The organism is Lactobacillus sp. PSON (genome assembly GCF_052615405.1).
Map to the genome: position 1 here is coordinate 173,014 of NZ_JBQXFW010000006.1, position 101,197 is coordinate 274,210.

94 protein-coding genes and 1 pseudogene (1 of these 95 cut by a window edge) are annotated in these 101,197 nt (G+C 32.6%); 78 read left to right on the forward strand and 17 right to left on the reverse strand.

The window, feature by feature from the left end:
* The 11 genes from ACTHPI_RS06545 to ACTHPI_RS06595 all read left to right on the forward strand — a co-directional run.
* Positions 1-1,943 carry the 3' end of a Rib/alpha-like domain-containing protein gene (locus ACTHPI_RS06545; RefSeq protein ID WP_445353365.1) on the forward strand. 14,104 nt of this gene lie to the left of the window's left edge, so the window shows 1,943 of its 16,047 coding nt (coding positions 14,105-16,047); its start codon lies beyond the left edge, outside the window; its stop codon occupies positions 1,941-1,943.
* A gap of 228 nt (positions 1,944-2,171) precedes the next feature.
* Positions 2,172-3,101, forward strand: a complete 930-nt coding sequence (locus ACTHPI_RS06550; RefSeq protein WP_445353458.1) for an L-lactate dehydrogenase — start codon at positions 2,172-2,174, stop codon at positions 3,099-3,101.
* 12 nt (positions 3,102-3,113) lie between these two features.
* On the forward strand, positions 3,114-3,812 hold the full coding sequence (locus ACTHPI_RS06555) for an RraA family protein (protein WP_445353366.1): 699 nt from the start codon (positions 3,114-3,116) through the stop codon (positions 3,810-3,812).
* A 19-nt stretch (positions 3,813-3,831) separates the two neighbouring features.
* The gene (locus ACTHPI_RS06560) at positions 3,832-5,301 is read left to right on the forward strand and encodes a DASS family sodium-coupled anion symporter (protein ID WP_445353367.1); all 1,470 of its coding nucleotides are present in this window, start codon (positions 3,832-3,834) and stop codon (positions 5,299-5,301) included.
* Between the two features lie 115 nt (positions 5,302-5,416).
* Positions 5,417-6,208, forward strand: coding sequence for an alpha/beta fold hydrolase (locus tag ACTHPI_RS06565; RefSeq protein ID WP_445353368.1), 792 nt, complete (start codon positions 5,417-5,419; stop codon positions 6,206-6,208).
* A 192-nt stretch (positions 6,209-6,400) separates the two neighbouring features.
* Positions 6,401-7,456: a [citrate (pro-3S)-lyase] ligase gene (gene citC / locus ACTHPI_RS06570; RefSeq protein ID WP_445353369.1), complete on the forward strand. Its 1,056-nt coding sequence runs from the start codon at positions 6,401-6,403 to the stop codon at positions 7,454-7,456.
* A complete protein-coding gene (citD, locus tag ACTHPI_RS06575; protein WP_445353370.1) occupies positions 7,446-7,739 on the forward strand; it encodes a citrate lyase acyl carrier protein in 294 nt (97 codons plus the stop codon). The genes citC and citD overlap by 11 nt, the downstream gene beginning before the upstream one ends.
* A complete protein-coding gene (locus ACTHPI_RS06580) occupies positions 7,739-8,653 on the forward strand; it encodes an aldolase/citrate lyase family protein (protein WP_445353371.1) in 915 nt (304 codons plus the stop codon). Before citD ends, ACTHPI_RS06580 begins: the two co-directional genes overlap by 1 nt.
* A complete protein-coding gene (gene citF, locus ACTHPI_RS06585) occupies positions 8,643-10,184 on the forward strand; it encodes a citrate lyase subunit alpha (RefSeq protein WP_445353372.1) in 1,542 nt (513 codons plus the stop codon). The genes ACTHPI_RS06580 and citF overlap by 11 nt, the downstream gene beginning before the upstream one ends.
* Before the next feature lie 70 nt (positions 10,185-10,254).
* Positions 10,255-10,809 (forward strand): citrate lyase holo-[acyl-carrier protein] synthase, encoded by a 555-nt coding sequence (gene citX, locus ACTHPI_RS06590; RefSeq protein ID WP_445353373.1) that lies wholly within the window; start codon positions 10,255-10,257, stop codon positions 10,807-10,809.
* A 346-nt stretch (positions 10,810-11,155) separates the two neighbouring features.
* The gene (locus tag ACTHPI_RS06595; RefSeq protein WP_445353374.1) at positions 11,156-15,742 is read left to right on the forward strand and encodes a Rib/alpha-like domain-containing protein; all 4,587 of its coding nucleotides are present in this window, start codon (positions 11,156-11,158) and stop codon (positions 15,740-15,742) included.
* Positions 15,743-15,864: 122 nt separating this feature from the next.
* Here ACTHPI_RS06595 and ACTHPI_RS06600 read toward each other — a convergent pair whose 3' ends face one another.
* The gene (locus ACTHPI_RS06600; protein ID WP_445353375.1) at positions 15,865-16,809 is read right to left on the reverse strand and encodes a sugar-binding transcriptional regulator; all 945 of its coding nucleotides are present in this window, start codon (positions 16,807-16,809) and stop codon (positions 15,865-15,867) included.
* Positions 16,810-16,976: 167 nt separating this feature from the next.
* Between ACTHPI_RS06600 and ACTHPI_RS06605 the strand changes: the two genes are divergently transcribed.
* Positions 16,977-18,332: a threonine/serine ThrE exporter family protein gene (locus ACTHPI_RS06605; protein ID WP_445353376.1), complete on the forward strand. Its 1,356-nt coding sequence runs from the start codon at positions 16,977-16,979 to the stop codon at positions 18,330-18,332.
* A gap of 211 nt (positions 18,333-18,543) precedes the next feature.
* On the opposite strand, the gene ybaK is transcribed toward ACTHPI_RS06605, so the two are convergent.
* Positions 18,544-19,050 carry a Cys-tRNA(Pro) deacylase gene (gene ybaK, locus ACTHPI_RS06610; protein WP_445353377.1) on the reverse strand — a complete coding sequence of 169 codons (507 nt, stop codon included), beginning with the start codon at positions 19,048-19,050 and terminating at the stop codon, positions 18,544-18,546.
* Between the two features lie 56 nt (positions 19,051-19,106).
* Here ybaK and prmA point away from each other — a divergent pair, with 56 nt between their 5' ends.
* From prmA to ACTHPI_RS06645, 7 genes are all read left to right on the forward strand, one after another.
* The gene (prmA, locus tag ACTHPI_RS06615) at positions 19,107-20,057 is read left to right on the forward strand and encodes a 50S ribosomal protein L11 methyltransferase (protein WP_445353378.1); all 951 of its coding nucleotides are present in this window, start codon (positions 19,107-19,109) and stop codon (positions 20,055-20,057) included.
* Between the two features lie 69 nt (positions 20,058-20,126).
* Positions 20,127-20,453 (forward strand): hypothetical protein, encoded by a 327-nt coding sequence (locus tag ACTHPI_RS06620; RefSeq protein ID WP_445353379.1) that lies wholly within the window; start codon positions 20,127-20,129, stop codon positions 20,451-20,453.
* A gap of 14 nt (positions 20,454-20,467) precedes the next feature.
* Positions 20,468-22,705, forward strand: a complete 2,238-nt coding sequence (locus ACTHPI_RS06625; RefSeq protein WP_445353380.1) for a RelA/SpoT family protein — start codon at positions 20,468-20,470, stop codon at positions 22,703-22,705.
* Positions 22,705-23,142, forward strand: a complete 438-nt coding sequence (gene dtd, locus ACTHPI_RS06630; protein WP_445353381.1) for a D-aminoacyl-tRNA deacylase — start codon at positions 22,705-22,707, stop codon at positions 23,140-23,142. The genes ACTHPI_RS06625 and dtd overlap by 1 nt, the downstream gene beginning before the upstream one ends.
* Positions 23,143-23,425: 283 nt before the next feature.
* Complete coding sequence (hisS, locus tag ACTHPI_RS06635; protein WP_445353382.1) at positions 23,426-24,712, forward strand: histidine--tRNA ligase; 1,287 nt, start codon at positions 23,426-23,428, stop codon at positions 24,710-24,712.
* Between the two features lie 2 nt (positions 24,713-24,714).
* Positions 24,715-26,568: an aspartate--tRNA ligase gene (gene aspS / locus ACTHPI_RS06640; RefSeq protein ID WP_445353383.1), complete on the forward strand. Its 1,854-nt coding sequence runs from the start codon at positions 24,715-24,717 to the stop codon at positions 26,566-26,568.
* A gap of 215 nt (positions 26,569-26,783) precedes the next feature.
* On the forward strand, positions 26,784-27,917 hold the full coding sequence (locus tag ACTHPI_RS06645) for an SLAP domain-containing protein (protein WP_445353384.1): 1,134 nt from the start codon (positions 26,784-26,786) through the stop codon (positions 27,915-27,917).
* A gap of 40 nt (positions 27,918-27,957) precedes the next feature.
* Here the strand turns inward: ACTHPI_RS06645 and ACTHPI_RS06650 are convergent, their stop codons facing one another.
* Complete coding sequence (locus tag ACTHPI_RS06650; RefSeq protein WP_445353385.1) at positions 27,958-29,142, reverse strand: aminotransferase class I/II-fold pyridoxal phosphate-dependent enzyme; 1,185 nt, start codon at positions 29,140-29,142, stop codon at positions 27,958-27,960.
* Positions 29,143-29,262: 120 nt separating this feature from the next.
* On the opposite strand from ACTHPI_RS06650, the gene msrB reads away from it, so the two are divergent.
* The 6 genes from msrB (at position 29,263) to ACTHPI_RS06680 (ending at position 33,656) form a co-directional block, all read left to right on the forward strand.
* Complete coding sequence (gene msrB / locus ACTHPI_RS06655) at positions 29,263-29,688, forward strand: peptide-methionine (R)-S-oxide reductase MsrB (protein WP_445353386.1); 426 nt, start codon at positions 29,263-29,265, stop codon at positions 29,686-29,688.
* Between the two features lie 98 nt (positions 29,689-29,786).
* Complete coding sequence (locus ACTHPI_RS06660; RefSeq protein WP_445353387.1) at positions 29,787-30,416, forward strand: phosphatase PAP2 family protein; 630 nt, start codon at positions 29,787-29,789, stop codon at positions 30,414-30,416.
* An 87-nt stretch (positions 30,417-30,503) separates the two neighbouring features.
* Positions 30,504-31,394, forward strand: coding sequence for a LysR family transcriptional regulator (locus tag ACTHPI_RS06665; protein ID WP_445353388.1), 891 nt, complete (start codon positions 30,504-30,506; stop codon positions 31,392-31,394).
* A gap of 94 nt (positions 31,395-31,488) precedes the next feature.
* Positions 31,489-32,115: an NAD(P)H-binding protein gene (locus tag ACTHPI_RS06670; protein ID WP_445353459.1), complete on the forward strand. Its 627-nt coding sequence runs from the start codon at positions 31,489-31,491 to the stop codon at positions 32,113-32,115.
* 23 nt (positions 32,116-32,138) lie between these two features.
* On the forward strand, positions 32,139-32,990 hold the full coding sequence (locus ACTHPI_RS06675) for an SDR family oxidoreductase (protein WP_445353389.1): 852 nt from the start codon (positions 32,139-32,141) through the stop codon (positions 32,988-32,990).
* Between the two features lie 18 nt (positions 32,991-33,008).
* Complete coding sequence (locus ACTHPI_RS06680) at positions 33,009-33,656, forward strand: NAD(P)H-binding protein (protein WP_445353390.1); 648 nt, start codon at positions 33,009-33,011, stop codon at positions 33,654-33,656.
* Positions 33,657-33,704: 48 nt separating this feature from the next.
* On the opposite strand, the gene ACTHPI_RS06685 is transcribed toward ACTHPI_RS06680, so the two are convergent.
* Complete coding sequence (locus ACTHPI_RS06685) at positions 33,705-34,298, reverse strand: TMEM175 family protein (RefSeq protein ID WP_445353391.1); 594 nt, start codon at positions 34,296-34,298, stop codon at positions 33,705-33,707.
* A gap of 145 nt (positions 34,299-34,443) precedes the next feature.
* Here ACTHPI_RS06685 and ACTHPI_RS06690 point away from each other — a divergent pair, with 145 nt between their 5' ends.
* The 9 genes and pseudogenes from ACTHPI_RS06690 (at position 34,444) to ACTHPI_RS06730 (ending at position 43,396) form a co-directional block, all read left to right on the forward strand.
* Positions 34,444-34,815 (forward strand): nuclear transport factor 2 family protein, encoded by a 372-nt coding sequence (locus ACTHPI_RS06690; protein WP_445353392.1) that lies wholly within the window; start codon positions 34,444-34,446, stop codon positions 34,813-34,815.
* Positions 34,816-35,037: 222 nt separating this feature from the next.
* Positions 35,038-36,078 carry a zinc-dependent alcohol dehydrogenase family protein gene (locus ACTHPI_RS06695; protein ID WP_445353393.1) on the forward strand — a complete coding sequence of 347 codons (1,041 nt, stop codon included), beginning with the start codon at positions 35,038-35,040 and terminating at the stop codon, positions 36,076-36,078.
* A gap of 8 nt (positions 36,079-36,086) precedes the next feature.
* Positions 36,087-36,497, forward strand: a complete 411-nt coding sequence (locus ACTHPI_RS06700) for a flavodoxin (protein WP_445353394.1) — start codon at positions 36,087-36,089, stop codon at positions 36,495-36,497.
* Positions 36,498-36,575: 78 nt separating this feature from the next.
* The gene (locus ACTHPI_RS06705) at positions 36,576-37,433 is read left to right on the forward strand and encodes an aldo/keto reductase (protein WP_445353395.1); all 858 of its coding nucleotides are present in this window, start codon (positions 36,576-36,578) and stop codon (positions 37,431-37,433) included.
* A gap of 110 nt (positions 37,434-37,543) precedes the next feature.
* Positions 37,544-38,092: a metal-dependent hydrolase gene (locus ACTHPI_RS06710; protein ID WP_445353396.1), complete on the forward strand. Its 549-nt coding sequence runs from the start codon at positions 37,544-37,546 to the stop codon at positions 38,090-38,092.
* A gap of 107 nt (positions 38,093-38,199) precedes the next feature.
* Positions 38,200-38,814, forward strand: a complete 615-nt coding sequence (locus tag ACTHPI_RS06715; protein ID WP_445353397.1) for a flavodoxin — start codon at positions 38,200-38,202, stop codon at positions 38,812-38,814.
* Between the two features lie 111 nt (positions 38,815-38,925).
* Positions 38,926-40,170 (forward strand): restriction endonuclease, encoded by a 1,245-nt coding sequence (locus tag ACTHPI_RS06720; RefSeq protein WP_445353398.1) that lies wholly within the window; start codon positions 38,926-38,928, stop codon positions 40,168-40,170.
* Positions 40,171-40,697: 527 nt separating this feature from the next.
* A pseudogene (locus ACTHPI_RS06725) lies at positions 40,698-41,852 on the forward strand (RNA-guided endonuclease TnpB family protein).
* 260 nt (positions 41,853-42,112) lie between these two features.
* A complete protein-coding gene (locus tag ACTHPI_RS06730) occupies positions 42,113-43,396 on the forward strand; it encodes an SLAP domain-containing protein (protein WP_445353399.1) in 1,284 nt (427 codons plus the stop codon).
* A 50-nt stretch (positions 43,397-43,446) separates the two neighbouring features.
* Here ACTHPI_RS06730 and ACTHPI_RS06735 read toward each other — a convergent pair whose 3' ends face one another.
* Positions 43,447-43,701: a type II toxin-antitoxin system HicB family antitoxin gene (locus tag ACTHPI_RS06735; protein ID WP_445353400.1), complete on the reverse strand. Its 255-nt coding sequence runs from the start codon at positions 43,699-43,701 to the stop codon at positions 43,447-43,449.
* A gap of 360 nt (positions 43,702-44,061) precedes the next feature.
* Here ACTHPI_RS06735 and msrA point away from each other — a divergent pair, with 360 nt between their 5' ends.
* Both msrA and ACTHPI_RS06745 read left to right on the forward strand, forming a co-directional pair.
* A complete protein-coding gene (msrA, locus tag ACTHPI_RS06740; protein ID WP_445353401.1) occupies positions 44,062-44,631 on the forward strand; it encodes a peptide-methionine (S)-S-oxide reductase MsrA in 570 nt (189 codons plus the stop codon).
* Between the two features lie 80 nt (positions 44,632-44,711).
* Positions 44,712-45,590, forward strand: coding sequence for a YitT family protein (locus ACTHPI_RS06745; protein WP_445353402.1), 879 nt, complete (start codon positions 44,712-44,714; stop codon positions 45,588-45,590).
* Positions 45,591-45,641: 51 nt separating this feature from the next.
* Here ACTHPI_RS06745 and ACTHPI_RS06750 read toward each other — a convergent pair whose 3' ends face one another.
* Positions 45,642-46,298, reverse strand: a complete 657-nt coding sequence (locus tag ACTHPI_RS06750) for a M23 family metallopeptidase (protein ID WP_445353403.1) — start codon at positions 46,296-46,298, stop codon at positions 45,642-45,644.
* A gap of 144 nt (positions 46,299-46,442) precedes the next feature.
* Positions 46,443-47,282, reverse strand: coding sequence for a pyruvate, water dikinase regulatory protein (locus ACTHPI_RS06755; RefSeq protein ID WP_445353404.1), 840 nt, complete (start codon positions 47,280-47,282; stop codon positions 46,443-46,445).
* 197 nt (positions 47,283-47,479) lie between these two features.
* On the opposite strand from ACTHPI_RS06755, the gene rpsU reads away from it, so the two are divergent.
* The 10 genes from rpsU to rpoD all read left to right on the forward strand — a co-directional run bounded on the left by rpsU (position 47,480) and on the right by rpoD (position 57,601).
* Positions 47,480-47,656, forward strand: coding sequence for a 30S ribosomal protein S21 (rpsU, locus tag ACTHPI_RS06760; protein ID WP_002880182.1), 177 nt, complete (start codon positions 47,480-47,482; stop codon positions 47,654-47,656).
* 149 nt (positions 47,657-47,805) lie between these two features.
* Entirely contained in the window at positions 47,806-48,249 is a 444-nt protein-coding gene (locus ACTHPI_RS06765) for a GatB/YqeY domain-containing protein (protein WP_445353405.1), read from the forward strand.
* A gap of 24 nt (positions 48,250-48,273) precedes the next feature.
* Positions 48,274-49,230, forward strand: a complete 957-nt coding sequence (locus ACTHPI_RS06770; RefSeq protein ID WP_445353406.1) for a PhoH family protein — start codon at positions 48,274-48,276, stop codon at positions 49,228-49,230.
* A gap of 1 nt (position 49,231) precedes the next feature.
* The gene (gene ybeY / locus ACTHPI_RS06775) at positions 49,232-49,756 is read left to right on the forward strand and encodes an rRNA maturation RNase YbeY (RefSeq protein ID WP_445353407.1); all 525 of its coding nucleotides are present in this window, start codon (positions 49,232-49,234) and stop codon (positions 49,754-49,756) included.
* Positions 49,756-50,664, forward strand: coding sequence for a GTPase Era (era, locus tag ACTHPI_RS06780; RefSeq protein ID WP_445353408.1), 909 nt, complete (start codon positions 49,756-49,758; stop codon positions 50,662-50,664). The genes ybeY and era overlap by 1 nt, the downstream gene beginning before the upstream one ends.
* Positions 50,664-51,416 (forward strand): DNA repair protein RecO, encoded by a 753-nt coding sequence (recO, locus tag ACTHPI_RS06785; RefSeq protein WP_445353409.1) that lies wholly within the window; start codon positions 50,664-50,666, stop codon positions 51,414-51,416. Before era ends, recO begins: the two co-directional genes overlap by 1 nt.
* A gap of 253 nt (positions 51,417-51,669) precedes the next feature.
* The gene (gene glyQ / locus ACTHPI_RS06790; protein WP_445353410.1) at positions 51,670-52,584 is read left to right on the forward strand and encodes a glycine--tRNA ligase subunit alpha; all 915 of its coding nucleotides are present in this window, start codon (positions 51,670-51,672) and stop codon (positions 52,582-52,584) included.
* Positions 52,577-54,643, forward strand: coding sequence for a glycine--tRNA ligase subunit beta (gene glyS, locus ACTHPI_RS06795; protein WP_445353411.1), 2,067 nt, complete (start codon positions 52,577-52,579; stop codon positions 54,641-54,643). The genes glyQ and glyS overlap by 8 nt, the downstream gene beginning before the upstream one ends.
* An 18-nt stretch (positions 54,644-54,661) precedes the next feature.
* Positions 54,662-56,470 carry a DNA primase gene (dnaG, locus tag ACTHPI_RS06800; protein ID WP_445353412.1) on the forward strand — a complete coding sequence of 603 codons (1,809 nt, stop codon included), beginning with the start codon at positions 54,662-54,664 and terminating at the stop codon, positions 56,468-56,470.
* A 15-nt stretch (positions 56,471-56,485) separates the two neighbouring features.
* Positions 56,486-57,601 (forward strand): RNA polymerase sigma factor RpoD, encoded by a 1,116-nt coding sequence (gene rpoD / locus ACTHPI_RS06805; protein ID WP_445353413.1) that lies wholly within the window; start codon positions 56,486-56,488, stop codon positions 57,599-57,601.
* Positions 57,602-57,649: 48 nt separating this feature from the next.
* Here rpoD and ACTHPI_RS06810 read toward each other — a convergent pair whose 3' ends face one another.
* Both ACTHPI_RS06810 and ACTHPI_RS06815 read right to left on the reverse strand, forming a co-directional pair.
* The gene (locus ACTHPI_RS06810) at positions 57,650-58,294 is read right to left on the reverse strand and encodes a M23 family metallopeptidase (protein WP_445353414.1); all 645 of its coding nucleotides are present in this window, start codon (positions 58,292-58,294) and stop codon (positions 57,650-57,652) included.
* A complete protein-coding gene (locus ACTHPI_RS06815; RefSeq protein WP_445353415.1) occupies positions 58,294-58,734 on the reverse strand; it encodes an 8-oxo-dGTP diphosphatase in 441 nt (146 codons plus the stop codon). The genes ACTHPI_RS06810 and ACTHPI_RS06815 overlap by 1 nt, the downstream gene beginning before the upstream one ends.
* A gap of 142 nt (positions 58,735-58,876) precedes the next feature.
* On the opposite strand from ACTHPI_RS06815, the gene ACTHPI_RS06820 reads away from it, so the two are divergent.
* From ACTHPI_RS06820 to ACTHPI_RS06855, 8 genes are all read left to right on the forward strand, one after another.
* The gene (locus ACTHPI_RS06820) at positions 58,877-59,560 is read left to right on the forward strand and encodes a tRNA (adenine(22)-N(1))-methyltransferase (RefSeq protein WP_445353416.1); all 684 of its coding nucleotides are present in this window, start codon (positions 58,877-58,879) and stop codon (positions 59,558-59,560) included.
* Complete coding sequence (locus ACTHPI_RS06825; RefSeq protein WP_445353417.1) at positions 59,553-60,350, forward strand: Nif3-like dinuclear metal center hexameric protein; 798 nt, start codon at positions 59,553-59,555, stop codon at positions 60,348-60,350. Before ACTHPI_RS06820 ends, ACTHPI_RS06825 begins: the two co-directional genes overlap by 8 nt.
* A 15-nt stretch (positions 60,351-60,365) precedes the next feature.
* Positions 60,366-61,607, forward strand: coding sequence for a peptidase T (pepT, locus tag ACTHPI_RS06830; protein WP_445353418.1), 1,242 nt, complete (start codon positions 60,366-60,368; stop codon positions 61,605-61,607).
* Positions 61,608-61,912: 305 nt separating this feature from the next.
* Positions 61,913-62,281 (forward strand): GntR family transcriptional regulator, encoded by a 369-nt coding sequence (locus tag ACTHPI_RS06835; protein WP_445353419.1) that lies wholly within the window; start codon positions 61,913-61,915, stop codon positions 62,279-62,281.
* Positions 62,274-62,978 carry an ABC transporter ATP-binding protein gene (locus ACTHPI_RS06840; protein ID WP_445353420.1) on the forward strand — a complete coding sequence of 235 codons (705 nt, stop codon included), beginning with the start codon at positions 62,274-62,276 and terminating at the stop codon, positions 62,976-62,978. Before ACTHPI_RS06835 ends, ACTHPI_RS06840 begins: the two co-directional genes overlap by 8 nt.
* Before the next feature lie 2 nt (positions 62,979-62,980).
* Positions 62,981-63,826 carry a hypothetical protein gene (locus tag ACTHPI_RS06845; RefSeq protein WP_445353421.1) on the forward strand — a complete coding sequence of 282 codons (846 nt, stop codon included), beginning with the start codon at positions 62,981-62,983 and terminating at the stop codon, positions 63,824-63,826.
* A 10-nt stretch (positions 63,827-63,836) separates the two neighbouring features.
* Entirely contained in the window at positions 63,837-64,670 is an 834-nt protein-coding gene (locus tag ACTHPI_RS06850; protein WP_445353422.1) for a hypothetical protein, read from the forward strand.
* A 10-nt stretch (positions 64,671-64,680) separates the two neighbouring features.
* Positions 64,681-65,472 carry a hypothetical protein gene (locus ACTHPI_RS06855; RefSeq protein ID WP_445353423.1) on the forward strand — a complete coding sequence of 264 codons (792 nt, stop codon included), beginning with the start codon at positions 64,681-64,683 and terminating at the stop codon, positions 65,470-65,472.
* 123 nt (positions 65,473-65,595) lie between these two features.
* Here ACTHPI_RS06855 and ACTHPI_RS06860 read toward each other — a convergent pair whose 3' ends face one another.
* Both ACTHPI_RS06860 and lepB read right to left on the reverse strand, forming a co-directional pair.
* The gene (locus ACTHPI_RS06860) at positions 65,596-65,781 is read right to left on the reverse strand and encodes an LBP_cg2779 family protein (RefSeq protein ID WP_445353424.1); all 186 of its coding nucleotides are present in this window, start codon (positions 65,779-65,781) and stop codon (positions 65,596-65,598) included.
* Positions 65,782-65,847: 66 nt separating this feature from the next.
* Entirely contained in the window at positions 65,848-66,417 is a 570-nt protein-coding gene (lepB, locus tag ACTHPI_RS06865; protein WP_445353425.1) for a signal peptidase I, read from the reverse strand.
* Positions 66,418-66,502: 85 nt separating this feature from the next.
* On the opposite strand from lepB, the gene ACTHPI_RS06870 reads away from it, so the two are divergent.
* Genes ACTHPI_RS06870 through ACTHPI_RS06880 form a run of 3 tightly spaced genes read left to right on the forward strand, consistent with a single transcriptional unit; the run spans position 66,503 to position 69,576 of the window.
* The gene (locus ACTHPI_RS06870; RefSeq protein WP_445353426.1) at positions 66,503-67,243 is read left to right on the forward strand and encodes an SAM-dependent methyltransferase; all 741 of its coding nucleotides are present in this window, start codon (positions 66,503-66,505) and stop codon (positions 67,241-67,243) included.
* Positions 67,233-68,198 (forward strand): hypothetical protein, encoded by a 966-nt coding sequence (locus ACTHPI_RS06875; RefSeq protein ID WP_445353427.1) that lies wholly within the window; start codon positions 67,233-67,235, stop codon positions 68,196-68,198. The genes ACTHPI_RS06870 and ACTHPI_RS06875 overlap by 11 nt, the downstream gene beginning before the upstream one ends.
* Entirely contained in the window at positions 68,191-69,576 is a 1,386-nt protein-coding gene (locus ACTHPI_RS06880) for an RsmB/NOP family class I SAM-dependent RNA methyltransferase (RefSeq protein ID WP_445353428.1), read from the forward strand. The genes ACTHPI_RS06875 and ACTHPI_RS06880 overlap by 8 nt, the downstream gene beginning before the upstream one ends.
* A 30-nt stretch (positions 69,577-69,606) precedes the next feature.
* Here the strand turns inward: ACTHPI_RS06880 and fni are convergent, their stop codons facing one another.
* From fni to mvk, 4 genes are read right to left on the reverse strand one after another with little or no spacing between them, the layout of a single operon-like run.
* Positions 69,607-70,623, reverse strand: coding sequence for a type 2 isopentenyl-diphosphate Delta-isomerase (fni, locus tag ACTHPI_RS06885; RefSeq protein WP_445353429.1), 1,017 nt, complete (start codon positions 70,621-70,623; stop codon positions 69,607-69,609).
* A gap of 17 nt (positions 70,624-70,640) precedes the next feature.
* Positions 70,641-71,720, reverse strand: coding sequence for a phosphomevalonate kinase (locus ACTHPI_RS06890; protein ID WP_445353430.1), 1,080 nt, complete (start codon positions 71,718-71,720; stop codon positions 70,641-70,643).
* Between the two features lie 42 nt (positions 71,721-71,762).
* Positions 71,763-72,719 carry a diphosphomevalonate decarboxylase gene (gene mvaD, locus ACTHPI_RS06895; protein ID WP_445353431.1) on the reverse strand — a complete coding sequence of 319 codons (957 nt, stop codon included), beginning with the start codon at positions 72,717-72,719 and terminating at the stop codon, positions 71,763-71,765.
* Positions 72,719-73,627 carry a mevalonate kinase gene (gene mvk / locus ACTHPI_RS06900; RefSeq protein ID WP_445353432.1) on the reverse strand — a complete coding sequence of 303 codons (909 nt, stop codon included), beginning with the start codon at positions 73,625-73,627 and terminating at the stop codon, positions 72,719-72,721. Before mvk ends, mvaD begins: the two co-directional genes overlap by 1 nt.
* Positions 73,628-73,710: 83 nt before the next feature.
* Between mvk and ACTHPI_RS06905 the strand changes: the two genes are divergently transcribed.
* From ACTHPI_RS06905 to ACTHPI_RS06970, 14 genes are all read left to right on the forward strand, one after another.
* Positions 73,711-77,184, forward strand: coding sequence for a PD-(D/E)XK nuclease family protein (locus ACTHPI_RS06905; protein ID WP_445353433.1), 3,474 nt, complete (start codon positions 73,711-73,713; stop codon positions 77,182-77,184).
* Positions 77,184-80,759, forward strand: a complete 3,576-nt coding sequence (gene addA, locus ACTHPI_RS06910) for a helicase-exonuclease AddAB subunit AddA (RefSeq protein ID WP_445353434.1) — start codon at positions 77,184-77,186, stop codon at positions 80,757-80,759. Before ACTHPI_RS06905 ends, addA begins: the two co-directional genes overlap by 1 nt.
* Positions 80,760-80,786: 27 nt before the next feature.
* The gene (locus ACTHPI_RS06915) at positions 80,787-83,594 is read left to right on the forward strand and encodes a helicase C-terminal domain-containing protein (protein ID WP_445353435.1); all 2,808 of its coding nucleotides are present in this window, start codon (positions 80,787-80,789) and stop codon (positions 83,592-83,594) included.
* Positions 83,563-84,060: a hypothetical protein gene (locus ACTHPI_RS06920; RefSeq protein WP_445353436.1), complete on the forward strand. Its 498-nt coding sequence runs from the start codon at positions 83,563-83,565 to the stop codon at positions 84,058-84,060. The genes ACTHPI_RS06915 and ACTHPI_RS06920 overlap by 32 nt, the downstream gene beginning before the upstream one ends.
* 51 nt (positions 84,061-84,111) lie before the next feature.
* A complete protein-coding gene (asnS, locus tag ACTHPI_RS06925) occupies positions 84,112-85,410 on the forward strand; it encodes an asparagine--tRNA ligase (protein WP_445353437.1) in 1,299 nt (432 codons plus the stop codon).
* A 71-nt stretch (positions 85,411-85,481) separates the two neighbouring features.
* Positions 85,482-86,126, forward strand: a complete 645-nt coding sequence (locus tag ACTHPI_RS06930; protein ID WP_445353438.1) for a DnaD domain protein — start codon at positions 85,482-85,484, stop codon at positions 86,124-86,126.
* Positions 86,126-86,752, forward strand: a complete 627-nt coding sequence (nth, locus tag ACTHPI_RS06935) for an endonuclease III (RefSeq protein WP_445353439.1) — start codon at positions 86,126-86,128, stop codon at positions 86,750-86,752. The genes ACTHPI_RS06930 and nth overlap by 1 nt, the downstream gene beginning before the upstream one ends.
* Positions 86,753-86,902: 150 nt before the next feature.
* Positions 86,903-88,057 (forward strand): SLAP domain-containing protein, encoded by a 1,155-nt coding sequence (locus tag ACTHPI_RS06940; RefSeq protein WP_445353440.1) that lies wholly within the window; start codon positions 86,903-86,905, stop codon positions 88,055-88,057.
* A gap of 167 nt (positions 88,058-88,224) precedes the next feature.
* A complete protein-coding gene (locus ACTHPI_RS06945; protein ID WP_445353441.1) occupies positions 88,225-89,379 on the forward strand; it encodes an SLAP domain-containing protein in 1,155 nt (384 codons plus the stop codon).
* A 300-nt stretch (positions 89,380-89,679) separates the two neighbouring features.
* Positions 89,680-89,862, forward strand: coding sequence for a hypothetical protein (locus ACTHPI_RS06950; protein ID WP_445353442.1), 183 nt, complete (start codon positions 89,680-89,682; stop codon positions 89,860-89,862).
* A gap of 6 nt (positions 89,863-89,868) precedes the next feature.
* Positions 89,869-90,228, forward strand: coding sequence for a hypothetical protein (locus tag ACTHPI_RS06955; RefSeq protein ID WP_445353443.1), 360 nt, complete (start codon positions 89,869-89,871; stop codon positions 90,226-90,228).
* 65 nt (positions 90,229-90,293) lie between these two features.
* On the forward strand, positions 90,294-91,211 hold the full coding sequence (locus ACTHPI_RS06960; protein WP_445353444.1) for an alpha/beta hydrolase: 918 nt from the start codon (positions 90,294-90,296) through the stop codon (positions 91,209-91,211).
* Positions 91,212-91,216: 5 nt separating this feature from the next.
* Complete coding sequence (locus ACTHPI_RS06965) at positions 91,217-91,576, forward strand: hypothetical protein (protein ID WP_445353445.1); 360 nt, start codon at positions 91,217-91,219, stop codon at positions 91,574-91,576.
* A 107-nt stretch (positions 91,577-91,683) separates the two neighbouring features.
* Entirely contained in the window at positions 91,684-92,442 is a 759-nt protein-coding gene (locus ACTHPI_RS06970) for a nucleoside phosphorylase (RefSeq protein ID WP_445353446.1), read from the forward strand.
* Positions 92,443-92,487: 45 nt separating this feature from the next.
* Here the strand turns inward: ACTHPI_RS06970 and ACTHPI_RS06975 are convergent, their stop codons facing one another.
* Both ACTHPI_RS06975 and ACTHPI_RS06980 read right to left on the reverse strand, forming a co-directional pair.
* Positions 92,488-92,682, reverse strand: coding sequence for a helix-turn-helix transcriptional regulator (locus ACTHPI_RS06975; protein ID WP_445353447.1), 195 nt, complete (start codon positions 92,680-92,682; stop codon positions 92,488-92,490).
* The gene (locus tag ACTHPI_RS06980) at positions 92,682-93,155 is read right to left on the reverse strand and encodes a DUF6442 family protein (protein WP_445353448.1); all 474 of its coding nucleotides are present in this window, start codon (positions 93,153-93,155) and stop codon (positions 92,682-92,684) included. Before ACTHPI_RS06980 ends, ACTHPI_RS06975 begins: the two co-directional genes overlap by 1 nt.
* A gap of 841 nt (positions 93,156-93,996) precedes the next feature.
* On the opposite strand from ACTHPI_RS06980, the gene ACTHPI_RS06985 reads away from it, so the two are divergent.
* From ACTHPI_RS06985 to ACTHPI_RS07015, 7 genes are all read left to right on the forward strand, one after another.
* Positions 93,997-94,830 (forward strand): replication initiator protein A, encoded by an 834-nt coding sequence (locus ACTHPI_RS06985; RefSeq protein WP_445353449.1) that lies wholly within the window; start codon positions 93,997-93,999, stop codon positions 94,828-94,830.
* A 462-nt stretch (positions 94,831-95,292) separates the two neighbouring features.
* The gene (locus ACTHPI_RS06990) at positions 95,293-95,919 is read left to right on the forward strand and encodes a GntR family transcriptional regulator (protein WP_445353450.1); all 627 of its coding nucleotides are present in this window, start codon (positions 95,293-95,295) and stop codon (positions 95,917-95,919) included.
* A 2-nt stretch (positions 95,920-95,921) separates the two neighbouring features.
* A complete protein-coding gene (locus ACTHPI_RS06995; RefSeq protein ID WP_445353451.1) occupies positions 95,922-96,563 on the forward strand; it encodes an NAD(P)H-binding protein in 642 nt (213 codons plus the stop codon).
* Between the two features lie 51 nt (positions 96,564-96,614).
* On the forward strand, positions 96,615-98,549 hold the full coding sequence (locus ACTHPI_RS07000) for an FAD-dependent oxidoreductase (protein WP_445353452.1): 1,935 nt from the start codon (positions 96,615-96,617) through the stop codon (positions 98,547-98,549).
* Between the two features lie 294 nt (positions 98,550-98,843).
* A complete protein-coding gene (locus ACTHPI_RS07005) occupies positions 98,844-99,170 on the forward strand; it encodes a helveticin (protein ID WP_445353453.1) in 327 nt (108 codons plus the stop codon).
* Between the two features lie 14 nt (positions 99,171-99,184).
* Entirely contained in the window at positions 99,185-100,204 is a 1,020-nt protein-coding gene (locus ACTHPI_RS07010) for a helveticin J family class III bacteriocin (protein ID WP_445353454.1), read from the forward strand.
* A gap of 103 nt (positions 100,205-100,307) precedes the next feature.
* The coding region (locus ACTHPI_RS07015; protein WP_445353455.1) for an SLAP domain-containing protein at positions 100,308-101,197 on the forward strand (890 nt) is incomplete at its 3' end.

The following is a 101,197-nucleotide window of genomic DNA, read 5'->3' on the forward strand; positions in this document are numbered from 1 at the left end:
CTGATAACTTTAACTCATCTAACTTTAAACCTATTACGGTAAGTGAGGGAGATAAGCTTCCATCTGATCCAATGGCTCAAGTGATTGATCCTAATGGTAAGAATGTTGTTCAAGTAACTTATAACGAGAATAATGATTCGGATATAACTAAGACACCTGGTAAAAAGCAAATTAAGGTAGATGTTACTTTTAAGGATGGCTCAGCTAAAACTGTTTCAATTCCAGTCATAGTTAGTGATAAAGGAACGCCAACTAAGTATGAATCTGGCAAAGATATGGTTAATGACGAGTTTAATAAATATGTAACTCGTACAATTGAAATGATCAGTCCAGTTTCTAATAAAGTTGACTATATTATTCAAACTATTCACTTTGCTCGTGAAGATAAGGATGGTAATGCTGCATATACTGATCCTGTTTCTGGTAAAAAGACCTATGTTCCATGGGTAGTTATGGATAAAGATGGTAAGCTCACTAATAAGACTAATGGTGTGTGGAAAGAAATTACTGAAGATCAATTTGATAAGTTTGATGGTTATAAACCTTCTGTAAGTGATTTTGCAGAGGTTGCAGTTACTCCAGATGCTGAATCTAAAGAAGATATAGTAACTTATGCAATTGACTTTAATGCTGTTTCATTATTATTTGCAAATCAAAAAGTAGATGAAAATCAATCTGCAACGTTTACACCAGTTTTAATTAATAAAAAGACTGGTAAACGTCTTAATGTTCCAGCAGGTCAACTACTTTATAGTTTTGATCCTAAGAATATGCAGAATTTACCAAATGATGCAAAAGTTGATGAAAAGACTGGTCAAATTACTGTTCCAGCAGGTCAACTTGCTAAGCTTTACAATATGAGCTTAATTGCTAAGAATACTTTAGGTGAAAGCAAGCCTCTTGTTGCTACATTAGATGTAACTAAACCAAATAATACTGATAATACTTCAGGTGCTTCAACGGATAATACTGGTTCAAATAATCAAAGTAACTCTGGCGCAAATACTCCGGAAATTCCAAATGTTCCAGATACTACTCCTACTACTCCAGTTCAGCCAGCAACTCCAACGCAAAGCGATAGTGATAAGTATGCTCCAATTGGTCAGGATATTTCTACTAAACCAGGTAGTTTACCAGATGCTACAGATGGAATTAAGAATAAAGATCAAATGCCAGCAGGTACAACTTATACTTGGAAGACTGATCCAAATGTAGATAATACAGGAAGTGCTAATGGTACAATTGTAGTTAAATTTAATGATGGTTCTACAAAAGATGTTAATGTAAAAATTAATGTTAAGAATGCTGAAAGTGATAATTCTGCTGTAAGTAATAAAGATTCAAAGCAAAATGAAACTATAAAGCATACTGATCCAGTTATTATTCACCTTACTATTAAGAAAGGTGGTAAGTTACCAGATCCAGAAGATTTAGTTAAGAATATGGATAACTTACCAGAAGGTACTGAAGTTTACTGGATTAAAAAGCCAAATGTTAATAAAGCTGGTAGACAAGAAGGTATTATTGGGATTAAATATCCAGATGGTAAAACAACGAAGAAGCACTTCTATTTAACTGTAAAACCAGGTAACGCCCTAGGTAGTGAAGAAAGAGATTCTTCATCTGCCAAACCATCTCATAATGGACAAACTGACTATAATAATTCATCTCGATTAGGTAATAATAGTGGCTATAGTACAAATAAGTACAACTCTACGATTGCTACAAAAGGTGAGTTTGCAGATTTAGGTTCACTTGGTAGAACAAGTTCAGCTACTTCAATAAATTCTGGTGTAAAATCTGAAAAGGCTATGTCTTCTCACGCTACTTTGCCTAAGACTGGCTCTGATGAAAACGAAGCTGCGCAAGCAGCAGGTTTATTAGCGCTTGGTTTGGGCATGATAGGTCTTGCCGGTGTTAAGAAACATAAAAAACGTGATTAATTTATTAAAATCATATTTTGTTATTGATTTTATTAATTGAAAAAGTTATGCTCAGTGCATAGCTTTTTCTTTTTGCTAAAAATTCACAAATTAAGAAATATTATTATTGGTTTAAATTGTTTTAATTTTACAAAAAAACAAAATATTTTTTAAATATTGAAAAAGTGAAAGCGCTTAGTGTATAATAACTTGTGTAAAGTAGAACAAGTTATTTTTGAAAGGACAAATATTATGAGTAAAGTATTACTTGTTGGTGATGGTGCAGTTGGTTCAACTTTTGCAAATGATTTATTGCAACATGTTGACCTTGATGAATTAGTAATCTGTGATGTTGCAAAGCAACGCCCAGTAGGTGATTCAATGGATTTGGAAGATATTACTCCATTTATGGGTGAAACTAATATCCATCCAGGTGAATATTCAGATGCTAAAGATGCTGATATTGTTGTAATTACTGCTGGTGTTCCTCGCAAGCCCGGTGAAACTCGTCTTGACCTTGTAAATAAAAATGTAAATATTTTGAAGAGTATTGTAAAGCCAGTTGTAGATTCAGGATTTAGTGGAATTTTTGTAGTAAGTGCAAACCCCGTTGATATTTTGACTACTTTAACTCAAAAATTATCTGGTTTTCCTAAGAATCGTGTAATTGGTACAGGTACTTCTCTTGACTCAGCTCGTCTTCGTGTTGAACTTGCTAAGCGTCTTAATGTTCCAGTTGCCAAAGTAAATTCAATGGTTCTTGGTGAACATGGTGACACTAGTTTTGAAAACTTTGATGAATCAATTGTTAATGGTAAGATGCTTCGCGATTATCCAGAAATGACTGATAAAGTTTTGAGTGAAATTGAAGCTGATGTTCGTAAAAAGGGTGGCAAGATTATTGCTAATAAAGGTGCAACTTTCTACGGTGTTGCAATGATGCTTACTCAAATCGTTAGTGCAATATTGGAAAATCGTTCCATTTGTTTGCCATTATCAGCTCCAATTAATGGCGAATATGGTATTAAACATGACCTTTACTTAGGAACTCCTACAGTTATCGATGGTAATGGAATTAGTGACGTTATTGAAACTAAGTTATCAGATAGTGAAAAGAGTAAGATGCTCAATTCAGCAGATAAAATGCAAGAAGTTCTAGATGGTGTAAGTTTAGATTAATGGAGAAGTCGAATGCCAATAGGTAAGAGAATATATTTACAAAGAGAATTACCTGATCCTGCACTTGTGGCAGAATTTAAAAAATTGCCTGCCTCCAATGTTGCAGATTGTATGGAGCGCAATAGTGCTATGCATCCGCGCATTAAATTGATGTCTAAGCCTACTGCAGAAATGGCTGGAGCTGCATTTACTGTTCATAATCGAGCAGGAGATAATTTAGCTATTTATGCTGCTCTCAGGTTTTGCCATGAAGGTGATGTGCTTGTTATTAGCAATGAAGGAGATAATACGAGATCACTAATTGGAGAAGTAATGATGTCTTATTTACGCGATCAAAAAAAGATTGCCGGAATAGTAATTGATGGTCCGATTCGCGATATTGATAATCTTCATAATTGGGATTTGCCAATTTATGCTCGTGACACCACTCCAGGAGGTCCCTATAAAGAAGGCCCCGGTGAAATCAACACACCGATTTCATGTGGCAATGTAAGTGTTAATCCAGGAGACATTATTTTAGGAGATAGCGATGGCGTTATTTGCATTCCACGACGTGATGCTTCTGATCTTTTACCTAAAGCACAAGCTTTCCATAAAAAAGACGATGAAAAATTAGTCGCTTTTTCTCAGGGAGCTGTTGATCTTTCATGGGTTGATAAGTCTTTGAAAGATAAGGGATTCGACATTATTGACGATATTTATCGCCCGTAAATTAGAGTGGGAGAAAAATATGAAAACTCTTGAGAAGGTAAACTATAAAGGTTTCATTTGGCCTTTAATTGTGGGAATTATTCTTTGGCTAATAACTCCTTGGCGACCAAGTGGCCTAACTCCACAAGCTTGGGAAATGTTTGCAATATTTGTTGCAACTATTGTTGGTTGTATTACTAAGCCACTTCCAATTGGAGGTACAACTTTAACAGGATTAGTTGTGACTGTTTTAGTTGGTCTTGCACCAATGAAAGATATTGTTAATAATAAAGGCGTAGTTGTAAATCAGGGGGTTCTTAGTTCATTTGGTAATTCAGCAGCTTGGTTGATTGCTATGGCCTTTATAATGGCTCATGGGATTAGTAAGACAGGTCTTGGAAATCGAATTGCTTATCTTATGATTGAAAAATTTGGTAAGAAATCACTCGGTATTGGGTATGCAATTACTGGATTGGAACTTATTTTAGGGGCTCTTATTCCATCTAATTCTGCTCGTACTGGAGGAGTTGTGTGGCCAGTGGTTCAATCAATTTCCGAAGATGGATATCATTCAGAACCTAATAGTCCCTCTCGTAAAAAAATAGGTGCATATATTGACTTTATGGCCTTTCATGCCAATATCTTATCAACTGCATTATTTATTACCGGTGCAGCGCCTAACATGGTTGCACAGCAATTAGCAGCTCAAAAAGGTTATCAAATGACATGGGCTGGATGGTTCTTTACAGCTGTAGTTCCAGTAGCTGTTTTAACTTTAATTATTCCATTGGTTATTTATAAAATTTATCCACCTGAAATTAAAGAAACACCAGATGCTAAAAAGTGGGCTGAAAGTAAACTTGAAAAAATGGGACCAATGTCAAAACCTGAAAAAATCATGTCAGCAGTTTTTTGCTTGTCAATTGTACTTTGGGTTTTGTCGGGATTCTTCAAGCTTGAACAATTAAACGCTACTTTTGTTGCATTCTTAGCCGTTGTACTTCTTTTAATTACTGGAGTACTTACTATGCAAGATGCTTTGAAAGAGACAGGCGCTTGGAATATTTTGATTTGGCTTTCAATTTTGATGTTTATGGCCGGAAAACTTATTTCATATGGTTTTATTTCATGGTTTTCAAATTTAGTTCAAAATGGTCTCCATGGTATTAGTTGGGGAATTGTTTTGGCAGTGCTTGTGCTCCTCATGTTCTACACACACTACTTCTTTGCAAGTGGTACTGCTCATATGACTGCACTTTATTTACCATTCCTATCAGTTGCTGTAGCAACTGGGGCTCCTCTGGGCCTTAGCGCAATGCTTTTAGCTTTTACAGGAGCAATTAATGCTTCAACTACTCACTATGCTAACGGTCCTGCTTCGATTCTTGCTACGACAGGTTATGTTAAGCAAAGTGAATGGTGGAAGATGAACTTTATTTTAGGACTTATCTACTTAGCCGTTTTTGGTACAGTAGGTACTCTTTGGATGAAAGTTATTGGTGTTTGGTAAATAATTAAACACTTAGTTATAACTAATATAAAAAAGAACTTGAGTTTTTAGTGGCTCAAGTTCTTTTTCTAGTACTGAAGACTAGTATAATTAAAAGAAAAAGCGAGGTTTTGATATGTTTTTTAAAACAAATGATAGTGTAAAAATTAGTTACACAGATACTGGTGAAGAAGATAAAGAAGCGGTTATCTGTATTCCGGGAATTGGTGCTTCTCATGAATTATGGAATGAAGCTGTGAAGTTGCTTAATAATCAATATCGAGTAATTGTAATGGATCCTCGTAACCAAGGTTTATCAGAGCGAACTTATAAAGGGCAGCGAATTTCACGTTTAGGAATGGACTTAGAAGAATTGCTAGATCATTTAAAATTAGATAAGGTAATTCTTATTGGAAATTCTATGGGAGCAGCGGTTATTTGGGCCAATATTTCCTTATTTACTTCACGTAGAGTTAATGCAATTATTGATTTAGATCAATCTCCAAAAATGGTAAAAGATGAAACTTGGCGTTATGGATTTAAAGATTTAGATTGGACTAACTTTCCAGATTATCTCAAGCTTGATATGGGACGAGCTACTTATAAACGTATTGATAATGAAATGCGGACTAAAGCAAAAGCAGAGTACGCTAGTCATCCTTATAATTCAGAAGATGATTTTGATTTGCTTTGTGATCATGCTAGTCAAGATTGGCGAAGTTTATTAATTGATTTAAAGGTGCCGATGTTGATTTTAGCTGGAGAAAATTCACCATATTTTAACAGTGACTTTGCTAGAGTGGTAGCAGGAATGAATGATAAATTTTCTTATAAAATCATCAAAGATTGTGGTCATGTGATTCAAGCTGAACAACCAGAAAAGATGTATGATGCAATTATTGAGTTTTTAAAAAATAATAATCGTTAAAAATTGTAGAAGATGTGAAAAATAACACAAACATCTTCTTTTTTTCTTAAATTAAGTAATTTTGTAATCATTTTCATTTTTTAAATATTTAAAAATTCTAGTTATAAATTGAAAAATATTAAAAATAAGAGTAGACTATAAATGTCGAATAATTATTTTAACTGCACAAACTTTAGTTAAGAGGTGCACAATATGGATAAAGTTGTAGATCTGTACTTAAATGTACCTGCTACACGCAAGAAGTGGGAAGCATTTTTAGAAAAGCTTGATTTACATAACTTCAGTCCTCGAGAAGTAGATGCGATTGATCATACTATTGGTTTAGTAGATGAAGAGGGACAGCTTGTTGGAACTGGTAGTGTAAGCGGTAATATATTGAAGTATGTTGCTGTTTGTAATCAAGATTCACAGCCTGGAGCAAGATTTAATAAGATTGTGACGGCTTTACAGCAATATTTATTTAATGAAAAAGTTTTTCACTTTTTTGTTTTTACAAAGGCAAAATACTCTGATAGTTTCCAGCACTTAGGTTTTACAGAATTAGCTAAAACTAAGCAAGCAGCCTTTCTTGAAAGCGGAACACCAGATGTTAAAGATTATGTTGAAGGTATTCCAAAAATTGAAAATCAAGAAAATAAAAAAATCGGTGCTATTGTAATGAATGCTAATCCTTTTACTAAAGGGCATCGTCACTTAGTGGAACTTGCAAGTCAAGACAATGATTTAGTATACGTATTTGTAGTAGCTACTGATGCGTCACTTTTTACTGCAGATGAAAGAATGAAGCTTGTAAAAGATGGAGTAAAGGACCTTAATAACGTTAAAGTTGTTAGTGGAGACGATTATATGGTGTCCAAGGCTACTTTTCCAGCTTACTTTTTAAAGAGCCCAGAAGACCTTATAGAGGTTCAGACAGCAATTGATGCTAAAGTTTTTAAAAATGTAATTGCACCACCACTTAATATTTCGCGTCGCTATTTAGGTAAAGAACCATTATCCTTAACTACTCATTATTATAATGTTTCTTTAGCTCATGAATTAGCTCCTGATATTGAAGTAATAACGATTCCTCGTTTAGAAGTAAATGGACATGTGATTACTGCAACTGAAGTACGACAACTTATAAAGACAGGGGACCTTGCTGGTATAGAAAAACTTGTACCAGCAACTACACTTGAATTTATTAAAGAAAATCTTGAAAAATTACAGGACAGAATTAAGAAAGGAATAAATATCGATGGAAATTAAGACTACTGGTGTTGCTGGTACTCTTGAAAGTTCAGATATTCAAATTATGATCTCCAAGGGTAATAACGGCATTGAAATTGACCTAGAATCAGAAGTAAAAAAGGCATATGGCGATGAAATTGAAAGAGTCATTACTGAAACTTTACAAAAGTATGGTTTAGATAATGTGAAAGTTAAAGCTACTGATAAAGGTGCGCTTGATTGTGTAATTAAGGCTCGTACATTAGCTGCTGCTCAAAGAGCAACTGAGACTTCAGATAAGCCAGATTTGGAGGTATTGTAATGACATATGTAAAAAATCGCTTACGTCGTACAATGATGTTTGTACCAGGTAATAATCCAGCTATGATTAAAGATGCTGGTATTTACGGTGCTGATTCTATTATGCTGGATTTAGAAGATTCAGTTTCTTTAACTGAAAAAGACGCTGCTAGAATGCTTGTTTATGAAGCAATAAAAACAGTTGATTTTGGAAATAGTGAAATTGTTGTTAGAATCAATGGTCAAGATACTCCATTTTATGATGAAGATGTTAAGGCGATGGTTAAGGCCGGCGTTGATGTTATTCGTTTACCTAAAACTGAATCTGCAGCAATGATTCATAAATTAATTAAAGATATGGAAAAAGCTGAAGAAGAATATGGAATTGAAAAGGATTCGATTGGTGTAATGGCTGCTATAGAAAGTGCCAAAGGTGTACTTAATTCACCAGAAATTGCTACTTCAACTCCGCTTATGATGGGGCTAGCAGTCAGTGGAGAAGACTATACTGCTGACATGCATACTCACCGTTATCCAGATGGACGTGAACTTGAATTTGCTCGTAATATGGTTCTGCAAGCTGCTCGTGCTGCAGATGTTTATGCTTTTGATACAGTATTTAGTAATATGAAAGATACTGAAGGCTTTTATCGTGAAACTAATTATATTCATGAATTAGGATATGATGGTAAGAGTTTAGTTAATCCACGTCAAATTCCGATGGTTAATAAGGTCTTTAATCCAACTAAAGAAGAAATTGAAGAAGCTAAGAATGTTGAAAATGCCATTAAAGAAGCAAAGGCAAAAGGTAGTGGTGTGATTTCAATGAATGGCAAGATGATTGATAAGCCAGTTGTAGAAAAAGCTACCCGTGTTCTTGAAACTGCAAAAGCTTCAAATTTGATTGATGAAGAAGGTAACTACATTGGAGAATAAAGTAAATCGCAACTTACCAGATGAAATTATGTCAGAAATGAATTTAAAGCCTTTTGAAACTACCGAAATTGGACATCCAGAAATTCAAAGAGTAGCTCCTAAAGTTCGAGTTACTAGCGGACAAGACAAGATCGTTGATTCGCTTGAAGAAGTAATTAAAAATAATTTAAAAGATGGGATGACTATTTCTTTTCACCATCATTTTAGAAATGGTGATTTTGCTTTTAACAAGGTAATGGATTTAATCATTAAGATGGGATATAAGGATTTAACTCTTGCTCCATCTTCTCTTACTGGAGTAATGAATGATAAAATCATCGAAGCAATTAAAAAGGGTGTAATTACTAATATCACCTCTTCAGGAATGCGTGGTAGTTTAGGTGACTTTGTATCACATGGTGGTCTTAAAAATCCAGTAATTTTCCGTTCTCATGGTAATCGTGCTCGTTCGATTGAAGAAGGCGAAATCAAGATTGATATTGCTTTTTTAGGTGTGCCTAATGCAGATCGAACAGGTAATGCAAATGGTCAAGAAGGGGATGCTGTATTTGGCTCACTTGGCTATGCTTTGATGGATGCAGCTTATGCAAATAAGGTTGTTTTGTTAACTGATAATATTGTTGATTATCCAAATACTCCTGCTTCTATCAAACAAGATCAAGTTGATTATGTTGTTAAAGTCGATAAAATTGGTGATCCTGATAAAATCGGCTCAGGTGCTACTCGTTTTACTAAAGATCCTAAGGAATTAATGATTGCTCAAATGGTTAACAAAGTAATTGTTAATTCACCATATTACAAAGAAGGGTTTAGCTTCCAAACAGGCTCTGGTGGTGCTGCTTTAGCAGTTACGCGTTATTTGCGTCAATCTATGATTGATGATGGAATTACAGCTTCATTTGCTTTAGGTGGAATTACTAAGCCAACTACTGATTTGCTTGAAGAAGGATTAGTAAATAAGGTAATGGACGTGCAGGACTTTGATAAGGGTGCTGCAGAATCTATGGCTAAAAATAAGAATCAACAAGAAATTGATGCTTCTTGGTATGCTGATCCACATAATAAAGGTGCAGTTGTTAATAATCTTGATGTGGCAATCTTATCTGCCCTTCAAATTGATACTGACTTCAATGTTAACGTTATGACGGGGTCTGATGGTGTTATTCGTGGAGCAATTGGTGGTCACCAAGATGCTGCAGCAGGCGCTAAAATGACAATTATTACAGCACCACTAGTTCGCGGACGAAATGCAACTGTTGTTCCAAGTGTTGAAACAGTGGTCACTCCAGGTTCATCAATTGATGTTTTAGTTACAGAACGTGGAATTGCGATTAATCCTGCTAGAAAAGACTTAAAAGAAGCTTTAAGTAAAGTTCCAGGTCTTAAGATTCTTGATATTAATGAATTACAGCAAATGGCAGAAAAGCAAGTAGGTGTTCCTAAACCGCTTGAATATACTGATAGAACAGTTGCTTTGATTGAGTATCGTGATGGTACAATCATTGATACGGTTAAGCAAGTTAAAGATTAATAAATTTTGATAAATAAAAATGTGTTCTGCTTTTTTAGAAGCAGGACACATTTTTTGTAAGGGATAAACAATGAAGACAATATTTGACGAAGGAAAATATCAGGGAATAGCAGAAGTCCTTGGTGAAAAAGATAGAAGAGTAAAAATGCAGGAGACTATTTTTAAGAAGTATCCAGATAGGGTTTTAGTTGATGTAAAGATGAACATACCAGGACCTATTAAAAATAATCAATATCTAGAAATGATGTTTAAAAAAGGCATTGATGAATTAGAAGGTATATTTTTAAAAAATAATTTGAGTTACAAGTTAGTTGTAAGTTGGAATTACGATACTGGATGTGAAAATTTTTATATAGTAGATAATAAAATAAATTATGTAAAAAAGTATTCCGTAAAATTTGAAGATAAGTCAGAATTAGGACGATTATTCGATGCAGATGTTTTAATAAAAAGTAAAAAACAGGCAATTTCAAGAAAAGATCTTGGATTACCTGCTAGAAAATGTTTTATTTGTTCACATCCGGCTAAAGAATGTGCTCGTTCACGAAGACATTCCATTGAAGAACTACAAAATTATATATTTCAAATTTATAGAAAAAATTTTAAAAATCAAACAAAAAAGTAAACAAATTTTATTTTGAAAAATTTGTTTTTTGATAAATTCTCTAATCTCGGAAGTGAAATTCCGAGATTTTTTTACGAATTAGTATCGTCTTAAAAACTATGATAATATATTTTTATTTGTTGTGAATGTTGCACAGTTAGAGGAGCTTAATATTATTATAATATAGTTTTATATTATTTATATTTACAAATAATCTTGAAATAAATTGGAATTAATGAGTTGTTTTATTTTAAATCGCTTCCAAATCGTGTTACTGTATAAGTGTTCGATGAGAGAACACCAGATATATCAAGGCTTCCAAACAAGCATTCTATATATGGCTTTATTAATTAGGAGGTATGTTTATATGTTTTCGAAGAAAAACGCTATGAAACAAAAGATTGAAAAAATGGAGCCTCAAAAGCAACGCTTCTCAATCCGTAAGTTTACTATCGGAGCTGCATCTGTATTAATTGGATTAACTTTCTTTGGGATGGAAGGACAATCAGTTCATGCTGATACTTTAAGTAAATCCCAAGTAGCACAAACCGAAAATAATACAGCTAAGACTGATTCTAAAGCTGACGTTAAAGTAGATGGCAACAAAGTTGTCGTTACAGGTCAACCAACACAAAAGGCTGCAAATACTAACCAAGCTGCTAAACAACCAACACAAAAAGCAGCAACCGCTACACAACAAGCTGCAAAGCAACCTGCACAACAAGCTGTAAGTACTAACCAAGCTGCTAAACAACCAACACAAAAAGCAGCAACTACTACACAACAAGCTGCAAAGCAACCTGCACAACAAGCCGTAAATGCTAACCAACAAGCTACTCAACAACCAACGCAAAAAGCAACTTCACAATCTGAGAAAGCAGTTACTCAACAACCAACACAAAAAGCTGCTGCTTTAACTCAAAAAGATAAAGTTGCTCAACAATCACAATCATTAGCACAAAAACCTGCTACTCAAACTGCTGCTCAATCATCTTCAGAAGTTCAAGCTACTCACGTTAAGACTGAAAATGATTTACAAGCTGCTTTGAATAACACTCAAGTTACTAATATTGTTCTTGATAATGATATTATAAGTAATAACAGCAATTATTTCAACTTAAATAATGGAACCGCTCGTCAAGTTACTATTTCAGGTGACAACGGTAGTGGTAAGAATGCAAGTTGGGATGCTGGTAGTAACTATATTTGGTTAGGTCAAGGTACTGAAAACAACAACCAACAATGGGACATTACTTATAAAGATATTAACATTGCTTCAAGTAATCAACAAGGTTACAGCCCAATTAGCTTTGGCGATAATGTTACTGGTACAGTAAACTTTGAAAATGTAACTAATGGTGGTAACGGTGTATTACTTTACGCACCTAAAGCTAATGTAAATATTAGTAATACTACTTCATCACCTGTAGGTAATTCAACTGACCCTAACATTACTGCTAATAACGTAAATGTTGGTGATAATGTTACTTTGAATACTACTTCAACTCCTTACCAACAAGGTGACATTTATGCAAGTGGTGATGTCATTGTTAGTGGTAAGAATGTTAAGTTAACTGCTAAGGGTACTGATGGTAGCCTTACAAACCCAGTTACTAACATTAGAGCTGGTCGTAATGTAGTATTTAAGACTGGAGCAGATGTTGAATTATCTGGTTCAAATGCTAAAAACGAATATATTACTAACTTGTTCACAAGAGGTACACTTGATATTCAAGAAGGTGCTAAGGTTGTCATTAACACTGATGTTCAAGCAATGAACCTTCCAACTCCAACTGATCAAGGTGGCTTTAACAGTTACGACTTCCCACATGGCAGAGCATCAATTAACCTTTACAACTATGGTGCAAATATTGATGGTGATTTAACTATTAATGAATCTGCTCCTGCAGGTTCAAGTGGTGTAATTGCAGGTATTGCTGTTCAAGGTAATCCTAACAATATGGCTGATGTAATTATTGGTTCAAAGGGTAGTTACACTATTAACTCAACTGGTTCACGTGATACCCGTGGTATCTTCTTTAGTGCTGATAACCATACTTTAGGTTTAAAGGAAGGTGCTAAAGCTACATTTAACATGGGTCACGGTGTTTCAAACGCTGTATTCAGAGCTGATAACATTATTTTGAAGCCAAAGGCAAGCATTAACATCACTACTTACCAAGATAACAATGGTAATGCAAATAATGGTATTCAAGCCGATGGTGCTGGTGACCACTCAGGTCCTATCGTTGTAGGTTGGAATCCACAAACAGGTACCCCAGACAAGTCAGACTTTGTAACTAACAATACTCACGCTACTATTGATATTGAAGGTGGATCTAACTTAACTATTATCCGTAAAGTTGATGGTACTTCTAAGCAAGCTAACAGTCCATTAATTGTTTATGGTTCTAACGGTGGTAACCCATTCAACATGTACTTGACAATGAACAATGGTACATTAGACCTTGAAGATGCTTTGCAAATGGATAGTAATACTGGTACACCGCATGATACTGTTAAATATTCTCAATATCTAGGTAGTAGACAAAATGTCTTTCCAATTGGTATGATTGCAATGTATGCCCTTGCTTCAAACAACTATGTACAAATTACTAACCCACAATTATTCAAGATGGAAAGAACTGGCTATCAAAAGGGTATGTTCTTCCGTCTCGAAGGTGGTAAGAATGAAATTTCTATTACTTCAAATAATGGTACTCCAATTCCACTTGATTATGATTCAATAGCAGGCGTTAAGTATACTAATGGTAATGTATCTACTGCTAACCATTATCACTGGGATGTTACAAGTATTAACACTGTAAACAAGTGGGGGAACTGGTCTTGCAACTTTAACAATAAGAATGCTCTAACTTCAGTAGCTCCATCTTCATCTTCAAAAGGTATTTCATTTGGCGAAGCTGATGCTAGTGTAAGCTTTGCACCTCAAGTTGCATCAGTTGATGGCAATTCTGGCATGTCAACACCTTATGACTTTAACAACTACTTCAACTGGTGGGGTGGTTCTAAGATCGCCTTGGGTAGTAAGTTGATTAAAGATGCTGATAAGTATAACCCAAAGGGTGGTACTATCACTGTTAATGAAAATGCTACTTTGACACCAGAAGATGCTGCTAATGCTATTACAAATAAGTCAGAATTAGGCGGCAACCCAACTTATTCTTGGGATAAAGATGCTACTCCAAGTACTGCTAAGCCAGGTACCTTTGATGGTAAGGTTGTTGTAACTTATGATGATAAGTCAAGCAGTGTAGTTGCAGTTAAAGTTATCGTAAGAAGCTTAGCTGAAGAATATACTCCAGTTGGTCAAGATATCCATGTAAAGCAATATCAACCTGCAAAGGCAATTGACGGTATCAAGAACACTGCAGATATGCCAAAGGGTACTGAATATACTTGGAAAGAAGCTCCAGATACTTCAATTGTAGGTTCTCAAATTGCTACAATTGTTGTAACCTTCCCAGACAAGTCAACTAAGGATGTTCCAGTTAACGTATTTGTAACTGGTACTACTGATAAGAAGTCAGATGCTGAACAATATGTTCCAGTTGGTCAAGACATTCATGTAAAGAAGGGTGAACCTGTAAAGGCAATTGACGGTATCAAGAACACTGCAGATATGCCAAAGGGTACTCAATACACTTGGAAGACAACTCCAGATACTTCAAAGGTTGGTACTCAACCAGCAATCGTTATTGTAACTTACCCAGATAAGTCAAGAAATGACGTTTCAATTAAGGTTATTGTAACTGATTCTACTAAGCCAGCTGAAAAGACTGATGCTGAAAAGTATGAACCAGTTGCTCAACCAGTAACTGTTGATAAGGGCGCTGTTGCCAAGGCAATTGATGGTATCAAGAATACCTCAGATATGCCAAAGGGTACTGATTACACTTGGAAGACAACTCCAGATACTTCAAAGGTTGGTACTCAACCAGCAACTGTTATTGTAACTTACCCAGATGGTTCAAAGGATGAAGTTCCAACTACTGTTATTGTTAAGGATGAAAACAAGCCAGTAAATCCTGATCAACCAGTAAACCCAGAACCAGAGACTCCAACTACCCCAACAGATACTAATAATACTACTCCTCAAACTAAGGTAATTGAACCTACTGATATTAATGACCCAGCTCAAAAAGACTTGTTTAAGACTGTAACTAGAGTTATTACTATTAAGAAGCCTGGTGAAAAGACTCAAACAATTACTCAAACTGCAAACTTTACTAGAAACAAGACTATTAATGTTGCTACTGGTGAAGTAGTTTCATACGGTAACTGGACTCCAGCTGAAAAGACATTTGATAGTGTTGATGTTCCAGAAATTGATGGTTACACTGCAAACGTTGACGGAAATGTTGATGAAGTAGAAGTAACTGCTGATTCAGATGACATGACTGCTACAGTAACTTACACTCGTGATGAAAAGAAGCACGAAAGTGAAAAGTCTGAAAAGACTGAAAAGCACGAAGAACCATCTGCAGAAAAGAAGTCATCTGCTACAATGTCAGGCAAGACTCATGCTAAAGTTAGTGAAGTTGGCTACAACTACAACAACTCTCCAAGAGCAGAAGCTGGTTATAACTATAATAATACTCCAAAGTCAACTGTACTTCCTGGTTGGCTTAAGGGTAACACTCCACAAACTATTGCATGGCTTAGAAGTCATGGCTATCAAGTAACAGTTGGTCCTAACGGTGAAATCGTTAAGATTACTAAGACTATGGGTGGCAAGACTTACACTTATGAAATTGGTAAGAATGGTCAATTAGTTGCAACTGCTGTTTCAGGCAATAAGACTAGTGCTAAGACTTTACCACAAACAGGTTCTAAAGATGCAAGTGTTGCTGCTTCAGTTGGCTTAGCTGTAGCTGCTGCTGGTACTATGTTAGGTCTTGCTGCAGATCGCAAGCGTAAAGAAGACAAGTAATTGTTGAATAACATCTTTCTTGAACAATAAAAGAAAATTAATTCAATAACTTTCTAGTCAATAAACCTAAAAAAGTCAGTTCGATATGAACTGGCTTTTTTGTGTCCAAAAAAATAATTAAGTTAATTTTCGTTGGCTTTTTGCCAAACTCGTTCCGCAATTCCTTCGCTTGTAACTAAGTGAGTAAAAATCCCGCTTCTAAGAGCTCCTAATAAAGCGTTTGTTTTAAAACGGTTCTTCACAATTACAAAGCGATTAGGAGTATTTTGTAAATCTTTTATTGAAATTGAACAAATATTATTGTCAAGTTGAGTAAAAAAGTTACCTTCTATGTCATAAGCATGACCAAAAACTAATCCAGCTATTTTATTCACATCAATATCCTTAAATAAAATAGGAGCATAATTTTTCATAAAAAATTGATTTACTTGAATTGATTGAAATGTTCCTAGTCCAGCAAAAGTTAAGTCAAGATTTTGATAGTAATTAATCAAATTTTGATAAAAAGGCTCTTGTTGAATATCTTTAATTAATTGTGGATTTTTTACATATAAAGGAGCAGGTAAAGTATAAGCTTTTGCATTAAATTTTGTAGCAGCTTCTTGAGTTAGTTGCTTTTTTCGAGGACTAGAATTGAATGTTTGTCCAGAAAGTTGAATAAAATTTAAATCTTTTCGCTCCTCTTCTTTAAAAAATCGAATAATATCCATCATTAAAGTTCCCCAGCTCATTCCAATATTGTGAGCACTTTTAGCGTAATTTTGAATTTGTTGTGCAGCGAATTTTACGATAGCTTCATTATCTTGATTAGTAGTATCTTGATCTTTTAAAATAAATACTTCTTTAAGGTGAAATTTGTTTTGAAATTTACGTTCAAGTTCTGAATCTCGTTTTGTTTGTTGTTGAATACTGATTTGTACAATGCCGTGTTTTTGTGCATCATCTAGAGCTTTGGATACTAAATAGCGTGAAAGATTGTATTTTTGTGAAATATCAGCAATATTTAATTTACTTAAATAATAATCATGGGCAATCCCTGCTAGAATGTCATCTGTAAGTTGTGTCATTGTATACCTTACCTTCCTTAATTAATAGAATTCACTTCACCTATTATTATATACTTAATTATTTGAATTATTTTAATAAATAGACTTATTTTTGAAAAATGCAAAAATTGAATTTGTGGTAGAATATTAAAGTTGGTGAAAATTTATGTTAGAAGAGGAAATATAAAATGACTGAAGATGAACATGGATATACACATCATTTGTCACATCATCACCATATGAAAATTCAGTGGGATGATTTTTTTAAAAGTGATGATAATACACTTGCTCGTAATGCAACCATTGTTGAAAAAGGATCCTTAGTTGGTAGAATTGGAATCATGCTTTTAAGTTGTGGTACGGGAGCATGGAGAGTTCGAGATTCGATGGATACAATTGCTAGAACACTTGGTATTACTTGTTCTGCTGATATTGGCTTAGTCTCAATTGAATATACTTGTTTTGGACTAAATAATGAATCATATTCTCAAACTTTATCCATTCCATCAACTGGTGTTAATATGACTAAGTTAAATGCAATGGAGAAGTTTGTACGGCAATTTGAAAAAGGACATGGTCATTGGACTTTAGGGCAAATTAAAACCCGACTAAATGAAATTGAAGGTTTTACTGCATCATATCCAACTTGGATTACTGGACTTGCTTCCGGGCTTGCGTGTGCTGGGTTTATTTTTTTATTAGGCGGAAGTCTTCCTGAAGTCATTTGTGCTTTCTTTGGAGCCGGAGTGGGTAATTATGTTCGAGGAGAAATGGGAAAACATAAAATCACTTTGGTTGCAAAGATTGCAGCAGGTGTAGCAGTTGCTTGTGCAGTATATTTTGCCATATTTATGCTTTTGCAAAAGTTAACAAATATAGATTATCACCATATCTATGGTTATATTGGAGCAATGTTATTCGTAATTCCTGGTTTTCCTTTCATTACCTCAGGATTGGACATGTCAAAACTAGATATGAGGTCAGGACTAGAGAGAATGACTTATGCTGCTTTAATTATTTTAATTGCTACTATGACTGGATGGGCAGTAGCGATGATTTTACAGATTCATCCAGGTACAATGCCCAAACTACAACTTAATCCAATTGTTTTAACGGTGTTACGGTTTATTGCAAGTTTTTGTGGTGTTTTTGGCTTTTCAATTATGTTCAATTCTCGCCCTGAAATGGCAGCAACAGCAGCTGTAAGCGGAGCAATTGCTAATACTTTGAGACTTAGTTTGGTAGATTTTGATCATATTCCAGCAGCTTTAGCTGCCTTTATTGGTGCGACACTTGCTGGTCTTTTGGCAAGTATTGTAAGAAACAAGGTTGGTTTTCCTAGAATTGCCTTAACAGTTCCATCTATTGTAATTATGGTGCCGGGACTATATATGTATAAAGCAATGTTTAACTTTGGAATGACAAATATTAATATTGGAGCGTATTGGATTGTAGAAGCGTTGATGATTGTGGCAGCATTGCCTTTAGGACTTTTAACAGCAAGAATTATTACTGATAAAAAATGGCGCCATGTTGATTGGTAATAAAAAAGAGAGCAACTTAATTGCTCTCTTTTTTATTTAAAAATATGCTATTTAATAAAATGCTGTACTCATGATGAGTAAAACAGCAGCAATTGCGACCCCAAAGCCAACAATGCCTAACATAATATTCATCTATATCATCTTCTTCTATAAGTCTATATGTGGCACAAAAATAGTATAACACAAAATGAGATGATATGAAAGCGATTACCTATTCTAAAAGATCTCCAAAAGTTGCCTCTGTAACTTTTTGTAAATCCATTGGATTAAGAAATACACTGCGTCCGACTTTACCACTTGAAACTCCAACTTCTTCTTGGTCTTTCATACTGTTATCAAGGTAAATAGAGTAATGATGAGTAAAATGAATTCCAATTGGTGTGTTAGCTCCATGAACATAACCAGTTGTTTTTTCTAATTTTTTTAGTGGAATCATTTCGCACTTTTTATTACCAGAAATTTTAGCTAATTTTTTCATGCTTAAGTGTTCTGTTACTGGAACTACACCGACTAAAGGACCGGTTTTATTTCCTTCAACGGCTAAGGTTTTGTAGACCAAATGCTCATTTTCATTTAAAATGGAAGTGTCCATTTGCGCTACACCGCCTTTATCTTCGCGAGTTGCAAATGATGCTTGACGGTATTTGATCTTATGTTGATCAAGAATTTTTTCAACTAACGTTTTTTCGAGTTTGTTTTTCTTTTTCTTCTTTGACATATTAATCACCGTTTACATGATAACATTGAAATTGATTTTTAAAAAGGAAGTAAAAAATGAAGTTATTAGTTATAAAAATAGAAACCAGTCATGAAGTAGAAGATGCTTTGAGTATTTTTAGTCAAGATAATTTAAATTCACTTGGAACAGAAACTAGAAAAAGAAGTGACTTTGAAAAAGTAGGTCAACTTCATGATTCTACTGTTGTTGAAATGAATGATATTGAAGATTTGCCAAAAGATACACAATTTATGGCATATTTTGATGAAGAAGCTGATAAGGATAATTTAATTAAAAAATTCAATGAAAAATTGCAAGAATTAAAAGGTTATGGCTTGAATATTGGAGAAGGTAAAATCACTACTTCTTATGTGGCAGATCAAGATTGGAATACAGCTTGGCAAAAATATTATCATGTAATTGATTTTTCACGTCATTTAGCAATTGTTCCAGAATGGGAAGATTATCAACCTAAGTTTGAAGATCAAAAACTTATTAGACTTGATCCAGGTTTGGCTTTTGGTACAGGAAATCATAAAACCACTCAACTTGCAATGATGGGGCTTGAAAGAGCAATGCTTAAGCCAGTGGATGTTGTGGATGTTGGAACTGGTAGTGGAATTTTAGCAATTGCAGCTGCAGAATTAGGTGCAAAGCATGTTTTAGCAACTGATATTTCTGATGAATCAATGAGTGCAGCTAAAGAAAACGCAGCTCTTAATAATCTAACTAATATTGAGCTTCAAAAAACAAGTCTTTTAAAAGATGTAAAGGGTAAATTTGATATCATTGTCGCTAATATTTTGGCAGAAATTTTATTAGATTTAATTCCACAAATGAACGAACATTTGAATGAAAATGGTCAAGTTATTTTTTCTGGAATTGATTATTTACAATTACCTAAGATAGAAAAAGCATTAGATGAAAATGGTTTTAAGATTGATTTAAGTATGCGACAAGGTCGTTGGGTAGGACTTGCAATTACTAGAAAAGACTTAGATAACTAGATAAATTAGCAAATAGTGGTACAATAGTAACAAATTAAATTAAACTTAGATTAGGAGTCGAAAGTTTTAATGAAAAAATTAAGTACAAAATACGAAACAGTGCCAGTAGTTATGTGGAGTTTAATAATTGCTGCGTTGCCGTATTTATTTAGCTTAGTTGAAATTCCTGTTGTTTGGCGCGTGGGATTATTATTTATGATTATTAATGTAATAATCAGTTATCATGTAGGAAAAGTTATTAAGAAAAATCGACTTAGCCGATTATGGTTGCTTATTTTACCGTTGATTTTTTGTGTAGCTGTTTTATTTAAGTTTGCTGAATATAATCTCCTATTTGGGCTTGTGTACTTAATTTTTGAAATGTTTGGCTATATGAGTAAGCAAATGTACCGTTAGGAAGGGATGGTTTTATGTCAAAGTATATTGAAATGACACATGATCAGGTGATTGATACTTGCAAAAAGTATATGGATAAATCACAATTAGCTTTTGTAGAAAAAGCATATGAGTATGCAAATAATGCTCATAGCGGACAAACTCGTGCATCTGGTCAACCATATATTATTCACCCAACACAAGTTGCAGGTACACTTGCTAATTTAGGACTTGATCCTGATACAATTGCGGCAGGATTTTTACATGACACAGTAGAAGATACACCAGTTACAAATGATGATATTAAAAATGAATTTGGTGAAGATGTGGCTTTTATTGTTGATGGGGTAACTAAGCTCAATAAGTATCAATATAAGTCTCATCAAGAGTTTTTAGCAGAAAATCATAGAAAAATGCTAATTGCAATGGCTAAAGACTTACGAGTAATTATGGTCAAATTAGCAGACCGTTTGCATAATATGCATACTTTACAGCATCTGCGTCCTGATAAGCAGCGTCGTATTTCTTCTGAAACAATGGATATTTATGCACCGCTTGCAGATAGATTGGGTATTGGAACTATCAAGTGGGAACTTGAAGATATGAGTTTTCATTATCTTAACCCAGAAGCTTATTACAGAATTGTCAACTTGATGGATGTTAAACGTAGTCAGCGAGAAAGTTATATTTCTGATGCAATTTCTGTAATGAAGAAGACTTTAGACAGTTTAGGAATTGAATATGAAATCTATGGTCGCCCTAAGCACATTTATTCAATTTATAAAAAAATGGTCAATAAGCATAAGGACTTTGATGAAATATATGATTTATTGGCTGTTAGAGTAATCGTCAAAACGGTAAGAGATTGTTATGCAGTACTTGGTGCAGTTCATACTGAATGGAAGCCTATGACAGGTCGATTTAAAGACTATATTGCAGTTCCTAAAGTTAACGGCTATCAATCTCTCCATACGACAATTATTGGTCCAGGCGGCAAGCCTCTTGAAATCCAAATCAGAACTGAACAAATGCATGAAGTTGCTGAATATGGTGTGGCTGCTCACTGGGCATATAAACGTGGAAACTTTGAAGGAGTGAAAGAATCCACTTCTGGCGAAAAACTGGACATGGTTCGCGAAATTTTAGAGCTTAAAGATGAAACTAAAGATGCTGGCGAATTTATGAAAAGTGTCAAAAGTGATATTTTTTCAGATAGAGTTTATGTGTTTACTCCACGTGGAGAAGTTTATGAACTACCAAAAGGATCAGTAACTTTAGATTTTGCTTATGCAATTCATACTCAAGTCGGTAATCATGCAGTTGGAGCTAAAGTTAATAATAAATTAGTTCCACTTGATTATAAGCTTAAAAACGGTGATGTCATTGAAATCATGACACAGACTAATGCTGCTCCAAGCCGTGATTGGGTAGATATTGTAAAAACAAGCCGAGCACGTAATAAAGTTAAGCGCTACTTTAAAGAACAAGATCGTGAAGAAAGTATTCACCGTGGTCAACAAGAATTAGCAGAAATGCTTAAAAATCATGATTTGTCTACAAAAGAATATATGGATAAAGACCATATTGAAAAGTTAGTAGAACACTTTAATTATCATAATGCTGATGAATTATTTGCTACAATTGGCTTTGGTGATCAATCAGTTATCAGTGTGTTTAATCAATTAACGATTGATTTGCGCAGAAAAGATGAAAAAGAAAAGCAAAAGAAACTTGAGGAAAAAATTCTAAACTCTGGTCAAAAAGCTGCCAATGATGATAAGAAGCAATCTAAGAGTTCTTCTGCAATGAAAGTCAAACATCGTGATGGTGTAATGATTCAAGGTGTTAGCGACTTAATGTTGCACTTAGCCAAATGCTGCAATCCAGTGCCGGGAGACAAGATAATTGGTTATGTAACTAAAGGTCGCGGGGTAACGATTCACAGACAAGATTGTCGAAATATTACTAAAGAAGCTGAAGAACAAGGACGCTTAATTGATGTTGAATGGGAAAATGTTGGAGAAAATAATCAATCATTTAATGCAAACTTAGAAATTTTTGGTTATAATCGTTCTAATTTATTAAGCGAAGTGATTAATAAGCTTAATTCATTAACTAGTAACATTAATAATATTTCAGGTAAAGTCAATGAAGAGAACATTGCCCACATGTATGTAACTGTTGCGGTAAAGAATTCAGGACAATTGGATGATATTTTAAGTAAATTACGTGATATTCCTGATGTTTATGAAACAAAGAGGTCAGATAATTAATGCGAGTTATAATTCAAAGAGTAAATAAAGCGCAAGTTGATATTGATAATGAAACTGTCGGAAAAATAAAGCGTGGATTTTTGTTATTAGTTGGAATTGCAGAAGGTGATGAGCTTCCAGTAATTAAAAAAGCTGCTGACAAAATTGCTAAGATGCGAATTTTTGAAGATGAGGATGGTAAAACTAATTTATCTTTAAAAGATGTTAATGGTGAAATTCTTAGTGTAAGTCAGTTTACGCTTTTAGCTGATACTAAAAAGGGCAATCGCCCAAGCTTTGTTCATGCAATGCGTCCGCCAAAATCAAAAGAATTATGGAAAGACTTTAACCAAGAGTTAATAGATAAAGGTTTTCATGTAGAAACAGGTCATTTTGGAGCTGATATGCAAGTTAGCCTTGAAAATGATGGTCCATTTACAATTGTTTTAGATTTATAAAATAATGCGCTTTCATAGGTTGACTTTATTCTATTAAAAATATAAGCTAGAAAAAGAATTATCGATGACAAAGATTGAAGATTAGCAATTATTCATTTTCAGAGACTGCTTATTTTGGTGAAAGAGCAGATGAATAGCTAACTGTGACCCCTTTAACAGATAATAGTTCGTGTCGCGAGCGTTAATCGTAGCAAGCAAAAGGTGGTACCGTGCTAATCTTAAGCGCCCTTGATTTAATTCAAGGACGCTTTTTATTTTGTTAATTAAAAAAAGGATTGATTAAATGAGAGTTCAAAAACCTAAAGGAACCGTTGATATTTTACCGGGTGATTCAGGCTCATGGGAAAAAGTAGAACAAATTGCTAGAGACTTTTTCAAACGTGCAAATTATCGCGAAATCCGTACACCAAGTTTTGAAAATTATGAAGTATTTTCTCGTTCTAGTGGTGAAACTTCTGATGTTGTTGAAAAAGAAATGTATGATTTCAATGACAAAGGTGGTCGTCACATTGCTCTTCGTCCTGAAGGTACAGCTGGTGTCGTTCGTGCATATGTTGAAAATAAGCTTTATGGTCCCGATGTAGTTAAACCATTCAATGTTTACTATATTGATAATACTTTTAGATATGAGCGTCCACAAGCTGGTCGTCAACGTGAATTTCACCAAATTGGGGTTGAAAGTTTTGGCTCAAATAGTGCATTTGCAGATGTTGAAACTATCATGATGGGACATGATTTGCTTGCTGAACTTGGAGTTAAAAATTATGAATTGCATATTAACTCATTAGGAAATGCTCAAGTTCGTCAAGATTATCATGATGCATTAGTAAATTACTTTACTCCAATTAAAGATGAATTATCTGAAGATTCTCAACGTCGTCTTGAAAAGAATCCACTTCGTATTTTGGATTCAAAGGCCGATGAAGATAAGAAATTTTTGCCAGATGCACCAAAAATTGTTGATTATCTTGATGAAGAATCAAGAAATAATTTTAATACAATTACTGAAATGCTTGATCAACTTGGCATTAATTATGTATTAGATGATGATTTAGTTCGTGGACTTGATTACTATACTGGAATTATCTTTGAATTCATGGTAGAAGATAAGAACTTATGGGAATCTGCAACCACTATTCTTGGTGGTGGTCGCTATAATCACTTAGTAGAAGAGTTTGATGGACCTCAAACACCAGCTGTTGGTTTTGGTATTGGTGAAGAACGTTTGATGCTTGTTTTGAAGCAGCAAAATCCAAGCCTTTTCCAAGATAGCGGTATTGATTTCTTTATTACCAACATTGGTGAAGGAACTGGTATGAAGGCAGTTGAGATTGCTAGAAGTTTGCGTAAGCAAGGATTTAAAGCTCAATATGATGTTGACCAAAAGAAGTTAAAGGCTCAATTTAGAAAAGCTGATCGAGTTCATGCTAAGTATGTAATTACTTTGGGAGCTAAAGAACTTGAGGATGGCGTTTTAAATATTAAACGTTTAGAAGATGGTAAGACAATTGATTTGAGTTTAGATGACTTGAATGATATGCAAACTATTATGAAGAAATTAGAGGATTAATTATGATGGAAATGGATAAAAGAACTGATTACAGCGGTAACATTACTGCAAAATATCTTGACCAAGAAGTAACTTTATATGGTTGGGTACAACGTGTACGTAATTTAGGAAACTTAGTGTTTATTGACTTACGCGATCGTGAAGGTATCGTTCAAGTTGTGGTTAATAAAGATTCTGGTAAGGAATTAATGGAAATTGCTGATTCACTTGGTAGTGAAGATGTAATTGAGGTTAAGGGTAAGGTTGTTAAGCGTTCAAGCGTTAACCCTGACATGAAGACTGGGGAAGTTGAAGTTGATGCAAGTTCAATTGAAGTTTTGAATAAGTCACAAGTTCCTCCATTTGAAATTAAAGATGATGTTGAAATTGGTGAACAAACTCGTTTGAAGTATCGCTATCTTGATCTTCGTCGTCCAACTTTACAAAATGCGATTATCTTACGTTCAAAGATTTTACGTGCAATTCATGAATACTTTGATGAAAATGGCTTTATTAATATTGAAACTCCAATTTTAGGTAAGTCTAGTCCAGAAGGAGCACGTGATTACTTAGTTCCTTCAAGAATTTATCCAGGAAGCTTCTATGCTCTTCCACAATCTCCTCAATTGTTCAAGCAACTTTTGATGGCTGCTGGATTTGATAAATATTACCAAATTGCACGCTGCTTCCGTGATGAAGACCTTAGAGGTGACCGTCAACCTGAATTTACTCAAATTGATATGGAAGCTTCTTTTGTTGATGAAAAGGGTATCCAAGATTACACTGAAGGTCTTCTTAAAAAAGTTATGAAAGATGTTATGGGTATTGAACTTAAGACCCCAATTCGCCGTATTACTTGGGATGAAGCAATGAACAAGTACGGTAGTGATAAGCCAGATACTCGTTACGAAATGTTTTTGCATGATTTAAGCCCAATCTTTAAAGATAGTGACTTTAAGGTATTTTCAGGTGCAATTGCTGATGGTGGTTTTGTTAAAGGAATTGCTGTTAAAGGTGGTGCTGAAAAGTACTCAAGAAAGCATATTGAACAAAAGCAAGACTACATTAAACGTTATCACGCTAAAGGATTAGCATGGGTTAAATTTGAAAATGGAGAATTTTCAGGTCCTGTAGCTAAGTTCTTAACTGATGAAAACAAACAAGCTTTAATTAAAGAATTTGGTCTTGAAGGTGGAGAACTTGTAGTAATGGTTGCTGACAAGTGGAAAGTAGTTACTGATTCACTTGATCACCTTCGTCGTGAATTCGCTAAGGAAACAGGTATTATTCCTAAGGATGTTTATGACTTTGTCTGGGTTGTTGACTGGCCATTATTTGAATATGATGAAGGTTGGGGTCGCTGGATTGCTGCTCACCACCCATTTACAATGCCAGATGACAAGGGTATTGAATTACTTGACACTGATCCACATAAAGCTCATGCACGTAGTTACGATATTGTTATGAATGGGGATGAACTTGGTGGTGGTTCAATCCGTATTCATAAGCGTTCAATTCAAGAAAAGATGTTTAAGGCTCTTGGTTTCACTAAGAAACGTGCTTATGAACAATTTGGTTACTTGATGGATGCTTTAGATATGGGATTCCCACCAGAAGCAGGTCTTGCAATTGGTCTTGATCGTTTTGCTATGATGCTTGCTCAAAAAGACAATATCCGTGATGTTTTAGCATTTCCTAAGAATGCTTCTGCTTCAGAACCAATGATGCATGCTCCAGCTCCAGTTGCTGATCAACAATTGGCTGATCTTGGAATTGAAGTTGAAGAACAATATGAAGATAGTGTTAAGGAAACTGAAGCTCGTCTTGAAAAAGAAGCAAAAGAAGATGCTGATAAAAATTCAACTTGGGATGAATAAATAGTTTGAATAAAAAGGCAAAGTTTAGCCAATATCATTTCTTAATTTGATGACATTGGTTTAGGCTTTGTCTTTTTTGTAGTTTTAAACTTTATTAATAAATATGTTAACGTTTTGTAATCTTATTAGCCTAAAAATCTGCTATAGTTATTCCTTGGATATATTAGATAAGAAAAAATTAAGTAAAGATACAAATTTTTATAAGAGGGATTTAATTGTTAAAAAAGAGAAAGATATTAGGTGTTTTGGCATGTGTTAGTGTTCTTTCAACTACAGGAATTACTATCACAGATAATATTCAAATAGTTCAAGCTGCAAAGAAATCAGTTAAATCACGCTCATATGGAGTGGATGTTTCTGTATATCAATCAGGTAGTTTAAATGCTCATGCAAATGCTGGTTCACAATTTGCAATTGTAAAAGTAAGTGAAGGTACTAGTTACCGTAATCCTAAAGCTAGAGCACAAATTGCTAGTGCAAAAGCAAATAATATGTTACCAATGGCATACCACTTTGCCTTATTTGGTGCTAACTCTGGAGCTGCTGTTGCGGAAGCAAACTATGCAATTTCAAGTGCAAGAGCTATGGGACTTCCAAAAGGCTCTTACATTGCTTGTGATTGGGAAACTGGCGATGGTAATAATGTAAATGGTGGTCGTGAAGCTAGTGCCAACGCTATTATTGCTTTTATGAATCGCGTAAAGGCAAGTGGTTATAAGCCACTTCTATATTCAGGTGCTTCACTTCTTAATAACAATATCAATACTAATAAGGTGACTTCTAGATACCCTAATTCTTTATGGGTAGCTAGTTATGCAACTATGGGAAGAATTGATAAGCCTAACTTTTCTTACTTCCCATCAATGAGCGGAGTTGCTATCTGGCAATTTACTGATAATTGGCGTGGATTGAGTGTTGATGGTAATATCAGTCTTTTACCTTTATCTTATGGAAATGGCTCATCCAGCCAAGCTCCAAAGGCAAAGTCAATTAAAAATAAAAAGACTGTAATGCATACAGCCCACGTTTATAATAAAGCAGGTAAGAGAACTGGTAAGACAGTCAAAGCTTATAAGAGAGTGACTGTTCTTGGCGGTGTAGTTACTATCAATAATAAAAAGTTTTATCGAATTGGAAATGATAAATATATCAAACTTGCTAATGTTGACGGTACCCCACGCACATTAAAGCACACTTCATATGTTTACAAGAGTAATGGTAAAAAGGTTAAGCGTATGAAGCTTAAGAAGGGTGCTAAGATAGCAACTTATGGTAGTAAAAAAATCAAAAATAAAAAGTTCTACAAAATTAACAAAAATCGTTATGTAAAGGTTAAGAACTTTAAATAGAAAAAAGCTGAACTTCTTAGTTCAGCTTTTTTATTTTGATTTAAATGTTTTTGACATATTTTTCAATACGCTTCAAGGCTTCTTTAAGTTGTTCAGTTGAAGAAGCATAGGATAAACGAATATATCCTTCGCCACCTTTGCCAAAGTAACGACCAGGTGTAACACCAACTTTAGCTTTTGTAGCAAGTTCATTGGCAAAAGCTTCGTCATCTTGACCGAACTCATCTGGAATTTTAGCAAAAATATAAAATGCACCTTGTGGAGTAGACATTTCAAAACCTAATTTTTCAAGACCAGACTTCATAAATTTAAGTCGGTTTTCATAGATTTCACGTGACTCAAGTGGATCATTCTGACCATTATTAAGTGCCTCGATTGCAGCAGCTTGAACATTGTCAGTAACTGAAGTTACTAAGAATGCATTTACTTTGCGAATGCTTTTCATGATTTGGCTTGGTGCAGCAATATAGCCTAATCTCCAACCAGTCATTGCATAAGCTTTTGATAAACCAGAAATCAAAATATTTCTTTCTGGAATATATTCTGAAAGAGAATGGTGAACATTACCATCATAAACTAATTCACCATAGATTTCATCAGTAATAGAAAATAATTGATATTTAGCAATAATCTTTGCTAATTTTTTAAGAGTATCTGCTGGATAAACGCGTCCAGTAGGATTAGATGGATCAGTTAAAATAATTGCTTTGGCACCTTTGCCTTCACCATTTAAAACTTCTTCAAGATGTTCAGGAGTTAGAACAAAACCATCTTTTGAAGTGTCAATTTGAACAGGAGTTGCACCAGTCAATTTAATAAGTTGGAAATATAAAGCCCATACTGGAGTAGGGACTAAAATTTTATCTCCAGGATTTAAAATTGACATGAATACATCATTTAGAGCGCCAGTTGCCCCAACTGTTACACAAATTTCAGTTTGTGGATCGTAATCTAAATTAAGACTGCGCTTAAGGTAGGCGCTGATTGCATCCAAAAGTTCAGGTTTTCCTGCTTGAGGAGCATAGTGAGAGTCATTGGCATTAATGTCATCAATCGCGGCTTGCTTTACGTGTTCCGGAGTATCTAAATCAGGTTCACCGATAGTTAACTTGATAATACCTGGAATCTTTGAAGCTTTTTCGTCAAAAGCACGAATTCTAGACGGGGTTAATGAATTTAACCGAGTATTTAATGTCATTGATAAATCATCAGCTAATTTTGGCATACTAAATTTTCCTTTCTACTTGTAAATCTATTTTAAATTATTAAGAAGCTTGAAACAATAATTTTTTAGATAAATTTGCTATATTATAGTTGAGCTAATAAGCAGAAAGGAAGTTTAAATATGTTTGATAAAGAAAAACGTTTGAAAGAACTTACTAAACAGCAATATGATGTTACCCAAAAAGCTGAAACAGAATACCCATTTACTGGCAAGTATGATGATTTTTATGATAAAGGAATTTATGTAGATATTGTTTCAGGTGAGCCGCTTTTTTCTAGTGAGGATAAATATGATGCTGGATGTGGATGGCCGAGTTTTACTAAACCTATCAAAAAATTGGCTTACAAGCGTGATCAATCTTATGGCATGGAGAGAACTGAAGTTAAAAGTCCAATTGCCGATTCACACTTAGGTCATGTCTTTACTGATGGGCCACTTGATAGCGGTGGTCTTAGATACTGCATTAATTCAGCTGCACTTAAGTTTATTCCTTATGAAAAATTAGACGAAGAAGGATATAGTGAATATAAAAAATTATTTGAATAATTTAGCATTTTTTTAAAATAATTGCTTCTTAATCTTTTCAGAGCCTTTTGTTGATGATAGAATAAAAAACGTTAATTAAATAGAAAACGAGAAGGTAAATGAAAAGATTTAAGAATAGCATTTATGTAGGTTTACCAATTTTTTTGATTTTTGCTGTTTCAATTGTTCTTCATGCTTCATGGATAGAACAATTTGACAGTTTCTTTCAAGGATTGGTAAGAAGTGTTTCTGGTCTTCAAAGCTTAATGTTAAAAATTACTATGTTAGCAGCTCCGAAGTTAGATTTGGTTTGGATGCTTTTGATAGTGGTGATTTTATGGCTAAAGAAAAGACGTCCGCTGGCGATTAGTTTGGCAGTTACTTTAGTGAGTGCAGATGCAGTAGGCTTTATTGTAAAGCACTTAGTTCAAAGAGCACGTCCTGTACAACATTTAGCAATTGATGATGGATTTAGCTTTCCAAGTGGACATACTTTAGGTATGGGAATTATTGTTATTTGGATGATAATGGTAATGCTTCCTAAAGTTATGAAGAATAGAACTCATCGTATTTGGATTGATGTTTTATTAGTGATATGGCTAGTAATTGTAATGTGCTCACGTGTGTATGTATTTGCACACTATCCATCAGATGTTTGTGCGTCAATTGCACTTGCCTTAACTTGGGTTGGTGTAATTGAACTTATTCTTTATCCAGTTCTTAATAGATATTGGAGATTAGATTATTAAATAAATTAAAAAGGACAGTTATTGAAAAATAGCTGTCTTTTTTGTATCTTTAAAATAGTTAATGAAACTATTTAGCTAGGAGAAAATATGTTCAATCAAATTAAATATTTTATTTCAGTAGTTAAAAACAAAAATTTTACTAAAGCAGCTGAAGAATGTAATATTTCTCAACCTGCTATTTCTCAACAAATCAAGGAACTAGAAGCAGAACTTGGAACGCAACTTTTAGAAAGAAGTGGTCGAAGTTTTACTTTAACTAGAGCAGGTAAATACTTTTACAAGTATAGTCAAGATATTCTAGATAATGTTGAAATCTTGATTAAAGAAACACAGAAAATTGGTAATCAAAAAATGGCACCATATGTCTTACATGCGGGTTATTTGCGTAATTTTGGGACTAAGGAATTTTTTGCAGCGGTTAAACAATTTTCTAATGAATACCCTGATGCTAAATTAAATATTACAAGCGGTAGTCATGAAAAGTTATATCATTTATTAGAGGATAATAAATTAGATATTGCATTGAATGATTTACGTCGTGCGCCATCAGAAAAATATATAAATAAATTTTTAGCTTCAAGTAGCTTTGAAGTTGTAATTAATAAAAAATATATTGATTCTAATCGAACAAGAGTGCAGATGAAAGATTTAGCAGATTTATCTTGTATATTGGTAGTAAATTCTAGTGAGCAAGATGATGAAGAACATTATTATCGGGATATTTTAGGAGTTGAAGGAGATTTTTTAATTACTGATACTTATGACCAAGCAATTTTGATGGCAACTTTAGGCCAAGGATATTTGGTTGTTAATGATCGAACTAAGAAACAGATTAGTAATAATCCAGATTTAGTAACTTTACCACTTTATAATGGTGGCGAAAAAATGGAGCAGAAATATTATGCTTTTTGGAAAGCTGATAATTCTGGTTATTATATTGAAAGCTTTTTTGATATTTTGAAAAAGCAATTTGAATAATTTATTAATAAGTTTTACTTATGAAAAAGTCTAAGTTCTTAAAATTGTTCTTAGGCTTTTTTTGATTAGAATAATAAGTGAATTAAGAAATAAGATATTTTATGAGGTGAAAAATATGAAGAACGTTTTAATTATTGGAGCAACTGGTACTTTGGGTCAAGCTGCTACACAAGCAATTTTAGAAAATACAAATGATTACTTAACTTTATTCTCTCGTTCGGCTGATCGAATTAATATTGCTGATTCAAGTAGAGAAAAAGCAATTGCTGGGGATGTTACAAGTCAAGCAGACCTTGATAAAGCATTAGAGAATCAAGATGTAGTATTTGTAGCATTAAGTGGTAATTTAGGACGCTTTGCTAAGTCAATTGTAGAAGCAATGGATCGTAACAAAGTAAAACGATTAGTATTCATTACTTCAATGGGAATTTATAATGAAATTCCAGCTAGTGTTGGAGCTAGTGGTAATTTGAAAAATAATCCAGTTCTGCAAACTTATCGTGATGCAGCTGATGTAATTGAAAATTCAGATCTTGATTATACTATCGTTCGTCCTGGATGGTTCACTTCAGGACCTGTTGATTATGAAGTTACGAGAAAAGGTGAACCTTTTGGCGGACATGACGTTTCAGTTGCTTCAATTGCTGATTTAGTTCAAAAATTAGTAGATGATAATAATCTATATGCACGTGATAGTATTGGAATTAATACTCCAGAATAAAGATTCTAAGGAAGTTTAAATAAATGAAAAAAGAAGTTGTAGTTTTATTTGGTAGTGGTTCAATTGGTGAGGCAATTGTTAGAAGAGTAGCTAATGGTAAAAAATTATTACTTGCAGATTATAATGAAGATAATTTAAACACCGTTCAAAAAAGATTGCGAGAAGCTGGTTTTGATGTAGAAGTAATTAAGGCAGACCTATCTTCTCGTAAGTCAATTAGAGCAGTTGTTAAAAGAGCTCAAGAATTAGGTCAAATTAAGCACTTAGTTAATGCTGCAGGAGTATCTCCATCTCAAGCAACACCAGAGCAAGTATTAAAAGTTGATTTATATGGAACCTCTGTATTGCTTGAAGAATTTGGAAAAGTAATGGCTGAAGGAGGCAGTGGAATTATTATTTCTTCACAGTCAGGTCATCGTTTGCCAGAACTTGGTGAAGAAAAGAATAAAAAGCTCGCAATGACTCCAACTGAAGAATTGCTTAATTTAGATATTTTGCAAGCTGATATAATTACTGATTCTCTCTATGCTTATCAATATGCTAAACGTGAAAATGTATTACGCGTTGCAAGTGAATCAGTTAATTGGCAAAAGCGAGGCGCAAGAATCAATGCGATTTCTCCGGGGATTGTCATGACGCCATTAGCACTTGATGAATTAAATGGGCCAAGAGGAGCAGGTTATAAAAAGATGTTTGAATCAATGGTTACAAAACGTCCTGCTACTCCTGATGAAATTGCCGGTTTAGCAGAATATTTAATGAGTGAACAAGCTTCGTTTATTACTGGTGCTGATTTCTTAATTGATGGTGGTGTTACTGCGCAATATTGGTATGGAGATGTTGATGAAGTTAGAAGAACTAGCCAAGTTAAATAAAATATAAGAGGTAAAGTTATGACTAAAGTATTAATTTTAGGTGCAAATGGACAAATTGCACGTTTAGTAGAAGAACGTTTATTACAAGAAAATTCAAATATTAAATTGACTTTATTTTTGCGTAATGCGTCAAGGCTTAACAAATTAAAGGATAATCCTCGTGTAACAATTATTGATGGGGATGTTGAAGATACGGATGCAGTTGTTAAGGCTGCTAAAGGTCAAGATATCATCTATGTAGCGATGGTTGATCATGATAGTAATAATAAAATTACTAAAAATGTAATTAAGGCTGCAAAAGAAAATGGAATCAAGCGTATTATTTCGTCAAATATTTTAGGTATTTATGATGAAGTTCCTGGTGAATTTGGTGATTGGAATAGACAGCAAGTAAGTTGGGGATTGAGAGCTGCAATTAATGCAGATAGTCTTTTAGAAAACTCAGGGTTAGATTACACAACAATTAGAATTCCATGGCTTAATGATCATGATGAAGTTAAATATACTGTAACTCATAAAAATGAAGAATATATTGGAGTTTCTGGATCACGTAAAAGTGTTGCTGATGTAATTGTTAAAATGATTGAAGATCCAACGCTTTATGTAAATGACAGTATTGGATTAGCTGATGCTGATACTCAAGGTTTAAATAGACCTGTATATTAACTAATAGCAATAAAAATAAAGCTTAGATTTTTATTCTAAGCTTTATTTTTATTTATTTAATTTATGTTTAAGACCGATAGCTTCAAAAACATGAGCAGGCACAGCTATTACTAAGGCAGCTACAAATACAGAAATCATTCCAGCTGGTGGATAAATTGTAGCAGCTAGTATAATACCGATGATTTTGATACCAACATCAATTGTTAACCAGCGTTGTCGAAAAATAGATTTTAATTTTAATTTTTCATTAGTTTCTATTTTGGTTAGAGTATGGCTCATCCAAATATTAGAAATAGTGGTTAATGTTGCAATAACACCATACATTACTTGAGCAGTTTTATTATCAAAATTTGCACTAACTATTTTAGTAGTATATGGGAAAAGTGATGCCCAAAAGAGCATTACAAGATTTGCCCATAAAGTTACACCAGATATTTTCTCTATATGTTGCCACTCATTATGAATGCCAATCCACATAGTTCCCAACCAGAAAAATGAAATCGCATAAGAAAAGTAGCTTTCTCTTAAAGCCCAAATTCCTGTCCAGTTTAAAGTTTTAGGTTCTTGTAATTCCAATACTAAAATAGTCATAATAATAGCTAAAATTGCATCTGTAAACGCAGTTGTTCTTTCCTTATTCATTAACGTATCCTTCCATAGTTTTAATTTTTCATATTCATAATAACAGAAACTTCCATAAGTACAACTTATAATTAATCTTATAAATTTACGATTGGTTATCTAAAATAGTAATTCTATAATTAATAAAAAATAGAGAGGTAGAAAAATGACTGACGAACAAAAAATTATTGAATTATATCGTAAAGAAAATGAAGCAATGGTAAATAAAGATATTACTACTTTGAATGAAATTCTTACTCCAACTATGGAGTTAACACATATGACTGGATATGTTCAATCAAAAATGGAATGGATTGATCAGATTCAAAATGAACAAATGAAATACTATTCTTCTAAAGAAGATGAAATAGAAGGTATTGAAATTAATGGCAACAAAGCATCTTTAATTGGTAAGAATCAGGTAAAAGCAAGTATATGGGGTAGCAGTGTTTCTACTTGGAAATTGCAAATGAAGATGTATTTTGCAAAAGAAAATGGTAAATGGCTTATTACTAAGCAAGTGGCAAGTACTTATTAATAGTATGCTTTGAATGCATACTAGCATACTGAGTTAATATTTTTAAATTGATACGTGCTACTATACTATAAATATAAGTTGATTACAGGAGAAAAAATGACTGCACAAATTATTGGAATTGCAGTTTTGATAATTAGTTTAGTTGCTATGACCTATCAACCTGCAAGACAAACCGAAAGAATTAGTCATAGACGTTAAAAATAAATGGAAGGAAGCAAAGGAATGAAAGCAGCAATTTTTGTGGAACCAGGTAAAATGGATGTTAAAGAAATGCCAAAGCCTAAGATTGAAAAGCCAGGTCAAGCCGTAATTAGAATTTTAAGAGCTTGTGTTTGTGGAAGTGATCTTTGGTGGTATCGTGGAATTAGTAAGCGCGAAAGTGGCTCTTTAGTAGGTCATGAAGCAATTGGTATTGTTGAAGAAGTTGGTAGTGATGTAACAACCGTTCATCCAGGCGACTTTGTAATTGCGCCATTTACTCATGGTTGTGGTTATTGTGCTGCATGTCGGGCCGGTTTTGATGGAAGTTGTCTTAATAAACCAGCTGGTAGAAATGGAGGCTATCAAGGTGAATACTTGTTATTTGAACAAGCTAACTGGGCTCTTATTAAAATTCCAGGTAAGCCAGAAAATTATTCTGATGAGCAATTGAACAACTTCTTAACTTTAGCAGATGTTATGGCTACGGGTTATCATGCAGCAACTAGCGCTGAGGTAAAACCTGGTGATACTACTGTAGTTATTGGCGATGGTGCAGTTGGTCTTTGCGGGGTAATCGGAGCACGTCTGCGCGGGGCTTCAAGAATTATTTTAATGAGTCACCATGAAGATCGCGCAAAGCTGGGTCGTGAATTTGGAGCTACTGATATTATCAGCAAACGAGGAAAAGAAGCTGTAGCCAAGGTTATGGAATTAACTAATGGTGCAGGTGCTGATAGCGTGCTTGAATGTGTCGGTGCAACAAGTAGTATTGAAGAAGCAGGTAAAGTAGCTCGTCCAGGAGCTGTCATAGGTAGAGTTGGAGTCCCACAAACGGAACCATCATCAAATACACTATTTTGGAAAAATATTGGTCTTCGTGGAGGTATTGCCAGCGTAACTACTTATGATAAGAATTTGCTTTTAGACGAAGTATTAAAAGGTAATATTAATCCGGGTAAGGTATTTACTAAACGTTTTGACTTAGATCATATTCAAGATGCTTATGAAGCAATGAGCAATCGTGAAGCTATCAAATCATTGATTATTGTAGCAGACAAATAGAGGGAAAAATGGCTAAAAAAATTTTAGTAGCTTATTATTCTTGGTCCGGCAGAACTAAGGAAAAAGCTCAAAAATTAGCAAGAGAAAATTCTGGAGATTTACTTGAAATAAATGTACTAAAGAATACATTTTCAGACGATATGTATGAAACATTTGATATTTCTAAAAAGCAAGTTGCAGATGATGACTATCCAGAAATAGATGTAGGAAATATTGATTTTAATAAATACGATGAAATCATGGTTGGTAGCCCGGTATGGGGTGGGATGCCAGCTACGCCGATTCATACATTTTTACAGCTTTTAAAATCAAACAATTATCCTGGATTAGTATCTTACTTTTATACAGATGCAGGCAGTGTGGGCGATTTTGCTGGAGTGTTTAAAGATTGGTCACAAGATTTAGAGATAGAAAATTAGGTATAGTAATCTATGATTTTAAAATAATATAAAATATGGTAGAAATTGCAAAAATTAATAAGAGTGGAAGGAAAATTAATGGATTACATTAAATTAAATGATGGAAATCAAATGCCAATGTTAGGCTTTGGTGTATTCCAAGTGCCAGATTTAAAACAAGCTGAACAAGCAGTTACTGATGCAATTGATGTAGGTTATCGTCTGTTTGATACTGCAGCGGCTTATGCAAACGAAAAAGCAGTCGGTAAAGCTATCAATAAAAGTGGAATTGATCGTGATGAATTCTTTGTAACTTCTAAGCTTTGGGTAAGTGATTTTACCTATGAAAAAGCAAAAAAGGGAATTGATAATTCACTTCAAAAATTAAATATGGACTATATGGATTTATATTTGCTTCACCAACCTTATGGAGATATTGCTGGAGCTTGGAGAGCTTTAGAAGAAGCACAACAAGCAGGTAAAATTAAGTCAATTGGTGTTTCAAACTTTTATCCAGATCAATTAAAAAACTTGGAATTAATGTCAGATGTAAAACCAGCTGTTAACCAAATTGAAGTTTCTCCATGGTATCAACAAACTAACGATGTAAAATTTAATCAAAGCGAAGATATTGCAGTAGAAGCATGGGCACCATTTGCGGAAGGTAAGCATAATATCTTCACTAATGAAACAATTGCAGAAATTGGTAAAAAATACAGTAAGAGTAATGGACAAGTTATTTTGCGTTGGTTATTGCAACGAGGAATTGTGGTAATTCCTAAGTCAGTTCATAAAACTCGAATGGCTGAAAATTTTGATGTTTTTGATTTTGAACTAAGCAATGAAGATATGAAGAAAATAGCCAGTCTTGATATGAATGAAAGTCAATTCTTTGATCATCGTGATCCAAGTGCAATTGAAAGTATCTTTGGTTCAAGTTTAAGAAGTTTACGCTAAGCTATTTTAATTAATATAACAAAACACTTAAAACTACACTCTAAAGAATTACTTTAGAGCGTGTTTTTGTATGGTACACTTAAGTAAATATATTTTTGGAGTTGAAAATTGTGCTGATAAAATCACACCGCTTGTGCAGTATTGCGATTGTAGAAGCTGGATTAATTGTAAGTAATACCTATTTAAAAAGTCCAACTTCTGATATTCTTCTTTTGCTTGCAACAAGTGTAGGAGCCGGGTTGCCTGATATTGACCATCCAAATAGTACAGCGAGTAAAAAGTCACCGATACATTTTAGCCTTTTTTTGCATCATAGAGGAATTACGCATACTCTTTTAGGTTGGTTGATTTTTACTGGAGTTTTGTACTTCTTAATGAATTTAGTAATTCCAATTCAATTAAGACCATTTGAATTTAATTGGTGGACTAGTATATGGCTGGGATTGATAATAGGATATTTTTTACATTTGTTAGAAGATAGTTTCAGCACGCAAGGTGTTAATTGGTTGATGCCGTTTCATAAGGTGAATACAAGAGGACGTTTTTTAAGGTATAAAGTTGGAGGCAGTTTTGAAAAAATGATTGCCTTTTTAGCGTTTATTGCAATTTTAATGATGACGGCTTACGCATTAGGGAAGATGATGACAGTTAGTGTATAAAGATAGCTATATTTATAGCCTTTTTTTATTATTAAGATATAATTTATGTTTTCGCTTTCAAAACGGAGTATACTAAAAGTATCTAAATGATAGTTTGGAGGCTTGTTATGAAAATTTTAAAAAAAGTTATATTGCTTATGAGCCTGCTGTTAGTGGTGGGAGTTTTTGCAGGGTGTTCTAATAATAAGAAAAGCAGTTCAACTTCAACTAGCTCTTCTAGTAAAACAGTAAAAAATAAAACTTTGATTGTTTACTTTTCATTAAGTGGCAAAACCAAAAAGGCGGCTCAATATATTCAAAAGCAAACTGGTGCTGATATTGTAGAAATTAGGGCAACTAAGCCTTATGGTGATTATGCTAGTAGCGTAAAGCGTGCAAAATATGAACAAAAGAATAATATTAAGCCTAAGATTGCTAACAAAATTCAAGGATTTAATGAATATGGAACAGTTTTAATTGGTTATCCAACTTGGAATAAACGTCCGCCAATGATTATTTATAGTTTATTTAATGATTATAATTTTAAAGGTAAGAATGTCATTCCATTTACAACGAGTGGAGGAGATACGATTGAAACATCTGAACAATATATTCGTCGTCTAGCCGAAGATGGACATGCAGATTTTAGCAATGGAATTCGTTATACAGGTGATAATAACAAGCAAGTTATTAATTGGCTTAAGAAGTTGGGATTGTATTGTGATAAATGTAGTAAAAAGTAATAAATAAAATTATGTAAAATAAAAGCAGCATCTTGTATGATGTTGCTTTTTGATTTGATCTGGAAAAGAGTTTTGGCTAATATTAATAGAAAGGACTTATTGAGGAAAATTATGTTATATATTGGTCAAACTTATAAAACTACAAAGTTAGCAAAAAAAGAAGCTATAGAAAATGAAGTTGCTGATTCAGGGAAATTGAATTATTTTATTCAAACTCATTTAGTTTCTGCTTCTAAGGATTATAATAATCAACGTGGAATCATGCAGTTTAAAGATAAAGAATGCATTATTGTTTCCAGTAATACTCGCTCTCGTGATATAAAATATAATCCTTGGGAAGATGAATTTAATGAAGATATTGGCTATATTCATTATTATGGTGATAATAAAAGTGCGGATATTAACCCTGCTACAATGCCTGGAAATAAAGTACTCCTTGAACAATTTAAAATTAGTCAAAGCAGTGATCCAGAGATTAGAGAGCAAGCAATTCCGATTCTGTTTTTTGAGAGTAAAAAGCAAGGTGAGCGAACTTTTCATGGATACGGAACTGTTGAATCTGTAAAATTGGTTACTCAATATACAGGGATGCAAGATAATAAGGAATACTTCTCAAATTACTTGTTTACTTTTTGTGTTTTTTCATTAAAAAAAGAGCAGGAAGCATTTAATTGGAGTTGGATTGATGCAAGACGTGAACATGATAAATATGCTTCAGAACTTGCGCCAAAAGAATGGCGAGAATGGATTAAAGAGGGGGAATTTAACAAAGTACGTAGGCGTGTTTATGGGAGAAACACGATAAAGAAAAGTGAACAGATACCAGTTACGAAAAAGGAAATAGAAGTTTGGAATAAAATTTATAATTATTATAAAAAGGATCCATATGGTTTTGAATTTTTAGCTAAAGATGTAACTCGGCTATTAATAGAAAAATCTGGTACAAATTGTCATGATGGTTGGGTAACAAAAGCATCTGGAGATGGTGGAATTGACTATGTTTTGAGAATTGATGTTGGTGCTAAAGGAATCAGTCAAGTTCGTCAAGTGGTTTTAGGACAAGCTAAATGCTATGAACAAGGTCATGGTATTGGTGGTAAGGATATAGATAGAATAATTGCAAGATTGAAAAGAGGCTGGATTGCAAGTTTCGTGACGATGTCTTATTATACTGATCAAGCTCAGAAAGAAATTTTAGAAGATAATTATCCAATTATGCTCATTAATGGTAAACAAGTTGCTGAAATCGTCAGTGAACATATTTATAAAGAAAATATTAGTTTAGAAAGTTATCTTGAAGGAATAGATAAAGAACAAGCTTATAAAGTCCCAGAAGATATTTTGAAAGAAGAATAATTGCTGCAGAGTTGTAATAATTTTGCAGCTTTTATTTTTTGTAATTAGAGTAAATTTTTAGCTATGGAGTTAAAAATGAAAGAAAAATATAAAAAATTTATTAAAAATTAATTCAAACGACAATTGAAAAACCTAGGTCAATTCTTGTGAAAATTAAAAAATACTTTATTTATATAGCTGATAATTTTAAAAAGGCGAATAATCAAATTGAAGCAATTATCAAATCAAAGTCGCAATAAAATTAATCTTGACTTAATATGATGTGGATTTGAACTGACAGGCTTTAATACAAACATAAGTTTCCACCTTCTTATTAATTAAAATAGACAGTATTTTGTGAAATAGTGCCTTTCTTTTTACTGAAAATATACTGGAGAAAGCTTGGGATTTCAATCCCGAGATGAATCCAGCAATCTAAGTGACAAGTTTTGTTTTAAAAAATCTATAATTTTAAGATTTCGTTCGCTTTTTTCTCTTATTTTGTTTTGATATAATTTAAAAATAAAATCAAGAAAGGAGGCACAAAAATGCTTGCTGGAATCAAATTAAGACTCTATCCTAATCAAAAGCAACAAGGGCAATTGCTTCAAATGTTTGGTAATGACCGTTTTGTTTGGAATCAGATGCTTGCGATGATGAATGAGAGATATAAAAATAATCATCATTTGCCGTTTTTAGGCAAATATAAGCTAGATATTTTGTTAAAACCTTTAAAATATCAATATAGCTTTCTAAAAAACAGTGATTCTTCTAATCTTCAAATAGTTAATGCTAATTTAAATCAAGCTTAGAAGAACTTCTTTGATAAGTCAATCCGTGCAGGAAAGCCAAGATTTCATTCAAGAAAGTCAACTAAAAATTCTTATACTGGCAAGTCAACTGTTCGTGTTATTGGCAGGCGATATTTGAAATTGCCAAAGCTTGGCTATATTAAGACCAGCAAAACTGGACTTTTGAAAGATGCCAAGATCAAACGTTATACAGTAAGCTTAGAACCAACTGGAAAATACTACATTTCTTTTCAAGTTGAAGTTGAGAAGAAAGAATTTCCTAAAACTAACAAAGAAGTCGGAATTGATGTCGGGATAGCTGATTTGGCTATTCTTTCAAATGGTATCAAGTATGATACTTTTGATGGCTCGTATTTTGATAAAAAAGCTACTGAATGGCAAAAGAAGTTCTCAAGAAGACGCCATTTAGCTCAAAGACTAGTCTTGCAAGACAAGAACAAAAAAATACCCAATCCAAGAAGCTTAGAAAGCTTCAAGAATTGGGAAAAAGCACGGGTCTTAAAGGCAAAATACCAAGATAAAGTCAAAAATCAGCGCAAGGATTATCTCCATAAAGTTACAACTGAATTAGTCAAAAACTATGATGTGATTGCAATTGAAGATTTGAAAGCCAAAAATCTTCAAAAAAATCATCATTTGGCTAAATCAATAAGTAACGCAAGCTGGAGAATGTTTCGAATGATGCTTGAATATAAGTGTGAATGGTACGGCAAAAAGTTAATCATTGTCAATCCCAAGAACACTTCAAGGATCTGTTCAAATTGCGGATTCAATAGCGGTGAGAAGCCACTAGATATACGTGAGTGGAGTTGCCAAAAATGTAAGACACATCACGATAGAGATATTAATGCGGCAGTTAATATCCTAAATAAAGCAAAGCTAACTGGTTAGGGACTAGCCAAGGTAAATAGGCAGGCTTGAGTGAGTTAGGTGTGAGACCTCTTGGACATCAAGAGCATATCTCTGTAAGAACCTAAACACTACCTGCTGTTCCCAGAAACTCGGGAATTTATTCCCGATGTAGTTCATATAAAAGTCTACATATACTACAATCATATAAGTTATTCTGAAACATAATTTTAAAATTTGTAATATTCAAAACGTGGTATAGTAGATTGTGTAATAAGAAGATAACAATGCGGAGGAATTACATGCAAAATAGAAATAAGAAGTTAATCGGTGCACTGGCCTGTGCGAGTGCGTTGGCAACAGCTACTGTTTTTACAGTTAAGCCTAATGCACCACAATCTGTGTCAGTTAAGGCAGCGCGTACTTCTGTTGCAGCCCGTTCATATGGTGTAGATGTAGCCAGTTATCAAAGTACAAACTTATCAAGTGTAGCCCAAGCTGGTTCACAGTTCGCTATTGTAAAGGTGAGTGAAGGTACAGGCTACCGCAATCCTAAAGCAAGTCAACAAATTTCAAGTGCAATTGCAACTAATATGATGCCAATGGCATATCACTTTGCTACTTTTGGTGCTAATAGTGCTGCAGCTGCTGCAGAAGGTAATTATGCTGTAGCTAGTGCAAAAGCACTAGGACTTCCAAGTGGTTCATATATTGCTTGTGACTGGGAAACTGGTCAAGGAAACAATGTTAACGGTGGAAAAAATGCAAGTGCTACTGCAATCTTAGCATTTATGGATAAAGTTAAAGCAGCTGGTTACCAGCCACTTCTTTATTCTGGCGCATATTTAATGAATAATAACATCAATGCAAGTATGGTAACTGCAAAATATCCAAATTCTCTTTGGGTTGCAAGTTATGCATCTGCTGGTCGAATTGATACTGCTAACTTTAACTATTTCCCATCAATGGATGGTGTAGCTATTTGGCAATTTACTGATAATTGGCGTGGATTGAGTGTAGATGGTAATATTAGTTTGCTTCCATTATCATATGCAAGCGCAAATGCCACAACTGATACTACTCCTGCAAATGATTCAAACAATAATAATTCAAATTCATCTGATAATGATCAAAAACCATCTAGTCAAGCACCAACTCCTAACGAAGCTATTGTTGAACAAGCCAAAGAAGATGCCAATAAGACAACTTCATCAAGTTCAGAAGTTAAGACTACTAAGACTGTAATGCATAAAGCTTATGTTTACGATAAGAATGGTAATCATGGTAGTGAAGCAATTGGTGCTTACAACCAAATTACAGTTTTAGGCGGTGTAGTTGTAATTAATGGTCGTGAATACTACAAGATAGGTGAAAATCGTTATGTTGTATTAAACAATATTGACGGTAAAAAACGTGTCTTGAAGCATAATGCATATGTTTACAATAATAAGGGACGTCGAGTTTATGTAGGAACTCTTCGACGTGGAGCTACACTTTCAACTTATGGTGGTTCAATGAGAATCAACGGTAAGAAGTATTACAGAATCAATAAAAATCGTTACGTTAAGGTAGCTAACTTTAACTAAAATTATAAAAGCACTTTTCTCAAAAGGAAGAGTGCTTTTTTTGGTGTAAATTATAATTCGACTTGAATAGAAACTAAAAAATCAGAAGATGGAATATTAATTTTTTCAATATTATGAGTTGGAGAAGGAACTTTTTCGTGAAAATCCTTTTGTGTTAACAAATAACCAGTTAGTGAATCATGTGCACTTTGTAATGCTTCTTCAAAAGTGTTGCCATATGTAGCTGCATAAGGTTCTAAATCTGGGAAATAAACTTCGTATTGATTATTACTATTTTTATGAAATTGAGCTAGATATTTTACCATGTAATACCTCCAGTTGAATAAAAATTGTAAGATTTATAATATACTATTATAACTATAGTATAAATGAAAGGAGCTAAAACTTTAGTATTATGTTGAATAAATCATTAAATATAATAATTATAATTGTAGCTATTGTATTTCTTATTGCTTTAATTAGACTCATTTTTTTAAAGTTGAAATTAAAGCAACTAAAAATGAATTAGTATTGAAAGCAGTTGATAGCCTTTTTCATTGTAAAATCAAATTTTTTTGATTTTTAAAATTGTAGTGTTAAGATTTGGTTTAAGTAAAAATACATCTAAAACAAAAATGGATGGAAAATGGATGGAAACTTCATAGAACAAAGGAGATTATCAGAGAATGACAGAGAATAATGCAACTAACGTAAACCTTGATGCAGAGCAAAAATCTAAATATGACACGGCTATTTTTGCTGGGGGATGCTTTTGGTGTATGGTTGAACCTTTTGATAGTTTGCCAGGAATTAAGAAAGTGATTTCTGGCTACACTGGTGGTCATGTTTCTAATCCTACATATCAAGAAGTGTGTACAGGAACCACAGGTCACACTGAAGCTGTAAAAATTATATACGATCCAAGTATAATGCCATATAAAAAATTATTAGATTATTATTGGCAAGTAACTGATCCTACAGATGCAATGGGTCAATTCCAAGATCGTGGTGATCAATATCGCCCAGTTATTTATTATAATTCTGAAAAACAAAAAGAAGCTGCCGAAGAATCAAAGAAGGCATTACAAAATAGTGGTAAGTTTGATAAACCAATTGTTACTAAAATAGAACCGGCTGAACCTTTTTATCCTGCCGAAGAATATCATCAAGACTTTTATAAAAAAGATCCATTAAGATATGCCATTGAGGAGGCTGGAGGTCGGTCAGCTTTTATTAAAAAACATTGGCAAAAGTAATTAATTTATATTGGTTCACTCTTCAAGTTTTGTTAAACTGAGTATGTAAGAATAGTTTTGGAGAAGGACTAAAAATAAACATGGATAATATAGATAAGTTCAACAGAAGGTATAATTTCCTTTCGAAATTATCAGCAGCGTTCTTTTATTCAGTGGCTGTAGCAGTTGCCTTGAATTTCTTCTGGACGCCAGGTCATATGTATTCATCTGGAATTACAGGTTTTGCTCAGTTGATAAATTCAATGAGTGAACGTTTTATGCCATTTACTTTATCAACATCTTTAATGTATTTTGCGCTGAATGTTCCGCTATTTATTTTGGGCTGGTTTAAAATCGGTCGAAAATTCACATTTTTTACAATTGTGGCGGTTGTTTTAGGGTCAGTAATGATGAAAGTCATTACCCCTTTAACCGTTAATTGGGATCCGCTTCTTTGTGCAATTTTCGGGGGAACTATCAATGGAATTGGTACAGGATTCGCCCTAAAAAATGGTATTTCTACAGGTGGATTGGATATTATTGGTATCGTAATTAGACAAAAAACTGGCATGAATTATGGTAAGTTTAATATTATTGTTAACTTAGTTATTATTGCTGCAGCAGGTTTTGTTTTTGGTTGGACAAGAGCTTTATACTCTGCGCTTACTATTTTTATAAATGGTCGCGTTATTGATGCGGTGTATACCCAGCATAAAAAGATGCAAGTCATGATTATTACAGAGCATCCTCATAATATTATTAAAGGTATTCAAGAAAAAATGCATCGTGGAATTACAATTCTTCATGATGCAGAAGGAGCTTATGGTCATACTGAAAAAACTGTATTGATTACAATTATTGATAGATATGATATGTATGATATTCGCCAAATTGTTACTAAGGCTGACCCATATGCATTCATGAGTGTATGTGAAGTTGAAAAGGTTTATGGTAGGTTCAAAGAGCAAGAAATTGTTTGAGTTGTATAGAAAAAAGAGCTATTATAAATAGCTCTTTTTTAATATATAAAATTATTTTTTAACATGTTTTTCAATCATACTTACTGGATTTAACCAAGTACCAACATTTCGATACCAGTTGTTGCATGGAAATCCTTGAGCATTGATGTATTTCTTAGTGGTCTTAGTTAAACCTAGATGAAGGTGAGTACCAGTCAATTTACCAATTTTTTGACCAGTTTTAACTTTTTGGCCAGATTTAACCTTAATGTCTTTTCTAGAATTAAATCCTTCTTGATAAATTTCTACATATCCATCATCGCTGATAACCCATACATACCAGCCAAGACCTGCACCATAGCGAACTTCTTTAACTGTACCTGGGTGAATAGCCTTAACTGAAGCTTTTTTACCAACTTCAGAAACACCAAAATCCCAGCCATCATGAAAATAACTTAATGGATTGAGTGAGCGAGCATAATCTGTCATACCAAAAGTTTGTGAGTTGTACATAGGACGAATACCCTTTTTCTTTTGAATTGCAAATGGATAACCCCATGTATTTTTGACTTTTTTAGATTCTGTTGTATTATCTTTTTCATTATTGGTACTGCTGATAACATCTTGAGTAGTAATATTATCTGCAGCGTGAACTGTTTTAGTAAAACCAATAAAATTTCCAGCTAAAATTGCAATAGCACTAATTGTAATTAATTTATGTTTCTTCATTTAATTATTTTACCAACACGGTAAAAATCTTCACTCCTTTTTATCAACGTGAACATTATAGCGCGTCAGTATTACATAGCCATTACAATTATGTTAACTAAGACATTAATAATATTAAAAAAACAAGGCATCTGCCTTGTTTTTTTAGTCTTCAATACCTAAATGAGCCATAATGAGAGCAGCAGTTTCTTCAATTGAGCGATGCGCTACATTTATAACATAGCAGCCTAGTTTATCATATAGCTTCTTAGCTGATGCAAGCTCCTCATTAATAGAATCCATATTAGAATAAGTGGTGTCTGGATTTAATCCGTAAGCAATCATTCTTTGACGTCTAATTTCATTAAGAACAGATGGATCATTAGTTAAACCGATAATTTTTTTAGGGTCAATTTCATAAATTTCTTTTGGAATATGAGTTTGTGGAACTAACGGCAAGTTAGCAACTTTTAAGTTTTTATTTGCAAGAAATAGAGAAAGTGGAGTCTTAGAAGTTCTAGAAACTCCGAGAAGTACAACATCAGCTTCCAAAAATCCTTTAGGATCTTTACCATCGTCGTACATCACTGCAAATTCCATCGCAGAAATACGGTCAAAGTATTTTTGATTCATTTTATGTTGAGCACCGATTTTTTCAACAGGCTTCATGTGAGTAGTCAATTGAAGAGCTTCAACTGCAGGTGAAAGAATATCAACACTTTGAACATTGTGTTCACGTGAGAACTTGAGAACCGGCATTTGCAAGTCATCACTTACTAAACTATAAATAATAACTAAATTAGGATATTTTTCAATTTCTTCAAAAACACCTTCTAGTTTTTCTTTATTGATAATAAATGGGTAGCGACGGTAGTTGATTTGTGCTTCTGGGAATTGTGCTGCAGCCGCAGTAGCACAATTAAAAGCAGTATCTCCAGCCGAATCTGAAATAATAATAATATTTACTTCCATTTTTTCTTTATCATTTGTTACGTTTTCTGGCATAATTGCACCTCTTTCTAAGTAAAATTATACCTAAAATAGTTGATTTTTGAAATCGCTTTATTTATTTTTTGCAACTTATTTAATATTTACAAAAAAATCTAAAAAAGTTGCAAGTTTCTATTGACCAGAAAAGATGGTTTGCTATAATTTAATTATACATATGGCGTAACGCCAAGAAATGGAAGGAGGGATCACACATGGCTAAGACAATCGTTCACGAAAACGAGTCTATTGATGATGCTCTTCGTCGTTTCAAGCGTTCCGTTTCTAGAAGTGGTACCTTACAAGAATACCGCAAACGTGAATTCTACGAAAAGCCAAGCGTTCGTAGAAAGCTTAAATCAGAAGCTGCGCGCAAACGTAGACATTATTAATTCTGAGAAGAAGACCTTACCTTTTAGGTATGGGTCTTCTTTTTGGTTTATAATAAAATATTTTCATTAAATAGTGATATTTATTTTCTTGTATGGTTAAGTTTTGTTATAATTTATCTAGGTTTTATTAAAAGGAAGAAGGATTAACATTGAGTTTATCTGACGAAATCATGGCTGATATGAAAAAGGCCATGAAAGACCACGATAAGATTAAGTTAAACACGGTACGAATGATTAAGTCAGCTCTTATGAATGAGAAGATTAAGCTTGGACATGATTTGAGCGCTGATGAAGAATTGACAGTTTTAAGCCGTGAAAAGAAGCAAAGAGAAGAATCTATTGAAGAATTCATCAATGTTTCAAGAAATGACTTAGCAGAAGAAACCAAAAAAGAACTAGCTGTAGTTGAAAATTACATGCCAAAACAAATGTCTAAAGACGAACTTTCTGAAATAGTTAAAAAGACTATTGAAGAAGTTGATGCTAAGGGCAAATCAGACTTTGGTAAAGTAATGAAAGCTTTAATGCCAAAAGTAAAAGGACGTGCTGATGGTAAAGAAGCTTCAGCTATAGTTCGAGATAACTTGAATTAAGCATTTTAGAAGGAGCGGGTTTATTTGGCTCAAACAACTTTTATTCCTAAAAACCCAGAAGATATTCAAAAATTAGTTGGAATTAATGATGGCAATTTAAAATTATTATCAGATGGTTATGATATTTCTGTAACCGATACTGGCAATGAAGTTGTCTTAGACGGAGAAGATAGCGGTGTAAAAAAAGCTTTAGCTGTTCTTAAAGCGCTAGATGATGTTGTGAATACCGGCGTTAACGTTGGTGCGCCCGATGTTGTTAGTGCAATGAAGATGGCAGATAAAGGTACTACTGAGTACTTTGGTGATTTATATAAGAAGATTTTAATCAGGGATGCTAAAGGTAAACCTATTAGAGTTAAAAATATGGGTCAAAAGCGCTATGTTGAAGCTATTCAAAAACATGATGTCGTCTTTGGAATAGGACCTGCTGGAACTGGTAAGACCTTTTTGGCTGTAGCATGTGCGATTGCTGCCTTCAAAAAGGGTGAAGTATCTCGTATAGTGCTTACTCGTCCAGCTGTTGAAGCAGGGGAATCACTTGGATTTTTGCCAGGAGATTTAAAGGAAAAAGTTGATCCTTATTTGAGACCAATTTATGATTCGCTAAATGCTATTTTAGGTGTCAATACAACTGAACGCTTGATGGAACGTGGAACAATTGAAGTTGCTCCGCTTGCATATATGCGTGGTAGAACTCTGGATGATGCTTTTGTTATTTTAGATGAAGCACAAAACACAACAGATGCACAGATGAAGATGTTTTTGACTAGACTTGGATTTAATTCTAAGATGATTGTTAATGGAGATATGACGCAAGTTGACTTGCCTGGTCGCCAGCGTAGTGGGTTAAGTGATGCGGAACATATTTTAAAGAACATTGATCAAATTAAATTCATTAATTTCTCTGCAAATGATGTAGTTCGTCATCCAGTAGTTGCCAAAATTATTAATGCTTATGAAAAAGAGGACGTTAAACATTAATATGGAACCAATTGAAATTACCTATAATGATGAAGTCGGATTTTTAAATGATAAAAATCGCGACTGGGAAAAATGGATTATGGATTTACTTTTGCTTGCTAAAAAAGAAATTGGTAAGCAAAATAGTTTAGAAATGAGTATTAATTTTGTTGATGAAAATCGAAGTCATGAAATCAATTTGAAATATCGTGATAAAGATCGACCAACAGATGTGATTTCCTTTGCTATTGAAGATGGTGAAGAGAGTCTTAATATGGCTGAATTTTTGAACGATCCAGATTTTCAAGAAGATATTGGTGATCTTTTTATGTGTCCTAGTGTCATTAAGCGCCATAGTAAAGAATATGAAACAGGTTTTGATCGTGAGTTTGGTTATACGATTGTTCATGGCTTTTTGCATTTAAATGGCTATGATCATATTGAACCTAATGAAGCAAAAGAAATGTTTGGTATTCAAGGTAAAGTTTTAGAAGATTATGGATTACCTTTATATCCTGATCAATTAGATGAAGGGCGAGGCAAATAATGAATAAAGATAAAAAATTTAAATCTGGTTTTGTTGCCTTGGTTGGTCGACCAAATGTCGGAAAATCAACGTTGATGAACTACTTAGTTGGTCAAAAAGTCGCAATTACGTCTAATAAACCACAAACTACACGAAATCGTATATCGGGAATCTATACTTCTGATGATATGCAAGTAGTATTTGTTGATACTCCAGGAATTTTTAAACCACATTCAAAATTAGATGACTACATGGACAAGGCTAGTTTATCTAGTTTAAATGATGTCGATCTTGTTTTATTTATGGTAGAGCCTGAAGAAATTGGCAAAGGTGATCAATATATTGCGGAATTACTCAAAGAAGTTAAAGTTCCAGTATTTCTCGTAATTAATAAAGTTGATCAAGTTCATCCTGATAAATTACTACCAATTATTGATTCATACCGTAAATTAGCTAATTTTGCAGAAATTTTACCAATTTCTGCTACTCAAGGGATCGGAATTAGTGATTTATTAGAGTCAATTTATAAGTATTTACCAGAAGGACCACAATATTATGGCTCAGATCAAATAACAGATCGTCCAGAATACTTTGTTGTAGCAGAATTGATTCGTGAACAAGTTTTGCACTTGACAGGGCAAGAAGTTCCACATGCTACTGCTGTAGTAGTTGAGCATATGAATCAACGAGTTAATGGAAAATTACAGATTGAAGCCACTATTTATGTTGAACGTGATGGTCAAAAGGGTATCATTATCGGTAAAGGTGGTAAGATGCTTAAGCAAATTGGAATTAATTCACGTAAACAAATCGAAGATTTGTTAGGAGAAAAAGTTAACTTGCGTTTGTGGGTTAAAGTCCAACGTAATTGGCGTTCAGATCCAAACTTTTTAAGAAGAATAGGTTATGACAAGAAGGAACTTTCTTAATGGCTAAAGAACTTAAAGAAGTTCAAGGCATAATCTTTAAAAGACAAAAGTATAAAGAAGCAGATTTACTTGTGAAAATCATGACAAAAAATCATGGTATTATTACTATGATTGTGAAAGGTGCATTAAGACCTAGGTCACGTTTAGGAGCTTGTACTCTAAATTTTTCTTATGGCAAATATATCATCTACACAAACGGTCATGGTTTAAGTAATTTGCGAACCTATAAAGAAGTAAAGCAACTTGATGGAATTTATAATGATTTAATCAGGAACGCTTATGCTTCTTTTATTTTGGACTTAATTGACCATGCTTTTGTAGAATATCAACCATTAGGAAAGTTTTTTGATTTGGTTGATATTGCCTTGAAAAAAATAGATAAAAATGCTGATCCTGAAATGATTACTCAAATAGTTCAAATGCAATTACTAGAAGCTTTTGGTGTAATGCCAACTTTAAGAGAATGTGTGATATGTGGAAAAACTCATGGAAAATTTGATTACTCAATTCAATTAGGTGGAGTAATTTGTAGTGATCATTTTAAGTCAGTTAAACATCGCTTACATTTAGATATAAAATCTACTGCAGTTTTGAGAACAATTGGGTTAATTCCAATTGAAAAATTAGGTACAATAAATTTAAGTGATGAAACAAAACATAATACACGCCAAGCAATTGATCGAATTTATCGTGAAACAATTGACTTAAATTTGAAAACAAAAAAATTTTTAGATGAGATAAAACTCTTTTAGTTAATTTATAGTTTTACTTGACAAAATGTGGTAAAATAAGAAGCGAATTTTGACGATGATAAGGATTTAGAAAAGTACTAGTTAAGCGAATGCTGTATGGTGAGAGGGCATCTAGGAAAAGGCACCTTTAGTCAAGTTAATTAAGGGCAGGCAAATAATTGCCTGAATTAGGGTGGAACCGCGATTAATTCGTCCCTATGCAAAATTTTGCATAGGCTTTTTTTATGGCCTAGCGCAGGAGGGAAATGGAAAAATGGCAGATAAGAAAATTAATATTCAAAATATGATCTTTAAGCTGGAACAATTCTGGTCCTCAAAAGGTTGTATGATTATGCCTTCATACGATGTTGAAAAGGGTGCTGGTACAATGAGCCCTTATACATTTTTACGAGCAATTGGTCCTGAACCATGGGCAGCTTGCTATGTAGAACCTTCAAGAAGACCTGCTGATGGTCGTTATGGTGAAAACCCTAACCGTTTATTCCAACACCACCAGTTCCAAGTCGTTATTAAGCCAGCTCCAAAGGATATTCAACAATACTATTTAGATTCTTTGAAGGTACTTGGAATTGATCCACTTGAACATGATATTAGATTCGTAGAAGATAACTGGGCTAACCCATCTATGGGTTGTGCCGGTGTTGGTTGGGAAGTTTGGCTTGATGGTATGGAAGTCAGCCAATTTACTTACTTCCAAGTAGTTGGTGAACTTGATGTTAAGCCAACTATGAGTGAAATCACTTATGGTGTTGAAAGACTTGCTTCATACATTCAAGATGTAAATAATGTTTTTGATCTTGAATGGGGAGACGGCGTTTTATACCGTGATATTTTTAAGCAACCTGAATATGAACATTCAAAATATGCTTTTGAAGAATCTAACCAAGACCAACTTCTTGAATTCTTTGATATTTATGAAAAGACAGCTAAGCGTCTTTTAGCACAAAACTTAGTTCACCCAGCATATGATTACATTTTGAAATGTTCTCATACTTTCAACTTGCTTGATGCACGTGGTGCGGTATCAGTTACTGAACGTGCAGGATATCTTTCAAGAATTAGAAATTTAGCACATGAAGTTGCGGTTAAGTTTGTTGAAGAACGTGAAAAACGTGGATTCCCACTTCTTAAGAATGCAGAAGATAAGAAGGGTGTTAAAAATGGCTAAAGATTATTTATTTGAAATTGGTACTGAAGAAATGCCAGCACATGTGGTTACTCGTAGTGTTAACCAACTTGCTGACAGAACTCGTAAGTTCTTAAAAGAAAATGGTTTAAGCTTTAAAGATATTAAAACTTTTTCAACTCCTCGTCGTTTGACTATTTTGGTTGAAGATTTGGCTGAAAAGCAAGAAGATATCGATGAGATCAAAAAAGGTCCTGCCAAAAAGATTGCTCAAGATAGTGAAGGCAATTGGACTAAAGCTGCTCAAGGTTTTGCTCGTGGTCAAGGTATGAGCGTTGAAGATATTTACTTTGAAGAACTCAAGGGCACAGAATATGCATACGTTCATGTTCAAAAAGAAGGTAAAAAGGCTAGTGACATTTTGCTTGGTATGAGTGATATCATTAAGGCTATGACTTTTCCAACTAAAATGCGCTGGGATTCAAATGACTTTGAGTTCGTTCGTCCAATTCACTGGTTAGTATCATTATTTGGTAGTGATGTCATCCCGGTTAAAATTTTAGATATTACTGCTGGTCGTAAAACAGAAGGTCATCGATTCTTAGGTGACTCTGTAGTTTTGGCTAATGCTGATGATTATGAAGATGCTTTGAAAGATCAATTTGTAATTGTTGACGCTAAAGAACGCAAGGATATGATTGTTCGTCAAATTGATGAATTAGTATCTAAGAATAATTGGCAAGTAAAAGAAGATAAAAACTTACTTGAAGAAGTTACTAACTTAGTTGAATATCCAACTGTTTTTAGTGGTAGCTTTGATGAAAAGTACCTACAAATTCCAGATGAAGTTTTAATTACTTCAATGAAAGATAATCAACGTTACTTTGAAGTTTATGATCAAGATGGTAAACTTATTAATCACTTTATTGCTGTTAGAAATGGTAATAAGGATTACATTGATAATGTTATTTCTGGTAATGAAAAAGTACTTGTTGCTCGTTTAGATGATGCACAATTCTTCTACGATGAAGACCGTAAGTACCCACTTAGTCATTTTGTAGATAAGATGAAGAACGTTTCATTCCACGATAAAATTGGATCAATGGCTGAAAAAATGCAACGAGTTAGAATTATTGGTAACTATTTAGTTAAAAAATGGAATTTAGATGAAAATGTTGTCAATGATTTTGATCGTGCTGCCGAATTATATAAGTTCGACTTAGTTACTCAAATGGTAGGAGAATTTGCTGAACTTCAAGGTGTGATGGGGATGCATTATGCACGTCTTGCTGGTGAAGACGAAGAAGTTTCAGTAGCTATCAAGGAACACTACATGCCAGCGACTGCTGAAGGTCCACTTCCAGAAACTACTGTTGGTGCGTTGTTATCAGTAGCAGATAAACTTGACACTATTATTACTTTCTTTGGTGCTGGTATGATTCCTTCATCATCAAATGATCCATATGCACTTCGCCGTTATGCTTATGGTATTGTAAGAATTCTTTTGAACCAAAAATGGTCATTACCATTTAATGAAGTTTTACCTGAAATTGTAAGTTTAGTTGATGGTAAAACACCAGCCAAACTTCCAAAAGAAGGCGAAGAAGATCAAGAAATTGCACTCTTTATTCGTGATCGTATTAAACAATATTTGCAAAAGAATAATTTCAAATATGATGTTATTGATGCTGTTTTAGCTTCTAGTCAACAAGATCCAAGTCAAATCTTAGCAGCAGCTAATGTATTGGGACTTCATCATGATGATGCAGAATTTAAACCAGTTGTTGAAAGTTTGACTAGAATTGATAATATCTTGAAGAAGGCTAAATTTAATGGCCAAGTCAAGATTAATGAAGAATTATTTGAAGATAATAGTGAAAAAGAATTATATGTTGGTGTTCAAAACTTGCAAGAGATGTCAGATTTGGCAGATCTTTACCAAGGTTTTGTACAATTGCAACCAGTAATTGATAATTACTTTGAAACTAATATGATTATGGCTAAAGATGAAAAAGTTAAGAATAATCGTTTAGCACAATTGGCACAAGTTAGTGTTCTTGCGGATCGATTAGGTGATCTTAGCCAATTAGTTATTAAATAATAGAAAATAGGTGATATAATGGCTGGTTTTATTCCAGAAGATTTTATTTCGGAAGTACGTAGCAGTGTGAATATTGTGGACGTTATCAGCCAGTATGTTTCACTTGAAAAGAAAGGCAAAGACTATTTAGGTCTTTGCCCTTTTCATCAGGAAAAAACACCATCTTTTACCGTTAATGAAGAGAATCAATTTTTTAAATGCTTTGGATGTGGAAAAGGTGGAAATGTTTTTAAATTTTTGATGTATAAAGATGATTTATCTTTTCCTGAAAGTGTTGAAGCTGTTGCAAAATTTGCGCACATTCCAATGCCTACTGGCTATGGAAACAGTGATTCAGTTAAAAAGTTAAATCCTTTGATGAGAATGCATCAAGATGCTGCAGAATTTTATCATCGGGTTTTAATGATGATGAATGCTGGTAAACCTGGAATGGAATATGCTCGTAAACGTGAACTATCTGATGAAATTTTAAATCATTTTAATGTGGGATATGCTCCTAATCAAGAAAATTTATTATTAACATTTTTATCTGGTAAAGGCTATTCAAATGATGATTTAGCAAAAAGTGGACTTTTTGTTCAAAGCGAAGATGGAAAATTGTTTGACCGGTTTAGAGATCGGCTTATGTTTCCTTTAGGCGATGAAAGTGGACGAGTAATTGCTTTTTCAGGCAGGCGTATATCGAATAATAAGGATGAAGCAAAATATATGAATAGTCCTGAAACAGAAATTTTTACTAAATCAAAAGTTCTGTTTCATTTTTCAGAAGCTAAAAAAAGTGTCCGTGAAGAAAAACATTTAGTTTTATATGAAGGTTATATGGATGTTATTGCAGCATATAAAGCTGGAATTAAAAGCGGAATTGCTTCTATGGGTACTAGTTTGACTGATCAGCAAATTTATATGTTGCGTAGAATTACTAATAATATCATCATCAATTATGATGGCGACGATCCGGGAATTCATGCAGAAGAGCGAGCAGCGAATTTATTCGAAAAAACTGCTAATTTTAATTTAGGGATAGTAGTTTTACCGGAAAAATTAGATCCTGATGAATACATTAAGAAATATGGTTCAGAAAAATATCATCAAGAAATTGCTGGAGCATTAAGCTCAACAGAGTTCTTTTTGAAGCGTTTAGCTGTAAAGTATAATTTAAATAATGAACGAGAAAAAGTCACATATTTAGATGAAGCTATTAAAGAAATAGCTAAAAGAATGAATCCTGTTGAACAAGATATTTATATTAACCGATTAGCCCAAGAGCAAAATGTTTCTGCACGAGCTCTTAAGGCAAACTTAGTTAGAGAAAATAGACGACTTAGAACAGCTAATAGACATAAGAACACTAATTACGCTAATACTGTTTTAAGAGAAGATAGATCGGTTCCAGAAATAGTAAATAAATCAGTTGAAAAAGTTGATAAAGTTCAACAGAGATTGATATATTTATTTATTCATTCTCAGTCAGCACGAGAATATTTAATAAATAAAAAATTTCTTTTTCCAAGTGATAATTATGCACAAGTTGCGGAATTATGGCTTCAGTTTGTAGAAACTCATGAAAATTATACGATAAGTGAGTTTTTAGATTTTATTCCTGAGCAATTACAGAGTATAATAGTAAGTGCTGAAATGACAGATATGCCTAAGGAAACTTCTGATGAAGAACTTGAAGAACAGCTGAATGCATTAAGAAAGCGCAAAATCAATTCGAAGCTGGATAAGCTACAAAAGGACTTAGAGGATGCAAAGCGCAAATCTGATGATGATGAGATTCTTCAATTAATGGGTCAAATTTTGACTTTGAAAAGGGACTTAGGCTAGAAGGAGGCTTTTTTAGTGGTAGAAAAGGGAACTGAAACACAAAAGCTATCTTTAGATAAGATGGTTAAAGAAGTCGTTAAAGATGTGAAGAAAAGCAAGACGATTACTGAAAAGGATTTTATTGACCGTTTAATCAAGCCTTATAATTTGCAAGGTAAGGCAGTGGATCAATTAGTCCAAGAATTTGAAGACAATGGAATTAGCATTGTTGATGAAAATGGTGATCCTTCACAACTAGCTTTGAAAAAGCAAAAAGATGTTGAAAAAGCTGAGTTAAAGGATATGTCTGCTCCTTCAAGTGTACGAATGAATGATCCGGTTCGTATGTATTTGAAGGAAATTGGACGTGTTCCATTGTTAAATGCAGATCAAGAAATTGCACTCGCAAAAAGAATAGAATCTGGTGATGAAGAAGCTAAGCAAGAATTAGCAGAAGCTAACCTTCGTTTAGTTGTTTCTATCGCAAAACGTTATGTAGGACGTGGAATGAGTTTCCTTGATCTTATTCAAGAAGGTAATATGGGTCTTATGAAGGCTGTAGATAAATTTGATTATCGTCTTGGATTTAAGTTTTCAACTTACGCTACTTGGTGGATTAGACAGGCTATTACTCGTGCGATTGCTGATCAGGCTCGTACTATTAGAATTCCTGTTCATATGGTTGAAACTATCAACAAGTTAATCCGTATTCAAAGACAACTATTACAGGACTTAGGTCGTGAACCTACTCCAGAAGAAATTGGTGCAGAAATGGATATGGCAACTAATAAAGTTCGCGATATTTTAAAGATTGCACAAGAACCAGTGTCTCTTGAAACACCAATTGGTGAAGAAGACGATTCACACTTGGGTGACTTTATTGAAGATAAGGATGCTACAAGTCCTGAACAACATGCTTCTTATGAAATGCTTAAGGAACAACTTGAAGAAGTTCTTGATACTTTAACTGATCGTGAAGAGAATGTTTTACGTCTTCGTTTTGGACTTGATGATGGTCGTACACGTACTTTGGAAGAAGTTGGACGTGTATTTGGCGTTACTCGTGAACGTATTCGTCAAATTGAAGCTAAAGCTCTTCGCAAGCTTCGTCATCCAAGTCGTTCTAACCAATTACGTGACTTTTTAGATTAATAATTATATAAAAAGGTATTTGAGTTTATTACTCAAATACCTTTTTTATTATTTTTTGCTTTCAGAAATATCATCTTTAATAATTTTCATAGGATTAAGCCAAGTACCGTTGTTTTTCCACCAGTTTCCACAAGGATCACCGTGTTTATCTATGTAATGTTTATCGGTTTTAGTGACACCTAAATGAATATGTGAACCGGTTAGTTTACCAATCTTTTGACCTAATTTAATATGTTGACCTTTTTTTACGTAAATATCTGTAATACTTAAGAATCCTTCTTGATAAATTTCAACATAACCATCTTGACTTATAACCCAAACATAAAGTCCCATTCCAGGACGATATTTGATTTTATGTACAATTCCTGCATGAACTGCTAAAACAGGAGAATGACCAACTTCCGAAAAGCCAAAATCATATCCATCATGAAAGTAGCTTTGTTTATCTGGGCGTCTTAAAACATCAGTCTCACCAAATTTTTGGCCGCTCTTAAATTTAATGTTTTTATGGTAAAGTACTTCAAAAGGATATCCCCAAGTTGCTTTATGAACAGACTTTTTAGTAGTTTTGTTAACTTTATGAGTGGATTGATGTTTTGTAAAGAGAAGATTTTTCTTAGACAAGGGCACACAGGCAAATAATATAATTGCAATGAAAGCGATAATAAAAAATATTTTTCCTTGCTTTTTCATTAGAAAACTTCATCTCGCTTTCCATCTAGAATATGCTCACTTAAGTTATCATCAAAGTAAATCGGCAAATCATGATCAAAATTATATGCAAGCTTGTGATTTTGTAATTCTTCTTTTGTCATCCAATAAAGCTCTCCTTCATCAGAAGCTTTGACTTTTCCAGTAAAGTTAGTTGCTATGTAAAAAAATACTATATAACGATTATCATCCTTATCGAAGAATTGTTTAACTCCGATTAAACGTGGATCTGTAATTGTTAAGCCTGTTTCCTCTTTAACTTCACGGATAACAGAATCATGAAAAGCTTCATGATTTTCAACATGCCCCCCGGGAAAAGTTAATCCAGGCCATGTTTTATCGTTTCTGTTTAAAACTAATATTTTATTTTTATTTTTAATCATGCACATATTCGTTAGTGTAACTGACTCTGTTCTATTCATTTTTACCCCATCTTTCTTGTGTCGATTATAACAAACTTCTTTTAACTAGTTACAAAAAATGTAAATAAAATTTTAAATTCTGGTTATTCTTAATCAAATTAAGGTACACTTATAATGAGAAATATATAAAGGTGAGGAAATTATGAATTTACGTTTAAATACTTTAGCAAAAATGGTTGATGAAAATACTCGTTTAGCGGATATTGGAACTGACCACGCTTATTTGCCAATTGAGTTAGTAAAAGAAGGAAAAATAAATTTTGCCATTGCTAGTGATATTGCGGCAGGTCCATTACAAAACGCCAAAGATGATATTCAAGAAGCAGGTCTTCAAGATAAAATTGAAACTAGATTAGGTGCTGGTCTTGAAACAATCAAGCATGAAGATAAAATTGATACAGTAGTAATAGCTGGAATGGGAGGTAAATTAATGTCTCAAATTCTAGAAGATGCAGATCAAAATGGTTTTAAATTTAAGAATTTAGTTTTAGAACCTAATATTGGTGAAGCTGGAGTTCGAATATGGCTAATGAATCACAACTATAAAATTTTAGATGAAGATTTGATTGCAGAAGCTGGGCATACTTATGAGCTGATTAAAGCAGAATTAGTTAAAGAGAAAGCTTCTTTAACGGAAGAAGAAATCTTTTTTGGACCTTTTATTTTAAAAGAGAAAAATCCAGTATTTTATCAAAAGTGGCAAGGGCAATTAAACTATTATAAAAAATTGCTGGTCAATTTGAATAAAGCTCGCCAAAAAGATAATGAAAGAATTGAACAAGTAAAAAGAAATATTGAATTAATTGAAGGAGAATTAAATGACTAAAGTTAAAGATATTGTTAACAAATTAAGAGAAAAATTTCCAGAAGATATTGCAAGTAAAGGTGATCCAGTAGGGATGCAAATTGGAGATATAAATGCTCCTGTTACTAGAGTAATGACAACACTGGATGTCAGACCAGAAGTTGTAGATGAAGCAGTTGAAAAAGGTGTTGATTTAATAGTTAGCCATCATCCAGTGATGTTTAGACCTGCAAAGAATCTTGATTTCAGCGATCCTCAATATGCGATGTACGGTAAGATTATTAAAAATGGAATTACTGTTTATTCAATTCATACTAATTCTGATAAAGCCCAAGATGGATCAAGTGATTGGCAAGCTCAAGAGCTTGAATTAACAGATGTTGAGCCATTTGCTTTAGATGATGATGGAATAGCAATTGGACGCAAGGGTCATCTTCCTAAACCAATGTCAGCTTATGACTTTGCATATTATGTTAAAGAAAAAATGAATATTAAAATGGCAAGATTAATTACTGCAGATAATGAAAAACAAATTTCTACTGTTGGGTTTATTTGCGGGGATGGAGGAAAATATTGGCATAGAGCCGTAGAAGAAAAACTGGATGCTTTTATTACGGGGGACATTTATTATCATGTCGGTCATGACATTGTTTCTTCAGGGTTAACTGTTGTAGATCCAGGCCATTATACTGAGAAACTTTTTAAGTATAAAGTTTATGAATTACTTGAAAAGTGGAATAATGAAGAAGAATGGAATGTTGGAGTTGAGCTTTCTGAAGTTTCAACGAATCCATTTCAAGATTTATTCTAGTTAAAGGAGAAAATTATGGAATATCCAAATTTACTACCACGTTTTTTAAAATATGTAAAAGTAAATTCACGTTCTGATGAACATTCAACTCGTTTTCCATCAACAGAACGTGAAGAAAAGTTTCAAAAAGAAGTTATCATGAAAGACTTAGAAGAATTAGGCTTGAGTGATATTCATTATAATCAAGATGCAGGAAGTGTAATTGCAGAAATTCCATCAAATGTTGAATGGGATGTACCTGTAATGGGATTTTTGGCTCACTCAGATACTGCAGATTTTAACTCTGAAAATGTTAAGCCACAAATTCATGAAAATTATGATGGAGAAAGCAAAATTCAACTAGGTGATTCTGAATTTTATTTAGATCCAGAAGTTTTTCCTAATTTAAGAAAATATAAGGGTCAAACTATTATTACTGCTTCTGGTGATACCTTACTTGGTGGAGATGACAAGTGTGGGGTATCAGAACTCATAACTTTTGCAGAGTATTTAATGGCTCACCCAGAAATTAAGCATGGAAAAATTCGTCTAGCTTTTACTCCAGATGAAGAAATTGGAACTGGTGCAGAACACTTTGATGTAGATGATTTTGGAGCAGACTTTGCTTTTACTGTTGATGGTGAAGCGCCTGGAAAACTTGATTGGGGAACTTTTTCAGCTGCACAATTTAGTCTTGATATTCAAGGTGTAAATGTTCACCCAGCAGTAGCTAAAGGCCAGATGATTAATGCTATTCAAGTAGGAATTGACTTCCATGATCAATTACCTGACCATGACCGTCCTGAAGAGACTGAAGGCCGAGAAGGATTTTTCCATTTAATGAACTTTGATGGAACTGTTGATAGTGCTCATTTGGATTATATTATTCGTGATTTTGAACGAGATGGACTTGAAAAACGTAAAAACTTAGTTAAGTCAATTGTAGAAAAAATGAATAAAAACTTTGGTACTGAAAGAATTAAATTAAAAATGTGGGACCAATACTACAATATGGCAGATGAGTTGAAAAAACACATGGATATTGTTGATTTAGCTAGGGATGCATACAAAGCAGAAGGGCTAGAAGTTAACGAAGACCCTGTGCGTGGTGGGACAGATGGATCACAGCTAACTTATATGGGACTTCCTTGTCCTAACATCTTTGCTGGAGAAGAAAATATGCATGGACGTTATGAATATACAGTTCTTGAATCAATGTATAAAGCTGTCGATGTAATGATTAAAATGGCACAACTTAATGCAGAACGTAATAAATAGTGAAACAAAATCATGTAAAAATTCTATTTATAGTTAGATATCCACAGCTTTTTAATTGCTTATTATTCAAGCAATGTAAGCGATTATCAAAAATTATGCAAAAGTTATACACTAATAGTGTTAATTGCAAAAAACAGGTTGTAATTCCTTTTATATCAAGGAAATATAACCTGTTTTTTATTTTGCCTGTAAAAAATAAACATTGTGAAACAAAATCAGTTGATAAAATAACTTGATTAATAAGCAAAAAAATAATATTATTATACTGTAATAGATAAATAATACAGTGAACAGAAGGTGATTAAGTGGAGTTTAAAGATAATATTCCAATTTATCTACAAATTGAGCAGTATCTTTATAGGCAAATAGCAATGGGTGAACTAAAAGCTGGAGAAAAAATCCCATCAGTTAGAAAACTTGCCCTACAATTAACTGTAAACATCAATACAGTTCAAAGAGCTCTTCAACAAATGAATGATAGAGGGATTCTTTATACAAAACGTGGAGAAGGAAATTTTGTAACTGAAGATACAGAATTGCTTAAAGCTACAAAAAAGTCATTAATAAATAATCAACTTGATGAATTTATTCAAAATATGGCAAAACTAGGGATAAGTGGTGATGATTTAGTAAAAGTTTTGCAAGAGTATTTAGAGGAGGAACATAATGGCTAACTTATTGACTATTAAAGATTTGACTTATAAGAAAAATCAGCGAGTAATTTTGCATGATGTTAACTTAAATTTATCATCAGGTAAAATTGTAGCGCTTCTTGGAGAAAATGGAGCTGGTAAAACCACGTTAATGCGAATTATAGCTGGTGTTGCTAAAAATTATAGAGGTAGCATCCAATTAGACGGAAGTATAAAAGAAGCTGAGAGAAAGGCAAAATTATCCTTTACAGATGGATTAACTGGCTTTAGTGATTCAACGAAAATTTCAGAAGTTGTTAAATTCTATCAAAATATTTTTAATGATTTTGATGTAAATGAATTTGAACAATTGCGGGAATTTATGAAGTTGAGCTTAGATATGAAACTTAGCCAACTATCTCGAGGAATGCGTGAAAAGTTAATTATTGCTCTAACTTTTGCTCGTAAGGCAGATTTATATTTATTAGATGAGCCTTTTGGTGGAATTGATGCAATGGCACGTAAAAAGATTATTAACTCTATTATTTTATGGAAAGATCCTAAAGCTACTATTTTGATTTCTGATCACTTTGTTAATGAAATTGCAACTCTGCTTGATGAAGTAGTCATTGTAAAGAACAAGACGATATTAGAACATAAATCAGCTGATGAAATTCGTTCAGAAAATAAGAGTATTGAAGAGTATTATGAAGGTTTATATGAAGAGGATGATGATTAATTATGACAAAGTCATGGACTTTATTTAAGCAATTATTCAAACAAAAATCTAAATCAGTATATTTGTTGATTATTATTCAATTAATTGCGGCTTTTGTAATAACTGCGTTTGGAATATTTAATTCTGGTGAAATGAATCATGCTGAATTTATTGGTGTAGCAATGCATAATAAGTTGTTAATTTATATGATTACATTTGTCATAGGCTTTTTAGTACTTAGTATTTTTACCAGTTTTGCTTATTTTATTATGACGAGTTGGAAAAATGAAAAAATCAATCGAAGCCAAACTTGGCAACTTATTCCAATAAATTCTGAGAAGTTATACATAATAAATACATTATCATCATTTTTATCATTTATTTATCTATGTGTGCTACAAGCTTTAGTTGGAATCATTGGAGCTATTATTTTTTATGTAGGATCTAATGAATTTCGAAAAGGAATAGCAGAATTAATTACTGTGATGAATAAAGAACATGTATGGTCACAAATTGATTGGAAATTAATTTGTGAAGAAGCTGTTTTAGTTCTTTTGCTGGGTCTTGCTTGGTATATAACTGTTAGCTTTTATCACTTTATTACTCGAACAATTATTGACTTTTTACCTGATAAAGCTGCAAGATTAACAGCTATTATAGTGAGAGTTGTGATGCTAGTATTAGTTATTTGGCTTTTAATTCAATTCTTAAATATAACTTCTGCAATGTATGAAAGTCGCTTTATCAATACAAATTTTGGAACTGATATGGAAGCTGCAGTTGTTGACTTTTTGTTATTCGATATTATTTTTGGAGGAATAAATATCGTTTTATTTAAGAAGTTCGTTGAAGCCAAAGGGAATAGATAGGAGTTAAGATATGACTGATTTTAAATCAGTTTTTAAGCAAATATTCAATCAAAAGAAAAAATATATTTATCTGGTATTGTTGGTTCAATTATTTGCTGTAGTTTTTATGACTGTTTCAACTCTTATTCAAGTACATGGACATCTGGTTACTGATAATTGGGTTGTAAGCTTTTGGGGGCCATCATCTACATTATGGACAATTCCTAGTACATGGGGATTTATTACAACAGGAGTTGCTGACTTAACATTAGTTGGGTTATTGGCATTTGATAGTCAAAAAATTAATATGAGTCAAACATGGCATTTAATGCCGAGTTCAAATGTTAAATTATATTTAAGTAATTTATTTACTAATTTACTTAGTTGTTTGTATCTTTTTGTTATACAAATTGTAGTTTTAAGTATTTTAGCATTATGTATTGGAATATCTGTTCATGAGGACTTTGCTTATGATATTAAGGCTATATCAAGTAATCTAGCTACTAATCCAGATATTCAAGGATTTTTAGATTTTGGATGTCTTATATTATTAATAGCAATTTTAGCATATACTACATTCACTTTTATTGATTTAATTAATTTAGCATCATATGGAATTATAAATAATTTACCCGTTAAAAGCACCAAATATGTTAGATGGCTTGTAATAGCTATTTTAGTTATATTTGCAACTTATATTTATATATTATGTGATGGACAGATTCGTAATGTTTTAAGCTTTAATAGTGTTTCAGAACCATTGTGGATAACAGATTTAGAAGTGTTTGTATGTGGTTTAATTTGTATGATTTTTAATATAATATTAATCAACAAGTATGTAGAACCCAAAATAGTAAATAGATAGGAGGATATGAGTGGTAAATTTCTTAGCTATTACTAAGCAAATGTTTAAACAAAAAAGTAAATTTGTATATTTAGTATGGATTGTTCAGTTTATTGCCATTTTAGCTTTATTAGCTTTTAATATTCAAGCTAAAGCTATGGGAACATTTCAAGAATTATTATATTCTGATACAATTCTTTCAACTGTGTTTTTTGATGTAATATTTTTAGGAATAATGTGCTGGCAAAATGAAAAGATAAATTTAAGTCAAACTTGGCGACAAATTCCGATTTCTAGCACTAAATTTTACCTTGCAAATATTATGTCAACTTTAATGTGTTGTATGTATCTTTTTGTGGTTCAAATTATAGCTAATCTTATTGTAACTATTCCAAAATCTACAATGGTTTTCAATGATTTGATTGGATATGTTGATTATCCTTTTAATTTTTGGGGTAGAGCAGTAATATTTGGATTGTTTTTAGTATTAATTGTTATTACTATTTCAATGTTTGTTAGTTTTACTAATTTTTCAACTAGAGTTATTGTTGACTTTTTGCCAGTTAAAAATACTACATGGGTAAAAATGTTAGTAATGGGAATTCTAGTTATAATTGGTGTGTATGTGGGAATGCAGATTAATGATCATTTTACTAATTTTATGATGACTAAGTTTACAGATTCTGTAATGGTACATTCAAATATTAGAGAAGTTGGGTCAATGCAAGTAACTGACATTGAGTTAGCTATAATTAGTTTGATTTTAGGAAGTTTGAATATTTGGTTGATTAATAAATTTGTTGAAACTAAAGTTAAAAATTAGAAAAAAGAATTGCTAAAAAAAGCAATTCTTTTTTGATAAAACGCAGCTTTAATAGGTTGTTACTAAATTATAAAAATAAAATAAAATAAAAACCCTTTCAAAAATTTCGAAAGGGTTTAACAACTAATGATTAGCTGCCATATAATCATATAACTGATTTACTTCTTCAGCAGTAAATTCACCATCGCCAACTTTCATTGAGTGAACTTTTTCCACTGAAAGATGACTAGCAAATGCTAAGTCAGTATCATTAACATGATGTTTAACTTGATAGTCAATAATAGCATTAGATAAATCTTCTTGGTTCATATTGAAAATCTCCTTACAAGTTAATTCTAACTAAAAACTCTAAAAAGTAAAAGATTTAAGTCAATTTTAAAATGTACGAATTTGATTGAATGGCCAGTAACGAAGTTTTACCTCACCAATTAAAGCACTTCGTTTTACAAAACCAAAATATCGTGAATCTTTTGAAACATCGCGGTGATCACCCATTACGAAGTAGCTATCTTTAGGCACACGCTTTTTCAAAGTGAAATTATTTGTATATAATTCACCTTCTTTATGGGCTTCTTCTTGTAATGCATTATGTAGATATGGCTCAGAAATTTGTTTACCATTAATGTACATTTTATCATTTTTAGAAGTTACCATATCTCCCGGCATACCAATGATACGCTTGATATAAAGTGCATTCTTTTGATCTGGTGCTTTCAAAATGACAACATCGTTTCTTTCAGGCTTAAAATGTCTTACTGCAATTAACCTATCATTGTTTTCAAAAGTAGGTTGCATAGAAGGACCTGAAACAGTTTCATTTGATAAGACAAAACTAAATACAAGATAGTAAATGCCAATCAAAATGGCAAACATAATGACAACGTCTAGTATAAATTTACCTAGACTTTCGTCTTCTTCATTCTTTTTATTTGATTTTTTTGTCATAAAACCTCTCCTTATATCATACTGTTTATTATTATAACTGATTTATTGGCAAGTGAATGGTAAAATCATTTATAGGTATTAAGAAATGACAAAATTTATAGAAAAACTAAACACAATTAATCAAAAAATAGATAATAGAATAGTACAAGAGCAAGTAGATGAGATAAATAAAATAGTAGAAACTGTTGCTAAAAAGCAGGTTCTAATGCAAGCTCCGTGTCGTTTAGGATTGTATCCTGATGAGATAGAAGAAATAGCAAAGGATAATGATTCTAATAGTGTAAGAATTATTAACAATATGTTAAATAGTGTGAGACAATTTTTATCACTAAAATTTGGAATCTGGTCCTTGCCTAATTTAACTACGGCAAAATTAATCAAACAGGAATTTAAAGTTGAAACTTGTGTAGAGATTATGGCGGGAAATGCATATTGGACTAAAGCTTTGAATGAAGTGGGTATTCAAACAATAGCTACAGATTCATTGGAATGGGCTAAAACTTCTTCGACAGGACAGAATCAAATTTTCAATGTTGAAAATTTAAATGCTGCAGATGCAATAAAAAAGTATAACAAAGTAGATTTAATACTATGTGCATGGTCGCCAAATTTTGGAAAAAGTGATTTAGAAGTAATAGATACATGGCGTAAATATAATCCTCAAGCTCGTTTATTATTTATTGGTGAAAAAAATGGAGCAACTAATTCACCAGAATTTTGGAAATTAACCCACTTTAAAAAAACTCCAGAACTTGCTAAAATTAATCAGTCCTTTATTAGTTATGATTTTATAGATGAAAAGATATTTGAAGTAGATGAATTATAAAAAGATATTATTATTGTTTACCATATTTTTGTGCCTTTTAGGAATTGGAGCCGTATTATCTAATGTTCAATCAAGAGAAGCGAATCAGTTGTTAGAAGCTCACGGTCTTAGTAACAATACTCGATATATTGATATTGATAATAATCAAAGTGTTGAAGATTTTTTAAAATATTTAGATAAAGCATATCACAATAAGAAAATTCAATTACATTTAGATAATAAAATTCAAAAGAATCAAGTTTTAGTATGGGCTAATCATAGTGTGATTACTGTTCCAACAGAAAGTGGACGGTACTTTGTTCCTGATGATTTTAAGGGACAAGTGTCATTTGCAATTTTAGGACCAGATACTAAGATAAAAACATTACATGCTCAATCTAATAGTTACGTTCTTTGGAATAAGAGATATTATTCTGTTATTGGTAGTTTAAAGCACTATCATCAGATGGACCAAACTAAGTACTATTTAAGTACTGGTATAAATCAGCCAACTGCCAAAGAAAAACTTAAGAATTATCGCATTGTTATTGATAGCAATAATAAAACAATTAATCAAATTGCTAAGCATTACCATACTTCAGTTCATATACCAGAATTTGTTAAGAAACACCAGATTCATCGTTTATCAGTAATCAATGAAATTCTTATGATTATTGGATATTGGATTGTAATTGGAATCTGTAATATGATTCTTGCACTTGTGAATTGGCGTCAAGTTAGAAGAACTAATTTGCGCGGAAGTTTAATGAAAAATTGGCTAGTCAACAGGAGTTTAAGATTATTATTAGCAGAAGGTTTAATTACATTAACTGCATATTGCTTTTTATGCTGGCGAGCATTTTTCTCAAAAACTGACCATTTAATTGAATTACTTATTATAAGTTTTATTGTGATGATTTTAAGTTATGGTTTTGAAATTATTATTTTAAAGAGAAGGGAAAATATCCGTGCTTAATTTACCTATTGAATTTAAAGAAAAATATCAAAATTTGCTTGGAACAACAAAAGCACAAGAAATGTTTGATGCTATGAATGAAAATAGCAAAAAAGCATTTCGAATTAATCTTTTGAAAAGTCCAAATGTTTCATATCCTTTAAATAAAAAAATTCCTGATATAAAAAATGGCTATTATGGTGAAATTTCAGGAAATGACCCTGAATGGGTAAGTGGAAGTGTTTATTCACAAGATCCATCCGCAATGTTTCCAGCACATATTGCACAAATAAAACCAGGTGAGAAAGTACTGGATTTATGTGCAGCTCCTGGTGGAAAAAGTACAGGTCTTGGGGAACAATTAGCAGGCGAAGGAATTCTTGTAGCGAACGAAATTTCTAATACTAGAGCAAAAATTTTAAGAGAAAATATTGAACGATGGGGCATTACAAATGCATTAGTAACTAATGCAAGTCCAGATGAATTAGTACCATATTTTACGCAATTTTTTGATAAAATTTTAGTAGATGCACCATGTAGTGGAGAAGGGATGTTTAGAAAAAATCCAGAAGCAATTGAATACTGGTCTGCCGACTATGTGCAAACTTGTAAAACACGACAACAAGAAATTTTAAATGCTGCTGTCAAAATGTTAGTTCCTGGTGGTCAATTAATTTACTCAACTTGCACTTTTTCGCCTGAGGAAGATGAACACATTGTTCAATGGTTAGTTGATACTTATGATATGCAAATTTTACCAATAGAAAATGTAGCTTCGAATAAAATAAGTCATGGAAATCCTGAATGGAGTAATGGAAATCCAGACTTAACTAAAACGCTCCGCTTTTGGCCCCAAGATAATTTAGGGGAAGGACAATTTGCAGCATTACTTAAATTGCCAGAAAATGAAGTAGAAGTTAAATCAGCTTCAAAGAAAAGAAAAAGAAAAAAGAATCCAAATTCTTTATCTAATTCAGATAAAGAATTAATTGATAAAGTTTTAAGTAAATTTGCATTACCTTCAAGTATTTCTAATTGGAAAAAAACAGCTTTAGTCAGAAATGATCATGTATTTATCCCAGTAATAAATCCTACAAAAATTAAGGGATTAAAGATATTAAATAATGGGGTAGAGTTAGGCATTTTAAAGAAGAATCGTTTTGAACCAGGACATCAGCTTGCAGAAGTTTTAGGACAGCTTGAACAACAAGAAGTAATTGAATTAACTACTCAAGATGAATTTTTAAGCTATTTACATGGAGAAACAATTCAGGTTAACAGTTCTCTGAAAGGCTTTGTATTAGTAAGCTATAAGGATATGATTTTTAGTTTTGGTAAAATTGCAGGAAAAACTCTTAAAAACTTTTATCCTAAAGGACTAAGAATTTTAAATAAATAAAAACAGCCTTATTAAGGCTGTTTTTATTTGCTAAACGATTTGATCAATTATATTTTTTAATGGTAAGTCATAGTAGCTTTTAATTTGCTGTAATTCATCTAAATTATTACAACCATAAATGGCAACTAGACCAGCTAATTCTTTTTTCCAAGCGTGAATTTCTTCAAAAAGTCCATCTTCACCATTTTTTAGATATTCTTGCAAAAAAGTATTAGCAATACCGACGTATTTTCCGCCTAGTACAAGGCCTTTTAAAACATCTAGTGGATTACGCACCCCGCCTGAAACAATAAATTCTAGACCCAATTTTTGCGCTTTTAAAGCAGTTATTACTGTAGGAAGTCCCAAATCTTCAAGATAAGAAACATCTCGCTTATTTCTGCCATTTTCAATTTCAGCAAAATTTGTTCCGCCACTGCCGGCAACGTCTATTAATTCAATATTAATATTTTGTAAAAGTTGTAAAGCAGAGGTGTCTATGCCAAAACCAACTTCCTTTACTATAATTGGAACCGTAATTTTTTGTCTGAGCTCTCTGATATTTTCAATCCACTTAAAATTTCGGTCACCCTCTGGCATAGATATTTCTTGAACTGTATTAATGTGAATTTGCAAAGCATCTGCTTGTAGTTCATTAACAATTGTTTGGGCATTTTTAACAGGTGTTAGTGGATTCACATTAGCAATTAGTATACCATCTGGATTCTCTTCACGAGCAACATAAAAGCTATCTAATTGTTCATGCTCACTTACTAAAATACTAGCTGATCCAAGTGACATAGCAATGTTTTCACGAGCTGCTACTTTAGCTAGCGCTTTATTAACTTGGTAAGATTTTTTTGAGCCACCAGTCATTGCATTTATAAAAAATGGGGCAGAAATATTTTTATTAAACATTTCTGTTTTGATTGAATCAATATCTACTACAGTTTCTGGGAGAGCAGGCCGTAGTAAGTGCATTTGATCAAAACTATTTTTCTTTTTTTCATCAAAAAACATCTGGGCTAATGCCAGATGTTCTTCTTTTCTTTTAGATCTAATTGACATAAGTACCTTTTTGTTAATTAATAAAAAGTTATTTGATGAACATGAAAATTCAAAGGAAGAATACCATTGTTCTTCCATTCTTTTTCTAATGCATTGGCATCAGTATGATCATCCATAATCACAATTCCACAATCACCATTTCCAGCACCGGAAGTTTTGGCAGCACCGCCAAAGTTTTCCGCAATATTGATTAATTTAGATAAACGTGGAATTTCGATGGCAATTTGATTGATTTTTGCAAAATGTTGTAAAAGACTACGGTTTATACGGATTTGTTTTTGAATAGTTGCAATATCGTTTTTTTCAAAACCAGCTATCATCTTTAATACACATTCGCGTGAATTAATAAGAAACTTTTGATATTCATTATTTAAAAGTTTTTTATTAGCATTAGTTTCATCAACTAAACGAGAAGTTGAAGCAGGTTGTTGACTCCAACCAATTAAAAGTTTCATCCCTTCAGGAGGAGTCAATAACTGTACCTTGAGACCAGGCCAAGCTTCATTTACAACCTCTGATAATGATTTATACTTCAATTCATGTTTAAGCCAGTTCTTATCAAAAGTTTGATAAGCAAGCCAACCACCATAAACGCTAGCTGCAATATCACCTGCACTACCGTTGCCTTGAACTGAATAATGCGAAATAGCAGAAAGCTTGTAAATCAATTCATTATCGAGTTCTACACCATAAAAACGCAAAATAGCCTTTACTACAGCAACAGTAACAGCAGCGCTAGAGCCTAAACCGTACTTTTTACCATCTGCTGAATCAAGATCAGAATTAACATGTAAATCATAAACATTCATAGGAATGTTTTGTTCAATACAATATTGTTCTGTATAAGAAATAGCAGACAAAATATATTCAAATGGATTGTCTCTGTTATCAATTACCATTTTGGATCCTTGACGTACCCAATGAATGGAATCTTGTGAATATTGTTTAGAGTGGATAAGACCAGTACCTGTTTGATTCTCAGTGATTGAAACACGTACAAATTGATCCACTGCAACCAAAATTGCAGGACAATCTTGTTCTAAAACTGCATATTCTCCGGCAACATATAATTTTCCGGGGGCTTTTTCTGTTATCAAAAGATTTTAATCCTCTAATCTAATTAAGCTTTAATACAATAATTAATCCAAATATGAAACTCCTGGACCAAAACTTGCATCGACTATAGTAACATTATTAAAACAAGACTCAAAGCGTTCTTTGATATCTTTTACATTTCTTAACTGACAAAGGACCTTCACATTTGGTCCAGCATCTATTGTGTAATAACATTCAATACCTTGCTTGCGCAAATCTTCAACCAGCTTAATTGCCTTAATGGTATCGGGTTCGAAATAAGTAAAGGGAGGTTGGGCTGACAAATTAATTGCGTGCATTTCACTAGCATTTAATTCGGCTAAACTACCCAATTTAGTAAAATCTGCATCTTTAATCGCTTGGACCATTTCTTGCAATTCAAAATCATTTCTTTGAATCCATGGTTTGAAAAAAGGTGAAGTTTGAGCAAGTTTCATCCCTTTAGTAGATGAAACAGATTTTTTGTTTTTATTCAACTCAATTGCTAATAGATGTAAATCCATGTTAGGTTTTTCATCTAAAGCATAAGCAAAAGAAGAATCATCAGTCCCCTTTTGCCAAATAGCAAATCCACCATAAATTGAACGACTTGCAGAACCAGATCCCATTCGGGCTAAGCGTGAAAGGTCTTTTTTGTCAACATTAATATTATAATAAGCGCAAAAAGCACTTGCAAGTGCAGCAAATGCAGAACTAGAAGAGGCAAGACCAGCAGAAGTAGGGACGTGATTAACTGAAGAGATAGTAAAGTTATCTTTAATTTCAAATTTAGTCTTTAGCATATCCAAATATGAAAAGACACGTTTACTAGCTTCAAAATCCTGTTTTTTACCATTTAAATAAAATGAATTCTGCTCGGCTGCTTCAATGGAAGTATCAGTATAAAACTTATCAAGTGTCATTGAAAGACTAGACATCAGCGGTAAACGTAATTTAGGGTCTTTTTTACCCCAATACTTGATAAGGGCAATATTAGTATGAGCTCGTACAGTTTTTTTCATTAAATTTCCTCAATCCAATATCCGTTAATTAAATTAGAACTTTCAGCAGCAATTTTTTTAGCTATTTCTTGATTATCACAAAGAGCAAGGACGATACCGCCTAAACCACCACCAGAGAATTTAAACCCAAGGGCACCGTTTTTAAGAGCAACTTTTTGTAATTGTTCTATGCGCTTGGTTGCTAAGCCAAAACTTGCTAAAATATCTTCGGCTTCATTAAAGTATTGACCAATAGCTTTTCTATCTTGTTTATGCCAAGAATCCATTGTTAAGTCAGCAAGTTCACCTAAGCGCTCAATTTTTTTATTTGCTTCGATATTAGTTTCAAGTTGCTTTCTAACCATTCCCACAGCTTCTTTAGTATTACCAAGTTCGCCTGTATCCATTATAAGAAGTGTAGCATTTAATTTTTCTTCAAGCTTTTGTGGACCATCTTCTTTATTAAAAAATACCAAGTAATCAGAGTTCACGGTTGCTGCATCAAGTCCGGAAGCTTTACCATGATTAATCATTTCAGCATGATTAGTGATTTCCATAATTTTTGCTTCTGGTAAGTTTAATTGATAAAATTTATCCATTGCGCATGTTGTTGCTAGAGCTACAGTTGCACTTGAACCAAATCCTCTTTCCATAGGAATTTCACCAGTGTAAGTAACTTTAATAGGAGCTTTAGATTTAGCTAAATCCATCATAGTTTTAACTACATATTTAAGTCCATCATAGTTATTAGGTGCTTCAAAAAATGGACCATGATAGTTTGCAGTATCCATCCAAGTTTCATCAGATTTTTCAACATCAGCTTGAATATGTAAGGCTGTGATTGGCATGGCTAGAGCATTCATTCCGTAAACGACAGAATGCTCTCCAATCAATATAACTTTTCCATGAGCTAAGAAACTTGACTTCATATTTTTAACCATCCTTAAATGAGATTTAAAATTTAAAAAGGCACTCTTATGCTAAAATTAAAAACACAAGGAGCCGAGAACAAATGATTAAATTTATAACTGGTCGACAAACTGACCCATTACAAGAAAAAATTCTGGAAGAAGCTGTAGAAAACTACAAAAAAAATCCAGAATCCGAAACTTTTATCATCGTTCCAAACCATATTAAGTTTACCACAGAAGTTAGGGCAATTAACAAACTTGCTGTTTCAAATAATGAATCTGAAGCTTCTGTTAAGAATTTGCAAGTATTATCGTTTTCACGTTTGGCCTGGTTTTTCTTAAAGGAAGCTGAGGAAGGCTTACCAACTCAGCTTGATGATGCAGCAAGTGCGATGCTTTTAGAAAAAATTATAAATAACAAACGAAATGAATTAGAATTATTTAAAAACGTTAATATTAATACAGGATTAGTCAAACAAATTTATCAAAGTATTTTGCAAATCCATGATGGTAATTTGGATTTAGATGAAATTGATGAAACTGTCTTAGATTTGGAAACTAAAAGTAAAATTCATGATTTAAGAATTATTTATGCAGCGTTTTTAGAAGAAATTGCAGGTAAGTTTTCTACTAAAAATGAAGTTGAATTTCAATTAAATGAACTTTTAGCTGATAAAAAAGAAGAGTTAAAAGATAAAAGTTTTTATTTTGTTAATTTCTCCCATTTTTCTTTGCAAGAAGGATTAACAATTAAATTATTGATGAAATATGCCAAAAGTGTAACAATTGCTTTTAAAACAAAAAATGGAGAAGTTACTCCTGATTCTGAAGCAGGAGATTATGATTATGTTATCCAAAAAACTATCAGCCGATTAAGTTATTATCTTCAAAAGGAAGATATTGATTATTCTATTGAGCAAGTAGAAGTTACACCTAATCCATCTAAGCGTGAAATATTAAATGGAGTGTGGACACAAACATTACCTAAACCAGAAGAATTAAATCAAGTTCAATTAGTTAAAGCTGATTCTAGATATGCTGAAGCGTATTTTGTTGCGCATACTATATATCAGCAAGTTGCTTTGAGTAATTATCGTTATCAAGATTTTTTGATTTTAGCGCCTAATTTACACGAATATGAAACTTATTTAACTCCAATTTTGCGTCAAAATGATATTCCATTTTTCAATGATTTACAACAAGAGATGAAATATCACCCCTTAGTAGTATTAATTGAAAATTTAGCAAATTTATTAGAACATCCCTACAATACTCAAAACATAATTACGATTTTAAAAACTTGTTTAATTATTCCTGATTGGTATAAAGATCAACAAGCTTATCTTCATGATGTTGATGAGTTAGAAAACTTTGTTTTAGCCCATGGAATTAATCATCAACTATGGAAAAAGTCATTTAATTATTTTATTGATGCTGAAACAATCAAACTTGATAAAATGCCAGATGAAGTAGCAAATATTGACAAATTACGACAATTTATTATTGAAGAAATTGATAAAATGTTTCAAAAAATAAATGAAGAAGTAAATAGTCAAAAAGCTATCACTGTTTTCTTTAATTTTTTGATTCAAAATGGTGTCTCAAAAAGATTGGAAGATTGGCGTAGTATTGCTCAAAAAAATGGCGATTTGCAACAAGCTCAACAACCTGAACAAGTTTGGGATTTATTGATTACACTTTTGAAGGATTATTTATTGATTAATCCTGATGAATTTCAAAGTAAAAATTTCTTTGAAATGCTGATTAGCGGTTTTAGAGAAGCAAGTTTTTCTCAAATTCCATCCACTTTAGATGCTGTAAATATTTCTGAAATGGGAATGGTACAAGCCGATAATTATAAGCAAGTCTTTATTATTGGCGCAACTAGTAGTAATTTACCGGCTATTCAAAAAGAACCTAGCTTTTTAAGTACGGAAAATTTAAATGAATTAGCTCAAGTTTTTGATGATAATTCTTATATTGAAGATTCCCAACAATTAAATAATCTAGATCAAAGTTATCAATTTGGAATGGCCTTGGCATTAGCACAAGACAGAATATATCTATCATACCCTGTGTTAAATGCTTCAAATGAGCAATTAGAACCTTCTCTTTATTATGAAACTTTAAAAGATTATGGTGCTCCTGAAATGTGGCAGCATGATTTACCGAAGAATATACAAGATACTTTGTCATTTTTGACGAATGCTCAAGCAAGTTTAGGCTATTTAGGATATTTGGAAGCAACTAGTAATTCAAAGGTACTTGCTGATTTATTAAAATTAACTCAAGAAAAGCTTCCAGAAAAAACTGAAGCAGTTTTAAAAGCAACCGAGTTTGATAATACCCCTCAAAATATTGATAGTCAGTTAGCTCAAGCTTTATATGGGCAAAATCTAAATGCATCAGTATCGCAACTAGAAACGTTTTATCAAAATTCATATGAATATTTCTTAAATTATGGTTTAAAACTTCGAAGACGTTCTGAAAATGACTTTGATGTTATTCAAGCTGGAAATTATTTCCATGAAACCTTTGATAAATTAGTAAAAGAATTAAATCAGAGACATCTTAATTTAGCAGATATTGATAATCTTGAACTAGAAAAACTACTCTATAAAGCTAGAAGAGAAATGAAAGATGAAAGCAAATATAAACAGTTAATGAATGATCCTTTCAATCAATATCTCTTTAAATGTTTAGATCATACTACTTCAAAAGTAGCTTATAATTGGCATCGTTCAGCTAAAAAGACACCCCTACAAGCAAAATATTCAGAATTAAGTTTTGGTTTAGGAGAAAAAGTTAAAGGACTAAATTTTGAAGTTCCTAGTTTATCTGGTAATCATTATGTCAACTTACGAGGAAAAATGGACCGAGTGGATATAGCGCCAATAAATAATAATGAAGTTTTAGCTCAGGTTATTGACTATAAATCATCAGAAAAGAGCTTTGATTTGGGGATGTTTTATAGCGGTTTATCTTTGCAAATGGTTTCATATTTAGATGTTTTAGCTAAAAATGGTAAATTTTTTGCAAAGCAAGAAGAATTAAGATTATTAGGTGCGTTTTATCAAACTATTACTAGAAAAGTTGAAAAAATAAATGGTTCTAGCCTAATTAATAAAAAGTTAATGCTTAAGGATGAGCTTTTAGATACGAAGGATAAGTTAATGTATCGCGGACTTATAAATAATGATCCCGACTTATTATTAGAAGCAGATCCATTATTAGAAACAGATGATTCAAGTATTTATTATCAGGTTAAGCGTAACAGTAAGAAACTTAAATTGCCAAGTGCTAACTTTAATCAAGAAGAAATTGATTTGCTTTTAGCTTATAATGAATACCTTATTAAACAAGCTTCTAATAAGATTCTTTCAGGCAATATTGAACTGAATCCATTCCGTAAAAGCAATAATCAAAACGCATTAACATATTCTGATTATCGAGATATTTTCTTCTTTGACGCGATGCTCAAGGAAAATGAATATCATGATATTTCTACTTTAAAAAAGAATGAATTAATGTCCAAAATTAGAGATATTTTAAGCCAAGAAGGAGATGAGAATTAATGTCTTTTACTCAAGAACAACTACAGGCAATCCGAGAACAGGGAAAAGATATTTTAGTTTCTGCTTCTGCTGGTAGTGGTAAAACGACTGTTTTAACTCAGCGAGTATTAAAAGAAATAATGAATGGTAAAAGTGTTGATGAATTATTAATTGTTACTTTTACTAAAGCGGCAGCTGAAGAAATGAAAAAGCGTATTAAATCTGAATTAACTATGCGCTTAAAAGATAAAATATCAAACAAGCAAAGAAATCATTTGCGCACGCAGCTTAGTAATATTGATGCAGCCAATATTTCGACTATTGATGCTTTTTGCTTAGAAGTAATTCATCGTTTTTATTATGCGATTGATCTTGATCCTAGTTTTAGTATTTTAACAGATGATACTCAAGCTGCATTATTAAAAGAGCAAGCACTTCATGAAGTTGAGAGCCAAAAAATAGAAAATAATGATGAGAATTTTTTGGCATTTTATGATAATTTTGCTGGTGATAGGGATGCAGAAAGTGCTAGAGATTTACTATTAGATTTATATAACTTTGCAATGGCTAAGCCGGATTATCGCAAATGGCTTAAAAATTTAGCTGGTGATTATGAAATTAAAGATAATTTAGTTTCATCAAATTTATGGCAGAAAAAAATTAAGCCATATTTATTAGATGTTACAAATAATATTCAAGCAGAATTAAGAACTATTACCTCTACTTCACAATTTGAAACAAAAGAATTAGAAAATTTGCGAATTCAGTTTTTGACTTTTAAACAAAATTTATCTAACTTTATAGAGGTTTTAAATAATGATGCATCTTATAATACCCAGCGTGATATGGTAAGGCATTGCGTTTTTAATAAAAGTTTACGCATCAGTAAAAAGTGGGATGAAGATATTCAAGAAGTCTATAATTCCGCAAAAGATGTTCGCAGTAATATCCAAAGTCAAATTTATGATATTTTTACTTCATTTTTTGTGACGGATGAAGATGAACAACTTGAAGTAATTAATAAATGTCAAAAGATAGTTTCTGCAATTATTGATTCAGAACTTGCTCTGATTGATAGATTTTCTGAGCTTAAGAGAAGCCAAAATTTACTTGATTATGGTGATATGGAACAAATGGCTTATACGATTTTAAGTCAAGATACTTCTAATTCCCAGTTAGCACGAGATTTTTATCAAAATAAATTTAAAGAAATTTTGGTAGACGAATATCAGGATATTAATCCACTTCAAGAAAATATTATCCAGCTTCTTAAGCAAGAAGGAAAAAATAATCTCTTTATGGTAGGAGATGTAAAGCAATCAATATATGGTTTTCGTCAAGCGGAACCAAGCTTATTCTTGAAAAAATATCACGATTTTGGAAAAGCTAATACAAATAATGAAAGAATCTTACTTTCAGATAACTTTCGTTCAACTGAGCCTGTTACTAAAATAGTAAATACTTTTTTCAATCAAATTCTTACGCCAGATTTTGGAGGAATTGATTATCAAAAAGAAGGGCAGCTATCTTTTGGTGCAAAATATTATCCTAACCATTTAAATAAAGCAGCAGAGGTTCTTTATCATAAGAAAAATACTGATGAAAAGGAATTTTCTGAAATTCAAATGGTGATTGATCGCATAAAACAATTTAAAAAAGAAGATTTACAAGTATATGATGCTAAATTAGGATGTAATAGATCATTTAAGTATAATGATATTGCAATTTTAACTAGAAGTAGGTCGAATAATCTAGAAATTATGCAAAGATTTGGAAAAGCTGATATTCCGTTATTTGTGACAGATGCAGAAAATTACTTCCAAACCTTTGAGTTGACAATTATTATGAATTATTTGAAGATAATTGATAATCCTGACCAAGATATTCCAATTATAACTGTTTTAAGATCACCACTGTTTAATTTTACTGAAACTGATTTTGCCAAAATTAGGATTAAAAGTAAAAATAGTAGTTTTTACAATGCTCTTACTAGTTATGTTTCAAAACATGATGACTTATCTGATAGAATTAAACTCTTTTTAAATCAATTAGAAGAATTACGTATTTTCTCAGCTACTCATCGAATTTCTGATTTAATCTGGAGTATTTATGCAAAAACGAATCTACTAGAAATTATGACTGCTCTTCCAAATGGTGAACAACGTCGTGTAAATTTGGAAGCTTTATATGAAAGAGCAAATTCTTATGAAAGTGCTGGCTTTAAAGGATTGTATCAATTTATCAACTTTATTGAACGCATTCGCCGAAGCCAGAAAGACTTGAGTCAACCTCTTTTAACTAAAGAAGCAGAAAATTCGATTAAATTGATGACTATTCATGGTTCAAAGGGACTTGAATTTCCTATTGTCTTTTATCTAGGTATTGAGAAAAAGTATCAAATGAGTGATTTACGTGGTAATTATGTCATCAATCCGCAAGAAGTCGGAATTACTTTGCGCAAATCGCAATATCGCATTGATTCATTGGTTAAATCTTATGGAAATGTCGAAAAAAAGCAACAATTGCTAGAAGAAGAAGCAAGAATTTTATATGTGGCTTTAACTAGAGCAAAGCAAAAATTAATATTAGTTGGTGATATTGCTAGCTTTGATAAAAATATCAAGAAATGGCAAAATTTAAATCCTAAATCTCTGTCACATAAATTAAGTGCTAATAGTCCACTAGATTTTATTGGACCAAGTTTAAAATTAGAACAGCAATTTAGTCAAAATTTGGAAGATATTACTAGTGCTATTGATGAGAATGAAGAAATTCTATATATTAATTATAGTAATCAGCAAGCTAATGACGAAGTTATTGAAGATAAGATAGATAATGCAGAAGAAGAATCTACATTATTGATGGAAACTGCTCAGAAACTATATGATTTTAATTATCCGTTTAAAGATGCTAGTCAAACTACAGCATATCAAGCTGTTTCTGAAATAAAAAAGGCTTTCAATGATCCAATTGATACTGATTTAGAAAACTCACGTCTTATATCATCTACTAATAGATACTTGCAGCCTATCGATACTAAGCCTAATTTTTTATTTGAAACTAATTTTACTGGAGCAGAAATAGGTACAGCAACACACTTGGTTTTGCAATATTATGATTATCAAAATTCAGATGAAGCTCAGCTTGAAGAAGAGCTTAAGGAGTTAGTTTTAAAGAAAAAACTTAATCCTGAAATTATTCCAAATATTAAAAAAGATCAGATAGAGTGGTTTGTTCATAGTGATTTTGCTAAAAAGTTCTGGGAAAAGCCGGAGAACTTAAAAAGAGAAGTTGATTTTTCAAGTTTAATTTCTGCAAGTAAGTTGTTTGATAATTTTAGTGATAAAAATGCAAAAATTTTAGTACACGGTACTATTGATGGCTATTTTATTGATGAAGATGGTATTATTCTTTTTGATTATAAAACAGATCATGTTGATAAAAAGCATTTGCATGATGCAATTAATAATATTAAACAAAAATATACCGGTCAGCTTCGTCTTTATGAGCAAGCGCTTAATGGCTTTAGTGATAAAAAGGTAAAAGGCAAATATTTAATTTTGCTTGACGCTAAACAGGTAATTGAAGTTAAATAAACTTAATAAGTGAAAGGTGGTGAAATTATGGAAAACATTTTTGCAAAAGATACCTTTGCAGTAGTAGATCTTGAAACCACAGGTACTCAAAGAGAAAACGATAATCATATTATTCAGTTTGGATGTGCAATTATCAAAAATATGAAAATTGTAAAAACTTACTCTTTTATGATTAATCCACATCGTGATATTCCTCAATCAGTTCAAAATTTGACTAGAATTAGTAATGAAGATGTTAAAGGGGAGCAAGATTTTGATTACTATGCTCCAAAAATTATAAGTATTTTAAAAGATACTATTTTTGTGGCTCATAATGTTAACTTTGATTTACCATTTTTGAATTATGAATTAATGCAGCATGGTTATGAAGCTTTGACTAATAAGGCAATTGATACAGTTGAACTAGCTAAGATTGCTTTTCCAACTTTACCATCTTATAAGTTGAGCGACTTAACTGATAGGCTAGATATCAGGCACCTTAATCCTCATAAAGCTGATTCAGATGCTTATGGAACAGCGGTGTTATTACTTGATATCATTAAAAGTTTGACTAGTTTGCCTCAAGCTACCTTGAATACTTTAAGTTCTTTATCACACGGATTAGTTCGAGACACATCTTGGATAATTAACAAAATTGCAGATAGCTTAAGGCAGACTAAAAGGCCATTGGGTAAAGAGTATATGCAGGTGCGTAATATTATCTTGCAAAAACAAAATCATGCTCTAACAAGCCATGGTCAAGCTTATAAGTTTCCTAAAGATGATAATGTTAAAAAGAAGCTTTTTAAGAATCATTTACACTATCGTCAAGCTCAAGTTGATTTGATTGATCATATTCATCAATTTTTAAATCAACCAAATGAAAAAGCAATGATAGTTGAAGCCCCAAATGGAACTGGAAAAACTTTTTCATATTTATTTAGTTATGCTTATCAGCTTTATTCTGGTAGAAAATTAGTGATTGCAGCACCAACTAAAGTATTACAAGATCAAATTCTTAAACAAGAAATTCCACAAATGCTAAAAATTACTAACCTAGATTTGACAGCAGAAGTGGTGAAGTCAAGCAGTCATTATTTAGACTTGGATGGTTTTGTTCAAAGTTTATTCCAAGGAACACCTAATAAGCCAACTTTGGTTTTACAAATGCAAATCTTAGTTTGGCTTACTAAGACTAAAACAGGTGATTTAGATGAGTTAGAGTTAACTAACTATAAAGAACCATTATTTGCGCAAATTCAACACCCAGGGGATGCTAGAGTAGGAAGTCGATTTGCGGAAGTTGATTTTTGGAACTTAGCTAGACAAAAGCAAGAACAAGCAGATATTTTGGTTACAAACCATTCTTATTTAGCAAATCATTACATGGATACTATTTGGGGTCAAAATCCTTACTTAGTAATTGATGAAGCACATAGATTTACAGATAATGTCATTCTTTCTAGAAATGATGCAATGCGTTTTGAATCGTTATGGGGTGTGCTTAGTCATTTAAGAAACTTGCTCTATTTCGGAGATGATTGCATTAAAAATCAATATGGGGATGATGTTCAACTTAACTTTTTGCTTAAAAATCTTGATCCAGAAATTCTAGAATTGATTCAAGCAATTAATGAGTTGCAAAAGTCACTTTATAAACATAAAGATATGGCAATTAATAAATCTTTATTAGCTAATGGAACATTACAGTTAAGTTTTGAAGCAAGTAAGCTTTTTCCATACCGTGAACAATTTTTACAAAAATTAGAAAAGTTTTGTAAGAAATTAGAAAAAGTACGTCAAGATACTAACCAAGTATTATTCCATTTATATCATGAGCAAGATACTTCTAGTGCTGGAAATGATGCAATTCTTGGAGATATTACTGATCAAATTGATAAATTAGATTACTATACTGAAAAAAGTTATCAATTATCAGATTTAGTTTCAGATCCTTTAAATATGGATCAAGAAGGATTTGTACTAATGATTACTAATCCAGAAGATCCTCTTAGTACTAATTTAGAGTGGATGATGCTTGATGTATCACAAGAATTGAAACAAATTTACAGTCGTTTTAATCATATATTGTTTGTGAGTGCAACTTTTACAAGTGATGATAATTTTGAATTTGCAACCAAGCAATTAGCAATTAATGATTTAAGTCCTGTTTTATATGTGGGTAAGAGTACATTTGATTTTAATAAACACTTAGAAGTATTGGCAGTGACAGGGATGCCTGATCCTGCTAGTGAAGAATTTGATGAAAAAGTTGAACAAATTTTGACTAATGATTTAACTACGAAAAATCATGTTTTAGTTTTAATGACAAATCTTGATCGAATTAGGGATGTATATGTTAGAATCGTTAATAAACCTGAATTAAAAGATTTTGAAATTTTAGCACAAGGTTTATCAGGCTCTAACAATAGAATTGCTAAAAGATTTGGAATTGCTAAAAGAGCGATAATTTTAGGAGCTGATAGTTTTTGGGAAGGAATTGACTTTCATGAAAGTGGAGTTGATACTGTAATTGTTACCAAACTACCTTTTGAGTCTCCTAGTCAGCCAGAAGTCAAATTGCGACAAAAACATTTAATGAATCTTGGTGTTAATGTTTTTAAAACTGATACTTTACCAAGAGCAATTATCCGCTTTAAGCAAGGAATGGGACGATTAATTCGTGGCGAAAAAGACCATGGTCAGTTTGTGATTTTAGATTCAAGATTGTGGACCAAAGACTATGGACAAGGATTTTTAAATGCTCTTCCGGTAAAACCAGAAAAAGTAAATCTAAAGGAATTACATAAAAAATTAGAAAATTATGATCAGAGACGACACAAGACAAACCGTTAAATTTGTAGTTTGGGTAATTGTACTTGTTATTGCTTTTTATATTGCTAGTGTATTTGTTTTTTATAAAGCTGGCTCACAATCTCGTGATAATGATAAAAAAATAGCACAACTAGCAAGTCAAAAAACTCCAATTACAAATGTTCAGTCTTACTATCATTTAGATAGAGGCGTAAGCAGTTATTCACTTAAAGGAACTAGTAAAAAAGGACAAAATTATTACTTTATTTATTTACCCAAGACCAAAAAAGCTTATTTAATGCCTGCTAAAAAGGGTGTTAGTGAAAATAAAATTCAAAGTGAATTTAAAAGATTACACCCAGAACAAAATATTTCTGAAATTAATTTAGGTTGGTATAAAGGTGAGGCAGTTTGGGAAGTTGCTTCTCAAAACAAAAATAAAGAGTATAGTTACACTTTATATGAATTTAAATCAGGAAATGAAATATCAGAAGTCGCCAATCTTTAAAATCTTTGGTATGATAGATAAAGTATATTGATGAAGGTGGAGAGAAAAATTATGACAGAATTAATCTCAATTAAAGATTCCTCCAAACATGTTGATGAAGAAGTAAAGATGCATGTTTGGATGACAGATAAACGTTCAAGCGGAAAGATTATTTTCTTGCAATTACGTGATGGTACTGCATTCTTCCAAGGTGTTGTTCGTAAGAACGACGTTTCAGAAGAAGTATTCCAGGCAGCTAAGTCTTTGCATCAGGAAGCAAGCTTTTACCTTACAGGTACTATTCATAAGGATGAACGTTCAAAGTTTGGTTATGAAATCCAAATTAAGGATATTAAAGTAGTAACTAATAATGGAAACTATCCAATCGGTAACAAGGAACATGGTATTGATTTCCTTTTGGATCACCGTCATTTATGGCTTAGAAGTCGTCGTCCATTTGCAATTATGCAAATTAGAAACCAAGCTTTCAAGGGTATTGTTGACTTCTTTGAACAAGAAGGCTTCATTAAGTTTGATGCACCTATTTTGATGCAATCAGCTCCAGAAGGTACTACTGAATTGTTCCACATTGATTACTTTGATCATGATGCATACCTTTCACAATCTGGTCAATTATATGGTGAAGTTGGTGCTGCTGCATTTGGTAAAATTTTTACTTTTGGTCCAACATTTAGAGCAGAAGAATCAAAGACTCGCCGTCACTTGACTGAATTTTGGATGATGGAACCAGAAATGGCTTGGATGCACCAAGATGAATCATTGGATATTCAAGAAAGATTGCTTCAATTTGTTACTAAGAGAATCTTAGATAACTGTGAATATGAATTGCGTCTTTTAGACCGTGATCCAGAAAAACTTCGTCCAACTACTGAAGGTAACTTCCCACGTCTTTCATATGATGATGCAGTTAAGATGCTTCAAGATGCTGGTCGTGACTTCAAGTGGGGTGATGACTTTGGTGCTCCAGATGAAGCTTACATTTCTGAACAATTTGATCGTCCAGTATTTATCATGAACTACCCAACAAGTATTAAGCCATTCTACATGAAGAAGAATCCTGATAATCCTAAGGAATACCTTTGTGCAGATGTTTTAGCACCAGAAGGCTATGGTGAAATTATTGGTGGTAGTGAACGTGAAAGCGACTACGACACATTGAAGGCTCAAATTGAAGAAGCAGGATTGAATGAAAAAGATTACGAATGGTACCTTGACCTTCGTAGATATGGTTCAGTTCCTCACTCTGGATTTGGTATTGGTTTTGAAAGATACCTTGGCTGGATTTGCAAGTTAGATCACATTCGTGAAGCAATTCCATTCCCAAGAATGATTAACCGTTTGGAACCTTAATAATTTTAAAAGATAATAAAAAAGTTGGACTTGTAATAGTTCAGCTTTTTTGTTTAGAAAGGATAAAGCTTTTGGAATATAATAGTTATCGTGCGCTTGGTTTTACTACACTTCAAAACGGCTTAATTGCTTATTATCCGCAATTAGGAATTAGTGATATTCAGTTGATATTAATTATTCAGTTAGAAGCTTTTAATCAGCGTGGGGAACATTTTCCTTCAAATGAAAAAATAGCCTCTAATACTAATTTAACTACTAATGATGTCGCAAATCTTATCCAGCAAATGATTGACCAAGGATTATTATCAATTGAACAAACCACCGATTCAAAAGGAATGATTGGTAATCGTTATAACTTGAATCCTTTGTATAAAAAGTTGGATAATTATCTTAACGATCATATTATTATTAAAAATAATCAAACTAATAAAACTGTTGAAGTAGCGGATAGTTTAGAAAATAATCCAGTTAATATGTTGGCAAGGCAATTTGAAATTGAATTTGGTCGTTATTTAAGTCCGATTGAGCGACAAGAGTTGTCTGCATGGCTTACAGTAGACCATTATTCACCAGAAATTATTAAAATGGCTCTGCGTGAAGCTGTTTTATCGCAAGTTTATAGTTTAAAGTATGTTGATAGAATCTTATTAAATTGGCAAAGACATAATTTGAAGACAGTTTATGAAGTTAAGCAATTTTTACAGAGGAATCGATAATGACAAAAGAAACATTATTAAGTGATGATGAGGCAAGGGAAGTATTAAATAAAATTGATAGCTTGTATCCTGATGCAAAAGGAGAGCTCAAATGGGATACTAAGTTTCATTTGTTATGTGCAGTATTAATGAGTGCTCAAACAACAGATAAAATGGTTAATCGTGTGATGCCAAAGTTTATTGAAGATTTTCCAACTCCTCAAGATTTAGCTAATGCTTCGATTGAAGATATTGAAAATGACATTAAGCAAATAGGTCTATATCATTCTAAGGCAAAACATTTAAAAGAATCAGCACAGATTATAGTTGATAAGTTTAACGGTCAAATTCCAAATGATAAAAAATTATTAATGACTCTCCCGGGTGTAGGTGAAAAAACAGCAAATGTGGTATTGGCAGAAGGGTTCGGCAGACCAGCTATTGCAGTTGATACACATGTTTCTAGAATTTCTAAGAAATTCAAAATTGTTGATGAAAAGGCTACTCCCCATGAAATAGAAAAAAGATTAGAAGAACTTCTTCCTAAGGAAAAATGGATCCATACGCACCATGCTATGATTTTATTTGGGCGTTATACAATGCCATCAAGAGCTAAGGGAGATCCATATTCATATTTACCAAAATAAGACAAATGAAAAAATCAGTCGGGTTATAGTTAATATAAGTATGATTAGACTGATTTTTTGTTTTTATGATTTTAAAAAAATAGTGAAAATGTTTAAATGGCTGATTAAAATTTGTTACAATATAAAAAATAAAGCAAAAGAGGAAAAACTATGAAACTAAATAAGAAAATTTCTGCAGTTGCACTTTCAGCAACTCTTCTAATTAGTCCAATTGCGTTAACTAGTGTGCATAATTCGCTAGCGCCAAATACAGTCCAAGCAGCAAGCTCCCTGAAAGGCAAAATTACTTTAGTCAAAAGTTACTCTAACCCAATGATTTATGATAAAAATGGTAAAATGCTTGCACATCAGCCACAAGATTTTGACTTCACTAAACCTCTTAAGTTTTATGGCCAAATTATAACTGTTAATGGTCCAAAGATTTATGCGGAAGCTTTTATTAATGGTGAACCTCAAACAATTATTAATGGTGAAGAATATGTTGACTTGGGCGATGGCGGCTATATTCTAGCTAAGAACGTTGGCTCTTATAGTTGGAAGACTGGCGTCCTTACTTTAATCAGGGATTCTTACGTTTATAATAAAAATGGTAAGAAATTATCAACTTATCGTGGACAAAAGGCTTTCTATAAAGCTCGTTCAAGTGTGAAATATACTGGTAAATTGTATACTTACCATCCAAATTCATTCATTAACATCGGAAATGGTTACTATCTTAACACCAGTTCTGTTAATACTATGAATGGTAAAGGTGTTTTGAAGTTAAATACTAATTCTGCCATCTATAATAAGGCTGGAAAGCGAATTACTTTTAATGGCAAGAGAACTTTAGCTAAATATAGTTTAGTTAATTATTCTGGCAAGAGAAAAGCCACAACTAAAAATGATGATTATTACTATTACAGTGGAAACAAAAAATATAGTATCCCTACCATTAAAATTCATGGTCAAAATTATTACTCTTTAGGTGGCGGTGCTTACATTAAATCCATCAATGTTGATTCAATCAACGGTCATGCACTTTTCCGTGATGGTGGTTCTACTACAGTAATCCCACGTAGTGACATCTTCATTTATAATAATGATCTTCAAAAAACTAAAAAGTTTGTAAAACAAGGTCAAAAAATCAAGGTTGACTTTACTAAATCAACTGGTCAAGGAGATATGGCTCAACGCTGGTTTAGAATTGCTGGTACTAAGGGAAGCAACGCACAATGGCTTCTTTGGGGCGATGATAGTGAATATGGCTATATGAATGATCAGTATTCAGGTAATTTAATTGTAAGAACTAGAATTGAAGACTAAAGTTTGAAAAGCAGGACATTATGTTCTGCTTTTTTTGAATAGTTATCCTAAAAGATTACGAAGACTTTCATGAATAAAGTGAATATTTTTCATTGACATTATTTATTTTTAATAAAGTCTGGTACAATTAATAATTGTATTTGAGAAATGAAAAAAAGGAAGAGACTATGAATTTTAATAAAAAGTTATCTGTAGCTATTATTTCTGCATCGGTGTTGTTTAACCCTCTAGTGATGAATGAGTCAAGCTTAACAAGCAAGCCTCAATCTGTTAAAGCCACCACTATATCAAAAGGACAAATTACTTTAGTGAAGAAGTTTAATACTCCACTTGTCTATGATAAAGATGGTAAGCTTTTAGACCATCAACCACAAAATATTGATTTTAGTAAATCATTTAAATATTATAGCAAGCCTGTTGTATTGGATGGAGCTAAGATATACTCAGAGTCCTACATTAATGGAATGCCACAAATTATTATTAATGGAAAAGAATATCTTGACTTAGGTGATGGTGGTTATATTTTAGCTAAAAACGTAGGTACATATTCATGGACAAATGGTATATTCACTTTGAGCAAAGCTTCTTATGTCTATAATGAAAAGGGTAAAAAATTATCAACTTATCGTGGTAAAAAAGCGTATTATCCTGCACATTCAAGTATAAAGCATGATGGGCAGCTTTATACGTATCGTCCTAATTCTTACGTTAATATTGGTAATGATCAATATATTAGTACTGATGATATAGATACGATAGATGGTAAGGGTGTCTTAAAACTAAAGGTTAAAACAGCAGTTTATAACAAAAATGGTAAAAGAACTAGTTATAATGGTAAAAAGTTTTTAGCTAAATATGACTTGGTTAACTATTCTGGTAGTAAAAAATCTGCAACTAAAAAAGATGACTATTACTACTATGATGGTAATAAGAAATATAGTATTCCAATAACTAAAATCCATGGTCAAGATTATTATTCATTAGGTGGAAATGCTTACGTCAAAGTTATCAATGTCGATTCAATTAATGGACATGCACTACTTCGAAATGGCGGTTCAACAGTTGTAATTCCACGTGGTGATATCTTTATTTATAATCATAATTTTAAGAAAACTAATAAGTTTATAAAACAAGGTAAAAAAATTAAGGTTGATAAAACTGAAGTAACAGGTAAAGGAGATTCTGCTCAACGTTGGTTTAAAATAGCAGGTACTAAAGGAAGCAAGGCTGAATGGCTTCTTTGGGGCGATGATAGTGAGTATGGCTATGGCAATGATACATTTGCTGGTAACTTATTTGTAAGAACTAGAATTGAAGATTAAAATAAAAAAGATGCATCCGAATTAGATGCGTCTTTTTTAATATAAAATTATTTAACTTTATTCTGAAATGCTATAATACATTGTAAGAAAAAGAAAAAGCCAAAAACCTTTTAAAGTTTTTGACTATTCTTGATATCTTATATAAAATAGCTGAGATAATCAGTTTATCCTTTTAGTAATTAAAAGAATCTTCTTAAAAAGTACAACCTAAAATAGAACTTTTAAGAAGCAAATAGAACCCGAGTATTCTACCTGCTTCTTCAGTATAACATAAAATTTAGAAAAGGAAGTAAACTTATTATGGCTAGTGAATCGCAACGCAAGGCAAACAAACGTTATAAAGAAAAACATAAAGAGCAGCAACAGTTATATGTTAAGCGATCAACAACGAGAAATTTTTTAAAGAATTATGCAAGCCTTGACGACTTGCAAGAAATGCAAGAGATAATTGATACAAGACTTAAACAATTAGAAAATAAATAGATTAGTATGAGTTTGAAAGATGAATGGCAAGACACTAAGCGTGTCTTTAAACAGTATAAAAGTGACTGGAAAAAAGAATCCGCTCAAAAGTTGCCAGCTCGTAAAAAGAAAATTATTATTTGGTTATTCTCTGTTTTAGCTGTAGGAATTTTAATTTTGCCATGGTTAAATTTAAAGAATGTAGCATATTTTTTAGATGCTGTAGTGGCATTCTTGTTAGTGGATGATGGTTATCCTTTGGCATATGTCTTTGGTAGACGAGGGATGAGTCGTATATTTTCTCTTATCTTAAGTTTACTAATTGGCTTAGTAATCATAATAATTGCTGGAGTGTATATTTTTGTAACTCCGGATGTCTTTAAATAATAAATAGAAGGTTCATTATATCTTTTTGAGTTGTGAATTATAATTTCTTTTTAGTTGGTCAAAAAATGAAGAAAAAACTACTATTATCATCATTACTATTATCAGGAGCTACATGGCTTGCCAGTGAATACTTCTTCAAATATGCTATGACACCATTTAATAAAGATGTAGATTCAAAAGCTATTTCTGGCAAAGATCCGCTTTTTTCAGAAAAAACATGGTATAAAAACTTTCCCAAGCAAAAATGGGTACTTAAAGTTGAACCGAAGATAAAACTATTTGCTCACTACTTAGACAATCACTCTGATAAAACTGTGATTCTACTCCATGGCTTCATGAGCGATGGCGACAGTATGGCTGGTTTTGGCAAAATGTTTTATGATTGGGGTTATAATGTCCTATTGCCAGATGCTCGTGCCCACGGTAGAAGTCAAGGCAAGTATATAGGTTATGGATTTAGAGAAAAAGAAGATATTCTGAAATGGATCAAGTCAGTTATTATTAAAAATGGTCAAAATCAAAAAATTGTTATCATGGGACAGAGTATGGGTGGTGCTACGACGATGATGGTTAGCGGACTTAACCTACCTAAACAAGTTAAATGTTTTATCGAAGATTGTGGTTATTCAAGCGTTAAAGAAGAAATAACATATCAGGCCCAAGAAGCAATTAAATTGCCTAAAATTTTATGTAAACCACTAGTTGAAGGTGTTAGTATCATTAACAAAAGACGAAATAAATTTTTCTTAGAAGAAGCTTCAAATATTAAGCAACTTAAGAAAAATACTCGACCAATTTTCTTTATTCATGGAAAGCGTGATCACGTTGTCCCAACTAAGATGGTTTATGAAAACTATAAAGCAACTAACGCTCCCAAAGAATTATGGGTAACACAACTTGCAAGTCATGCACAATCTTATCCGATGTATAAAGAAGAATACGAAGAAAAAGTTAGAATGTTTTTGCAAAAATATGTGAGGTAGTTATTATGAGTCTTAAAGATGAATGGCAGGATACCAAGCACGTCTTCAAACAATATAAAGATAACTGGAGAAAGGAATCTGCTCAAAAAATACCAGCTAGAAGAAAGAAGATTCTTATTTGGATATTTTCTGTTTTAGCTATGGGTATTGTAGTTTTACCATGGCTTAACCTAAAATATATTGCTTATCTTTTAGACGCCGCAATTGCTTTTCTTTTAATAGATGATGGTAACCCTTTGGCATATGTCTTTGGCAGGAGGGGAGTTAGTCGATTAATTTCTTTTATTCTAAGTTTTTTAATTGGCTTAATAATTGTAGTTATTGCTGGAATTTATATTTTCATAATTCCGGATGTGTTTAGATAGGGCTCAGTATAAATGGTGTTAATGGGCAACTAACACTCATTAACTAATTTACAGCATTTCAAAAATATGCCATAATCATAACAATACATTTTTAGGAGGGATGCCTTATGTCAAAATTTTTGCTTGATTATGATAAAGACCAACACTCTGTCCTTGAACCTACACATGAAAAGCTGCCGTATCATTTCCATAAGAAACTTCTCTATGTATTCGTAGAAAAGAAGGATATTGATGAATTTTTGAAAAAGTATCCCCATCAATCCATCGGTGAATTTTTAACTATCTCTTTTAATCCAACTATCTATGAAGTGGAAGTTAATGGACAAAAGTTTACTTTGTGTCAAGCACCTCTTGGAGCACCAGCTGCAGTACAGCTTCTTGATTGGCTAATTGGGTATGGTGTTAAGCAAGTTTTAGCAGTTGGTAGTGCTGGAGCAATTAGTGACTTACCTGAAAACAAGATGTTTCTAGTTAAAAGAGCTTTGCACGATGAAGGTACGTCTTTGCATTATTTGCCAGCATCAAACTTCATTGATCTTGAAACAAACTGGCGTAATATTGTTCGTGCAACATTAACTAAGCTAAAATTAGATGTTGAAGATGTTACAACTTGGACTACTGATGGCTTTTTTAGAGAAACTAAGAAAAAGGTTATAACTGCTAAATCATTGGGATGCGAATTAGTAGAAATGGAGTGCTCTGCAATGGCTAGTTGTTGTCAATTCCGCGGTGTTGATTTTAGCCAGATTTTATTTACCGCTGACAGCTTAGCTGATATTGAAAATTATGACGAACGAAATTGGGGCAATGATTCCCATAGTATAAGTTTAGAAATTGGAAGTATCGTATTAGGTGAAATTGAATAACTAAAAAAGCTGCTATTTTGAATAGTAGCTTTTTTAGTGCGAAAATTATTCCGGCCAAAATAATTCATCTAATGTCTTATCTAATGCCTGACAAATGTTAATACATAAGTTAATAGTTGGATTGTAATTTCCTTTTTCAATTGCAGAAATTGTCTGTCTGGTTACTCCAACTTCTTTAGCTAGCTCAGCTTGAGATAAATCTTTAGCAGCACGAGCTGCTTTCATTTTCAAGTTTTTCATTAAGCATCATCTCTTTTACTGCGGTAGTTAACATATAAAACTGCAATTCCCATAGTAATCAAATATACTGCTAACATACCAAATGTCACAATACTAGTAAGGTCCTGATTAAGGCTCGTAATGCAGAAATATGCTTCCATAAGTCCGCAAACAATTAAAAGAAAACCGTTACCAGCCATGTGCTTTTCTTTCATTCTAAAATAAGCTTGGTTGATAACATCATAAATGCTAGTTACAAAACATCCGCAATATAAGGGAATAATACTGAATAAGTAACTAGAAAACTTGATGTTAAACATTTCTAAGTACATCATAAGTACTGCTACAATCGTTATTGTGAAAAATCCGTACTTGTAACCACGATTGCGAATTGCTTCTTGTCGTTCGTCGTAGTTACCTTTCTTTTTTTGTGACCACATTATAGCAATGAGTGTAATGACACATATGGTAATAAAAATGATTGTTAATTCCATTTTTGTTCCTCCGTTAAATCCTTTTTTGTTTGATTTAGTTATAATAATATAATATTTATTACTTTTTATAAAATATATTTTACATTGGAGTGCGAAAATTGGTAGAAAATAATAAAAAATACCCAGTAGTTTAAAGTTACTTGGTGTTTTTATTATTTTATTTAATTGTACTGATATATTTAGGAATTAATGATAGTTTATTGTTAATAGGGACAGTTAATAAATAATCTTATACTACAAGTTCTTGTTAAAGGGCGTTATTTTTAGATCTTTAGAAGAGATGCGAAAGGATTTATACTCTGATGAAGATTAATCATATTACAAGTTTTGATTGATAATGGTAATCATGATAATTTGAAAAGAAAAAATTATTGATAAAAAAGTTTAAAAGCACCTAAAAGGGTGCTTTTTTCTTACTCTTTCAACGGAAGTCTACTTTTTAGACTTCTAGAAGTAGACAAAACAGACCTCTTAAAGTCTACTTAATAGACTTGATAAAGATAGAGTTAATAAAGATTAAATATAAAAAGATTCTTGATTGATCAATCAAGAAAGTTATAAGTATTTACTTAATCAAGGGATGCAAAAAAGGCACATCTGAAAATTATATTTTCAAATATGCCTAACAATGGTACAATAAGTTTAAATATTTAAAAAAACAAAATAAAAAGACAAAACAAAAAGCTCGTCTTTCAGATTGAGACCCTGGACAACGAACTTTTGTTAGATGCTTTTATGCATTGCTATAGTAATTATACCAAGATTGGTACAAATTTCAATAGCATTGCATATTAAGCCTGCAAAAGTTACTCAAGATGAGCTAACCTTGGAGGTTATTTTTATGAAATTAAATAGCATTGCACTTTTTAACGATAATCATAGTAAGAAAGCTACATTTCTCAAGTATTTTAGCTTTTTAGATAATAAAAAATACGCTCATCTTCCTGAAAAAGCTAAGAAGTTGTATAGCTTATTTTACAATCGTTATAAACTTTCAAAAATTAATAAAAATAAATTTACTGATGAAGATGGAAATTTGTTTTTCAATTATACATTAGAGTCAATTGAAGAAGCGCTTAATTGCTGTCATGAAACTGCTTTAAAATATAAAGACATGCTTATTAAGTGCGGTCTAATTGCTCAACAGCGCTTGGGACTTAATAAGGCTAATCGTTATTACTTGTTAGAGCCAGAATATGAAGACGCTGACCTTTATGAAGAAAAGCCTGTCCAAGTTAACCCAACTAAACAGCGCAAAAAGATTAAAAAAGCTAAAACAACACCTGACTCTCATGAGAAAGCTACCACTATGCCATTTTTCATGAATGAATCAGGATATAATTTATTGCTTGCCTTTAAGAATTATGGATTTTTAACGAGCAAGCGACAAATCAAGCAAGTCAGAAATACATTAAGTTCAATTGCTCACCAAATGGAAAAAGATATAGTTAAGGCAAATCTATTGACACATGAAGAGTTTTTCCATATGTTCATTGAATATACTCCAGCTCAAGTTGCTACGCAGGAGGCTTTTAAGCAAGTCTTATTCCGCATTAAGGAACACTTGGATTTAGGAGAAAGCATCGTTAATTTTGGTGCTTATTTGCGTCGGGCAACAGAATATGGCTTATATGATGTACTGGTTAAAAGGATTAATGAAGTGAGAAATTTATAATTTTAATATGTTATTGACTTTAATTTTGAAAAAAATAGATAAGTTGATGCCCCACATCAATCGTTTTTTGCGCGCATTATTTAGGTTTAAGAAATCAAGTTAATTCTAAAAACAAGAAAGGATTCAAAGCTAGGCAACGCACCTAGATTGAATCCTTTTTGCTTTCAATCAGTGAAATCATATAGTTAGAGTCGGAAAGAAAACACTAATTGAAAATGATTACATTATTTGATACTACTATATTGTAGCGCTTCCTAACTTTAGAATAAAGGATAAAGCCTTATTTTTTTAAAATAATTGTTAAAAAAACTTGTATACAAGTTATCTTATGAAAACGCTTGCTTATAAAAGTTGAATGAACTACTATACAATTGTAAGCAAAATGAAAGAAGGTAAGAAAAGTATTCATATAAAACATAATCAATTATCTCTTCTGCTATAATTTGTTTAAGAGGTATTAAAATGACAAACCAAAAAAAGGCATACAATTATATTAAAGAACAAATTATAACAGGAAAATATCGTCCAGGTCATTTGCTTTCAGAAAACCAAATGGGAATTAGATTGAATTTATCTAGAACTCCTATTCGTGAAGCGATTAATATGCTGGAAACTGAAGGTCTGATTGAGCGAAATGGACAAGAGACACGTGTTACAAATATAACAGCTGAAGAATTAAAAGAAAACTACGATTTACGTTCAATGTTAGAAGCATATGCTTTAAAGAAGAACTTTGATAATTTAGATGAAGTTAAGCTTATTAATATTAAAAAGCAACTTATTCAAGCTGGCCAAGAACAAAATTGGTCACAGTATATTATTTTGGATAAAAAACTACATTTATATTTAACTAGTTCTGCTAACGATTCTACTTTACAAAAGAGCTTAGATTTACTAAATAATCAAACTGATAGAATGCGCTATACAATTGATGAAAGTAAATTATGTGTTAGAACATGTGTCAAAGAGCTAATTGAAATTATTGATACTATTTTAAATAAGGATAAAAATTTAACAATTGAGCTCTTACAAGATCATATTAGTAAGGTCTTTTCTTGGGAGAGCGAGTATTTTAAACAAGAGGCATAAAAATGATAAAAGTTATTGTATTAGGTGCACATGGTCAAGTTGCACAATTAACTGAAAAAATGTTGTTTGCTGACAAAGATGTTGAAACTACTTTATTTTTGCGTAATGCATCCCGCCTAAGTCAAGATAAAGATAAGGCAAAGATTATTGAAGGTGATGCAACAAACGAGCATGAACTTGAAGAAGCAATTAAGGGTCAAGACATAGTTTATGCAAATTTAGGTGGAACTGATACAATCGTCAAACAAGCAAAAGCAGTTGTAGAAGCAATGAATAAGGATAAAGTTAAGCGTTTGATTTGGATTTCAACACTTGGAATTTATGATGAAGTTGCTGGTAAGTTTGGTGAGTGGAATAAGCAAACCTTAGGCAATTACATTACTGAATACGCAAAAGCTGCAAAGATTATTGAAGATTCAGATCTTGACTACACTATAATTCGTCCAAGTTGGATGACCAATAAAGATGAAGTTGATTATCAAAAATCTAAAAAAGGTGAAGAGATAACCAATACTGAAGTTTCCAGAAAGTCTGTCGCTTCATATGTTTATGAATTAATTAAGAATCCTAAAGAGGATATTGATGAATCTATCGGTTTAGAAAAACCTCATACTGAAGGTGACAAGCCAGAATGGTATAGATAGTTTTTATTTTTTAGATATAGATGTAAGCGCTATTAATAAGAGGAAACAACTATGACAAATGGTAGTTTTATAGGGAGTGCTAAAGGAATGCACGCCCCAGTAAAGGTAAAAGTAGAGATTGATAATGATAAGATTACCGCGGTTCACATTGATTTGGGTGAAGGTGCAAGCGGATATGCAAAGGTTGCTCAAAATTTAGAAGAACAAATTTTGAAAAAACAATCTAGTGACTTAGATGCTGTTTCTGGAGCTTCAGTTACTTCAAGAGCTGTAAAGAATGCAACTTTTAAGGCATTGAATAAAGCTGATCTTGAAAAAGCAGACTATTCTTTAAAAAACGGTACATATTCTGCAAGTGCTCATGGTCATGGAGGACCAGTAACCGTAGAAGTAAATACAAATGATAATAAAATTACTGCTGTAAAAGTGACAAAGCAAACTGAAAGTCCTTATGTTGGTGATACTGCGATGAAGGTAATCCCAGCAGAAATTGTTAAGCAGCAAACCTTGAATGTTGATGCTATCACAGGTGCCACAATGACTTCTGAAGCAGTTATTAATGCCGCAACTAAAGCTGTCGCCCAAGCAGGAAATGCTCAAGCATGGTCACAAAAGCCATTTATTAAGAAAACTGCTCCTGCAAAGGACCTCACAACTGATATAGTCATTGCAGGTGGAGGGTTAAGTGGCCTATCTACTGCAGCTTTTGCTGTTAAAAAAGGATTAAAAGTAGTAGTTTTAGAAAAGAATGACCAAATAGGTGGTTCATTTAGATATGCTGCAGGTGCTTTTGCTACTCATGGATCAAAAGCTCTTCAAAAGATTAATCAAGATAATAATATGAATGAACTTTTATCTTGGATTAAAAAAGCCAACCAAGATAATCCTGGAAGTTCAATGAACATGGACTTTGTAAAATATCTTCTTAATAATTCTGGAAAGACTTTTGATGAATTACTTGAAATAGGCAAAACTGACCCTAAGTTTTTCTTGAGATTTCCATATATTTGCGCTGGTTTTGGACCTGGTGGTCAAGTTGCGCAAATCCTAGAAAGTTATATTGAGTCTAATGGTGGACTCATTCTTAGGGCAACCACTATAACAAAGATAAATATGAAAGATGGTGTAGCTGTCGGTGTTCAAGCTAAAAACAGCAATGGTGAATTTACTATTAATGCTAAAAATATAGTAATTGCTACAGGTGGTGCTTCATATTCTAAAGAAAAACTGCTTCAAGAAAGTATGCCTAGCTTAAAAAATGTTCACGTATTTAATGAAGCAAATTTAGGCAATACTGGTGATGGCTATAATTTGCTTAAAGAAATTGGTGCAAAAATTGATACTAATAATGTTTATAAAAGTGCAGAGTTAGATTTTACTCCGATGCTTTATACTAATTTTAGTAATGAACCAGATTATAGCAAAGCTATTGTAATTAATGATAATGGGCAGCGTTTTACTAATGAAGCACCGTTTAGCTTTTTGAATTTGACAACTGCCTTATATCGTGAAGGGAGTTCAAGGTATTACTTAATTTATGATGCTGATCAAGTAGCAGATGACTTTAAGAAGAAACTTGCTAAAATCCCTCAAGGTCCTAAAACGGTTGTTCATGCACAAACAATTGATGAATTAGCCAATAAAATTAATATTGACTCTAATAGTCTTCAAGAAACTTTCGCTAAATATCAAATAGCTTGTGAAAATGGTAGCGATAAATTTGGTAAACCTGCTGAGGATTTAATTAAATTCACTGGTAAAAACGGTTACTACGCTATTTATACAATGCCTGGTTCATGGGGAACAATTGGCGGTGTAAAAATCAATCAAAAAATGCAAGTAGAAAAAGAAGACGGAGATTATTTTGATAATATATATGCGGTCGGAGAAATGTCAACTGGTGATTTGTTCTCAGACTATTATATGATTGGTTTTTCTCTTTCGGATTATTCAACTGAAGGTCGACTTGTTGCCGAAGAGTTGTAAAAAATGAAAGAGAGTACGGTAGCTGTAATAATATTTATTTTTTGTATAACTATAAAAGAAAAGGAGTTAACGAACGCAACTAGTTAACTCCAATCATGACCTAAAATATTATAGATTTAGCTAATCCTTGTGATTAGCTTTTTTGTTGTCGCATAATAAGTTTACTTATAGTGATTTTCTTTTATCTAGTTAAGCAAGTCGTTGATGAGAATGATAACCAACAAATTCTCTAAAAAGAAGAAAAATACATAACTAGTAAATCAAAAATTCAAATTAGTTAAGGGATAGGTTGTTATGACTTTTAGTGACTATTTTGAACTATGTGGTTTAATTTTGTGGATCATCAGCCTAATTGGAGCTGGAGTATTAGGACATTTACATCTTAAGAACCAGCGCTTAACTGAATTTCAAGACACCGCGAAAACACTAATGACTGATTACGTTTACTTCTATGATAAGGCAGTAATGTCAGATGATAAGAAGCTAAACAATGTAGTTAATGCCGTGGTTGATGGTCTGCAAAGAAAGGGATTTAAGGTAACAGAAGAAGACGTGCAAAACATCTTTGCAGGAGTTGAAAAAGCTGTTACTGAGCTTAGGTTTAAGCAAAAAGAAAATTAATTGGAGGAAGAAACATGAGATTTATTAAACCTACTACAAGTGTAAATGTAGAAAAGAGTTTTGAAGTAAGTACTGGACATGGTTCAGTGATTCAAAAAGGTAATGTAACAAAAGACAATATTTACGCATTACAATTATGGAATAATCAAGAAGAGATTAGAGTTTATAGAGGTTCAATAAATGATCCTAAGAATTTGAATATTTTGAAGTTTAAAGGTAATGGAGCTGCTGGTCACCATACACAAACTTGGGAATATTCCGGTAAAAAGAATAATTGGTTTATTGGAACTAAACCCGTTGGTAGTTGGTGTAGTCAAATTGCAAGAGTTGATATTGTATCTGATGGAGTAAATCATAATAGCAACTTAGATTTTGCTAGAATTGCATGGTTAAGTCATGCTGGTAAAATGGATTATCCTGGTGATGACATGGTACGTTCTGAAGCAGCTGTATCACCTAATTACGAAAAGCTTTTAATTGCGACTATTGATAAAGCTGGTACAGGCTACTTTTCAATTTATAAATTATCACTAATTAATAAGGCATTGGATAACGTTAAGAACTTATCTCCAGAAAAGAGATATATAAAGATCAATGACTTAGAATATGCACTTGATTCATCATTTAAGGTTACAGAATTTTATAATAAAAATGCAGATAAGTATGATAACTTTGTTTTAAACTCTGTACAAGGATATGACTTAGATAATTATGGTAATATTTATGTAACAAGTCAAAAGTCTCCTGATATTGATAAAAGAACTGGTAAATTTGAAGCACATCATAAACAAATTTTAAAAATTCCTGCTTATGCAAGAAATGATTCAAGCAGATGGAGCACTTTAGACTTAAGTGCAGCAGGAGTGATTGATATTAAAGGAAAAGGACTTCATTCAGAAGTTGAAAGTATCCAAATTATTGATGAAAATTATGGATATTTAACTGTTGCTTATCATGAATCAAGAGGAACTAAGCCAAAGTGTTACTCATATACTTCTAAGAATATGATTTATAAAATTAAATGGTCTGATTAGTTATATGCAAAAAGCGTGAACTCTAAAATTCACGCTTTTTGTATTGAATTAAATAAATCATTATTGGATAATAAAATTAATCTAATAAAAGGAGAAATATTTCATGAATTTACATAAGAAATTATTATCAATAGGAGCTATAACATTAATTGGACTATTACCTTTTGCTTCTAGCACAGTTCAGGCTGCCAATAAAGTAGTAACTAAAAAAACAATGCATAATTCTGCAATTTATAATAAAGATGGTAAAAATACTGGAACAGTATTTGCTTCATATCAAGATGTAGAATTTGATTCTGATCCTGTTAAGATTAATGGAGAATATTATTACAAGATCACATATCAAGATAAATACATTAAATTAACTAATATTGACGGTGTTCAAAGAAAAGTTGATTCAAATGCATATGTTTATGCAACAAGTACTAAGCGTGCTAATAAAAAAGTACTGAAAAAAGGCACAACAATTACAACTTATGGTGGAAGTTATAAATTTAAAAACGGTAAAAAATACTATCGTGTAGGTGGACCAAAGAAGCAATATGTAAAGGTTGCTAACTTGAGCAAATCAGCTAAAGAAGTTCCGACTCCTGCAAAAGAACAAGAAGCTACTGCTACAGTTAAATCAAGCGTGGCTGCAATTTATACTGGAGAAGGTAAAAACGATACACAGCTTAAAATAGTAAAAAAGAATTTGAAAGTAGGAAGCAAATTTACTGTTGATTATTTTTCAGATACTCCGTTTTCGGGTTATTTCCCTTCAACTCAATATGGAAATGCTCCAATGTATCGAATAAAAGGAACCAATAACTGGTTACATTTTGCGGATGTAAAAGTTAATAAAGAATTGCCACAATATGATTATAATGATGAACATTATTCACGTATTAGATTTGTGAAAGCAACTGATGTGTATAATGCAGATGGAACTATAAGAGATCTTGGTGGACAGAAAATCAAGAAGCAATGGGGTGCTTTCAAAGTAGATAAACT

Coding starts and splice junctions, on each gene's coding strand:
- ACTHPI_RS06555 (WP_445353366.1), top strand. CDS start 3,114: ATGCCAATAGGTAAGAGAATATATTTACAAAGAGAATTACCTGATCCT.
- ACTHPI_RS06560 (WP_445353367.1), top strand. CDS start 3,832: ATGAAAACTCTTGAGAAGGTAAACTATAAAGGTTTCATTTGGCCTTTA.
- ACTHPI_RS06565 (WP_445353368.1), top strand. CDS start 5,417: ATGTTTTTTAAAACAAATGATAGTGTAAAAATTAGTTACACAGATACT.
- citC (WP_445353369.1), top strand. CDS start 6,401: ATGGATAAAGTTGTAGATCTGTACTTAAATGTACCTGCTACACGCAAG.
- citD (WP_445353370.1), top strand. CDS start 7,446: ATGGAAATTAAGACTACTGGTGTTGCTGGTACTCTTGAAAGTTCAGAT.
- ACTHPI_RS06580 (WP_445353371.1), top strand. CDS start 7,739: ATGACATATGTAAAAAATCGCTTACGTCGTACAATGATGTTTGTACCA.
- citX (WP_445353373.1), top strand. CDS start 10,255: ATGAAGACAATATTTGACGAAGGAAAATATCAGGGAATAGCAGAAGTC.
- ACTHPI_RS06595 (WP_445353374.1), top strand. CDS start 11,156: ATGTTTTCGAAGAAAAACGCTATGAAACAAAAGATTGAAAAAATGGAG.
- ACTHPI_RS06600 (WP_445353375.1), bottom strand. CDS start 16,809: ATGACACAACTTACAGATGACATTCTAGCAGGGATTGCCCATGATTAT.
- ACTHPI_RS06605 (WP_445353376.1), top strand. CDS start 16,977: ATGACTGAAGATGAACATGGATATACACATCATTTGTCACATCATCAC.
- ybaK (WP_445353377.1), bottom strand. CDS start 19,050: ATGTCAAAGAAGAAAAAGAAAAACAAACTCGAAAAAACGTTAGTTGAA.
- prmA (WP_445353378.1), top strand. CDS start 19,107: ATGAAGTTATTAGTTATAAAAATAGAAACCAGTCATGAAGTAGAAGAT.
- ACTHPI_RS06620 (WP_445353379.1), top strand. CDS start 20,127: ATGAAAAAATTAAGTACAAAATACGAAACAGTGCCAGTAGTTATGTGG.
- ACTHPI_RS06625 (WP_445353380.1), top strand. CDS start 20,468: ATGTCAAAGTATATTGAAATGACACATGATCAGGTGATTGATACTTGC.
- dtd (WP_445353381.1), top strand. CDS start 22,705: ATGCGAGTTATAATTCAAAGAGTAAATAAAGCGCAAGTTGATATTGAT.
- hisS (WP_445353382.1), top strand. CDS start 23,426: ATGAGAGTTCAAAAACCTAAAGGAACCGTTGATATTTTACCGGGTGAT.
- aspS (WP_445353383.1), top strand. CDS start 24,715: ATGATGGAAATGGATAAAAGAACTGATTACAGCGGTAACATTACTGCA.
- ACTHPI_RS06650 (WP_445353385.1), bottom strand. CDS start 29,142: ATGCCAAAATTAGCTGATGATTTATCAATGACATTAAATACTCGGTTA.
- msrB (WP_445353386.1), top strand. CDS start 29,263: ATGTTTGATAAAGAAAAACGTTTGAAAGAACTTACTAAACAGCAATAT.
- ACTHPI_RS06660 (WP_445353387.1), top strand. CDS start 29,787: ATGAAAAGATTTAAGAATAGCATTTATGTAGGTTTACCAATTTTTTTG.
- ACTHPI_RS06665 (WP_445353388.1), top strand. CDS start 30,504: ATGTTCAATCAAATTAAATATTTTATTTCAGTAGTTAAAAACAAAAAT.
- ACTHPI_RS06675 (WP_445353389.1), top strand. CDS start 32,139: ATGAAAAAAGAAGTTGTAGTTTTATTTGGTAGTGGTTCAATTGGTGAG.
- ACTHPI_RS06680 (WP_445353390.1), top strand. CDS start 33,009: ATGACTAAAGTATTAATTTTAGGTGCAAATGGACAAATTGCACGTTTA.
- ACTHPI_RS06685 (WP_445353391.1), bottom strand. CDS start 34,298: ATGAATAAGGAAAGAACAACTGCGTTTACAGATGCAATTTTAGCTATT.
- ACTHPI_RS06690 (WP_445353392.1), top strand. CDS start 34,444: ATGACTGACGAACAAAAAATTATTGAATTATATCGTAAAGAAAATGAA.
- ACTHPI_RS06695 (WP_445353393.1), top strand. CDS start 35,038: ATGAAAGCAGCAATTTTTGTGGAACCAGGTAAAATGGATGTTAAAGAA.
- ACTHPI_RS06700 (WP_445353394.1), top strand. CDS start 36,087: ATGGCTAAAAAAATTTTAGTAGCTTATTATTCTTGGTCCGGCAGAACT.
- ACTHPI_RS06705 (WP_445353395.1), top strand. CDS start 36,576: ATGGATTACATTAAATTAAATGATGGAAATCAAATGCCAATGTTAGGC.
- ACTHPI_RS06715 (WP_445353397.1), top strand. CDS start 38,200: ATGAAAATTTTAAAAAAAGTTATATTGCTTATGAGCCTGCTGTTAGTG.
- ACTHPI_RS06720 (WP_445353398.1), top strand. CDS start 38,926: ATGTTATATATTGGTCAAACTTATAAAACTACAAAGTTAGCAAAAAAA.
- ACTHPI_RS06730 (WP_445353399.1), top strand. CDS start 42,113: ATGCAAAATAGAAATAAGAAGTTAATCGGTGCACTGGCCTGTGCGAGT.
- ACTHPI_RS06735 (WP_445353400.1), bottom strand. CDS start 43,701: ATGGTAAAATATCTAGCTCAATTTCATAAAAATAGTAATAATCAATAC.
- msrA (WP_445353401.1), top strand. CDS start 44,062: ATGACAGAGAATAATGCAACTAACGTAAACCTTGATGCAGAGCAAAAA.
- ACTHPI_RS06745 (WP_445353402.1), top strand. CDS start 44,712: ATGGATAATATAGATAAGTTCAACAGAAGGTATAATTTCCTTTCGAAA.
- ACTHPI_RS06750 (WP_445353403.1), bottom strand. CDS start 46,298: ATGAAGAAACATAAATTAATTACAATTAGTGCTATTGCAATTTTAGCT.
- ACTHPI_RS06755 (WP_445353404.1), bottom strand. CDS start 47,282: ATGCCAGAAAACGTAACAAATGATAAAGAAAAAATGGAAGTAAATATT.
- rpsU (WP_002880182.1), top strand. CDS start 47,480: ATGGCTAAGACAATCGTTCACGAAAACGAGTCTATTGATGATGCTCTT.
- ybeY (WP_445353407.1), top strand. CDS start 49,232: ATGGAACCAATTGAAATTACCTATAATGATGAAGTCGGATTTTTAAAT.
- era (WP_445353408.1), top strand. CDS start 49,756: ATGAATAAAGATAAAAAATTTAAATCTGGTTTTGTTGCCTTGGTTGGT.
- recO (WP_445353409.1), top strand. CDS start 50,664: ATGGCTAAAGAACTTAAAGAAGTTCAAGGCATAATCTTTAAAAGACAA.
- glyQ (WP_445353410.1), top strand. CDS start 51,670: ATGGCAGATAAGAAAATTAATATTCAAAATATGATCTTTAAGCTGGAA.
- glyS (WP_445353411.1), top strand. CDS start 52,577: ATGGCTAAAGATTATTTATTTGAAATTGGTACTGAAGAAATGCCAGCA.
- dnaG (WP_445353412.1), top strand. CDS start 54,662: ATGGCTGGTTTTATTCCAGAAGATTTTATTTCGGAAGTACGTAGCAGT.
- ACTHPI_RS06810 (WP_445353414.1), bottom strand. CDS start 58,294: ATGAAAAAGCAAGGAAAAATATTTTTTATTATCGCTTTCATTGCAATT.
- ACTHPI_RS06815 (WP_445353415.1), bottom strand. CDS start 58,734: ATGAATAGAACAGAGTCAGTTACACTAACGAATATGTGCATGATTAAA.
- ACTHPI_RS06820 (WP_445353416.1), top strand. CDS start 58,877: ATGAATTTACGTTTAAATACTTTAGCAAAAATGGTTGATGAAAATACT.
- ACTHPI_RS06825 (WP_445353417.1), top strand. CDS start 59,553: ATGACTAAAGTTAAAGATATTGTTAACAAATTAAGAGAAAAATTTCCA.
- pepT (WP_445353418.1), top strand. CDS start 60,366: ATGGAATATCCAAATTTACTACCACGTTTTTTAAAATATGTAAAAGTA.
- ACTHPI_RS06840 (WP_445353420.1), top strand. CDS start 62,274: ATGGCTAACTTATTGACTATTAAAGATTTGACTTATAAGAAAAATCAG.
- ACTHPI_RS06845 (WP_445353421.1), top strand. CDS start 62,981: ATGACAAAGTCATGGACTTTATTTAAGCAATTATTCAAACAAAAATCT.
- ACTHPI_RS06850 (WP_445353422.1), top strand. CDS start 63,837: ATGACTGATTTTAAATCAGTTTTTAAGCAAATATTCAATCAAAAGAAA.
- ACTHPI_RS06860 (WP_445353424.1), bottom strand. CDS start 65,781: ATGAACCAAGAAGATTTATCTAATGCTATTATTGACTATCAAGTTAAA.
- lepB (WP_445353425.1), bottom strand. CDS start 66,417: ATGACAAAAAAATCAAATAAAAAGAATGAAGAAGACGAAAGTCTAGGT.
- ACTHPI_RS06870 (WP_445353426.1), top strand. CDS start 66,503: ATGACAAAATTTATAGAAAAACTAAACACAATTAATCAAAAAATAGAT.
- ACTHPI_RS06875 (WP_445353427.1), top strand. CDS start 67,233: ATGAATTATAAAAAGATATTATTATTGTTTACCATATTTTTGTGCCTT.
- fni (WP_445353429.1), bottom strand. CDS start 70,623: ATGTCAATTAGATCTAAAAGAAAAGAAGAACATCTGGCATTAGCCCAG.
- mvaD (WP_445353431.1), bottom strand. CDS start 72,719: ATGAAAAAAACTGTACGAGCTCATACTAATATTGCCCTTATCAAGTAT.
- mvk (WP_445353432.1), bottom strand. CDS start 73,627: ATGAAGTCAAGTTTCTTAGCTCATGGAAAAGTTATATTGATTGGAGAG.
- ACTHPI_RS06905 (WP_445353433.1), top strand. CDS start 73,711: ATGATTAAATTTATAACTGGTCGACAAACTGACCCATTACAAGAAAAA.
- addA (WP_445353434.1), top strand. CDS start 77,184: ATGTCTTTTACTCAAGAACAACTACAGGCAATCCGAGAACAGGGAAAA.
- ACTHPI_RS06915 (WP_445353435.1), top strand. CDS start 80,787: ATGGAAAACATTTTTGCAAAAGATACCTTTGCAGTAGTAGATCTTGAA.
- ACTHPI_RS06920 (WP_445353436.1), top strand. CDS start 83,563: ATGATCAGAGACGACACAAGACAAACCGTTAAATTTGTAGTTTGGGTA.
- asnS (WP_445353437.1), top strand. CDS start 84,112: ATGACAGAATTAATCTCAATTAAAGATTCCTCCAAACATGTTGATGAA.
- nth (WP_445353439.1), top strand. CDS start 86,126: ATGACAAAAGAAACATTATTAAGTGATGATGAGGCAAGGGAAGTATTA.
- ACTHPI_RS06940 (WP_445353440.1), top strand. CDS start 86,903: ATGAAACTAAATAAGAAAATTTCTGCAGTTGCACTTTCAGCAACTCTT.
- ACTHPI_RS06945 (WP_445353441.1), top strand. CDS start 88,225: ATGAATTTTAATAAAAAGTTATCTGTAGCTATTATTTCTGCATCGGTG.
- ACTHPI_RS06950 (WP_445353442.1), top strand. CDS start 89,680: ATGGCTAGTGAATCGCAACGCAAGGCAAACAAACGTTATAAAGAAAAA.
- ACTHPI_RS06955 (WP_445353443.1), top strand. CDS start 89,869: ATGAGTTTGAAAGATGAATGGCAAGACACTAAGCGTGTCTTTAAACAG.
- ACTHPI_RS06960 (WP_445353444.1), top strand. CDS start 90,294: ATGAAGAAAAAACTACTATTATCATCATTACTATTATCAGGAGCTACA.
- ACTHPI_RS06965 (WP_445353445.1), top strand. CDS start 91,217: ATGAGTCTTAAAGATGAATGGCAGGATACCAAGCACGTCTTCAAACAA.
- ACTHPI_RS06970 (WP_445353446.1), top strand. CDS start 91,684: ATGTCAAAATTTTTGCTTGATTATGATAAAGACCAACACTCTGTCCTT.
- ACTHPI_RS06975 (WP_445353447.1), bottom strand. CDS start 92,682: ATGAAAAACTTGAAAATGAAAGCAGCTCGTGCTGCTAAAGATTTATCT.
- ACTHPI_RS06980 (WP_445353448.1), bottom strand. CDS start 93,155: ATGGAATTAACAATCATTTTTATTACCATATGTGTCATTACACTCATT.
- ACTHPI_RS06985 (WP_445353449.1), top strand. CDS start 93,997: ATGAAATTAAATAGCATTGCACTTTTTAACGATAATCATAGTAAGAAA.
- ACTHPI_RS06990 (WP_445353450.1), top strand. CDS start 95,293: ATGACAAACCAAAAAAAGGCATACAATTATATTAAAGAACAAATTATA.
- ACTHPI_RS06995 (WP_445353451.1), top strand. CDS start 95,922: ATGATAAAAGTTATTGTATTAGGTGCACATGGTCAAGTTGCACAATTA.
- ACTHPI_RS07000 (WP_445353452.1), top strand. CDS start 96,615: ATGACAAATGGTAGTTTTATAGGGAGTGCTAAAGGAATGCACGCCCCA.
- ACTHPI_RS07005 (WP_445353453.1), top strand. CDS start 98,844: ATGACTTTTAGTGACTATTTTGAACTATGTGGTTTAATTTTGTGGATC.
- ACTHPI_RS07010 (WP_445353454.1), top strand. CDS start 99,185: ATGAGATTTATTAAACCTACTACAAGTGTAAATGTAGAAAAGAGTTTT.